Genomic DNA, 114,137 nt, shown 5'->3' with positions numbered 1-114,137 from the left:
CCTGGTCTACCTCGGGGTGCGCATGCTGCTGGCTCGTCCGCAACCGGAACAGCTGCAGGACTCAGCGCCTGCCGGGCGGCTGTACATGGTGCGTCAAGGCCTGCTGGTGAATCTGCTCAATCCCAAGGCGATCGTGTTTTTCCTGGCGCTGACCCCGCAGTTCATCCGGCCCGATGCGCCCCAGCTGCCCCAGTACCTGGTGTTCATGGCCACCATTGTCCTGGTGGATGTGCTGGTGATGTTCCTGTTCTTCGCCGCCATGGCCCGCACCTTCCAACGATTTACGGCCACCGTGCGCGGCGCGCGAATCCAGAACATTGTCTTTGGCACGCTGTTCATCTTCGTTGCGGTGCTGCTGGTGCTGGCGCGCTAGTGAATTGTTGTCGATTCGTTGCGCGCGCATCGGGGCGTCACCCTCGAATGTGTTGGCCAATTCACCCTAGACTTGTCTCATGTTCCGGATAATGACGGTGTGCACGGGCAACATCTGCCGCTCGCCCATGGCCGAATTCATGCTCAAGAACGCCCTGGAGGACGCGGGGATCGGCGACGTCGAGGTGTTCTCCCGCGCCGTGACCGACGGGGAGATCGGCAACCCCATTGACCAGCGCGCCGAAGCGACGCTGCGTTCCCACGGCCTGAGCGGTGAGGGACATGTGGCCAGCCAGCTCACGGCCGAGGAACTGGGGTCGGTGGACCTGATCCTGGCGCTGGACACCGACCATTTTGAGGCGCTGGTCCCGGATTTGTCGAACATCTCCCAGGAACGGCGTCCGCAGCTGCGGATGCTGCGTTCCTTTGACCCGCAATCCGCCGCACAGCCCCACGACGCGCAGGGCATCTATGACCCCTGGTACGGGGACGCCGCGGACTTTCGTGAAACCTGGAAGATGATTGCCGCCAGCCTGCCGGCGCTGGTTGACTACGTTCGGAGCAACACCGCCTCCCGTGGAAACCGTTAAACCACTGATTATCGCCCTGGACGGGCGCTCCGGGGCGGGCAAGAGCTCACTGGCTGCGGCCCTGGCCGCGGCCTGGGGACCCGAACGGGTTTCCATCCTGCACCTGGAGGACCTGTACTACGGCTGGGATTCGCTGCAGGAAACCTGCACGCACTATGCCGTCCTGCTGCGCCGGATCCGCGCGGGCCAGCCGGTGAGCTGGCCGCGCTGGGACTGGCAGGCCAACGCCCCGGCGGCCGAAGACATCCACTTCACCCCCAGCGAGATTGTGCTCGTCGAAGGGGTGGGGGCCCTGTGCGCCGAAGCGGTACCGGAGATTGACCTGGGCATCTGGCTGCAGGCCGGGGCCACGGTACGCCGGGAACGCGCGCTGCGCCGCGACGGGGAGGTCTTCGCCCGGCACTGGGCGCGGTGGGCCGATCAGGAGCAGGAGTACCTCAGCGCCGCAGACCCGGCAGCCACTGCCAACGTGCACCTGCGCTCCGATGCCCCCGACGAGGATGCTGCCCTGCACCAGCTGCGCCGGCTGGCGCGGTTCCTACCCGCCCGGGTACGGGTCAAGCTGCCCGCCACCTGGCTGCGGGCCGCGGTGCGCCATGAGCGTGAGCTGCCGGTGCCCCGGGATGTGGCCGCCGTCTTTGAGTCGCTGGCCGAGCGCTGCCGGCAGGCGGCACTGCTGGAATCCACCAGCCACCGGCTACAGGACCCGTTGGGCCGCAACCGCTATACGGTGCTGGCCCTGGCCCAGGAACCGGAGGCAGCGCTGCTTTCGGCCACCGTGCAGGGCACCGAGCTGCGTTCGGGCAACGCGATGCTCCGGCTGGGCCCCGAGTTCTTTGCCGCCCTGGGCGGGATCTGGCCCTCGGAGACCGGGCCGGGGGCGGAGCCTGCCCCCGCGGCAGAGCCGCCGGCCCCGGACCCGCAATGGGTGGGCTACCTGGGCTATGAGCTCAAGCGCGAAGTGGGTGCGGCGGATGTGGCGGCCCGGCTGCCCGATGGTTCGCTGCGCCCGGACGCGCAGTTCTTTGAACCGGACACCGTGCTGATTGTTGATCACCTGCGCGCCCGGCTGACCGTGCGCGCCCCAGGCCACCTGCTGGAGCCGACCCTGGCCCGTCTGCAGCGGCTGCAGCTCAAGGTGCGGGAACCCGGGCCGCTGCCGGTGCCGGTGTTCAGCTGCCGCGACACCCCCGAGCAGTACCGGGACAAGGTGCGCCGGGCGCAGCACGAAATCTGGCAGGGCAACAGCTATGAGGTGTGCCTGACCACCGAACTGCACACCACCGTGGAGCATTTCTCCGCCTTCGAGGCGTATAGCCGGTTGCGTGAATCCTCCCCGGCCCCGTTTGCGCACTACCTGCGCCTGGGCTCCCTGGAGGTGGCCAGCATCTCCCCGGAACGCTTCGTGAGCATCTCGGGCACCGGCAAGCTGCGCGCCGAACCGATCAAGGGCACCCGTCCGCGCGGTCAGGATCCCTCCAGCGATGCGGCGCTGCGTGAGGATTTGGCCTCCCATCCCAAGGACCGGGCCGAGAACATCATGATCGTGGACCTGCTGCGCAACGACCTGTCCCACCATGCGGTGCCCGGCACGCTGTCGGTCACCCGCTTGTGCGCCATCGAAAGCTACGCCACAGTGCACCAGATGGTCTCCACCATCGACGCGCAGCTGCGAGAACCGGCGCTGGCCGCCGCGGCGCTGCGCGAGGCCTTCCCGCCCGGGTCCATGACCGGGGCACCAAAACTGTCGACCATGCACATCCTGGACCGGCTGGAGGAAAACCGGGCGCGGGGACTGTACTCCGGGGCGGTGGGCTACCTGGGCGCAGATGGCGGCGCCGACCTGGCGGTGGTGATCCGCACCCTGGTCTGCGACCGGCTTGGGGACGGGTCCTGGCAGCTGAGTCTGGGGTTGGGCGGGGCGATTACCGCGGACTCGGATCCGCAGGAGGAATGGGATGAGGTGCGCACCAAATCGGTGGGCGTGCTCAGCGCCCTGGGGGCGCGCTTCCCCTACTAGGGCGGTGCCGCTCCTACTGCAGGGTGGCGGTCAGCCGGGCGGCGTTGTCCACCCAGCGCTGCAGCCGCGGACGCTTCTCCCACTCCTCCAGGGTCAGTTCCTTGGAGATGCTGCGGTAGTGGGCCTGCACCTGGTTGACCTGGTCCACCGTCTGCGCGCCGAGCAGCATGACCGAGATCTCCATGTTCAGGCTGAAGGAGCGCATGTCCATATTCGAGGATCCCACGACCGCGACCTCGTCATCGACGGTGAAGCACTTGGCGTGCAGCACCATCGGGGCCGGGTACAGGTAGATGCGCACCCCGGCCTCCAGCAGCACCTGGTAATAGGACTGCTGGGCGTGGTGCACCAGGAACTGGTCCCCGGACTCGCATACGAACAAATCCACCTCAATGCCGCGCTGCGCCGCGGTGGTGATGGCGTAGAGCATTGAATCATCGGGCACAAAATAGGGGCTGGTGATCTTCAGGCGTTCGGAGGCCGAATAGATCAGCGTGTTGAACAGGCGCAGGTTGTTCTCATCCTCATACCCCGGCCCGCTGGGCACCACCTGTCCCACGGTCTCCCCCGGCACATCGCTGGCCGGCAACGGGTAGCGGGCGTCGGTCAGGTCCTGCAGCACGTCATCGGTGTCGGCCTCCTGCCACCAGTCGGTGGCGAAGACCACGTCCAGGGAACGCACCAGCGGGCCGCGCACCTGGATCATCAGCTCCACCCATTCGCGCCCCACCTTGTGCGAGCTGAGCCGCTTGTAGCCCGGCTCGATCAGGTTTTGGCTGCCGGTGAAGGCCACTTCCCCGTCCACCACCAGGATCTTGCGGTGATTGCGCAGATCCGGGCGGCGCCAGCGGCGCCGGAACGGGGCCACCGGCAGCATCCGCTTCCATTCGATGCCCGAATCCTTCAGCCGCCGCTTCAGCTGCCCGTACCCGGCCACCCGGGCGGTGCCCAGGTGGTCAAACAGCAGGCGCACCACCACCCCGCGCTTGACCGCGGCCTCCAGGGAATCCAGGACCGGGCCGACGAAGTCCGGGTCATCGCCCATGATGTAGAACTGGATGTGCACGAATGTCGTGGCCTTGTCGATCTCCTGGCGCATCGCCTCCAGCGAGGCACGGTAATCGGAGATCACCTCCACCTCGTTCCCGCCCTCCAGCGGCAGCGCCCCCAGGGTGCGGTTGAGCACCGCGGCGGACTCAATCCATTCCTCATCACTGTGGAATTCGACCGGCGAATCCATGTGCGAGGTGGCTTGCAGAATTGCCTCATTGGCGCGGCGCTGCTTCTCCAGGCGCCGGCGGGAGAGGCGCGGGTTGGCAAAGAGCAGGTAGAGGATCAGCCCCACGACCGGGATGAAGAAGATCGCCAGCAGCCAGGCCATGGCGGTGGTGGGCCGGCGGTTGCCCGGAACCACTCCGATCATCACGATACGCACCACGATGTCGAAGGTCACCGCCAGCGCCCAGACCGTCGGGCCCAGTTCCCGCAGGAAGTTCTCACCTAGCATCATGCGGCCAACTCCTGCCCTCGTGCTTTCCACCGGGGCGTCTTTCCCGCGGTCATCGTGCGTTTTACCTATCGCTAGACTACCCAATTCCCCGGTTCAAGGCGGTGTCGGTTGCGGCGAGTTATCCGAAGCACCGGCGGGATTCGATAATCTAGTACCTATGAGTTCATTGGTTTTCCTCGATCCGTCCTATCCGGCCGGTCGACTGGCGGACATTTACGCGCCGCAACTGCCCGTGACCGCCCAGGGTGTTTCCCGTGGTGACGGTATCTTCGAATCGATGCTCTACAAGCACCAGAGCGTGCGCAAGATCGACGCGCACCTGGCCCGCCTGCAGTCCTCGGCCCAGCTGTGCGACCTGGAGATCCCCGACGAGATCCAGTGGCGTGCGGCCATTGATACCGCCATCGCGGACTTTGATGCCACCGGCGGGGCCGATGAGGCCGTGGTGAAGCTGGTGGCCGCCCGCGGGGACGCGGACAGCGACCCGGCCCTGTGCTGGGTGACCGTCACCCCGGCCCCGACGCTGGGCCAGGCCCAGCGGGATTCGGGTGTGGACGTGCTGCTGCTGGATCGCGGCTATGATTCGAAAATCGCCGAACGCGCGCCCTGGCTGCTGATGGGAGCCAAGACGCTGTCCTACGCGGTGAACATGGCGGCCCTGCGCTATGCGCGGGCCCACGGTGCCCATGATGTCATCTTCACCTCCTCCGACGGTGCGGTGCTGGAGGGCCCGACCTCCACCGTGCTGATGGCCCAGCGAGATGGGCAGACCAAGCGCCTGCTCACCCCGCTGCTGGAAACCGGGATCCTGCCGGGCACCACCCAGGCGGCGATCTTCGCTGCCGCCGCGGAGGCCGGCTGGGAGTTGGGGTATGGTCCGCTGCGTCCCGAGGACCTCTACCAGGCCGACGTACTGTGGCTGGTTTCCTCGGTGCGCCTGCTCACCCCGGTGAATTCGCTGGACGCCAAGCCGCTGCGCTTCGACGCCGAACTGCACGCGGAGCTGAGCGAACTGGCCGATCACCTGGCCTAACCGAGCACGCAAAAACGGGGGGAGCAGTCCATGGACTGCTCCCCCCGTTCTTGGTGCGCTATCCCCAGACCAGGCTCCAGGTCCCGGCCAGCACGGCAGCGGCCACCGCCAGCGCCCCCACCGCGAGCCCGGCACCGATCACCAGCACGTCACGCCCCCCGAAGTCCGGGGTGCGCAGCCAGCTGCGCCGCCCGGCGCCGAAGCCCTTGGCTTCCATGGTGATGGCCAGTCGCCCGGCCCGTCGGATCGCCTGCACCAGCAGGGCCAGCACCTGCCCCAGGTTCGCGCGCAGGCGCTGGGCCGGGGACCCGAAGTTCCCCACCCCGCGCGCCCGGCGGGCCAGGGTCAAGGTGGTGAACTCCTCCACCAGCAGGCCCAGCAGCCGCATTCCGGCCAGCGCCCCGAGCACGAAGCGGTGCGGCACGCGCAGCTGCTGGGACAGGGCCGAGCCCAGGTCGGAGGGGTTGGTGGTGCTCAGCAGCAGCACCATCGGCACGGCCATCGCCATGGCGCGCATGCCGGTGGCGATGCCGCCGGCCAGGGAGCCCTCGGTGATGGTGAAGACCCCCAGGTCCAGCAGCAGCGCCCCGGAGTCCTCCCCGACCAGGCTGATCCCCCAGGCGGCGGTCAGCCCGGCCAGCAGCAGCGGCCAGGCGCGCAGCAGGAAACGTGGGATGCTCAGCCGCGCCAGCGGCAGCATCAGCAGGGTCGCGGTGATCACCACCAGGCCCGAGACCCAGTCAATGGTGGCCACCAGCGGGATGGTGGTGGCCACGATCGCCGCCAGCTTCGCCAGCGGGTTGCGCCGGGCCAGCCAGCTGTCGCCCACCGCGGATCCCAGCAGCGGGTCCGGTCCGGAGGCCTCGGCCCGCGGGGCGGGGGCCTGCAGCTCAAGTTCCCGGGCGCCCAACGCCCGGGCGAAGTGCCCGTCATGGGTCACCGCGATCACGGCGGTGCCCTGCTCGATCACCTCGATGAGCAGCTCGGCCACCTCCCGCCAGGTGTTCGCGTCCTGCCCGAAGGTCGGCTCATCCAGGATCAGCACGTCCGGGCTGGCGGCCAACACCGTGGCCACCGAGAGCCGGCGCTTCTCCCCGCCCGAGAGCGTGTACGGGTTCGCCTCGGCCAGGTGGTCCAACCGCAGCCGGGTCAGCAGCGCGGCGGTGCGTTCGGCGATCTGCTGTTCATCAAGCCCGGTGCCGTCCTGCCCATCCCGTTCCCCCTTCGCCCGGCGCGGCCCGTAGGCCAGCTCGTCGGCAACGCTCTGGGTGACAAACTGGTGTTCGGGTTCCTGGAAGACCGTGCCGATGCGGGCCACCAGCTGCCCGGCCCGCCAGAGGAACGGCTTGTCCCCCGCCTCACCGGCCAACAGTTCAGTGGCGTGCAGCCAGCCGCTGGCCGGCTCCAGCAGCCCGCCCAGGGTCAGCGCCAGGGTCGACTTGCCCACCCCGTTCGCGCCGCGGATCACCAGTGCGCCGCCGGCGGGCAGTTCCAGGTCCACCGCCGCGGTCAACGGGGCCTTCTTTGAACGCCTGGCCTGCAGCTCGCTGGCCCGCAGCAGTTCACTGCCCGGGCTGGTGCGTGGGGTACGGGTGTGCGGGACGTAGCCGGGCACCCAGATCCCGGCCTCGGCCAGCTCCCGGCGCAGCGGCTGGTCGCTCAGCAGCGCCTGCGGGGCCACGTCATGACTGATCCCGCCGCCGGGCTCCAGCACCAGCACCCGGTCCACGTGTTCCACCCAGGTCTCCACCCGGTGCTCGACCACGATCAGGGTCGCTGCCGTGCGCTCGGCGGCGTTGAGCACCGCGTCGCGTACCCCCAACGCGCCCTCCGGGTCAATGTTGGCGGTGGGTTCATCCAGCAGCATCAGCCCCGGGCGCATGGCCAGGATCCCGGCCAGGGCCAGGCGCTGCTTCTGTCCCCCGGACAGCTGCTGGGTGGGATGTTCCGGCGCCAGCTGGCCCAACCCGACCGCCTCCAGTGCCAGGGGAATGCGCCGGGAAATCTCCTGCGGGTCCACCCCGAGGTTTTCCGCCCCGAAGGCCACGTCGTCTTCCACCCGGGCCTGCACGATCTGGGTTTCCGGGTCCTGCTGCATCAGGCCCACACCCTGGCGCGGCCCGAACGCGTCCTGCTCCCCCACCAGCAGCTGCCCGGTACACCCGGCCAGCTCGGAAACGTCCAGGACCCCGGCCATGGCGTGCAGCAGCGTGGATTTGCCCGCGCCGCTGGGTCCCAGCAGCAGCACCCGCTGCCCGGCCGGAACCTCCAAATCCAGGGCGTGCAGGGCCGGTTGCTGCCGGTCGGCGTGCTTCCAGCCGAACCCGCGCGCGCTCACGGACAGGGCACCGGATTCCAGCTGGGGCAGCGCGGCGTGGTTCGTGATGCCGGCGGTCATTGCTTCGCCCGCCCAAAGACCGGTTCACGGTTCGCCCTGCGGCTGGGCAGCGCGGAAAGCGCCCCGGTGGCCGCCAGCGCGCGGGTGGCGAAGTAGGACAGGATGCCGGCAATCACCAAGCCGGAGAGGCTCATCGCCGCCACGTGGAAAAGCTTCATGCCCGCGGTGTATTCCGCATAGTAGGCCATCAGGTAGGCCTCGCTTAGCGCACCGAACAGTCCGGCGCCCAGCCCCGCCAGCATCGCCACCCCAAGGCTCCACACCCGGTAGCGGAAGAGCGCGAACACCACCTCGGCGCCCAGCCCCTGGACAATGCCGGAAACCAGCACGGTGATGCCCCACTGCGAGCCCAGCAGCGCGGAGATCACCGCGGCCAGCAGTTCACAGTACAGGGCGGCGCCGGGCTTGCGGATGATCAGGGCCCCGAGCACTGCCGGGAAGAGCCACATCCCGGCCACGAAGGCGCTAGCCGGCGGGAAGGCCACAAAGGCCAGGGAAATGAAGCCGTAACCGGCGTTCCAGCCCCAGAACACCACGCCCGAAGCCACGGCGATCACCGAGGCGACGACGATGTCGGCGACCTTCCACGAGCTGCTGGCCCGCAACGGTGTTGTTGTCACTTGGATATCCTCCTGAATCAGGAGGGGAGCATGTATGCGAACCGGGGCGCGTCCCCGGGGGCATACCTGAGATTCTCGACTTCCTTCGCCGGTACTAGCCGGGGCAGGTTCGAGGGTCTGCGATCTATCGCACTCTCAGCGTCTTTTACCCTTACGCCTGCCGTGACGCGCCTGGCGGCACGGCAGCGGGCTGGTATGACGCTCCCCTGTCGGTTTATGTCTGCGTTGCCACCATACCCCAGGATGCCGGTCGGGCAGAACCCGCACCGGCGACCGGTTTGAGGCGGACGTCATATTGCTCTTGCTCCGGCCGCCAGGCGCCGCCTAGCGGGAGCGGGTGAGCACCGGTTCCCGGTGGGCCCGGCGGCTGGGCAGGGAGGCCAAGGCACCGGTGTTGGCCAGCATGCGGGTGAGGAAGAACGAGCAGATCCCGGCGATCAGCAACCCGGAGACGCTCATCGCCGCCACATGGAACAGCTTCATCCCGGCGGTATAGTGCACGAAGTGGGCGGTGATGTAGGCACCGTTGAGGGCGCTGAGGAAGCCGGAGCAGAAACCGGCCAGCATGGCGGCGGACAGGTTCCACACCCGGTAGCGCAAGAGCGCGAACACCAGCTCGGCGCCCAGCCCCTGCAGCAGCCCGGAGACCAGCACCGTCAGTCCCCAGTGGGTGCCCAGCAGGGCCTCGATGATGGCGGCCAGCAGTTCGCAGTACAGTGCCGCACCGGGCTTGCGAATGATCAGCGCCCCGAGGACCGCGGGGAACAGCCACATGCCCGAGAGCAGCGCGCTGGCCGGCGGGAACGCGGCGAAGGCCAGCGTCACGAAACCATAACTGGCGCTCCACGCCCAGAACACCACGCCCGAGGCCACGGCGATGACCGAGGCGATCACGATGTCCGCGACCTTCCATGAGGTGCCGCCGGTTCGCTTGGTTGTTGCCATTTTCTTCCATCCTCCTGGTTCAGGAGGGGAGCACATGCGGATGCGCAGGGAGCTGTCCCTGCCGCACATCTGAGATTCTCGACTTCCTTCGCCGGTACTAGCCGGAGCAGGTTCGAGGGTCTGCGATCTATCGCACTCTCAGCGTCTTCCACCGGTCCCGGCCACCGGCGTTTGCTGCGCGGTGAGCCTCGGGGACGGTATGACGCTCCCCTGTCGTTTCTTGTCAGCAGATTGCCGCGGCGATCCGTGGATCACCCGATGCCATGTCTGCGATGCCACCATAGCTCAGGATATGCTTTCGATAGAAAGAGAAGTCCCCATGCGAACAGGAGCGCGAAGAATGAAACCAATGATGAAGCTGCTCGCCACCGGCATTTCCCTGGGAGCCGGGTTTGTCGGCAGCAAGCTGGTGGACCGCCTGTGGAAGGGATTCACCGGCAATGACGCCCCGCGCCACGGCCAGGAAGCCGAAGCCGAAGCCTCGATGCGCCAGGCCCTGGCGTTCGCCGTCTTCTCCTCCGTGGTGGCCGCGATCATCCAGGTCCTCACCGACCGCGGCACCCGCAAGGCGTTGGCCAAGCTGAACAAGTAGTTCCCCGGCGATTGCGCCGTGGACAGGCAGGGCCTCGGAGCACCGTGATGCGGTGCTCCGGGGCCCTTGTTCGTGGTGCCGGCAGTGGCGCTAGTCCTTGTTCTGGCGGCTGGCGTTCTCCACCACGGTGCGCAATTCGTCGCTGTACAGCGTTTCGCGCTTCACGTGCTTGGTGCGGTACCCAGAACGGCCAATCATGTGCGCGGAGACCGGTGCGGTCAGCAGCTGCACGCCCCAGGCCAGGGCGAGCACCGGCACCACCTGCCAGGAGCGCAGGTGGATGGCCAACCCGATGAACAGCAGCAGGAAGCCAAGCACCTGCGGCTTGGTGGCCGCATGCATCCGGGTGAGCAGGTCGGGGAAGGTCAACAGGCCTATGCCGGCGATCAATGACATCAGCGAGCCGACGATCATGCAGCCGGCGGCCACAATTTCCAGGAACTGATCCATCACGCATTCCTCTGGTCGGAAACGAACCGGGAGACGGTGACCGAGCTGATGAAGCCGATGGCGCAGGCGATCACCACGAACAGGATGTGGTTGGTGTGCCGGTTCAGGTACATTTCCAGGCACAGGGCGGCGGAGATGATCAGCAGCATCACATCCAGGGCCAGCACCCGGTCCAGGATGGAGGGTCCGCGGGCGACCCGGATCAGGCAGGCCACCGCACCCACCGAGAGCAGCACTCCGCTGATTCCCACGATGATGTAGCTCAACGCTTTGCCTCCTTGGCCTTCTGGCGGGCGCGCTGGGCGATGTCCTTGCGCACCTGCTTGACGTACTCGTACTCGTCGTGGCTGCCGATGGCCATGATCACCCGCCGTTCGATTTCATGGATCTTCGCCCGGGAGCGGGCGACCTTGATGGCGTTGGAGGCGTTGAGGTAATGCAGGTACAGGGTGGAGCTGCGCCGGTCCACCTCCACCACGAACGATCCGGGGATCAGGGTCAGCACGTGCCCGACCGTGGTGACGATCAGGTCCGAGTCGGTGTGCAGGCGCACCGCGATGATGGAGCTGCGGGTCTTCTGGCGCCGGAAAAGCGCCAGGTAGGAAACCTCCAGGCTGGCCGCCACCACCTGCATGATGAACCAGCCCAGCAGCAGGAAGCAGTACCACGGGTTGATGCGCCCCGACAGACGCACCGGGGGCAGCGGGAACAGGGCGACCAGCAGCAGGGACAGCAGCGCCCCCACGATTAGGGTTCCGGGGGTGAAGTCCTGCCACAGCGCGCCCCAGACCAGGGTCATGAACAGCAGCAGCGGCCACTCCTGGCGCAGTGTGGCGCGGTTGCGCTGGCCCGAGGCCTCATCCAGCGCGTCGGCGATGCGCTGGTCGCGTGGCTCGTCAATACGTTTTGGCATGTGTCCTTCCCCTTTAGCCTGGCGGCAGAACCGCGGTGATGTAGGGGGCCCGGCTCAGCAGCTCGGCGGCCACCCGCTGACAGAAGGCAAAGAGCGGTCCGGCGAACACGGTCAACGCCACCCCGGCGGCGACCAGGGCCCCGGTGGAGTAGCGCATCCCCCAGGGCAGGAACTTCGCCTCCATCTGCCGGGCGAGCCTGGCCCCCAGGATCGGCCCCTGATTGCCCGAGGACTGGATCAGTTCGGTCATCTCCTTGGACTGGTCCACCAGGGACGCCTGCGGGTCCTCCGCCTCGGCCGCCCGGCGCCAGAAGGCGCGGGCCCAGACGCGGATGATGGCCAGCAGGGTCAGCAGGCTGGTCAGCAGCCCGGCGGCGATCACCGCCCAGTTCAGTGCCCCGCCCTGTTCGGTCGCGGCGTGCAGCAGGCCGAACTTGCCCAGGAACCCTGAGAATGGCGGGATGCCGCCCAGGTTGATGGCCGGGATGAAGAACAGCACCGCCAATGCCGGGGAAAGGCGGGCCAGGGATCCCAGTTCGGTGATGTTCGCGGTGCCGGCTCGCCGTTCAATCAGCCCGGCGACCATGAACAGGGAGGTCTGCACGATGATGTGGTGGCCCACGTAGTAGATCGTGGCGGCAATCGCGGTTTCGGTGCCGACCGCGATCCCGAAGATCAGGTAGCCGATGTGGCTGGTCAGCGTGAAGGAGAGCATGCGCTTGAAGTCCGACTGGGCCAGCGCACCGAAGATGCCGATCACCATGGTCAGCGCCGAGACCACCAGCAGCACCGAGTTCACTTCCCCGCCCGGGAACAGCAGCGTCTCGGTGCGCACGATCGCGTACACGCCCACCTTGGTCAAGAGTCCGGCGAACACGGCGGTCACCGGGGCCGGGGCGGTCGGGTAGGAGTCCGGCAGCCACAGCGAGAGCGGGAACACGGCGGCCTTGATGCCAAAGGCGATCAGCAGGAAGCTGTGCAGGATCAGCTTTGTCCCCGAATCCAGGTCGGCCAGCTTCAGCGCCAGATCCCCCATGTTCACCGTGCCGGTAGCCGCATAGATCAACGCGATCGCGGTCAGGAACAGCACCGAGGAGACCACGGAGACCACCACATAGGTGATGCCCGAGCGGATCCGTTCGGCGGTGCCGCCCAGGGTGAGCAGCACATAGCTGGCGGTGAGGAAGATTTCGAAGCCCACGTAGAGGTTGAACAAGTCCGCGGCCATGAACGCGTTGGACACCCCGGCCAGCAGGATCAGGTAGGCAGGGTGGAAAATCGAGACCGGACCGTGCTCATCCCCGTCGGCCATCCCCTGACTGGTGGCGAACAGCAGCACCGCCAGGGACACCACGGTGGAGACCAGCAGCATGAACGCGCTGAATCCGTCCACCACCAGGGCTATGCCGGTGGGGGTGTCCCACCCGGCGATGGTGATCGCGTAGGTCTGCCCGTTCCAGGTGGCCGCCAGCATCCCGACCTCCAGCAGCAGCGTGGTGCACAACACCCCGATGGTGATGATCCGCTGCCAGCGCACCTTGCGCCGGGCCAGGAAGGTCGCGCCGGCGCCGAGGATCGGCAGGATGACCGCCAGCGGGGCCAGGGACATGAGCTGCTGCATCTATTCCTCCCCCTCGCGGATCGGTCGGCCTTCCTCATCGACGAATTCGGTGGTGTCTTCCTCCACGGGAGCGTCCTCTTCTTCGTCGTAGGCACTGGCCTGGGAGACGCGGATATCTTCTTCATCGTCCCGCACGGTATCGGCGTTGGTCAGCGACCAGGACCGGTAGATCAACGCGAGCAGGAACGCGGTCACCGCGAAGGTGATGACAATGGCGGTCAGGATCAGCGCCTGCGGCAGCGGATCCGAGTACTCATCGGCCGGCAGGTCGGGCTGGAACAGCGGGGCCTTGCCCATCCTCCCGCCGGCGGTGAGGATCAGCAGGTTCACCGCGTTGCCCAGCACTACGATGCCCAGCAGCACCCGGGTCAGGGTGCGTTCCAGCACCAGGTAGTAGCCCACCGCCAACAGCACGCCCGTGATGACCAGGAAGGTGATGTTCACACTCACCGGCCCACCCCCGTCTGGTAGCTGGCCACCACATCATGGCGGGCCACCGGGGAGCGGCCCTCGGAGAGCTGGTCGATTTCGCTGCCCAGGGATCGCAGCACGTCCTGCACCAGGCCGAGCACCACCAGATACACTCCAATGTCGAAGAAGGTTGAGGTCACGAACTTGTGTTCGCCAAATAGCGGAAGGCTGAACTGCCAGACGTAGGTGCTGAACACCGGGTCCCCCGCCAGCAGCGGAATGATGCCGGAGCAGGCCGCCACGGCCAGCCCGCCACCGATGAGGATGTTCGGGGAGACGCGCATCGATTCGGCCAGCTCCACCCGCCCGCCGGCCAGGTAGCGGATGGTCAGCGCCAGCCCGGCCAGCAGCCCGCCGGCGAAACCGCCGCCGGGGTTGTTGTGCCCGGTGATCAAGGTGAACACGCTCAACAGCAGGATCGAATGGAAGATCAGGCGGGTGACCACTTCAAAGACGATGGAGCGGCGTTCGGCGACCAGCGTGTGCCCGGCGATCAGCCAGTCCTCATTGTCCGAGGTGGCGAACTTGCGGGCCAGATCCAGGCGGGCCTGGCCGAATTCGCCGGTGGACATGGCCTCCGAACCGTGGTCGATGGAACCGCTTTCCACCTCGCGGGCACGCAGCCGGCGACGGGAGGGCACCGCCACGAAAATCAGTGAGGCCACCCCGGTGGCCGCGGCGGCCAGCACGGTGATTTCCCCGAAGGTATCCCACACGCGCAGGTCCACCAGGGTCACGTTGACAATGTTTGAGCCGTAGCCCTCGTGGTAGGCCAGGTCCGGGAAGGCCAGCGAGATCGGCGCCTCCTGGCGCGCTGCCATCATTCCGATGGCAACATATACGGTCATCAGCGCCAGGGCGGTGGCCAGGACGGCCCGTCCCAGCTTGATCCGGGAGATGCCCACCCACAGCCGCTTGGGCAGGGCGCGCAGGGCCAGCACGAACGCGACCAGCACAATGGTCTCCACCAGCAGCTGGGTCAGCGCCAGGTCCGGTGCGCCCTGCAGCGCGAAGATGGCGACCATGCCAAAACCGGTCACCGAGACCATCAGCACCGCCATGAAACGCTTCGAGGCGCGGATCGCCGCGATCGCCCCGACGATCATGATGGCGCCGATGACGATCTGGGCGGGATGGTCGGCAATCACCCACTGATCGGGCCAGGGGGTGGGCACGGTCAGGGCGATGCTCAGCGGAACCACCATCGCCACGGCCAGGATCACGCCCAGGTAGAAGGAGAGCGAACCACGCTGGGTCCGCCCGGTCACCCAGATCGCCAATTCGTCGGTCAGGTTCACGATGCCGCGGTAGGCTTCCTCCGCGGCCGGCAGCCGGCGGTGCAGGCGGGCCGAATAATCCGCCCGCGCCCGTCCCACGAACAGCAGCACACCGCCGAGCACGGCCAGGACGCTGAGACCCAGGGCCGGGGTGAAGCCGGCCCACAGGGCCAGGTGCACCTCGATCGGCTGCGGGTAGAGCCCGGCGGCGTGCTTCACCAGCGGCTCCACCAGGCCGGGCAGCACGCCCAGCACCACGGTTCCGGCGGTTAGCACCAGCAGCGGGGCCAGGAAGATCAGCGAGGGGCGCTTGCAGGCGGTGGGCTGCATGCCGCGCTTGCGTCCGAAGGCGCCAAGCACGAAGCGCAGCGAGTAGGCCACGGTCAGGCCCGTGCCGAGCACAATGCCGGCCACCGGGAGCCAGGCCAGCGGCCCGCCCTGGTGCAGCAGCGCGTCGAACACCGATTCCTTGGCCACGAACCCGTACAACGGCGGGATTCCGGCCATGGACGCGGCGGCCAGGGTGGCCACGGTGGCCAGCACCGGCATGCTGCGTCCCAGCCCGGAAAGCTTGCGGATGTCACGGGTTCCGGTGTTGTGGTCCACGATGCCCACGGCCAGGAACAAGGTGGCCTTGAACAGCCCGTGCGCCAGGGTCAGGGCCAGGGCGGCAAAGGCGGCATCGGCGTTGCCCAGCCCGAAGATGGAAATGATGAACCCCAGCTGGGAGACGGTGCCGAAGGCCAGGATCAGTTTCAAGTCGTATTGCTTCAGCGCCCGGTAGCCGCCGATGATCATGGTCAGGATGCCGATGCCCACGGCCAGCGGCCCCCAGAACATCGTCTCGGAAAAGCCCGGGGCCAGGCGGGCCACCAGGTAGACACCGGCCTTGACCATGGCCGCAGCGTGCAGGTAGGCGGAGACCGGGGTGGGGGCGGCCATCGCGCCGGGCAGCCAGAAGTGGAAGGGCACCAGCGCCGACTTGGACAGCGCGCCAAGCAGCACCAGGGCGACGGCCACGTCAATGTGTCCGCCCATGGCGCTCAGCTGCGGGGCCGCCGCCACAATGTCTGAAAGCCGGTAGCTGCCGGTGGAGGTCCCCAGGATCAGCAGACCGCCGAGCATGGCCAGCCCGCCGAAGGTGGTCACGATCAGGGCGTTCATGGCCGAGCGGCGTGCGGTGATCAGCGCCTGGCTGAAGCCGATCAGCAGGTAGGAAAGCACCGAGGTGATTTCCCAGAAGATGAACATGATGATCACGTCATCGGCGGTGACCAGCCCGGTCATAGCCCCGGCGAAGGCGACCAGCTTGGCCGCGAATGGGCCCACGCCCATGTCGTCGTTCTTGAAGTAGCGGGCACAGTAGACCAGCACCAGGGCGCCGACCCCGAGGATCAGCAGCAACAGCACCGCGGCCAGCGTGTCCAGGCGGAAGTCCAGGTTTACCAGGAACCCGGGGATCCAGGGGATCTGGATTGACGGCGGGGCGTTCGGCAGCCCGTTGGCCAAACTGGGATCGGAGGCCAGCACCTGCGGGAATCGGGTGAGCAGCCAGATGAATCCCATTGCGGGAACTACGGCGACAATATAGAACCCATTGCGTCGGAAAATCCGAAAAATCAAAGGGCAGAGCGCAGCAGTTGCGAAAAGCGCAATGAGAATAATTAACACACGTCTCCTCTGTCGACTTGTATGGGGCAGAGTCCGACGATTTACACGGCCGGTCTGTTCATTTTATCAGTGCATAGGCGCTTTCTACCGTCCGGTAGATCACCTTGCTCGCTCCTGACCACAGAAAATTCGGGAGTGAACGCTTGGACCCAGATTTGCCCCGTTGCCTCGAATTCATGTTCTGATCACCATTAACCGGATACGATGCGAGCATGGAAAGCAACGTGGCGCGGGATCTTGCGCGACCAAAAAACTCGTGGCTTAATACTGCGACTCTGGCCTGGGCCAGCTGGGACTGGGGCCAGGCCGCCATCAACGCCGTGATGACCACCTTTGTCTTCACCGTCTACCTCACCAGTGAGCTGTTCGGATCCACCGATCACGCCTCGGTGGTGCTGGGCCAGGCGCTGACCGTGGCCGGGGTGGCCATCGTCCTGCTGGTGCCGGTAACCGGGATGCGTTCGGACGCGGCCGGGCGGCGCAAGTTGTGGCTGACGGTGAACTCGCTAGTCGTGGTGGCGCTGACCGCCGCCTGCGTGTTTGTTGCCCCGGACCCGAAGTACCTGTGGTTGGGAGCCTCGCTGATCGCCGCGGCCTCGGTGTTCTCCGAGTTCGCCTCGGTGAACTACAACGCGGTGCTCACCCAGATCTCCACCCCGGCCACGATCGGCAAGGTCTCCGGTTTCGGCTGGGGCATGGGCTATGTGGGCGGGATCCTGGCCTTGGCCCTGGTCCTGTTCGGCTTCGTGGACCCGTTGTTCGAATGGCCCGGTGCGAACACCGAGGATTCGTGGAACCTGCGCTGGGTGGCGATCTTCAGTGCCCTGTGGTTCCTGGTCTTCGCGCTGCCGGTCTTCTTCCGCATTCCCGAGTCCCCCGCCAGCCAGTCCGCGCGCATCCCCCTGGCCAGCTCCTACAAGGTGCTCTTCGGGCGGATCGCCCAGCTGTGGCGGGAGGACCGCAACGCCGTCTTCTTCCTGGGCTCCTCGGCGATCTTCCGTGACGGGCTGGCCGCCATCTTCACCTTTGGCGGGGTGATTGCCGCCGGGACCTTCGGGTTCGCCCTGAACGAGGTGATCATCTTCGCGATTGCCGGGAACGTGGTGGCGGCCCTCGGTGCGCTGGCCGGCGGATGGCTGGATGACGTGATTGGACCCAAACGGGTCATCCTGGGTTCGCTGGTCGGACTGCTGGTGGCCGGGCTGGGCGTGTTCTTCTCCCCCGAGGCCAGCGGCTTCTGGTTGTTCGGGCTGCTGTTGTGCCTGTTTGTTGGTCCCGCGCAGTCCGCGTCCCGCTCGCTGCTGGCGCGCATGGCCCCGGCGGGCCGCGAGGGGGAAATGTTCGGGCTCTACGCCACCACCGGTCGGGTGGTCAGTTTCCTGGCCCCGGCCCTGTTCACCACCTCGATCGCGCTGGCCACTCCCCTGGTGGAGCCCGGGGCGGCGCAGCGCTACGGGATCTTGGGCATCCTGCTGGTGCTGCTGATCGGGTTGCTGTTGCTGCTGCCGATCAAGACCCCGCGCACCCGATTGGAAGACTAGCCCGCCTCCGGGCGCACGGGCCCGGCGCGGGCAGAATTAGTTTTCCAGGAGGCTGCGGTGGAAATTCAGGTGGCTGCGTGAGGCCGTTGGCCCGCGCTGCCCCTGATAGCGGTTGCCGTAGGGGCCAGAACCGTAGGGGTGTTCGGCCGGCGAGGTGAGCTGGAAGAAGCACAGCTGGCCAATCTTCGACCCGGGCCACAGCTTGATCGGCAGGGTGGCCATATTGGACAGTTCCAGGGTGACGTGGCCGGAGAAGCCGGGATCGATGAACCCGGCAGTGGAGTGGGTGAGCAGCCCCAGGCGGCCCAGTGAACTCTTGCCCTCCAGGCGGGCGGCGATGCCGTTGCCCAGGGTGACCTTCTCGTAGGTCGCGCCCAACACAAATTCTCCCGGGTGCAGCACGAACGGCTCATCCGGGTCGACTTCCACCAGCCGGGTCAGTTCCGGCTGGTCGGTGGCCGGGTCGATGTGGGCGTACTTGTGGTTGTCGAACAACCGGAAGAAGCGGTCCAGCCGCACGTCCACCGAGGCCGGTTGCACCATTTCCTCGGAGTACGGTTCCAGGGCGATCTGCCCGCTGTCTATTGACCGACGAATGTCACCATCTGAATACAACACGCCTATAAATTTATCCTGCTGGCGCCCCCGACGGTAACCCGCGGCCGAATGTGGCGCAAATGGGGCGATTGAATCGGCGCAATCCCACATGGCTGCGGGCCACCTTCAGGCACTATCCTTGAAGTGTTGTCGTGCCAAAACCCAAAGGATGGTGTCTTACCAACAATGCGCTCCGTTACCCGGGCAGCCAGTGCCGCGCTGGTCTCACTGCTGTTGGCGGCAGGCGGCCTTTCCGCCGCGAACGCCGCCCCCGCCGATGAGGTGCCCGAGGTCAGTGCCGAGGAGCTGTCCGACAGCAGCAGCCTTTTGGCCTTGATCAACCCCAGCATCAAGCTGCCCGAGGAGGACTACCACCCCAAGGGGCTGCGCAACGTCGCCGGTTCCGGTGATCAGTTGCGCGATGAGGCGGCCGACGCGGTGGAGGATCTGGTGGCCGATGCCCGCAAGGCCGGGCACCCGCTGAAGGTCATCAGCGCATTCCGTTCCTATGAACGCCAGCAGGTGCTGTTCAACCAGTACCAGGCGAAGTTCGGCACCGAGTATGCCGAACGGATTTCGGCCCGCGCGGGAACCAGCGAACACCAGCTGGGTCTGGCCGCCGATGTTGGCTACAGCGGCAGCAAATGCGAACTGCACGCCTGCTTTGGCCAAACTCCGGCCGGCAAATGGATTGCCGAGCACGCCGTGGACTACGGGCTGATTGTCCGATACCCGGAAGGCCAGGAGAAAACCACCGGCTACCGTTACGAGCCGTGGCACCTGCGCTACATCGGCACCGAGCATGCCCAGGCAATGAAGAAGCTGGACATGGACACGTTCGAAGAGTACTTCCAGCTGCTGGTGGAGAACACCGAGCAGGGCGACCAGGCCGCACAGGAGTCGGCCCCATCCTCCCCCGCCCCGAGCGACAAGGAAGATGATGCGGCATCGCAAGAGGCCAGTGACCCGAGCGCCACGCCGACCTCCCTGCGGGAGCCCGAGGACCTGATGGTGCTGCGATTCCTGCCGCCCTTCAGGGATTGGGCGTTCGGGCTGGGCCAGTAAGAACACGAACTGGTGGGTTGCGTTCCTGATCCTGTGTCCGGACGTACCTCCACCTCACATAACAAGGCTTTTATTTCATTTTACGCTTCGAAGATGGATTACCGCGCATGTCCAATGCAATGATTCAAAGTAACGAGTCTTTAGTCGTAAACTTCTTTTGTGAAAAGAAATTCAACACTCGCATCACTTTGCATCGCTCTCCTAACCGTCTCAGGTTGCGCTTCTTCGTCTGAGTCTTCCACACCTTCCGAAACCCCTGTCGATTCTGAGCTCAACAAGTCTTCTGAGGAATCACGCGCCACCCCAACACCCTCCCCTTCCCCTTCCCCTTCAAAAAATATCAGGGGAAATCTCGAGAAAGACCTCGGTGAAACCGCTGGATTCCTAAGTTATAGCGGCGATACAACTGCTGTTTTTCAGGTCAAGGACTTCGTACGCAACGTCAAATGCACCGAACCGTACTCAGAGAAACCCGAGAACGGCGAACTGGTCGCTTTGAAGATTTCGGCCAAGACCGAACCCTCGTTGGCTGAGGACATAAATGGTTCAATAACTTTTGACCCCATTATGTGGAAATACATCGATAGCGACGGAAAAACTTTCAACGGTGATCTTGGCACAATCAGTACCTACAGTTGCTGGGCAGAGAAGAAAATAATCTCCAGTCAGATCGGCCCAGGCGAAAAGGTTGAAGGATGGGTGCTGCTCGACGTTCCTGCTTCAGACGGTCTCCTCGTTTACACGCTCGACACCGTCTCAGGCTGGGAGTATGACCTGAGTAAATTCCCGGACAAGGCAAAATAGCGAAATCGGCTTTCAGGGATCGGGCGTTCGGGCTGGGCCAGTAGCTCCTGCCGGCCCTCCCCCAGAACTGCACGAAGGCCGCCCCACTGGGGCGGCCTTCGTTGTTGGTGCCGGTAGGCGGTCCGACGTCGGTTAGTTCGCGCGCACCGGGATGCCGGTGAAGGTCGGCTTGGAGGTGGCTTCGAAGAAGTCGTTGCCCTTGTCATCCACGACGATGAATGCTGGGAAGTCCTCCACCTCGATCTTCCACACTGCCTCCATGCCCAGCTCCTCGTATTCCAGGACCTCGACGTTCTTGATGCAGTCCTGGGCCAGGCGGGCAGCCGGACCTCCGATGGAACCCAGGTAGAAGCCGCCGTGGCTGTTGCACGCGTCGGTGACCTGCTTGGAGCGGTTGCCCTTGGCCAGCATCACCTTCGAGCCGCCGGCCGCCTGGAACTGCTCCACATAGGAGTCCATGCGCCCTGCGGTGGTCGGTCCGAAGGACCCGGACGCCATGCCGTCCGGGGTCTTGGCCGGGCCGGCGTAGTAGACCGGGTGGTCCTTAAGGTACTGCGGCATCTGCTCGCCGGCGTCCAGCCGTTCCTTGATCTTGGCGTGGGCGATATCGCGGGCCACGACCAGCGGACCGGTCAGCGAGAGCCGGGTCTTGACCGGGAACTTGCTCAGCCCGGCCAGGATCTCATCCATCGGCTTGTTCAGGTCGACCTTCACCACGGAGCTGCCGCCGGTGCCGGTCACCCCGTCGGTGGCCTCCCCGTGTTCGGCCACGGCCGGGTGGGACTCGTCGGGCATGAAGCGGGCCGGGTCGGTTTCCAGCTGTTCAACGAAGACGCCTTCTTCGGTGATCTTCGCCAGCATCTGCCGGTCGGCGGAGCAGGAGACCGCGATGGCCACCGGCATCGAGGCGCCGTGGCGCGGCAGGCGCACCACGCGCACGTCATGGCAGAAGTACTTGCCGCCGAACTGCGCGCCGATGCCGAAGTTGCGGGTCAGCTCCAGGACCTTGTCCTCCAGGTCGGTGTCGCGGAATCCACGCCCGGTCATGGCGCCCTCGGTGGGCAGCGTGTCCAGGTACTTCGCCGAACCGTACTTCGCGGTCTTCAAGGCCATCTCGGCGCTGGTGCCGCCGATGACGATGGACAGGTGGTAGGGCGGGCAGGCGGCGGTGCCCAGGGAGCGCAGCTTCTCATCGAGGAAGCGCAGCATCGAGTTCTCGTTCAGGATCGCCTTGGTCTCCTGGTAGAGGAAGGACTTGTTGGCGCTGCCGCCGCCCTTGGCCATGAACAGGAACTTGTATTCGGTATCCGCCCCGGGCTTCGTGTTGGCGTACAGGTCGATCTGCGCCGGCAGGTTGTTGCCGGTCTGCTTTTCTTCCCAGGTGGTCAACGGAGCCAGCTGCGAGTAGCGCAGGTTCAGCTTGGTGTAGGCGTTGTAGATGCCGCGTGAAAGCGAAATTTCGTCCTGCTCCTCGGAGAGCACCCGCTGTCCGCGCTTGCCCATCACAATCGCGGTGCCGGTGTCCTGGCACATCGGCAGGATGCCGCCGGCGGCGATGTTCGCGTTCTTCAGCAGGTCCAGGGCCACGAACTTGTCGTTCGGGCTGGCTTCCTCATCGTCGAGGATGTTGCGCAGCTGCTGCAGGTGGGCCGGACGCAGATAGTGGGAGATGTCGCGCAGGGCGGTTTCGGCCAGCAACTCCAGGGCCTGCGGGGAAACCTGCAGGAACTTCTTGCCATCTGGACCGGTGGCGACATTGACACCGTCCGAGGAAATCTTGCGGTAGGGGGTGTTGTCCTCGCCGATGGGCAGAAGATCTTCATAACGGAATTCAGGCATGCTCAGTCCTTGCATCTTTTGTGGGTTGCTCGAGAGCCATTTTAGGCTCTCGGCCGCAAAATGCGGATTTGGTGTTTGCGCGGGTGAGCCAAGGGCGACATGCTTGAGGGCATGAGCAACGAAAACCCAGAGGCAACCTCCCAGTCCGGGCAGCCTGAACAGCTGCCGGACATGATCATCGAAACCCCGATGGACCAGGAGCGGGCCCGGCCCAAAACCCACTTCGAGAACATGATCGCTGCGGGCCTGAACAAGCCCGAGCTCTCCGGCTCAGTGGTGGGCGCCTTCATGGCCGCCGAGGTGTATTTCCTTTCCCGCGAGGAAGTCACCGGCGAAAACCCCAACGCGCAGCCCATGTTGCTGACCAATCCCGCCGGGGCGCCGATGGTCGCGGTGTTCAGTTCACTGGAGCGCATCCCGGGCACCTACATTGACCAGGCACCCTACGGTGTGAAGGTGCAGGGGGCCACCATTGTGCGCGCCCTGGAGGGCACCGGGATTGTCATCAATCCCGGTGACGATCTCAGTTTTGAGATTCCGGCCGAGGGTGTGGCGGTGTTGCGTCAGGAACTGGGCAAGGGCCGAGGCAGCCACTAGCCGTCGGCGCGCCGCCGGCACCTGCGTGGGGATGTAATCATGGTCACACCCCGGACAAGCGGTTGGCCGCGGATTTCCGCGGTTCGAGCGCCGCACCTGTGGCCGTTGGCGCATGCCACAGGTCATCTTGACGTCATTGGCTTGAAAACCAGGGCGCTGATTGCGCTATGCTGGGATACGCCCGGGCCGCCAATAGGCCGCTCGGAGCTTTGCGGGCGTAGCTCAATGGTAGAGCGCTAGCTTCCCAAGCTCGATACGCGGGTTCGATTCCCGTCGCCCGCTCGCAAGACCAAACGCCGGGACCCAGCAGGGTCCCGGCGTTTGGCGTCTGGGCACCCACCAGGGCGCCGGCCCGCTGGCGCGGGATCGACTCCCAGCCGCCGTCCCAGCCGGTGCGGGTTAAGTCCCAAAATGTGTGTATGGAGTCGTTGTCATGTTTGCGTCATCGGCGTCCGCCCCATCCTTTTTGGATGCCGTTACCGTCTTCGTAGCTGAAGTGCCGGCCGTATAGTTCGGGGCCCGGGTCTTCTTCGGTTACGGGTCGTGGGGCTGGTTTGGCCGACCAATGCTTGGGGGTCACGAAGCTCCATGGATCCACCGGGTTCTGCGTCCGCTGGTACAGGTGCCAGCTCACCAAGGACATGGCATGTTTGGCTTTCAGGCCGCGGTGGGCCCGCAGGTGGTCTTTGATGCCAGCGTTGATGCCTCCTTCTAAGGGGCTGGTGGTCCGAGGAAGCGTCTCATCTTCTGCGGCCATTTCTAACCATGTGAACAGTTGCTTATTCTTCAGCAACCCGTGAATGAGGCGATCAGCTCGACGTAGGCGCAGATGCGTGTACCACCAGACCTGGTTGGGCTTGACGTGCAAGGGCCTGTTGCCGGCGTGGTCCTTGGCGTAGGTGCGGGCTTTGAGGGTGGTTTCGTGCATGACCCGCCAGGCCATGAATTGTTCTTCCCACTTGTTGGCCAGTTGAAGTGTGGTGATGTCTTTCAGCGCCTTGATCAGTGAAAGGAGTTGCTGACCTGGGATGGTGCGGGGGTTGCGGGTCAGGTGTTTGTGGATGGTTTGTCGGATATGGAAGTAGCAGCGTTGGATGCGGGTTTCGGGCCATAGCGCTTTGATGACAGATTCCAGGGCGCCGTGCCCGTCAATGATCACTAGGTCCGGGGCTGGCAGACGTTGCAGCAGCAGGGTCCAGGAAGCGACTTTTTCGCGGTCGCAGTATTGCCAGCCGATGATGTGTTGGCCGTTGTAGGCGGTAAGGGCGCAGAAGCCGTTGAAGTAGGTGCCGTCGAGCATGAGGTACCGGTATTGTTCCCCAGTCGGGATCAAGGTCGGGTGAACTTTCCAGCACCAGTAGGTGTTGCGGTAGAACGTGGAACGGGCAATGCCGGTGTCGGACACGGAGAGCTTACCGGTGGCCCATTGGTGGAAGGCCCTGAATTGGGCTTTGGCGGTGGTGTCTGGACGGGCCAAGGTACTTGACGCGCCGCAGATCTTACACCGCCAGCGTGTGCGCCCGGAGCTGGTTTTCCCGTTCTTGACGAGCTTATTTTTGCATACACCACAGGTAGGTCGGTTTCCAACTTTTGCCACGGTACATGCTTTCAAAGCATGTGATTGAGGTGTTGCCCCTAGTGGTTAGATGGTTTTGAGGGTTTCTGTACACACATTTTGGGACTTAACCCGCCGGTGCCCCACCCGAGCAGCACAATGATCCAGGAGGCCGTCATGACCGGAGTGCTGTCCGGCTTCTCCACCATCTGGGTGGTCATCCTGGTCGGCTACGCGGTCGGGCGCACCGGGGTGCTGGGCGACCAAGGCCGGTGGGTGCTGAACCGGTTGACCTTCTTCGTGGCCAGCCCCGCCCTGCTGTTTCTGGCCATCGCCGATTCCGAACCGACCCAGGTGCTCGGACCGCTGCTGTGGATCGCCACCATTTCGGCGTTCCTCACCGCCGGGATCTATCACCTGGCCACCTTCAAGTGGCTGCAGCGCCCGCCCGCCGAACGCATCGTCGCCGCCATGAGCGCCTCCACCGTGAACTCAGCGAACCTGGGCCTGCCGATCGCCCTGTACGTGCTGGGCGACATGGCCCATGCCGCCCCGGTGATCCTCTTCCAGCTGGCGTTGTACCAGCCGGTGAACCTGGCCATGCTGGATGCAACCACCATCAAGCACCGCACCACCTTCTGGGCGTTGGCCTCGGCCACCGCGAAGAACCCCATGATCATCGGCTCCCTGGCGGGCCTGGTGGTCGCACTGACCGGCGTGCAGCTGCCCGAACTGGTGTTGGCGCCCATTGAACTGATTTCCGGGGCCTCGATCCCGGCGATGCTGCTGGCCTTCGGGATCTCGCTGGTCGGTTCCAAGCCCCTGGACCCAGGCACCGGGCGACGGGCGGACGTGCTGATTGGTTCGCTGGCCAAACTGGTCATCCATCCGCTGATCGCCTGGCTGCTGGCGGCCTTCGTGTTCCGCCTGCCCACGGAAATGATCGTGGCGGCGGTCATCATGGCCGGGCTGCCCACCGCGCAGAACATCTTCGTCACCGCCTCGCGCTATGAACAGGGCGTGGTGATCGCCAAGGACACCGTGCTGATCACCACCATCTGCGCCATCCCGATCATGATGCTGCTGGCGCTGCTGCTGGGCGTGTAGCCCCTGCCTGATCAGGGCGGCCATCTCACGCTGCGCCCGCCCTATGCCGCCGGTCGGCCCTGCGCGGTGTGGGCTGTGTCAAGAGTGTGAATTTTTGTGACACCCCCTCCCCGGAAACTCCCCGCCGGACGGCGGGGCAGGGAATACTCGGATACGACCGGGACGTTGTGACGTTCAGGCCATCACCCGCCGCAACCAAACCGAGGGGTTCTCATGAAACGGATTTTCACCGCACTGTCCACCGCAACCGTTCTCGCCTTGTCGCTCAGCGCCTGCGGCTCCTCGAACGATTCGGGCGGCGCTGAGGCCAGCGGCTCCACCTACCAGCAGGTGCAGGAATCCGGGACCCTGACCGTGGGCACCGAAGGCACCTACCGCCCCTTCTCCTACCATGAGGGCAACGAGCTGACCGGCTACGACGTCGAGGTGATCGAGGCCGTCGGCGAGAAGCTGGGGGTCGAGGTCGAATTCGAGGAAACCCAGTGGGATGGCATCTTCGCGGGCCTGGATGCAAAGCGCTTTGACGTCATCGCCAATCAGGTGAGCGTGAACGAGCAGCGCGAAGAGAAGTACCTGCTGTCCACCCCCTACACCGTCTCCAACGGGGTCATCGTGACCAAGTCGGACAACACCGAGATCACCTCCTTCGAATCCCTCAAGGGCAAGAGCACCGCCCAGTCACTGACCAGCAACTGGTATGAGACCGCCAAGGACGCCGGCGCGAACGTGCAGGCCGTGGAGGGCTGGGCGCAGGCCGTCACCCTGCTGAAGCAGGGCCGGGTGGACGCCACGATCAATGACAAGCTCACCTACCTGGATTCGCAGAAGAACCAGCCGGATGACGCGATCAAGATCGCGGCTGAATCCGATGACAAGTCCGAGGTTGCCGTGGCGATGCGCAAGGACGACACCGAGCTGCATGAGGCGATCAACAAGGCGCTCGATGAGCTGCGCCAGGACGGAACCCTGGCTGAACTGTCCGACAAGTACTTCGGCAGCGACGTCACCAAGTAGCCTTTTGCCGTGTGCGGGCCCGGCCCACACACGGCCCGTGCACTGAACGAATGGCGAGGCATCCCCCACCGTGGGGTTCGGCCTATGCGTACACTTGCCCCAAGGAGATTTCCTCGGGGCAAGTTGGCTTAAACCGCAAGGAGAAAGAGGACCGATGGACCAGACATGGCAACTGGTTTTGGATTCACTGTGGCCCCTGGCCAAGGGGGCACTGACCGGAACCATTCCCCTGTCGCTGTCCAGCTTCGCACTGGGACTGATTCTGGCGCTGGTGATCGCGTTGATGCGCATCAGCGCGAACCGCTTCGTCTCTGCGATTGCCCGGATCTACATATCGGTGATTCGCGGCACCCCGCTGCTGGTGCAGCTGTTCGTGATCTTCTTCGGCATGCCCTCGGTAGGAATCACCATTGATCCGTGGCCCAGCGCGATCATCGCGTTCACGCTGAACGTGGCCGGCTATGCCGCGGAGATCATCCGCGCCGCGATCCTCTCGGTCCCCTCCGGGCAGTGGGAAGCCGGCTACACGATCGGCATGTCCCGCACCCGCACCCTTTACCGGCTGATCCTGCCCCAGGCGACCCGGGTGGCGGTCCCGCCGCTGTCCAACACCTTCATCTCCCTGGTCAAGGACTCCTCGCTGGCCTCGCTGATCCTGGTCACCGAAATGTTCCGCCGGGCCCAGGAAATCGCCGCGAGCAGCCTGGAATTCATGACCCTGTACCTGACCGCGGCCGCCCTGTACTGGGTGATCTGCCTGGTTCTCTCCACCCTGCAAACCCGCCTGGAAGGAAGGCTTGAAAAATATGTTGCCTAACACCGCAGCCCCGCTGCTCACGGTTACCGGGCTGCACAAGGCCTTCGGCGACAACCAGGTGCTGCGCGGCATCGACTTCACGGTGCACGAGGGTGAAGTGCTGGCACTGATTGGCCCATCGGGCTCCGGAAAGACCACGGCGCTGCGCTGCCTGAACGGGCTGGAGGCCGCCGATTCGGGGACCGTCGCCTTCGCGGGCGGCCCTCAGGTCACCTTTACCCCGCAGCTGCGCAAGAAGCAGGCCTCGGTGCTGCGGGACCGTTCGGCGATGGTGTTCCAGGGCCACCACCTCTTCCCGCACCTGACGGTGCTGCAGAATGTCACCGTGGGGCCGCTGGAGGTGCAGCGCCGACCCAAGGCCGAGGTGCTGGAGCAGGCCAACGCGCTGCTGCAGCGGGTGGGGCTGGCCGCCAAGGCCAGCGCCTATCCCTCATCGCTTTCCGGCGGCCAGCAGCAGCGGGTGGGAATTGTGCGCGCCTTGATGCTGCAGCCGGACCTGCTGCTCTTCGATGAGCCGACCAGCGCCCTGGATCCTGAACTGGTCGGGGACGTGCTCACGGTCATCAAGGAGCTGGCTGCGGAGGGCTGGTCCATGGTACTGGTCACCCATGAGCTCGCCTTCGCCCGGGACGTGGCCGACACGGTGGTGTTCATGGACGAGGGGCACGTCATCGAACGCGGCCCCGCCGCGCAGGTGCTGCGTGAGCCGTCCCAGGAACGCACCAAGGCGTTCGTGCACCGGCTGCTGAACCCCTTCTAAGCGCCGGTGCGCGAACCGGAACACCTGGCGGCGACAGGTGCTGGCGGTACCCTGGAGGGCAACGCCGTACGGCGCGGTAATTTAAGAACTCACCAGCGCAGCCGATACCCTTATGGGGAGATGAACGCACCTAATCCTGTGACCCGAGTCGCTCTGCGCTGGGCCCTCGTAGTACTTGCCCTTGTGCTCCTGTTCGCCGCGGCGATCATAGTTTGCAACCGAACGATCTGTTCCCCGGCAGCACAGGTCAAGCACCTGCATCAGCTGTTGGAGGAAGGCAAGGGCGCCGAGGCGCTGGGTCTGCTGGGGGCCAAGGTGCCCCAGGGGGACGCGGTGGCCCTGGATGGCGAGGTGCTTTCCCGCACCCAGTCCGGCATCACCGAATTCGAGGCGGATACGGCCCAGCAGGATCAGGATGTGCCCGGCAGGGTGACGGTCACCGCCCACTACAAGGCCCACGGGGTGCCCAGCGAATCGACCTATGCGCTGCACCATGACGGGAAGTCCTGGATGTTCTTCGACACCTGGAAGTTCGAGGAAGTCACCCTGCCCACCGTGCAGATCAAGGCGAACACCGTCAACGAGATCGAGGTCAACGACCAGAAGATCCCGCTGCAAAAGGGCCGCACCGAGCTTCCGGTGTTCTTCCCCGCCGTGCTGGACGCCGGGTTTGAAACCAAGAACTTCAAGGCCGACACCCGCGGCAAGCTGATCACCTCCCCGGTCCAGAAACCGGTGGAGATCGCCCTGCGCACCGAGCCGACCAGCCATTTCACCCAGAACATCAGCAAGCAGCTGAAGAAGTACCTGGATGGGTGCGCCACCCAGAAGGTGCTGATGCCCACGAACTGCCCGTTCGCGTATCACACGACCGCGCGGGTGGATGCCAAGACCATCAAATGGCAGATCACCGACTACCCCAAGCCGAAGGTGTCCTACTATGACGGGGCCTGGGTGCTGGGACCGCTGACGGTGAAGGCCGAGCTGCAGCTGACCGAACAGGATCTGCGCACCGGTGAACTAAAGCCGAAGGTGGTCAAGGACGCGTTCGGGTTCAACGCGAACCTGGACACCAGCACCACCGAGGTCAATGTGCGCCCCGTGGCCGCCGTGGAACAGCCGGCCCACTAGCCGGTCGCAGCCGGGGCGCCGACTCTAGCCCTCGCCCTCACGTCCCGTGGGTTCTTCCTGGTGGCGCAGCCGCAGCAGCTGCACCTGCCGGCGCAGCGGGATCGCATCGGCACGGAACTTCTGCCACAGGATCAGGGCAATGATCCCGGAGACCAGGGAGGCGCCCGCGCCCAGCCCGACCGCCATGCGCGGCCCGAACAGGGTGGCCAGCCAACCGACCAACGGCGCCCCAATCGGGGTGCCGCCCTGGACCACCATCAGGTACAGCGCCAGCACCCGGGCCCGGTATTGTCCCGGAACCGAGGTCTGCACCATGGTGTTGCAGCTGTTCAGGAACGTGAGTGCAAACAAGCCGATGGGGACCAGGGAGAGCGCAAAGAGCGTGTAGGTCGGCATCAGGGCGGACAACAGCGCGCTGGCCCCGAAGAACGTGGCGCCCAGAATGATGTAGCGCCACCGCGGCCGGGAGCGCCGGGCCGCCAGCAGGGCTCCGGCGAAGGTGCCCACGGCCATAATGGTTCCCAGCATGCCGTACTCCCCCGCCCCGACCCCGAACACCTGGGCCGCCATCATGGCGTTGGTCAGTTGGAAGTTCAGCCCAAAGGTGCCCACCACGAACGCCAACCCAAAGATCAGCAGCAGGTCACGGCGTCCACGCACATAGGCGAACCCCTCCTTCACCTGGCCCTTGGCCCGCGCCACCCGCTTCGCCGCGTGGATTTGGCTGCGGTCCAGGTTCGTCAGCGAGAACAGCACCGCAATGAATGAGAACCCGTTGATCAAGAACGCCGGGCCGGTGCCGAACGCGGCGATTACCAGGCCGGCCACGCCGGGGCCGGCCAGCCGGGCCAGGTTGAAGTTCGCACTGTTCAGCGCCACCGCGTTGGTCAGGTGGGTACCTGGCACGATCTCCGAGACGAACGCCTGGCGGGCCGGGGCGTCAAATGCGGAGCCGACGCCCAGCGCGGTCGCCAGCACGTACACGTGCCACAGCTGGGCCACATCGAGCAGCACCAGGGTGCCGAGCACCAGGGCGCACAATCCCATGAAGCTTTGGGTGCACAGCAGCACCTTGCGTTTTTCGTAGCGGTCGGCGATCAGTCCGGCATAGGGGGCCAGCAGCAGCACCGGCAGGAACTGCAGGCCGGTGACGATGCCGGTGGCCGTGCCGTCGTTGTTCGTCAGCTCGGTGAGCACCAGCCAGTCCTGCGCGACCCGCTGCATCCACGTGCCAATGTTCGATACCAGCGCGCCGATCACCCACAGCCGGTAGTTGCGGATCGACAGTGCCCGGAACATCTTCGTAGCCACGTGTTCTGATAGCCGGCCCAGTCGGGTGCCGGCGTTCCTCCTCACCCTTTGTAGTCTAGCCACGTTGCCGGGACCCGAAACGGTGCGGTCATGAAACTTTCACCCCGCCTGCTTCCCGCTGCGCCTGGGCTTCACACCCCGGGGGCTTCAGTGCCTAGAATTAACCCAGGCACACACCGGAAGGAACATGGCAATGGCCAGCGCAGAAGAAACCCTGGAACTCAGCGGCACCACGCGCCTGATTGGCGAGCGGCTGATCCTTGAATTTGATGCCGACTCCAGCGGGCTGCTGCCCAGCCGCGGCCAGGTTGCCGTGCGCCTGCAGTCCGCGGACAGCACCCCCACGGTGGTGTTGGAACCCGATGGCCGGCGCGGGCACTGGCTGGCGCTGGACCAGGACGCCACCGCGGCATTGGCCAGCGGCCCGGGCGAGCAGCTGACGCTGCGGGCCACCCTGGCCGAGCAGTGGCCCGAGACCCGCGTGCCGCAGGACCTGGCCGAGGCGCTGGAGGAGGCCCAGGATCTGGAGGGGACCTGGGAGAGCCTGACCCCGATGGCCCGCTGGGAATGGGTGCGCTGGGTGGGGGCCACCAAGAACCCGTCAACCCGCCAGCGCCGCGTGGAAGTGAGCATCTCCAAGCTGCGGGACGGCAAGCGCCGCCCCTGCTGCTTCGACCTGTCCTCCTGCACCGACCCGGAGGTCGCCAAGAGCGGCAAGCTCATCGAGGCGTAGTCGGCCACCGAACCACAACAGCGGGCCGCCCACCGGATCCTCTCCGGCGGGCGGCCCGCTGCCTTGCTCTTCGTACGGCCCTTCCCGTACGCGGGTTAGTTCACCCCGCGCAGGTCCAGCTCCAGCTGCTGGTCCCCTTCGGCATCCAGCAGCACCGGGATGCCCCAATCCTGCTGGTACAGGTGGCAGGCGGCGTGGTCCGGAATTTCTCCACCCGGCTCCCCGTCACAGGCGGCGGCGCGGGCGGTGATGTGCAGGACCCCCTCGGGCACGTCCGGGTTCAGGCTCAAGGTGCGTTCCAGGCCCACCGAGGTGCCGGCCCCCTCCAACAGCAGCTCCTCCGGGCTGGCGGAGATCTTCAGCTGGGTCGGGTCCCCCCACCGGTCATCGAGCTTCTGCCCGCTCGGGGCGGCGAAGCGCACGGTGATCCGGTGCTGCCCGGAACGCACCTTGGTACGCGGACGCTGGGTCTGGCTGGCGCCCTTGTCCACTGACAGGGCCTCTGCCGGGACCGGGATGCGCACCAGCTGGTGAGCGTTGGTTTCCACGATCAGCAGCACCGGGTCCCCGTCCACCGAGTCATCCAGCAGCACGTCCGCCGGTTCCTTCAGACCCTTGGCCAGGGTGGAGACGGTTTGGTTCACCGGATCGTAGCGGCGCACCGCCCCGTTGTAGGAGTCGGCCACCGCCACCGAACCATCGGGCAGGTTCGCCACGCCCAGCGGGTGCTGCAGGCGGGCCTGTTCGGCCGGCCCGTCACGGAACCCGAAGTCGAACAGGCCGGTGCCGATGGCGGTGGAAACCTGAAGGGCCTGGCCACGCTCATCGGTGGTGACGCTGCGCAGCGCACTGGTTTCGGAGTCCGCCACCCACACGGTGCCCTGCGCGTCGATGCTCAGCCCGGAGGACTGGGCGAACCAGGACTCATGGGCCGCACCGTCGGCCAGCCCCTCCAGGCCGGTGCCGGCAAAGACGCTGACCGCGCTGGTGCGCGGGTCGAAGGAGAAGATCTGGTGGGTGCCGGCCATCGCCACGATTACCTTGCCCGCCGGGTGGTAGACCACGTCCCAGGGCGAGGAGAGGGAAATGTTCAATGCATCGGTGCCCAGTTCGGTGGGCTGTTCGGTGTTCCGGGCCGTTTCGGCATCCAGCAGGCGCTGCACGCCGTTGCCGGCCAGGGTGCCGACCTTCCCGGTGCCCAGGTTGACCGAGCGCAGCCGGTGGTTCACGGTGTCCGCCACGACCACGTCGTAGCCGACCTCCTCGGCCAGTTCGGCCGGCAGCAGGCTCAACCCCTGCAGTTCGTTGAACTGGGCGCTGTCCGCGTCCCCGTCCGCGTAGCCGCGCACCCCGGAGCCGATGGTGCGCACCACGCTGGACAGGTCCGGCCCCAGCTCCACCAGGCGGTGGTGGCCGGAGTCGCCGACCAGGAAGTTCCCGTTGGGCAGCGGCATGACCTTGCCCGGGAAGCGCAGGTCCCCCTCGCGGGCCGGCGGGGCCACGTACGGCCCATCCCCACGGTGCAAGGTGCCCTTCGCCTCGTGCTCGGCAACCAGTTCGGCGACCAGGGAGCGCAGCCCGGCCGCGTGCCCCTCCCCGGAGAGGTGGGCGACGATGTAGCCCTCGGGATCCAGCACCACCAGGGTGGGCCAGGCGCGGGCCGCGTAGGCCTGCCAGGTCTGCAGTTCGGGGTCATCGAGCACCGGGTGCTCAATCTCGTAGCGTTCCACGGCGGCGGCCAGCGCGTCCGGGTCCGCCTCGTGTTCAAACTTTGGCGAATGCACGCCCACGGTCACCAGCACGTCCCGGTACTCTTCCTCCAGCGGGCGCAGCTCGTCGAGCACGTGCAGGCAGTTGATGCAGCAGAAGGTCCAGAAATCAAGCAGGACAATCTTGCCGCGCAGGGCCTCCAGGTCCAGCTGCCGCCCGCCGGTGTTCAACCAGTTGCGGCCCACCAGTTCGGAGCCGCGGACCTTGTATGCGGTGCGGACGGAAGAAGTATCAGGGCTCATGCCAAGGGCTCCTTAGGTTGGGGACAGCGGTGGCCGATGGCCGACCGGGATACGTCCATGGTAGTCGTGGCCCGCCCCGGCGGCGGTGCGCATGACGCTGTGCGAAGCCGGGGCCGGGCCGGCGGTGTTACAGCTGGCCCAGCACGCTGTCCATGATCTGCTTGGCGACCTGGCCGAACTGTTCATCGGCCAGCGATTGGCCGGAGATGAAGGAGACCATGGCCACGTACTGGCCCTTGGTCTGCACAAGCACCAGGGTGTCCTGGGCGGTGTCCGCGTTGCCGCGCCGGGTGTAGGCCAGCTGGGACTCCACCTCGCCGACCTGCGGGTTGCTGAACTTCAGCGTCTCGGTGTACTCGCTGCGGTTCAGCTTCACGCTGGAGCAGTCGGTGCGCATGGTCAGCACGGTCTTGAAGTGCTCCTCCACCGGGGCCCGGTCCGCGACCTTGGCCACCTCCACCGAGCCGGCGATGTTCCCGGCCTGGTTGGTGAAGTCGGTGCGCGCCACCTCGGTGCCCAGCTGCGCCGGGGACCAGTTCAGCGCCTCCAGCGGCTGCTCGCACTGGGAGGGCAGCACCACCACATCCTTCAGGGTGTCGGTGGGCGGGGTGGCCAGTTCCTTCAGCTGCTCCTGACCGATCCGCTGGGACTGGTCAAAACCCAGTTGGGCGGCGAAGACGGCACCGACCTGGGTGGCCAGCTCCACGGTGGAGGCCTGCCCGGTTTGCTCGCTGCTGCCCGGTTCGGGGCTGGGCAGCGGCTTGCCGCTGGGCTTCGGGTTGGCGGTGGCGGAGACATGGATGTCATCCTGCGGCATCTGCTCGGCCTGTGGTTCTGCCGAGCAGCCCGCCAGCAGCAGCCCGGCCACCAGCAGTCCAGCGCCGGCCCTGAATCGTTTAGCTGCCACGGTGCTCCCTGTGCTCAACTTGCTGCTCCATTTTCCTGTCCATCTGCTTCAGCCGGGCGAACATTTCGTTGTAGGCGGCCAGGTCCGCGTCCCCGTCACGGTCCGCCTGGCGGTCCACGCGCTTCTTCTCCCGGTCATCGCTGCGCGCCCAGGTGATCATCACGGCGATGGCGATCACCAAGGTCGGCACCTCGCCGATCGCCCACATCGCCCCGGCACCGACCACCTGGTCCTCCAGGGCGCTGCCGCCCCAGGTGCGGCCCATGTTGCCGAACCAGTCGGCGGCCAGCAGCGTGTCGGTGCTCATCAGCGCCACGGCGAAGAACGCGTGGAAGGCCACGGTGGCCAGCAGCAGCAGCAGGCGGAACGGGTAGTTGAAGCGGAACGGGATCGGGTCGGCCTCAATGTGGCTGAGCACGAACAGGTAGCCGGTGAGCAGGAAGTGCACGTTCATCAGCTCATGCCCGGCGTGGTAGCGCATGGCCGGTTCCAGGATCGGGGTGAAGTAGAAGATCACGATGGACCCGGCGAAGTTCACGGCGGCGAAGATCGGGTGGGTGATGACCTTCGAATACGGTGAATGCACCAGCCACAGGATCCATTCGCGGGCCCCGCGGGTCCCGTCGGTGCGGGTGGGCAGCACCTTCAGCGCCAGGGTGACCGGGGCGCCGAGCACCAGGAAGATCGGCACGATCATGGTCAATGACATGTGATCGACCATGTGCACCGAGAACTGGATTTTGCCGTACACGGTCAGGGCGCCGCTGGTGACATAGAACAGGGCCACCAGGCCCACAATCCAGCTGATCAGGCGCAGCACGCTCGGCTTGTCTCCGCGCCGGCGCAGGGTGATGAACGCCCACAGGTAGAACACCAGCAGGAACACGCACACCGCCACCCACAGCCAGTCCGGGCGCCACACCGTGAACCAGCTGGAGGTCTGCAGCGGTTCGGGCAGTTCATAGCCGGTCAGCAGCCGGGCCGGGGTAGGCTCGGCCGGCGGGTCATCCGGGGTGGGCGGCGCGGTGCGGGAGAGCACGGTGGCCACCGACATGGTGGTGCCCATCAGCGCCACCTCCACGGCGATTACCCGCCAGGCCGCGGCCACGGCACTGACCTTCCCGGCCAGCAGCCGGGGAATGATCCAGTTGCGGTGCGCCAGTCCCAGCGCCCCCAGGATGAGTGTCAGCACGATCTTGGTGATCACCAGGGTGCCGTAGGGGCTCAGCCACTGGTCCCAGTCGGTGATGCGGATCAGGGCGGAGACCAGCCCGGAACCGGCCATCAGCACGATTGCACCGGCGGCCAGGGTCGAGTAGCGGCGCAGCACCACGCCCAGCAGCAGCGGCCGGTCCTGGTAGCGTCCCGGGGCCGGGCCGGTCAGGGTGGGGGTCAGCAGCCCAAGCACCACCAGCCCGCCGAACCACAGCACCACGGCCAGCAGGTGCAGTCCGATGCCGTTGACCGCGGCGTAGTGGTCATCCCCGCCGGCGGCGTGGCCGATGAAGGCCAGCGGCACGATGCCCAGCAGCGAGAACCCGGCCACCAGTCCCACCCCCACCTGGGAACGCACGGCCAGGGCCAGGGAGGTGACGATCGCGGAGATCACGATCATCCACGCCCAGGCCCGCCCGGTGGCGATCTGCAGGATGTAGTCCAGGATCGCGGCGGTGTAGTTCGGTTCAAAGTTGATCGGCACCCCGGCCAGGTCCCAGAAGGTCAGGATCAGCACGCTGCCGGCGGCCAGCGTCCACACCACCCCGGCCCCTGCGGCCAGGTTCATGGCGCGGGTGAAGGAGGGGTGCTCCGTGCCGGCGTCGGTCACCGGGTTCTCCGCGGTGGGTCGGCGCGACTTGGTGCTGCGCGGGATGATGCAGGAGGCGAAGATCAGTGCGGCGATGGCCACGGACATCGCGGTGTGGTGGATGATCCGGCTGATCGGCAGCGCCCAGCGCACGAACCCGCCCGGATCAGCCAGCAGCCGGGGGGCGGTGATGCCGCCGACCAGCACGGCCAGCAGGAAAGCCACCACCATGCCCAGCACACCGGGGATGATGAAACGGGTCAGTTTCGGGACAGGCATGCCCAGCTCAGCCTGCCGGGGTTCGCGTGATTGTGTCGCCATAGCCTCTCCATCATCTCATTGCGCGCCAACCGCCGTTAAGCTTCCGGCGGCTGGTTGGCGCATCTCACATGTGCGCTTCCGAAGGGGCCGGGCCCCACGCCCGGGCCCCTTCGGACGGCGCTAGTGCCCTGCGGCCTGGAACAGCTGCTGGCCCAGGTACATGCCCTGGCTGATGCCCGGCAGCACCCCGTACACGGCCGAGCCGATGGGGGTGGTCCATTCGTTCAGGGCGTCCAGTTCGGCCAGCCGGGTTTGGACCGGGATGAAGCTGCGGGCCACATCCACCTGGTAGCTGGCGAACAGCAGGCCGGCACTCCCGCCCTCCTGGTAGCTGTAGCCGCGGCGCCACAGCACCTCATCCCCGCTGGCGGGCATCGCCCGGGCCACATGGGCGTGCCCGGCGATCGCCGGCAGCCCCAGTTCGGTGACCGCCTGCAGGTCCACCGGGTCCTGCGGGTGCTGCCCGGACAGCGGGGCGCCGTCGCTCTGCCGGCGCCCGAGCGCGAAGTCCCGGGCGGGGCGGTCCACCTCATCCCAGGTGTCCAGATCCATCTGGATCCGGCGCAGCACCAGGGTGGTGGCATCCGGGAACCAGGCGTCGGACGGCTCATGGCCGAACACCGCCAGCCGGCGGGTGTCATCCTTCGGGTTCGCGATCCCGTCCACCTGCCCAAACAGGTTGCGGAACGGTGAACCGGCCGGTTGGGAGCTGGCGGCATGGGTGAACCCGTGCTGCTCGTATTTCACCCGGGTGATCGAGCGCAGGTTCTTGCGCACCGAACGCACCGCGTGCGCCAGCACCGTGGGGTCCTCCGCGCACAGCTGGATCACCAGGTCCGACTGGCCGTACTCTTCACGCAGCCGGTCGATCTTGAACTTGGGCAGCGGTCCCAGGCTGGCGGGGGCCAGGTCGGGGCCGATCAGCCCGATCGCGGCACGGCTCAGGCCCACGGTCAGGCTCAGGTTCGCCGGCAGCTGCGCCATCTCCGGTTCAGTGTCGGCCAGCACCCCCTGGCCGGCCATGAGCCGAACCGCGTCATCGGTGATCATCCGCAGAATCGAGCGCAGCCGTTCGCGCTTCGCGGCGGGCTCCAACCCCTCCAGCACCATGTCGATGCCCAGGAACACGGCGTGGGCCTGCGGATTTTCCAGGATCCCGGGCTGGTGGCGCCCGTATGGGGAAAGGTATCCGGCCAGTGCCGGTTCGGGCGCCGCCGGGCTGGCGGCGGCCTGCTCGGCGGTGAGCTGGCCAACCCCGAACCCACTGACCAGCCCGCCCAGCGCCGCCACGGCGGAGCCGGTCAGCAAGGTGCGCCGCGAAGGTTCAGCACGGCGGGTCGATGCCGGAACCCCGCTCATTTAGTGCCCTCCCCCGTGCTCCTCGTGGGTGCCCTCGGTGTCCTGGGAGTGCTGCGAGTGGTAGCTTTCGTTCGCGCCGTCGTAGTTGCGGATGGGGAACTGCACGTCCTTGCTGGAGCCGTCGGCGAATTCCAGGCGCAGGGTGGCCACCTCGGCGGGCACCAACGGCTGCTTCAGGTCCATGAACATGATGTGGTTGCCGCCCGGGGCCAGTTCCACGCTCTGTCCGGCAGGAATCTGCAGCGCCCCCTCGATCTGCTGCATGACGGCATCGGTGCCCTGGCCGGCCATTTCATGGATCTGCAGGGTGTTGCCGTGTTCCTGGTCCACCACTGCCTCCAGCTCCACCGGCTGGTCGGAGTCGTTGCGCAGGGTGCCGAACGCGGCGCTCATTCCCTTTTCGGCGGCCTTCGCCCACGGGTCGGTGACGGTCACTGCGTCGGCCTGCCGGCTGGCGTGCTGTTCGTTGTGGCTGTTCTGGGCCGTTGGCTCCTGTGCGGTGCCGTCGGCTGGGGCGCAGCCGGTGAGCAGCAGGGCCGCCCCCAGGCCGAGGGCGGCAAGGGACTTGGTCGAGATCTTCTTTGACATCATGATTTGTTCGCTTTCTTGCCCGCCGCGCGTGCTCACCAGGGGTGCGCAGGGTAGGGCTGGGCGCGCCTCGCAGGTGGACCGGGAGGGCGCGCCGGATGGGCGCGCCACCCCGGAGAAATGCGTTGGGGTGCGCGGCAGCGGCGCGCGGCAACTGCTGGGCTGCGGCGGCGTGGCGGTAGGTTCGGGAGGTGGCGCGATTCCGCGCCGGAAATTTGGTGGAGGGGCTACTTCATGTTGTTGCGGCGGGCGAAGTTCACCAGCACCGCCACGGCGACACCGAAAATCGCTACGCCGACGATGATCCACACGATCGGGCTGATACCGGCGGCGGCCTCCTGCGGCGCGGTGGCCGGTTCCTCCGGTGACTGGGTGGCCGCATCCTGGACGCCGGCTTCGTCGCTGGCCTCGGTGCTCGGGGCCGCGGCGGTTTCGGTCGCGTTGCTGCCGGTCGCCTGGCCTTCGAGGGTGAAGCCCACGGTTCCGTCGATGGGGTGACCGTCGGAGGAAACCACGCGGTAGGTCACGGTGTATTCACCGTTGGGCAGCGGGTGGTTCGGGGTGGCGATGACATCCCGGCCCTTGACCTGCAATTCGTTGTCGAACTTTTGGCCCTCGGCGTTCGAGATGACCACCACGGTCATGTCTGCGCCCTCCACGTGCTGCAGTTCGCCGGAGAAGTTCAGCTTGATCTGCTCTGGCGACTCACTGATCGTCGATTCGTTCTTCGGGGTGGAGCCGGTCAGCTGATCGTGGGCGTTGGCCGCGGTGCCGGCGGTGAAGATCGCCAGCACGGCGATCAGCAGGGCCGCGAAGAGGCGTGCGGCGTAGGTCGTCTGGCGGGAGATGGCCAGGGTCTTCATGGGTTTTCCTTCCATCCCTGTCCGCAGGTGTTCCCCTGGGACAAGGCAGGTATTGAGTTCGGGGTTCAGGCGAAGGTCAATACGGCGGAAGGCGGTCCGCGCAGCAGCGGCAGCCGGTGGTCGTGCCGGCCGGAGAGCACCGGCACTTCACGAGTGTTCGTGGTGACGCGGGGCCAGGGGGCCGGGGCGGTGCGCAACAGCAGCAGCAGTCGGCGCACGAAGGAAAGGCTCAATATCTCCAGCACGGCCCGGGCCAGTCGTTCGCCCTGGCGCAGGGTGAAGATGGTCAGCACGGCGGCGCCCATGTGGGCGGCGAGCATGTCCAGCGACTCGGTCTGGACGGCTTGCGGGTTCACGCCCAGCGACATGACGTGGTTGGCGTGCACGCCGGTGCCGGTGGCGGCAACCAGGCTGGAGCCGTGGTGCGTCATGACCGACAGTGCCAGGTGGTAGAGTCCCTGGCTTCCGAAGACGAGCAGGCTCAAACTCAACAGGCTGTTCTTGCGCCCTAGCATCGCCATGGCCACCACCGCGGAGACGCAGGTGATCAGGACCATGACCACCAGGGATGCGACGGTGGGGACGGCGTGGGCGTGGGCGGCAAACGCCATCCAGGTGCACACAGCGGCAGCAAGCCATCCGCGCATGACGCGTGGTGCTGCTGTGCTCATGACTGTGCTACCCCTACCGGTTCGAGCTGGACGTGCCCATTGTGGGTAATTCTACGTTAGGTAGAAGCAGGGATCGAATCGGCCCCTGCACCATGCAGCAGAGGCCGGAATCCATGATGGATTCCGGCCTCTGGCAACAGTTCGCCCGGGTGAGCCCGGACACCGTTGAAAGTCTGAAAGAAGACTACTTCTTGGCTACGGCGGCCTTCAGCTTCGAACCAGCGGTCAGCTTCACCGAGTGGCCGGCCGGGATCTGGATGGCTTCGCCGGTCTGCGGGTTGCGGCCGGTGCGGGCGGCGCGGTCGGTGCGCTCAACGGCCAGCCAGCCCGGGATCGATACCTTCTCGCCCTTGGAGATCTGCTCGACGAAGACGTCGAACACGGCATCCAGCACACCGTTGACGGCAACCTGGGAGTTATCGGTCTTTGCTGCAACAGCAGCAACAAGTTCGCTACGGTTCATAGCCAATGTATGGTCCTCCTGGACTAGTCTTCCTTGGCCCAACGAGCCTTGGACGCCACGCGGTCGCGCGGTCTTCTAGAAACAGAACCTATCAAATGATTATGGGCGAAACGCCCGAAATCACCGGAAATCTGCGGATTTTTTTGGAGATTGGCCGAATTTCACGCTCGGCTTGACTAGTTCGCCACATTTTGAGGTGCGCCGATCCGGCGCTGAGTGAAGACTGTGCCATCTGCTGCTAGAGGCCGAAGGGGTCGCTCCCATCATTGGCTCGCCGATAAAGCTCCCACACCGGATCCAGGAGTTTCTTGCTGCGGGTCAACCGGGACGGTTTGACCATGCGCACCCGCCCCTTGGAGAGCAGTGCCGGGCCAAAATACACCCCGCGTTCGGTGGCGGCGATCCCCGGGTTCAGGGCTGCCTCGATGATCGGCACCGTCCCCTGGTGCTTGCCCTGGGCAAAGCCCGATTGCAGCTGATCGCGCCAGCGCCGGGCCAGGGTCGGTTCGTTGATCCCCGGCACCGCGATGCTCAGACCGGATATGGAGTACCCCGGGTGCACGGCCAACGACCGGGCCGGCCAGGACAGTTGCTTCAGGCGGTGATCCAGGGCCATGGTGAAGCACTGCAGGGCCGCCTTGGACTGGGTATAGGCGCGGTAGGCGCTGTACCCGTGGTGCAGTTCCAGGTTCTGCGGGTCGGCCGGCAACATCCGGGTGGACATGGACCCCAGGCCAATCAGTCGCAGCTGCCGCTGGCGGAACTGCTCAGCCAGGGAGCCGATGAGCCGGGCATGGCCCAGGAAGTTGGTGGCCAGGGTCAGTTCGTGCCCGTCGACGCCCACCTGGCGTTGCCGTGGGGTGTGGATCAGGCCGGCGTTGGCGACGATGATGTCAAGTTCCACCGAGGCCAGGTCGCGGCCAAGCCGGTCAACGGAGGCGTAGCTGCTGGTGTCCAGTTCATGCTGCCGTATCCGGCTGCCCGGGACGAGCTGTTCAATCAGCTGCCGGGCCAAGCGACTGCGCTGCATCGAGCGGCTGGCGATGATGACCTGTGCCCCACTGGCGGCCAGACCCAGTGCGGTGAAGAAGCCAAGCCCGGCGTTGCCGCCGGTTACCAGGGCAGTCTTGCCCTGCCCCCAGCCGTTCCAGCGTTCCCGGTTGGCATGGACGGTATCCGCTGGTTCCCCGTGCCCCAGCAGGCCTACCGCTCCGTGTCGATACTTTCTGGTCATGGCTTTCAGGCTACTACGGGCCATGGCACGACACTGGGAGGCGGACGGCGACTATTGCCGCAGCGACCGGCACGGTGACACGATGGATTCATGAGCAACGAGTCCAAACGCCCCGGCGAAGACGCGTCGCTAAATGCCGCCCGCTATCAGATGCAGCGCTCCAGCGAGGAGGCGTTGCCCGAGGACGAATATGCCCGGCGGGCAGGACGCAGCGACCCGCAGGCCAAGCCCCGCACTCCCCTGCAGTATCACGCCGAGGATGAGGCGTGGCAGGTGGCCAATTCGGCGATCGAGGAAGCCATGTCTCGCGGGGAATTCGACAACCTGGCGCTGGCAGGTCAAAGGATTGACCATGTCACCGGCGACAGCGACCCGGACTGGTGGCTCAAGGGCCTGATGAAGCGCGAACAGATCAGCGGACTGGGTCCTCCGGCCCTGACGTTGCGGGTTGAGGATCAGCACCTGGAGCAGGTACTGGACCAGCTGCCCGGCGAGGCCGGAGTGCGGGAGCATCTGAAGGATTTCAACCGCCGCGTTATTGAGGCCCGCCGTCAGCTGCAGGGTGGTCCGCCGGTGATTACGGAGTTGCGCGACGTGGAGGAAGAAGTGGCCCGGTGGCGGGATCGACGTGCCGCCCGCAAGCCACAGCAGCCCTCGAACGAGCCCGCGGCCCGCCGGCGCTGGTGGCAGCGGCGCACCGACCAGCCACGACCGTGATGATCCAGTCCGGCCGTTAACGGCAGCATGCCGCCGCGCCAGTCGGCGCAGCGGCATGCTGCTGGGGACGAATCCCTAAACTTTGGTGCTTACCAGGAGGACTTGGTAATGCCCGGCAGCTCACCGCGGTGAGCCATGTCGCGGAAGCGAACACGGGAGATACCAAACTTCTGGAAGGTACCGCGCGGGCGACCGTCGATGGAGTCGCGGTTGCGCACGCGCACCGGCGAAGCGTCACGAGGAAGCTTCTGCAGGCCCACGCGGGCTGCTTCGCGAGCCTCGTCGGAAGCGTTCGGGTCCACAAGGGTCTTCTTCAGTTCGAGACGCTTTTCGGCGTAACGCTCGACGATGACCTTGCGCTGTTCGTTCTTGGCGATCTTTGACTTCTTGGCCATGTCTTAGCGCTCCTCTCGGAATTCAACGTGCTTACGGACAACCGGGTCGTACTTCTTCAGAACCATGCGGTCCGGGTTGTTACGACGGTTCTTGCGAGTCACGTAAGTGAATCCGGTACCGGCGGTCGACTTCAGCTTGATGATCGGACGTACGTCCTTATCCTTCTTTGCCATGTTTAGAGCTTCACACCCTTCGCAAGCAGTTCGGAAACAACGGCGTCGATACCGCGCACGTCGATCAGCTTCATACCGCGAACGGAAACGTTCAGGGTCACCTTACGACGCAGGGAAGGAACCCAGTAGGTCTTCTTCTGGACGTTCGGGTCGAAACGACGCTTGGTGCGACGATGCGAGTGGGAGATGCTGTGTCCGAAGTTCGGAACTGCACCGGTCACCTGGCATACAGCTGCCATGATCACTCCTCAGTTAGTAGTAGTAAAATTTGACGGTACTCGCGCGTGACAAGGGCCAACGAGCCCATACCACTCAGGCGTTATGAGTCCCGCCAACCAGTGAAACACCGTTAATACTGCACACTATGAAGGTAACCAGGCTGGGTGAGAACCAACCGAAGCGCCTTGAAGCATGTAAGACGGTGAACTTCGTGACCGGTAGAGCATTTTCCCCGTACTCAGGTGGTCGCGATATTCGGTATTACGGGCTACGCACGCCCACCATGCCACCGCAATGGCGGCACAACGAAGCGCGCGATTAACGCCATATTAGGATAGCCAATAAATCGGCGGCAATCCAAATCGGCTCAGGAGGGCTCCAGGATCCAGTGTTCGGGGTCCAGGCGCTGCACAATTTTTCGCGCAATCCGCCTCAGATCCTTAACGTCCTTGTCATCGAGGGATTCGAAAACCAGTTGGCGTACCGTGGCCACATGATGCGGGGCCATCTGCACCAACATGTCCCATCCCTTGGTGGTCAATGAGGCGATCTTCACACGCGCGTCCCCCTTGGACTGCAGGCGCACCACCCAGCCGCGGGCCTCAAGCTTCTTCACCACGTGGGACAGCCGGGAGAGCGAGGCGCTGCTGCGCGAGGCCAGCTCGGTCATGGTCAGGTTGCGTTCCGGGGCCTCGGAGAGCATCGCGAGCATGTGGTAGTCGAACAGGGTGATGCCCTGCAGGTTCTGCAGCTCGGTATCCAGTGCTCCGGGCAGCAGGGTGATCACGCTGTTCAGGGCCAGCCAGGCCTCGCGTTGTTCCTCGCTGAGCCAGACTTGCTGATCTTCCATCGTGCCCCGTACCCCGTTCACTGTCGTTCCACCGCCTGGGTTGCGCCCCGGGAACCAAGTGTAGGCCACCGTGGCTGGCGCTCCCCGCCCGGCAGCCGCCACCGGCCGCAGCGCAGCACGGGTGCTGTCCTGCGGCCGGTGGCCTCACTTGGCGGGTTATTGCGCTTTTTCCAGGGCGCGGCGTTTGCGGTAGCTGAGCACCTGCCCGATGACCACGACCAGCAAGGCCAGGATGAACATGGCCGAGCCGATGACATTGGCCTGGGCCGGGATGCCGCGCGTGGCGGCCACGTAGATGAACTTCGGGAAGGTCTCATAGTTGCCCGAGTTGAAGTTCGTGATGATGAAGTCATCAAAGCTCATCGCGAAGCTCAGCAGGGCGGCGGCGATGATGCCGGGCAGCAGCAGCGGGAAGGTGACCTTCCAGAATGTGGTGCGCGGGTTGGCGTACAGGTCCGCTGCGGCCTCCTCCAGTGTGGGATCCAGGGCCGAGACCCGGGCCCGCACCGTGACAATCACAAAGGCCATGCAGAACACCACGTGGGAAATCACGATCGTGGTGAATCCCAGTTCCCATCCCAGGTTCAGGAACTGCGCCAGCAGCGCCGCACCGAGCACCACTTCCGGCGTGGCCAGGGGAAGGATGATCAGCAGGTCACTGACGTTGCGGAACCTGAACTTGTAGCGCACCAGCCCCAGGGCGACGCAGGTTCCCAGCGCGGTGGCAATCACGGTGGCGACCACCCCGATCTGCAGCGAATTGCCCAGTGCCTGGCATACGGCCGGGGCGCCGCATGGGTTCAGCCAGTTCCCCCAGGTGAAGCCGCGCCACTCCAGGTTGGTGCGGCCGGCGTCATTGAAGGAGTAGATAAATATGTACGCGATCGGCACCAGCAGGTAGATAAAGGCCAGCCCGCCGATGGCCGGGATGATCCAACGTCCAATCTTGTGTCGCATCATGTGCTCCTACATCAATTCCTTGGTGCCAAAACGTCGGATATAGATAATGACCAGGATCAGGATGGAGAGCATCAGCACGAAGCTGAGTGCCGCCGCCCCCGGATAGTCAATGACCCGGAAGAACCGGGAGTCGATGACCTGGCCGATCATCGTGGTGTTGCGGTTGTTGCCCAGCAGTGCGGCGTTGATGTAGTCGCCGGCCGCCGGGATGAACGTCAGCAGGGTTCCGGCGAACACCCCGGGCGCCGACAACGGCAGGGTGACCTTGCGGAAGGTGGTCGCCGGGCTGGCGTACAGGTCCCCGGAGGCCTCCAGCAGCCGGGTGTCCAGGCGGTCCAGGTTGGCATAGATCGGCAGCACCATGAACGGCAGGAAGTTGTAGGTCAGCCCCGCCACGACGGCGAAGGGTGTCGCGGTCAGGTGCCCGTCGGGCGGCAGCAGCGCCAGCGCCTTCAGGCTCTGGGCGACGAATCCCTCATCGGCCAGGATCTGTTTCCAGGCCTGGGTGCGCAGGATGAAGCTGGAGAAGAAGGGGGCGATCAGCAGCACCAGCAGGATGCCCTTGAGCAGCCCGTGGTTGCGCAGGCGCACCGCCACCAGGTACGCCATCGGGTAGCCGATCAGCAGTGCCAGCACCGTGGCGATCAGTGCGAACCAGAAGGAGCGCAGCAGCTCGGGCCAGTACGCCGACAGCACCGTGGCGTAGTTGCTGATCTGGAAGGAGGGGACGAATTCCCCGATTTCCGCGCCCGGTGGGCGGGTGTACAGCGACATGGACAGCAGCACCAGCACCGGCAGCGCGAAGAACAGCAGCAGCCCGATGATGCCGGGCAGCACCAGGTACAGGCCGGTGCGCCCCTTCTTGCGTTCGGCCTTGATCTCCTCCTTGCTGCGCAGGTCCGCAATCTTTCCGCGCTTCGTCATCACCGGGGTGCTCATGACTCCTCCACCCCCGCCGCCGCGTTTTCGCTGCCCTCCAGTCCGAAGGTGTGCACCGGGTCCCAGGAGAGGTAGACGCGTTCACCCACGTCCCCGGGCTGCTGCCCGCGGTTCTGCGAGAAGGTGCCCAGCAGGCCGATCCCCTCGACCTGCACCAGGTACTCGGTGGTGGTGCCGGTGAACGAGGCGTCCTTGATGGTGCCGCTGAGCAGGTTCGCCCCCGGTTCCACCGCATCCGGGGTGGCGGCGATGTGCATTTTTTCCGGGCGCACCCCAACCATGATCTCTCCCTGGGCGGAGACGGCGCGTTCGGCCGGCAGCAGGACCTGGTTGCCTGCGACATCCACGCGCAGCATTCCAGCCTCGCCGCCGGTGACCTCGCCGCGCATCAGGTTGGACTTGCCCAGGAAGTTGGCCACGAAGGCGGTGCGCGGCAGGTCGTAGAGTTCGCGGGGCGGGCCCATCTGCTCGATACGTCCCTCGTTCATGACCGCGACCACGTCGGCCATGGTCATGGCCTCCTCCTGGTCGTGGGTCACGTGGATGAACGTGAGTCCCACCTCGGTTTGGATGTTCTTCAGCTCCAGCTGCATCTGGCGGCGCAGCTTCATGTCCAGGGCGCCGAGCGGCTCGTCGAGCAGCAGCACCTGGGGACGGTTGACCAGGGCACGGGCCAGGGCCACGCGCTGCTGCTGGCCGCCGGAGAGCTGGGCGGGTTTTCTGGCGGCCAGGTGCCCGAGCTCCACCAGCTCCAGGGCGGCTTTCGCCTTGGGCATCGCTTCGCGGTCCTTCTTGCGCTTGAGCCCGAACGCCACGTTTTCCAGCACGCTCATGTGCGGGAACAGGGCATAGGACTGGAACACCGTGTTCACCGGCCGCTGGTGGCTGGGCAGCTGGGTGACGTCCTGGCCGCCGATGGAGATGCTGCCCACGCTGGGAGCCTCCAGTCCGGCGATCATCCGCAGGGTGGTGGACTTGCCGCAGCCCGAGGGGCCGAGCAGGGCGAAGAAGGTGCCCGAGGGCACCGTCAGGTCCAGCTGGTCTACGGCAATGAATTCCGCGAAGCGCTTGGAGATGCTGCGCAGGTGCAGATCCGCGCCTTCGCTGGTGTTGGTGCGGGTCTTGGCCGATTCCCGGCTGCGAATTTGAGTGTTCATTTCGTCCTATACCCCAATGACTGCTTGGAATTGGTTCTGCAGTTCGGTTTCTTCCTCAACCGACAGTTCACGTTCGGTGGTGGCCTTGGCCAGGAACTCCTGATCCGGGAAGATCAGCGGGTCCTCGACCAGCTCCGGGTCGATCTTGGCCATTTCCTGCTGGGCGCCGACCACCGGACAGAGGTAGTTCACGTATGCGGCCACCTCCGCGGCGACGACCGGATCGTAGTAGAAGTCCATGAGCTTCTCGGCGTTGGCCTTATGCCGGGCACCGATGGGCACCATGAAGTTGTCGGACCAGATCAGCCCCCGCCGCTCGGGCATGATGAACTCCCACTGGTCCCCCTCCTCGAAGTTCAGCTGGGTGATGTCCCCGGAGTACACGATCCCGGCCAGGGCGTCCCCGGAGACGAAGTCCTGTTTGTACGAGTTGCCCTTGACCTGCCGGATCTGTCCGTTGGCGATGTTGCGTTCGAGCACTTCCAGGGCCGAGGAGTATTCGTCCTGCCCCCAGTTGCCGGCGATGTCCACGCCCTGGTCCAGCAGCAGCATGGGCATGGTGTCGCGCATTTCGTCCAGCACCGTCACCCGCCCCTTGAGCGCCGGATCCCACAAGTCCTCGACGTTGCGCAGCCCCTTGGGGAAGGCCTTCTTGTTCCAGGCCAGGCCCGTGTAGCCGGATTGCCAGGTCAGTGAGAATTTCCGGCCCGGATCAAAGCGCACGTCCTTCAAATCCGGCAGCAGGTTGGCCACGTTGGGGATGTTGGCGTGGTCCAGCGCCTGGGCGTAGCCCATGCGGATCAGCCGTTCGCTCATCCAGTCGGTGAGAGTGATCAGGTCCTGTCCGATATCCTGCCCGGCCGCCAGCTGTCCCTGGATTTTCCCGTAATACGAGTCATTGGAGTCGATGTCCTCGGAGTACTGCACATCGATCCCGGACTGCTTGATGAATTTCTCCAGTGTCGGGTACGTCTTGGACTGGTCGTCGTAGTCCAGATACAGCGTCCAGTTCGCCCATCCCAGCCGTTGCTCCGCGTCGGAGAGGTCGGCGGCGGCGGTGGGAGCGGTGGTGGTCTTGCCCGTTCCCCCGGTGCCGCAGGCCGCCAGCAGCCCGGCCAGGGCCAGGCCCGCCGTGCCGCCCAGCACCCCGCGCCGGGTCATCTGTGCTTCGGCAATCGCCCGGGAAAGCGCGCGCCGCTGCCCTGCCTGGTGTTGTGCACGAGACATTACGAATCTGCTCCCCTCGGCTTCTTAAGCCCCGATGGCACTTTGGAATTCGGAACTGAAGCTGGTTTCCTCCTCCGGCTCCAGGGACCGGAAGGCGAAGGCACGGTTGAGGTCTTCCTCAGTGGGGAAGATCAGCGGGTTGTCCACCAGTTCCGGGTCAATGGACTGCATGGCTTCGCGGGCCCCCACGACCGGGGAAATGAAGTTCACGTACGCCGCAACCTCGGCGGCCACCTGCGGCTCGTAGTAGAAGTTCATCAGCTTCTCGGCGTTGGCCTTGTGGGGTGCGGCAATGGGCACCATCATGTTGTCGCTCCACAGGGTGCCGCCGGCTTCGGGCAGCACGAACTCCCACTGGTCGTCGTTCTCGAAGTTCATCTGCACGATGTCCCCGGACCACACGATCCCGGCAATCGCGTCCCCGGAGATGAAGTCCTCCTTGTACGCGTTGCCCTTGACCTGGCGGATCTGGCCGTTGGAAATGTTCTGGCGCAGGGTATCCAGGGCGGTACCGAACTCCGATTCACCCCACTGCCCCGAGATGTCCACACCGTTGTCGAGCATCAGCAGTCCCATGGTGTCGCGCATTTCATCCAACACGGTGATCCGGCCCTTCAGCTCCGGCTGCCACAGGTCGGCAACGGTTTTCAGGCCCTTGGGGAAACGCTTCTTGTTCCAGGCGATGCCGGCGTAGCCGGACTGCCAGGTCAGTGAGTGCTTGCGTCCGGGGTCAAAGTCCACCTCCTGCAGGTTGGGCAGCAGGTTGGAGATGTTCGGGATGTTGCCGTGATCCAGTTCCTGGGTGTAGCCCTGGCGGATCAGCCGGGCACTCATCCAGTCGGTGAGGGTGAAGATGTCCTGGCCAATGTCCTGGCCCGCGGCCAGCTGGCCCTGCACCTTGCCGTAGTAGGTGTCGTTGCCATCGATGTCCTCGGAGTAGTTCACCTTGATGCCGGTGTCCTTGGTGAACTGCTGCAGGGTGGGATACTTCTTGGTCTTGTCGTCGTAGTCCAGGTACAGCGTCCAGTTGGCCCAGTTCACGACCTTTTCGGAGTCGGACAGATCGGTGACGTCTACCGGTGCCGCCGAGGTTCCCCCTCCGGTGCCGCTGGTGCCGCAGGCTGCCAGCAGACCGGTAAGTCCCAACGCGCCGGCGGCCCCCAGCACCGAACGGCGGGACATGGAGCGAGCGGCCAGGGCCTGGGCCAGCGCCCTGATCTGTGGATCTTCAGGCAGTCGTCTTTGCGAGTGAGACATGGGCTTCCCTTCATCAGCAAGGTCCACGGGGAACTGTGGCGTGCGCCACAGTCGTTGGTGCCGCTTATCCTTTCAGCATTTCCGGCGCGAAACAAGAGTCAAACGAAAGAATCCTTTACGCGCCCGAAAGGGTGCAACGAAATCATTTTCTCCATAGCCCTTCCGCAACTGATTTAGTCGCTGTATGGTCGGGATTACACCTCAGTGCCGCGGCCGGGTGGCAACGGCGCTTCCAGCAATGACCGGGGAGGTCGATATTTAATGACGGTGCCGCACAACGGAAGTACCCCCCACGCAATTGACGAAATCTCCAAGGAGATCATCGAGCAGCTGCAGGAGGACGGGCGTCGCTCCTATGCGGCTATCGGCAAGGCCGTGGGCCTGAGTGAAGCCGCTGTCCGGCAGCGGGTACAAAAACTGGTCGAAAGCCGCGTGATGCAGATCGTGGCGGTCACCGACCCGCTGGAACTGGGCTTCACCCGCCAGGCCATGATCGGCATCGTCGCCTCCCAAGACATCAACACCACAGCGGATCGCATCGCGGCCCTGCCCGAGGTCGACTACTGCGTGGTCACCGCCGGTCCATCGGACATCCTGGCGGAAGTCATCTGCGCCAACGACGAGGACCTGCTTCGCGTCGTCGCCAACATCAGGGGCATCGAAGGGGTCAAAAGCACCACCACCTTCATGTACCTCTCGCTAAAGAAACAGGAATACAACTGGGGAACGAGATGAGCACAACTCCACGCGGCACAGACCGCCAACAAGCCGCCCGCGACCATCTGTGGATGCACATGGCCCGCCATTCACACCTGGCCTCCGGGGGCACCGTCCCGGTCATTACCCGGGGCGAAGGCCACAACATCTACGACGATGCGGGCAAGGAATACTTTGACGGGCTCTCGGGCCTGTTCGTGGTCAACGCCGGACACGGCCGCACGGAACTGGCCGAGGTCATGGCCAAGCAGGCCGAAAAGCTGGCCTTCATGCCGCTGTGGTCCTACGCCCACGAACCGGCCATTGACCTGGCCGAGCGCCTGGCCGGCTACGCTCCGGGCGACCTGAACCGCGTTTTCTTCACCACCGGCGGCGGTGAGGCGGTCGAATCCGCGTTCAAGCTGGCCAAACAGCACTTCAAGATGAAGGGCAAGCCGGGCAAGACGAAGGTGATTTCCCGTGCCCTGGCCTACCACGGCACCCCGCAGGGGGCGCTGGCCATCACCTCGCTGCCGGACATGAAGACCCCGTTCGAGCCGCTGGTGCCCGGCACCTTCCGGGTACCGAACACGAACTTCTACCGGGCCTCGGAAATGTTTGCCGACAATGAAAAGGACTTCGGGTTGTGGGCCGCCGAACGGATCCGCGAGGCCATCGAGTTCGAAGGCCCGGATTCGGTTGCCGCCGTGTTCCTGGAGCCGGTGCAGAACTCCGGGGGCTGCTTCCCGCCTCCCCCGGGCTACTTCGAACGCGTGCGTGAAATCTGCGACGAGTACGACGTGCTGCTGGTCTCGGATGAAACCATCTGCGCCTTCGGCCGCATCGGCTCCATGTTCGCGTGCAACGATTTTGGCTACGTCCCGGACATCATCACCAGCGCCAAGGCGCTGACCAGCGGCTACGTCCCGCTGGGCGTCATGATCGCCTCGGATCGGTTGTTCGAGCCGTTCACCAAGGGTGACACCACCTTCTACCACGGCTACACCTTCGGCGGTCACCCGGTGGCGGCCGCGGTGGCGATGGCGAACCTGGACATCTTTGAACGCGAATCGCTGAACGAGAACGTGAAGAACAACGCGGAGAAGTTCAAGGAAACCCTCTCCAAGCTCACCGATCTGGACATCGTCGGCGACGTGCGCGGGGCCGGTTACTTCTACGGGATCGAGCTGGTCAAGGACAAGAGCACCAAGGAGACCTTCAACGATGAGGAATCCGAGCGGCTGCTGCGCCAGTACCTGACCCCGGCCCTGTGGGAGGCCGGCCTGTACTGCCGCGCCGATGACCGCGGCGACCCAGTGATCCAGCTGGCCCCGCCGATCACCATCGGCCAAAGCGAATTCGACTACATCGAATCCACGCTGCGTTCGGTCCTGGCCGAGGCCTCCAGCAAGATCTAGGGTCCTGGACCCCAACCCCGGCGGGCCGCTCCACTGCTGGAGCGGCCCGCCGGGCTGCATCCGGCCTTGGGTTGTTGGGTCCTGGGTCGGCGCCTACCCCTACCCCAGGGGCCGGTTCGGCGCTAGGCTTGGGGCACCTCATCGGTCTGGCAGTCTGCCGCCGGCAGATTGCGCGCTGGTACTAAGGATCTGCCATGAACCAACAAGCCGGATTGAACCACGTCGACGCGGCCCGCTCCCGGGAAGTCGCCGAAGCCTCCCGTGAACAGGACTGGCAGCGGCCCAGTTTCGCCAAGGGCCTGTACATGGGGGATGTCGATTTCTCCCTCATCGACCCGTTCCCGCAAGCCGACCCGGACGCCGCCGCACGCGGCGCCCACTTCCTCTCCCGGCTCGATGCCCTGGTGCAGAACATCGATGCGGCCCGCATCGAGGCCGAGGCCCGCATCCCGGATGAAACCATCGCCGAGCTGCGCGGCATCGGAGCGTTCGGGATGAAGATCCCCACCGAATACGGCGGACTGGGCATGAGCCTGCTGGACTACGGCCGGGCGCTGATGCGCATCGGCTCGGTCTCCCCCGCTATCGGGGCGCTGCTCTCGGCCCACCAGTCCATCGGGGTGCCCGAACCGGTCAAGAGCTTTGGCACCGAGCAGCAGAAGCGCACCTACCTGCCGCGTTGCGCCGCCGGGGCGATCAGCGCCTTTCTGCTGACCGAGAATGACGTCGGCTCCGACCCGGCCCGCCTGGGCACCAAGGCCCGGCTCAGCGAGGACGGGGAGCACTACATCCTGGACGGCGCGAAGCTGTGGACCACCAACGGGGTGGTGGCCGAGCTGCTGGTGGTCATGGCCGCCGTCGCCCCGCATGAGGCCACCGGCTCCCAGCCGGCTGGCCGCGGCGGGATCACCGCGTTCGTGGTGGAGGCGGACAGCGCCGGAATCACCGTGGAGAACCGCAACGCCTTCATGGGCCTACGCGGAATTGAGAACGGGGTCACCCGATTCCACGGGGTCAAGGTGCCGGTGGCCAACCGGTTGGGCAAGGAGGGCAGCGGGCTGAAGATCGCGTTGAGCACGCTGAACACCGGCCGGCTTTCCATTCCGGCCATGTGCGCCGGGGCCGGAAAGTGGGCAACCAAGATTGCCCGGGAGTGGTCCGCGGCACGCGTGCAGTGGGGCCACCCGATCGGCCGGCACCAGGCGGTGGCCTCCAAGCTGTCCTACATCGCCGCCAGCACCTACGCCCTGGAATCGGTCTTTGAACTTTCCGCCTCACTGGCCGATGCCGGGATGAAGGACGTGCGCATCGAGGCGGCACTGGCCAAGCTCTACAGTTCGGAGGTTTCCTGCAAGATTGCCGACGAGCTGCTGCAGATCCGCGGCGGACGCGGTTACGAGACGGCCGCATCCCTGGCCGAGCGCGGCGAGCGCGCGGTGCCGGTGGAACAGCTGGTGCGGGACCTGCGAATCAACCGGATCTTCGAGGGCTCCACCGAAATCATGCACCTGCTCATTGCCCGTGAGGCGGTGGACGCGCACCTGCAGGCCGCCGGGGACCTGGCCCGGTCGGATTCGAGCATGGAGCAGAAGGCGAAGGCCGCGCTGGGGGCCTCGGGGTTCTACGCCAAATGGCTGCCCCAGCTGGCGCTGGGCTCCGGGAACCTGCCCACCGCCTATACGGGACACGGTCCGCTGGCCCGGCACCTGCGCTATGTGGAACGCGCCTCGCGGCGCATTGCCCGCCAAACGTTTGCGGGCATGGCCCGCTGGCAGGCGGCCATGGAACGCCAGCAGAACTTCCTGGGGCACATCGTGGACATTGGCGCCGAACTGTTCGCCATGGCGGCGGTAATCTCCAAGACCCACGCCCTGCAGGAGGCCCAGGACGGCCGGCACGATGCGGCGCTGGCCCTGGCGGAGGCATTCTGCGAGCAGGCGACGCTGCGCTGCGAGGAGCATTTCGAGCGCCTGTGGCAGAACACGACGCAAACCGATGACAAGCTGGCCCAGCGGCTGCTGGACGGTGACTTCAGCTGGCTGGAGGAGGGCGTGCATGACGTCTCCGCAGGCACCGGGCCATGGATCGCGGACTGGTCCCAGCAGCAGCGGCCCGATGCCCGACGGCTCTACGGGCCCGGTGCGGGCCAGGCGGAACCCACCGCCGACGCCAACGGCTAGGACCAGGCGGCGCCGGGAGCTAGCCGTGCAGCCGGTACCACATCAGTGCCACCTGCAGGCTGGCCCGGGATTCGGCGCTTTCCAGCGATAGCCCCAGCTTGTCCTCCAGCTTGGCCAGCCGGGCGTAGAGGGTGGGGCGTGAGAGGTACCCGGCCTTGGCCAGCGCGGACTTGTTCCCGCCGTGGCGCAGGTAGAGCTCGAGCAGTTCCAGCCCCTCCGCGTCCAGGGGCTGCAGCACCCCGGAAAGCTCGGTGTGGGCGAAGCTGCGCATCCTGGCGTCCTGGCCCATGGCCGCCAGCACCCCGCGCAGGCGCAGGTCCGCGAACCGGTAGTAGGGCTGGGCGCGGGTGGGCAGGTTCGGCACGATCTCGGCCACCTGCGCGGCATCCTCCAGGTTCTTGGCGCACTGGGAAATCCCGGTCGCCTCGGCCCCCACGCCCACCGCCACCGTCAGGCTCAGGCTTTCGCCCAGCTCCCGGGAGAAACGCTGCAAGGTTCCCTCGACCAGTTCCCGGGCCGCCACCGGCAGCACCGCCCCGAGCACCCCGGAACGCAGGGAGCCGGCCAGCACGCCCAGGCGCATGGTCTCGGCCACCTGGTCCATGACCTCCAGCACCTCGCGTTCGCGCAGCTGCATGCTCGTGGGGCTCTGCCCGGCCGGCAGCATCAGCCCGACGGCGACCGGCACGTAGTGCGCGGCCGCGTCCAACCCCAGCGCCTCGGCGCGCACCTGCACCTCCCCGGCGGAGAGCGAATGGTGCTGCAGCAGTTCGTGCAGCAGTGAGGTGCGCGCCTGGTAGAGCAGTTCGCGCTGGTCGCGCCCGGAGAGCCGGGCAATGGTCAGCGTCTGCCCGGCGCGTTCGAGCACCAGGGCGGCATTGGCTTCATCCTCCAGCCGGGCCGGCACCACCAGCCGGCCCCAACGGCTCTTGACCGCTCCGACCGGGGTCTGCAGCCAGTCCTCGGCCCCGTGGCTGCGCCCGGTGGATTCGGCGTAGGCCACGAACCGCGAGCGGCTGATCCAGTGCTCCAGCACCGAGGCGGCCCCCTGCCCTGCCCCGGCGTGCGCGAGCACCCGGTGGCGGACGTCTTCGAGCACCACCGGGGCCTGCAGCAGTTCGGCGGTGCGCTCCACGATCATGTGTTCATCGGCTTCGCTCAGCGAGAGCTCGGTGAAGATCTCATGCACGTGCCGGGAGAACTCGACCACGCGCAACTGCTCGGCCACCAGCAGCTTGTGGATCACCTCGGTGATCTGCACGAACCGCACCCGCCGGCGCAGCCAGATCACCGGCAGCCGGTGTCCGGCCGTGGCCTGTTCAAACAACCCCCGGCACGCCTCCGGCTCGGCCGAGTAGTACTCGATCAGCACCCCGGCCGCCCCGGCCCGCTGCAGCTCGTCGAGGAATTCACGCAGCCGCCGTGGGCTGGGTTCCACGTTGCGCAGCGTGCTGAGCACCAGTTCCCCGCCTTCGAGCAGTCCGGCGTTGTCCGGGGATTCGGTGACGTGCACCCAGCGCACCGGGCGGTGCAGATCCTGGTTGCTCCCGTAGACCACCGGCTCCGCCGCGCGCACCACCTCCAGGTCCAGTACCTGCGCCATTGTCAGTTCACCCACGGCCAGCCTTTACAGTTCGATAACTCCTACAGGTAAATCATGACACGTTGTCTGTGTGGTTCGTCATATTTTTAGCCCATGATGTTTTCAAGAGCACCCGAACGTCCCGGAAAGGACCACCTCGATGACCACGACCATGACCGAAACCCTGCAGCACTGGGTCAACAACGCCGCCTTCTCCGGTGAGGGCCAGAGCCGCACCGGCAAGGTCTACAACCCGGCCACCGGCGAGGTCGCCCGCGAGGTCGCCCTGGCCTCGAAGGCCACCACCGAGGCCGCCATCGCCGCCGCGGCAACCGCCTTCCCGAAGTGGCGCGACACCTCCCTGGCCCGGCGCACCGCCATCATGTTCCGCTTCCGCGAGCTGCTGGCCGAGCGCAAGGGCGAACTGGCCGCCATCATCACCGCCGAGCACGGCAAGGTGCTGGATGACGCGCTGGGCGAAGTGGCCCGCGGCATGGAGGTGGTCGAGCTGGCCTGCAACGCCCCCTACCTGCTCAAGGGCGAATACTCGGAAAACGCCTCCACCGGGGTGGACGTGCAGTCGCTGCGCCAGCCCGTGGGCGTCTCGGCGATCATCTCCCCGTTCAACTTCCCGGCCATGGTGCCGCTGTGGTTCTTCCCGGTGGCCATCGCCGCCGGCAACGCCGTGGTCCTCAAGCCCTCCGAGAAGGACCCGACCGCGGCGAACTGGCTGGCCGAGCTGTTCGCCGAGGCCGGGCTGCCCGAAGGCGTGCTGAACGTGGTGCACGGGGACAAGGAGGCGGTGGACACCCTGCTCACCGACGAGCGCATCGCCTCGGTCTCCTTCGTTGGCTCCACCCCGATCGCCCAGTACGTCTACTCGACCGGCACCGCCCACGGCAAGCGGGTCCAGGCCTTCGGCGGGGCGAAGAACCACATGCTGGTGCTGCCCGACGCCGACCTGGACCTGGCGGCCGACATGGCCGTGAACGCCGGCTATGGTGCCGCCGGCGAGCGCTGCATGGCCATCTCCGTGGTCGTGGCCCTGGAGCCGATCGCCGATGAGCTGGTGGCCAAGATCGCCGAACGCTCCAAGAAGCTGCGCGTGGGTGACGGCACCCGCGGCTGCGACATGGGCCCGCTGATCACCGGGGAACACCGCGACAAGGTCGCCGGGTACATCGATGCCGGCGTGGCCGCCGGGGCCGAACTGGTCCTGGACGGGCGAGAGGGTTCCACCGACGCGGACGGTGAGGGCTTCTTCCTGCACCCGACCCTGTTCGACAAGGTCGGCACCGACATGTCCATCTACACCGATGAGATCTTCGGCCCGGTGCTCTCGGTGGTGCGCGTGGAAAGCTTCAACGACGGCATCGAGCTGATCAACGCCTCGAAGTACGGCAACGGCACCGCGATCTTCACCAACGACGGCGGCGCGGCCCGCCGCTTTGAAAACCAGATCCAGGTGGGCATGGTCGGGGTCAACGTCCCGATCCCGGTGCCGGTGGGCTACCACTCCTTCGGCGGCTGGAAGGCCTCCCTGTTTGGTGACCAGCACGCCTACGGTCCGGAGGGCTTCAAGTTCTTCACCCGCAACAAGGTCGTGACCAAGCGCTGGCTGGATCCCAGCCACGGCGGCATCAACCTCGGCTTCCCGCAGAACGACTAGCGCCGCGCCCCGGCGCACGTCACCCAACGCGTTTCGTTGAGTAAAGGATAGAACTCATGACCGAACAACTGACCAGCGATCTCTCCGCCGAGCAGATCGCCGCGGGCCGGCGCGCCTACGAGCTGGACAAGGCGCACGTCTTCCACTCCTGGCAGGCCCAGGGCCCGTTCAGCCCGATGACGATCCTGAAGACCGAGGGCTCCCACGTCTGGGACGGCGAGGGGCGCAAGCTCATCGACATCTCCAGCCAGCTGGTGAACACCAACATCGGCCATCAGCACCCCAAGGTCATCGCCGCCATCCAGGAGCAGGCCGCCAAGATCGCCACGATCGCCCCGCAGCACGTCAGCGACGTGCGCTCCGAGGCGGCCCGGCTGATCGCCGAACGCACCCCCGGGGATCTGAACAAGATCTTCTTCACCAATGGCGGGGCGGACGCGGTGGAGCACGCGGTGCGCATGGCGCGGCTGCACACCGGGCGGAACAAGGTGCTTTCGGCCTACCGCTCCTACCACGGCGGCACCCACATGGCGGTGAACATCACCGGGGACCCGCGGCGCTTCGCCTCGGACAAGGCCACCGACGGGGTGGTGCACTTCTTCCCGGCCTACCCGTACCGTTCCTACTTCAACTCCACCACCGAGGCGGAGGAAACCGAGCGGGCGCTGAAGCACCTGGAGGACACGATCATCCTGGAGGGCCCGGGCACCATTGCCGCGCTGATCCTGGAAACGATCCCCGGCACCGCGGGCATCTACCTGCCGCCGCCCGGCTACCTGCAGGGGGTGCGCGAACTGACCCGCAAATACGGGATCGTGTACATCGCCGACGAGGTCATGGCCGGCTTCGGGCGCTCGGGTGAATGGTTCGCGGTGGACCACTGGGACGTCACCCCGGATCTGCTCACCTTCGCCAAGGGCGTGAACTCCGGCTACGTGCCGCTGGGCGGGGTGGCGATCAGCGAACCGATCTTCGAGACCTTCCGCGAGCAGGTCTACCCCGGCGGGCTGACCTACTCGGGGCACCCGCTGGCCTGCGCCGCGGCGGTGGCGACGATCAACGCCATGGAGGACGAGGGCATGATCGCCAACGCCAAGCGGTTGGGCGATGAGATCATCGGGCCGCGGCTGCGCCAGTTCGCCACCGAGCACCCGGCGGTGGGCGAGGTGCGCGGCACGGGGGTGTTCTGGGCGATCGAACTGGTCAAGAACCGGGCCACCCGAGAACCGCTGGCCCCCTACGGGGGCAGTTCGCCGCAGATGAACGAGGTGGTCACCGCGGCGAAGTCCGCCGGCCTGCTGCCCATGGCCAACTTCAACCGGCTGCACGTCGTCCCGGCGATGAACATCCCCGACGAGGTGCTCATCGAGGCACTGGACCGGCTGGAACAGGCCCTCATCGTAGCCGACCGCTTCGTCGAGGAATAGGCGCAAAATCCGGCACGGCCCGGAAGAACACCGCGGTCCGGGTCCCTGGCACAGGCCGGGGACCCGGACCGCGGTGCTGTTCCCGGCGTGGAGGCAACCCTTGACAGGGTGATCCGCTGCACTAGATTTGGATCATGGATGCACGGACATACGCTGAGGTGGACTACCTCACCCCGATGATGCATCTGGGGATCGCGGGCATCCTGGTGGTCTTTGGCATTCCGCTGCTGCTGCACGGGCTGTTCCGACGACGCCGGTTCAGCCGGTTGCGCGACGGGGAACAGACGTGGAAGGCCCGCTCCTCCATCCGCGTCCAGCTGCTCACCGGCGGTGTGGCGCTGCTGATCGCGGCCGTCTTTGGCGCCCTGTCGTGGAACGGCTACGAGCGCTCAACACGCCACCTTGAGGCGAACATCGTCCAGCGCTACCACCCCAGCAGCTTCGAACTGGGCTACTGGAACGGCTCCTGGGCCACCATCGACATCACCTTGCCCGACGGCACCCGCTTCCCGGACAGCATCGTGATGCTGCGCGCCGGCAGCGAACCATTCATTGAGGACATCTGGTACCACCACAACCCCAAGCCCTGAGCCTGGCCCCACCCGGTTTCGGCCCCGCCGCATCGCACGTTAACGGCCACCGGCGCCGGACACGGTTTCCCGTGACCGGCGCCGGTGGGTGCAGCCTGGCGCTAGCTCTTGATGATCTGCGGCTGGGCCAGGGACTTCAGCCCGTCCAGGCCGAACTCCAGCCCGTAGCCGGACTGCTTGGCCCCGCCGAACGGCACCCGCGGGTCAATGGTGCCGTGCGAGTTGATCCACACGGTGCCGGCCTGCAGCTGGGCGGCGACCTCCTGGGCCTTGGCCTTGTCGGCGGACCAGACCGAGGCGCCCAGGCCCACCTCCAGCGAGTTCGCCAGCTCGATCGCCTCCTGCACGTCCTTGACCTTCACGATCGGCAGGGCCGGGCCGAACTGCTCCTCGGTGACCAGGCGGTTCTGCGGGTCGATGTCCGCCACCAGGGTGGTGGGGTAGAAGTAGCCGGCCGCCTGCCCATCCGGGTTGGCGCCCAGCAGCACCCGCGCCCCGGAGTCCACCGCGTCCTGCACCAGGTCCGCGACGATGTCGTACTGGGCCTTGTTCTGCAGCGGGCCGAGCACGTTCTGCTCCTCCAGGCCCACCCCCATCGGCATCTTGCCGGCGACCTCAACCAGCGCGTCGCACACCTGATCGTAGATCGCCTCGGGCACGTAGAGGCGCTTCAGGGCCGCGCAGGTCTGCCCGGTGTTGATGAAGGCTCCCCAGAACAGGTCCTCGGCCACCGCTGCCGGGTCCACGTCCGGCAGCACCACGCCGGCGTCGTTGCCGCCCAGTTCCAGGGTCAGGCGCTTGACCGTGTCCGCGGAGGAGCGGATGATCGCCTTGCCGGTGCGGGTGGAGCCGGTGAACATGATCTTGGCGATCTGCGGATGGCTGGAGAGCTTCTCCCCCACCTCACGCCCGCCGGGCACCACGTGCAGCACGCCCTGGGGCAGCACCTGGTTGATCACGTGCACCAGGGCCACCACCGACAGCGGGGTGTACTCGCTGGGCTTCATCACCACGGTGTTGCCCATGCGCAGGCTCGGGGCCAGCTGCCAGATTGAAATCATCATCGGCCAGTTCCACGGGCCGATCGCGCCCACCACGCCCAGCGCCCGGTAGTGCTTGACCGCCAGGGTCTGCCCGTCATCGACCACGACCTCCGGCTCCACCTCATAGGCGGTGGCGGCGCGCAGCCAGCCCACCGCCCCGCCGACCTCGAAGCGGGCGTTCGGCCCGTTCAGCGGCTTGCCCTGCTCCCGGGAGAGCAGTTCGGCCAGCGCCTCGGCGTTGGCCTCGATGGCGTCGGCGGCCGCGTTCAGCAGGCGCTTGCGCTCCTCATGGCCCAGGGCGTCCCAGCCGGGCTGGGCGGCCCGGGCGGACTCGACGGCGGCGTCCAGGTCCGTGGCCGTGCCTTCGGCCACGCGGCCCACCAGGTCCCCGGTGGCCGGGTCGTGGACCTCGGTGCCCCCGGAGGCCGGCTGGATCGCGGCCAGCAGCTGCTCGGCGTTCGCGTACTGTACTTCGGTGTTGGCGGTAGTCATTGCTAACTCCTTCGACTCGGTCTGTTGCGGGCCCTGGATCGGGTGATCCCGCAGGTGGGTCTTGGTTCAATCATGCCAGCGGCGCACCGGGAGGACAGGCACCCGGTGCAGGCGGTGCCGGCGGTAGGACGTGGTGGCGGCCGTCCGGGGCCTAGCCGCGGTGGGCCGGCACCTCGTCGCGGGCCGGGTCGTGCTGGTCCTGCCGGGAACGGCGGGCGATGACGGCGATCAGGAAGCCGAGCACCCCGGGCAGCAGCACCACGGCCTGCAGCACGTACTGCAGCGGCCCGGCCTCCTCCATCCCGATCAGCACATCGAAGTTCACCACGATCTGGGTGAACACATAGCTCAAGGCGATCCCCGCGGCGATCGGGGCGATCACCCTGGTCAGCAGCGAGGCCTCAATGCGCCGCCGGGCGAAGTACCCGACCACCGCGAAGGAGGTCAGCGCCATCAGCAGCACCAGCCCGTAGGCCCCGGAATTGGTCATCCAGGTGAACATGGTCAGCACGATGAACATCGGATCCTTGCCGGTGGAGATCACGGCGAACACCGCGATCACCAGCAGCGCCAGCACCGACTGGGTCAGCGAGCCGGCCAGCGGGGCCTGGGTGCGGGCCGAGGTGCGGGCCAGGACCCGGGGCAGCGCGCCGCCGCGGCCCATCGCGTAGAAGTACCGGGCCACCACGTTGTGGAAGGCCAGCAGCGCGGCGAACAGGCTGGTGATGAACAGCAGGTTGGCCAGGTCGATGAACCAGCCCGGCGCGTGGCTGGCCAGGAACACGAAGATCAGATCCGGGCCGTGCTCCTGGGAGGCGCCCACCACCTGGTCCGGCCCCAGGGCCACCAGCACCGCCCAGGAGGACAGGGCGTAGAAGCAGGCGATGATGCTCACCGCGATGATGGTGGCCAGCTGCGCGGTGCGCTTGGGGTCCTTGACCTCCTGGTTGTAGATCGTGCCGGACTCAAAGCCCATGAACGCGGCAATCGAGAACGCGAGCACCGCGCCGATGCCGGGCATGAACAGGTCCCCGGTGGCAAAACCGGTGCTGCTGACCCCCTGCGGGGACTGGGCCACGGCCACCACGTCGAAGATGATCACCACCAGGAACTCCAGGCCCACCACGATGCCCAGCACCTTGGCGGAGAAGTCCACCCGGTTCACCCCCAGCACTGCCACCAGCGCCCAGGCGACCAGGGCGCACACCCACCACGGGATCGCGGTGCCCAGCACCGCGTTGACGAAGGAGGCCGCGGCGAAGCCGAACAGCCCGTAGATGCCGATCTGCATCAGGTTGTAGCTGACCACCGCCACCATCGCGGCACCCACCCCGGCTGGCTTGCCCAGCCCCTGGGCGATGTAGGCGTAGAAGGCGCCGGCGTTGCTCACATGCCGGCTCATGGCGGTGTAGCCGATGGCGAACACCAGCAGGATCGCCCCGAGCACGACGAAGGACAGGGGCACCCCCAGCAGCCCGGTGACGGCGAAGTTGGTGCTCACCCCGCCGGCGACCACCGTCAGCGGCGCGCTGGCCGCGATGATCATGACAACGAGGGCCGGCACGGTCAAGGTGCGCTGTTCGATACCCATTGCTTTTCCCCATTCCAAACGATGACCATCCCAGCATCTGTGAGGGGCGCCGCAGGTGTCTTGGCATTGCGCGCACACCACTTGGCATCGGGTGCAGACCTGGCCTGTGGGCGGTGAAAATCCGGGAGCGGCGCGGCGGGCCCTAGCCGGCGAGCTGCTGCCGGTAGCGGCTGGGACTCACCCCGTGGTGGGCGGCAAAGGCCCGGGCGAAGCCGGCCGCATCGGGCAGGCCCACCCGCGCGCCGATCGCCTGGATCGGCACCTGGGCCAGCATTGGGTCCGCCAGCAGTTCGGCGGCCAGTTCCATGCGCTGGTGGCGGATCAGGGCGCCGACCGGCCGGGGCTCGGCGGCGAACAGGGCGTGCAGGCTGCGCACCGAAAGGTAGTGCGCGGCGGCGATGCTGCCCGGACACAGCGCCGGATCGGCCAGCCGGGTTCGGATGTACTCCTGGATTCGCTGGCGTTGGCGCTGCTTGTCCCCGGCTGGGCTGGCCGGGGTCAGCACCCCGCCCAGCGCCGTGGCCAGCAGGTCCGAGGCGTTGCGCGCCAGCGGCGCGCCGCCGTGTTCATCCCACTGGTCCAGGTGCTCGCCCAGGTGGTGCAGCAGCGGGGTGACGGTGCCGGCCAGCGGATGGCGTCCGTCCAGCTTCACGGCGGTGATCTGGTGGACCTGCTCCTGGGGCAGGCGGAACTGCTCGTGCGGGATCATGACCACCATGGTGGTCGCCTCGCGTTCGAAGGCCAGCGAATAGGGCCGCTGGGTGTCGTAGATGGCCAGTTCCCCGGGGGCCAGCAGCACCTGGCGTCCGTCCTGGACCAGCAGCCCATGCCCGGTCAGCTGCAGTGAAACCTTGAAGTATTTCCCGTCCCCGGCCGCCGCCAGCGGTTCGGTGCGCTGCACGGCGTGGGGCTTGGCGCTGATGCGCATCATCCCGATCCCGCCGAGCATGTTCGTGGCCAGGCTGGCGCGGAACCGGCCGGAGGACACCGCTTCGCTGCGCAGCGGAACGAAGGACTGGGAGACCAGGTCCGACCAGGCGGTGTGCGAATCCACGTGCTGAAACTGGTACATCCCTCTCCTCCCGGCGCGGGCACCGCCCCTGTAGTGCGCGTCACGTTGAATGTACGGCAGATTTTCGTCGCTGTCACCTGCCGCCGCTGCGCCCCGGGGGCTAATGCAGGGATTCGAGCAGGTAGTCCAGCTGCGCCAGCAGCTGCTGGCGCGAGTTGCCCGCATGGTCCAGCACGGCGGTGATCTGCGCCCCGAGCAGGAAGGTCATCAGCGCATTGCGCGCCACCTCCACGCGCTGCGGGTCCAGGCCCGGCACCTGATGCAGCCAGCCATCGAGCTGTCGGCGCCAGTCATCCATGGAGTTTGCGTTCAGCTGCGCCATCTTCTCATCCTGCAGGGCCACGTGCCAGAAGTGGATGACCACCCGGGACTCGTCGCGGCGCTCCTCATCCAACGGCAGCACCTCGGCGGCGAAGGCGCGGATGGCAGCCATTCCCGCCAGGCCCCGGGTGGTGCGGGCGATGCGCCGCCCGGTGGAGTTGAACACGAAGTTGAACGTGGCCGAGAGCAGCGAGTTGCGGGTGGGGAAGTACGGTTTGAGCCCCCCGTTGGCGTAACCGGCCGCGGCGGCCAAATCACGCAGGTTCAGCTTGTCGAAGCCCTGCTGGGCAATGAAGCGCCAGGTGACTTCGATGATTTCGCGGCGGCGCTGCTCATGGTCAACGATCTTGGGCATGTCACCAGTCTAGGGCCGGGGCAGAAATATCCCGCGCCCCCTTGTGAAGCACTCCACAAATCCGTATTCTCTACACGTAGAGAATTAAAAGTGTTTCGCTTCACACCCCCTGGAAGGTTGCATCACATGAAGACCCGCACCGTCGACTACACCCTGCTGGGCGCCGAGGAAATCGCCGCCGCCCGCCGGCTGCTGCAGGAGAACAACCTGTTCACCGGCTCCACCCGCATCGCCTACCTGGGGCTGGAGGACCCGAACCTGCAGGCCCCGGCCCGCCGGGTGCGGGTCATGCTCATGGATTCGGCGCTGAATGAGCCCAAGGACGTGGTGCTGGACCTGACCCGCAACGAGATCGAGCAGGTCACCGAGGTCGACGCGGCGGCCGTGGGGCAGCTGCCGGTGCTGGAGGAGGAGTTCGAAAAGGTCGAGGCCATCGTGGCCGCGGACGAAGGCTGGATCCAGGCGCTGGCCAAGCGCGATCTCACCGTCGAGCAGGTGCGCGTCGCGCCGCTGTCCGCCGGCGTCTTTGAGTACCCGCAGGAGTCCGGGCGGCGCATCCTGCGCGGGCTGGCCTTCCGCCAGGACTTCGCCGAGGACTCGGCCTGGGCCCACCCGGTGGACGGGCTGGTCGTCTACATCGACACCGTCGCCGGCAAGGTGGACCAGATCCTGGACTTTGGACCGGTGGACATCCCGGCCGACCACGGCAACTACACCGACCCCGAGCTCACCGGCCCGATCCGCGACACCCAGAAGCCGCTGCTGATCACCCAGCCGGAGGGCCCCAGCTTCACCGTCACCGACGGCAACCACGTCGAGTGGGAGAAGTGGAGCCTGGACGTGGGCTTCGACATGCGCGAGGGCCTGGTGCTGTACAACATCGCCTTCGACGACAAGGGCCAGCGCCGACGCATCCTGGACCGCGCCTCGATCGCCGAGATGGTCGTGCCCTATGGCGACCCCTCCCCGGTGCGCAGCTGGCAGAACTACTTCGACACCGGCGAGTACCTGATCGGACGCATGGCCAACTCCCTGGAACTGGGCTGCGACTGCCTGGGCGAAATCCACTACATCTCCCCGGTGGTGGCCACCGCCGACGGCGAGGCCCGCACCATCCACAACGGCATCTGCATGCACGAGGAGGACTCCTCGATCCTCTCCAAGCACTCCGATGACTGGTCGGGGGTGAAGTACACCCGACGCAACCGCCGCCTGGTGATCAGCTTCTTCACCACCGTGGGCAACTACGACTACGGCTTCTACTGGTACCTGTACCTGGATGGCACCATCGAATTCGAGGCCAAGGCCACCGGCATCGTGTTCACCTCCGCGATGCGCGACGAGCGCTTTGCCTCGGAGATGGCCCCGGGCCTGGGGGCCCCGTTCCACCAGCACATCTTCGGCGCCCGGCTGGACTTCGCACTGGATGGCGGGCCGAGCCAGGTCATCGAGGAGGAGGCGGTGCGCCTGCCGATCAGCCAGGAGAACCCGCGCGGCAACGCGTTCAGCCGCAGCCACACGGTGCTGTCCACCGCCAAGCAGGCGGTGCGCGATGCGAACATGCCCTCCGGGCGCTCCTGGGTGGTCACCAACCCGGAATCGAAGAACTACCTGGGCAAGCCGGTGGGCTTCAAGCTGCACCCGCAGGGCCTGCCCACCCTGCTGGCCGCCGAGGGCTCCTCGATCCACAAGCGCGCCACCTTTGCCTCCAAGGCGCTGTGGGTCACCAAGCGCGAGGCCGGGCACCGCTACCCGACCGGCGACTTCGTGAACCAGAACCCGGGCGTGGAGGGGATCAAGGACTGGATCGCCGATGACCACAGCGTGGACACCCAGGACATCAGCCTGTGGCACACCTTTGCGCTGACCCACTTCCCGCGCACCGAGGACTGGCCAATCATGCCGGTGGACTCGGTCGGGTTCAAGATCCGCCCCGAGGGCTTCTTTGACCGCTCCCCGGTGCTGGATGTGCCCGAGCCGGTCAAGCACGGCTGCTGCTCCAGTGGTGAGGCCGAGTGCTGTGGCGGCGGAAACTAGGCGCACCGCGGGCACCTGGGTGCTGGCCGGCGGCGCCGCAGCGCTGGCGGCCGCCCACGTGCTGATGCTGCTGGCCCTGCCCCACTCGCCGGGCTGGGTCATCGCCCTGGGCGTGATGACCCTCTGGTGCCTGAAGTGTTCGGTGGACGCCCTGCGCACCGGGCAGCTGCTGGGGCTGCTGCTGATGAGCGCGGCCATGGGCATCGCGCACGTCGTGATGGTGCTGGGCCTGCCGCTGGGGCACGCCGGTCACGGGGCGCATGCCGCGGCTTCCGGCGGCCATGCGGACGGGCACCTGTGGATGCTGGTGATCGCGCTGGCCGAATTCACCCTGATGTTCGGCTGCGCCCTGGGGATCAGCGCCGGGCGCCGGGTCCGCGGTTCCACCGCGGCCCGCAACGCCGCCGGGTGCTCCGTGGCGCACCGCAGCACCCAGAGCGCGGGCGCCGTCCCGGCGGCCGCGCCCCTGGTGCCCTCCGGGTCTTGACAGTCCGCCGGCCACCGCGGTTGAATGTGTAATGAATCACATTCATTACACATTCAACCGTGATCCTTGTGGGGAAGAGGGATAAGCGTGGCCAGCCTCCGGCTCCCACTGAGCACCCCTCCCCCGCTGCGACCACACTGGTCATCCCACCACTTCCAACGCTGGCGATGAACGGGCCCGCCTTCGCCCACCCGTTCACCGACCTCGACAAGGGATAACCTGCCCGTGACCGCCACCCCATCCACCCCCGCCACCGGCCCGCTGAGCTTTGATCGGCACGAGGCCGAAATCGACCCCGAACGCATCCGCCAGTCACTGGCCGGGGCCCGGCACACGTCCTACTGGCTCGACACCCCGCTGCGCCCGGACCCGCACCCGGCCCTGGAAGGTCCCGCCTCCTGCGACCTGCTGGTCATCGGCGGAGGCTACACCGGGTTGTGGACCGCCCTGCAGGCCAAGGAGCGCGACCCGCAGCGCAGCGTCATCCTGCTGGAGGCCGAACGCATCGGCTGGGCCGCGTCGGGACGCAACGGCGGGTTCTGCGAGGCCTCCCTGGTGCACGGCGAATCCAACGGCGAACAGCACCTGCCCCGGGAGAACGCCCGGCTCACCGAGCTCGGTGAGGAAAACCTGCTGGAGCTGCTGGAGACCATCTCCCGCTACAACATGGACGTGGAGCTGATCAAGGACGGCATCCTCACCGTGGCCACCGAGGACCATCAGGTCCCATGGCTGCGCGAGGAGCACGCGGCACACCCCGACACGCTCTACCTGGGCCCCGATCAGGTGCGCGGCTGGATCAACTCCCCGGACTTCAAGGCCGGACTGTACAGCGAAACCGACGGGGTGCTCGTGCACCCCGCCAAGCTGGCCTGGGAGCTGGCCCGGGTGTGCGACGAGATTGGGGTGCAGATCCACGAGCACACCCGCGCCGAAGCGCTGGCGCCGGTGGAGGGCGGCCTGCGCGTGCTGACCCCCAGCGGACAGGTGCAGGCCGAACGTGTCGCCCTGGCCACCAACGCCTTCCCCTCGCTGCTGGCCCGGCACCGGCTGCACACCATCCCGGTCTACGACTACGCGCTGATGACCGAACCGCTCAGCCCCGGGCAGCGGGCGGCGCTGGGCTGGGAGAAGCTGGTGGGCCTGTCCGACATGAACAACCGCTTCCACTACGTGCGCCCCACCATTGACGCCGAGGGCGGTTTCCGGCTGCTCTACGGCGGCTACGACGCGCTCTACCACTTCGGCGGGCGGATCCGCTCCAGCTACGACCGCTCCGAGGCGACCTTCGAAAAGCTGGCCGCCCACTTCCTGGGCAGCTTCCCGCAGCTGGGCCAGGTGCGCTTCTCCCACGCCTGGGGCGGGGCGATCGACACCTGTTCACGCTTCTTCGCATTCTTCGACAGCTCCTACGGCGGGAAGGTGGCCTACTCGGCCGGCTACACCGGCCTGGGGGTGGGGGCCACGCGCTTCGGGGCGAAGGTGATGCTGGACCTGCTTTCGGGGAAGCCGACCGAGCTGACCGGACTTGAGATGGTGCGCCGCAAGCCGATCCCATTCCCGCCCGAACCGGCCGCCTGGCTCGGGGTGAAGCTGATGACCGGGCACCTGGCCCGCGCCGACCGCAACCAGGGCCAACGCTCCCTGTTCCTGAAGGCCATGGACAAGCTCGGCATGGGTTTCGACTCCTAGAACTTCGCGCCGGCACCGGCCCGCGGCCGGACCCATTAACGACCACCCCCAGGAAAGGGACCCCAGATGCACAGCTACGACTTCCCCCACGGCCACCAGTTCATCAACGGCGCCTGGCGCCGCGGCGGCGGCCAACGGGTGGAGCGGATCAATCCCGCCACCGGCACCGTCCTGGAAACCATCGACTACGCCAGCGCCGAGGACGTGGAGGATGCGGTGCGCGCGGCCCACACCGCCTTCAGGTCCTGGTCGCGGCTGACCCCCGCCGAACGCTCCGGGCACCTGCTGGCGCTGGCGCGCGAACTGGAATCCCGGGCCGAACTGCTGGCCGCGGTGGAAACCGCGCAGACCGGCAAGAGCATCCGCATGTCCACCGAGTTCGACGTGCCCGGCTCCATCGACAACGTGAACTTCTTCGCCGGGGCGGCGCGCCACCTGCAGGGCCTGGCGGCCGGGGACTACGCCGGGAACTCCACCTCAATGGTGCGCCGCGAGCCGGTCGGGGTCATCGGTTCGATCTGCCCCTGGAACTACCCGCTGCAGATGGCCGCGTGGAAGATCCTGCCGGCGATCGCCGCCGGGAACACCATCGTGCTCAAGCCCAGTGAGCTCACCCCCGGCACCACGCTGCTCTTCGCCGAGGCCGCCCACGCCGCCGGGCTGCCGGCCGGGGTGATCAACGTGGTGGTCGGTCCGGGGCCGAGCGTGGGTGAACAGCTCGTGGGCCACCGGCTGGTGCGGATGAGCTCCTTCACCGGTTCCACCGCGGTGGGCCGGCGCATCATGGCCCTGGCCGCGGAAACCGGCAAGCGGGTGCACCTGGAACTGGGCGGCAAGGCCCCGTTCGTGGTGTTCGACGACGCGGACCTGGAGGCCGCGGCACACGGCGCGGTGGCCGCCTGCACCATCAACGCCGGGCAGGACTGCACGGCCGCCACCCGCGCCTACGTGCACAGCTCGGTCTTCGAGGCGTTCACCGCCCGGGTCACCGAGCTGATGGAAACCATGGTGGTGGGAGATCCCACGGACCCGGACACGGACATGGGGTCCCTGATCAGCGACACCCACCTGCGCCGGGTCGCCGCCATGGTGGACCAGGCGCTCGCACAGGGCGCCACGGTGCGCACCGGCGGAACCCGGCTGCCGCGCCCCGGCTCATTCTTCCGTCCCACGCTGATCACCGGGGCCCGGCAGGATTCGGCGATCGTGCAGCAGGAGGTGTTCGGCCCGGTGCTGGTCGCCCTGCCCTTTGACACGGACAATGAGGCGATCACCCTGGCGAACGACACCCCCTATGGCCTGGCGGCCAGCGCCTGGACGCGGGATGTGAACCGGGCCCTGCGCGCCGCGGCGGAGATCGAGGCAGGCTGTGTGTGGATCAACGAGCACATCCCGATCATCTCCGAGATGCCGCACGGCGGCTACAAGGCCTCGGGGCAGGGCAAGGACATGAGCCAGTACTCCTTCGACGAGTACACGAACATCAAGCACGTGCTGCTCTCCCACGAAGAGGCCGCGCACCGCCCGTGGCAGGACACGGTGTTCCGCCAGCGCTAGGAGCCGCAGACCAGCCGGCCCAGCAGCTCGGTGGCCTGCCCCGGGGTGGTGGTGGCGAAGAAGTAGCTGGCCAGCTCCTGCTGCCCGGCACTGCCGGCCCGGCCCAGTTCCAGGACCCGCTCGGCCAGGTCCTGGCCCGCCGCCGCGGAGCCCAGCAGCTGGCCGGCCGGCAGCCGGCGGGTCAGTTCGCAGTCCTGGCTGCCAACCGCCAGCAGCGGCACATTCAGCGCGATCGCGTCATAGGCCATCGCCGAGATGTCGCAGATCGCCACGTCGCTTTCGGCCAGGGACTGGCCGGGGTCGGCGACCGGGTCCAGGTGCGCGGCGTACTCCCGGCGCAGCCCGGCCAGCAGCTTGCCCACCGGCGCCGAGGTGTCCCCGGTCTTCGGGTGCGGCCTGAAGCGCAGCTCAATGCGCTCGTCCCCGGCCAACGCCTCCAGCAGCTGGGCGCCATGGGTTTCCAGCGAGGAATAGCCCATCGCCTTCGAATCGCCCTCCCAGGTGGGGGCGTAGAGCACCCGCAGCCGGCGCAGCCCGGTAGTGCGGGTAATCCCATCCAGCTGTGGGCGCCCGATCGGCACCAGCGCGGCCGGGTCAAAGCGCGGGATGTGCGCGGTGATGCGCTCGATGGCCGCCGGCCCGGCCACCGCCACCCGGTCGTAGGCCTTGAGCTGGTTGGAGACCATGGAGATCTTCTCGCTCTCCCCATGGTTCAGGTGCACGTGCAGCGGGCCGTTCATCCGCAGCATCGTGAAGTTGCCCTGCGCGTTGTTCACGTAGCAGATGGTCCTGGTCCCGGCCTTGGCCAGGCGCTGCTCGACCTGTTCCATGGAGCGGGAGAAGAACACCGGCAGCCCGGTCATCTGAAGCAGCTGGCGGGCGGTGAGCGCGTTCATCACCACGATTCCGATCCGCGCCCCGGATTCGGCCAGGGCCTCGAAGGGACGCAGCCACACCTGCAGCTGGTAGATCTGGCTGGGCGGTTCGGAGAAGAACAGGACCGTGTGCGCCTGGCGCAGTTCCCGGTGCTGGGCGTTGATGCTGCGGCGCACCGCCGGTTCGGCGGCCAGGGCTCGGGCCCGGCCCACGGCCAGGCGCAGTTGTCGGGTGATCAGGGACATGGCTTAAGTCTACGGAACCACCGCGCCCGCCCTGCCCGGCGCGCCACGGGCCGGTGCTCCACAGGCCGGTCCGGCCGCCGGCTCGACCGCCGGTTCGGCGGGCTCCTGCGCTATTTGCCTGCTGCGGCGGCCAGGTCATCGACCTGGGCGCCCATCCAACCGACGTAGTCCTCATCCGGGCCCATGGTCTCGGCGAAGTCGACCACCGGCACCGAATGGGCCTCGGCGGTGGAGCGGATCGCGACGCTGTCGTGCCCCTCGGTCTGGATATTGTAGGCCAACAGGTCAATCTGTCCGTCGGCGAGCGCATCGTTCATCTTCTTCAGGGTCTGCGGCGGGATGTCGCCGCCGGCCTCGACCGCTTCGCTCAGCCCCTGCGGGGTGGCGTCGTGCATCCCGGCGTCCTTCAGCAGGTAGAAGGGCACCGGCTCGGTCATCGCGAAGCTCTTGCCGTCCAGCCCGGCCGCCGCCGCCCGGTCCTTCAGCTCCTGCAGCTCGGTGCTGAACTGCTCGGCGTTGGCCTGGAACTGCTCGGCGTGCTGCGGGTCGAGTTTGCCGAACTCGCTGGCCAACCGCTCCCCCAGGGCCTGCATCGAGTCCAGGTCAAACCAGACGTGCTCGTTGTACCCGGCATGCTGGTGACCCTCATGCCCGCCATGCTCGTGCTCGTGCTCTCCCTGTTCATCGTGCCCGGCCTCGGCGCTCTCTTCGACGGCCTCGGGCGAGGTGTCCACGGCGTGGATCTGCTGGGCCACCTGTTCGGAGGGCATCGAGGAGATCAACTGGTCCATGAAGGCGTCGTAGCCGCCGCCGTTGGCCAGCACCACCTCGGCCTTGGAAATGGTCAGCTTGTCCCGTGCGGTGGGCTCATAGGAATGCGGGTCCTGGGCCGGGGAGGAGATGATCTCGGTGGCCTGCACGCGGTCGGCGCCGATGCGCTGGGCAATGTCACGGTAAACGTTGGTGGTGGCGACCACCTCAATGGCATCGGGGTTCTGCTGCTCCTGCGGGGACTGGGCGCTGCCCTGGGCGCACCCGGCCAGGATCAGTGCGCCCACTGGCAGCAGCAGAAGCGTCGGGGTCAGGTGGCGTGCGGTCACGGGCGGCTCCATTCCAAAGAATCACTAATGAGAACTATTCTACATTAATGTGAGAATGGTTCGCACCAGCGGTTTCGGTGCCGGCTCGCCGGTCCCGCGGCAGGGTCCCATGGGCTCCCCCGGTTCCGGTGGCCTTGACCACCAGCACCGCGATCAGCGTGGTCACCGGGATCGCCAGCACCAGCCCGATCGAGCCAATCAGGATGCGGATGACCTCCTCGGCCATCGACCCGGTGCTTAGCGTGCTGCCCACCCCCTGGTTGCTCAGCGCCGCGATCGCCAGGATCGGCAGCGCCGCCCCGGCGTAGGCGAAGGCGATCGTGTACACGGTGGAGGCGATGTGGTCCCGCCCGATGCGCATACCCTTGGCGAACAGTTCGCGGGCCGTGGCCCGCGGCGCGGCCTCGGCCAGCTCCCAGACGGTGGCGGACTGGGTGATGGTCACGTCGTTGAGCACCCCCAGCCCGCCGATCAGCAGCCCGCAAATCAGCAGCCCCGTTAACGACACCTGCGGCGCCACCGTGGACAGGGTCATCGCGTGCTCATCGGTGGCCCCGGTCAACGCCGCCGCATCGGTCAGCCACACGGCAAGCCAGGCGGTGACGCCCAGCCCGAAGAGGGTGCCCAGCAGCGCCGTGGAGGTCTTCGCGTTCAGGCCGTGGGCAAAATACAGCGCACCGAACATGATCACCGTGGAACCCACCAGCGCAACCAGCACCGGGTTCTGCCCCTCCAGCAGGGCCGGGACCATGAACATCATCATGAACGCCACCCCGCCCAGCAGCCCGATCAGTGCCCGCCCGCCACGCCACCCGGCGACCAGCACCACCACCAGCGCGTAGGCCAGGGCCAGCAGCACCATCGGCGTAGTGCGCACGAAATCGACGAAGACATAGGGCACCGCCTCGGTGCTGGCCCCCGCCAAATCCAGGTAGCGCACCCGATCCCCGGAACCCACATCCCGGGAGCTGAGCGTTTCGGGCGGCACCTCCAGCTGGATCTCCGCCCCGCCGCCGTCGGGCATCACGTAGGTGACCGGGCACTGCAGCTCCTTGCCGCCCACCTCGTCCAGCCCCTGGCTGGAGGGGCAGATCTGCGACTCGGTGCGAGTGACCGTGCCGGTGGACATCTGCACCGACCCGCTGGTGTCCATCGGGCCGCTGAGCGCGAAGCGATCGTAGTTTCCCTGGGGCCACAGCACGATCACCATCACCAGCGCAATGGCTCCCACCGGCGCCAGCAGCGCCCAGAGGATGATCGAGGCGCGCTTGTGGCGCCGGGGATCCAAGAGGATCTGCGAATGTTCGTGATGGTGATGGCCCACGTGCCTGCCTTTGTCGTCCTGCCCGAGATGGGCCGCTGCGTGCCCGGATGTCGTGGCACCACATCGAAGACGATGCGCAATGGTGCCCGCACCAGTGTAGCCAGCGCGCCGGGGCCAGGGCAGCGGCGAATCGCGCACCGCCCGTGCGGCACCGTCCGCGGGGATGAGCAAACAAATCCACCCAAAGGTTCATGGGTTTACCCCACCGCACCAGCGAGAATTGCCTTATGACCAGCCAGCCAGAACGCCTTGAGCCTTCGCCTTCCACCGCGGGCGCCGATCCGCACACCGAACCCCGCTACGCCTTCCACCGCCTGATGCGCCGCGACCGGCAGTACCGGTGGTGGCAGCCGCTGGCGGTGGGCGGCACCACCCTGGGCTTCTATCTGGCGCTCACGGTCCTGATCGTCATCGCCATGATCGCGATGATGCTGGCCTCCCCCACCGCGTGGATGGACACCGGCACCGGCGACCCGTTGGCGGCCAGCGAGGAACTGGCACTGGACATGAGCAATCCCTCGGATTTCATCCTGACCATGCTCTCGCTCATCCTGCTGATCCCGGCCTGCTTCTTCGCCTACCTGCTGCTGGGCCCCAAGCCGGTGGGCCTGCTGTGGTCGGTGACCGGCAGGTTGCGGTTCCGCTGGCTGGCGGTGTGCCTGGGTGCGGCGCTGGGGGTGTACCTGCTCTACTTTGGCGGCGGGCTGCTGCTGGAAAAGACCGGGGTGCTGCCCTCCGCGCCGGTGCCCGCCCAGAGCGTGCCCGATTCCCCGCTGCTGATGGTGATCCTGGTGCTGCTGCTGGTGCCGTTCCAGGCACTGGCCGAGGAGTACCTGTTCCGCGGGATGCTGATGCAGATCATCGGCGGCTGGCTGAAACATCCGCTGTTCGCGATCCTGCTGCCCCTGCCGTTGTTCGTCTTCGGGCACATCTACGACGTCTACGGCCTGCTGGATGTGGCGGCCTTCGCGCTGGCCGCCGGCTATCTCACCTGGCGCACGGGTGGGCTGGAGGCGGCCATCGGAATGCACGTGGTGAACAACGTGCTCCTGTTCCTGATGGGCGCGGCCGGGCTGATGGACATGAACGCCACCGAGGGATCCCTCGCGGCCCTGCTGCCCTCACTGGTGCTGACCGCAGTCCTGACCTTCCTGCTGGTGCGCCTGGCCGATCGTTTCGGCGTGCAGCGCACCGCCGGGCCGGCTCCGCTGCCGCCGCAGCCGGAATACCTGGTGCCGTGGTCAACCGGCGGTCACCCGCATTTCCCGCAGTACCACCAGCAGCAGTACCCGGGGCAGCAGTACCCGGTGCCGGGGCACCCGGCCCAGGGGAACTACCCGCCGGGCCAGGCCCCGCACCCCGGGCACCCCACGGGCGCCTATTGGGCGCCGCCGGCCGAACAGCTTCCGCCGTACCCGAACCCACCGCAGCAGGGACCGGGCACTGCGGGGCAGGGAACCGATAACCCGCCGGAGCAACAGCCCGGCAGCTAAGCGCCGCCCCTGGCGCCCTGGTCGGCGGCGGGCAGGGAAAAGGCGTGAGCATTGGGTAATGCTCACGCCTTGGGACTAGTGGGATCAGTGGTTGTTGCGCGGCCAGCGCAGCAGGGCAGCGATGCCCACCCCGTTGGGCAGCAGCCCGTCGGGGACGTAGCGGATGGTCGCATCGGTCAGCGCGGTGGCCCGCAGCAGCACCTCAGGCGCCGGCCATTGGCCGATGACCAGTTCGGCGTGGTTCGGATCATCCTCCACCGCCACCCAGGGTTCGGCGCTCAGGGCCCGCAGCGTGTGCTCATCCTGGTACTGGCTGACCAGGATCGTGTCGGCCTGCGCCTGCTGCAGGGCCTCCACCACCTCGTTGATGCCCAGGGCCAGGTTCGCCCGCGAGTTGCCCGAGTTGTCCGCCACCCGCTGGGAGAGGGTCTCCAGCTCGGTCGCGGTCACGGTATCCACCAGCTTGCGGATTTCCGCGTCCACGGCGTTGCGGTCGGCCCCGCCGGTGCGGGTATTGGCCTCCAGCATGGCCACCAGGGGCTGCAGCGAGGAGTGCACATAGTCGCGCACCATCTCCCGGGATTTCACATCCCCGGAGATCACGATGAGCCGCACGTAGTTATCGTGCGCCATCTCCCGGATCAGGTCGGCGACCTCCTCGGCGTTGCGCCGGGCCATTTCTTCGGCCGCGGCCTGGTTCTTGGGCTGGTCGTATTCCCCGGGCACCTTGCGGGCCACGTGGGTTTCCTCCGGCACGCCCACGATGCCCCGGCTGGCGACCCGTTCCGGGGAGGTGGTGTTGTACAGGTGCACTTCACCGCCGGCCCGCCCGGCCTCGGCCACCAGATAGGAGAAGGCCCCGCCGCGGGCGCGGGCCAGGGCCACAAAGTTCGGGAACGGTCCGGTGTCCACGGTGGTGTTTTCCACCTTCAGGCCCGGGATGATTTCATTGAGCACCACCTGTCCGTCGTGGACGGCAACCATGCGGGCCACCGGGGCGCGCAGCCCCTCGACCGGCTGCAGGGCTTCGGTCATTGCTGAGATGTCGCGAGGATCCGCTTGCTGACTTTTGAGGGTCTTGGCAACTTCATCAGGTAGCCGGTCAGCGGCCTCCTGCGCCGCCGTGGTTCCCAGCGAAGCATCTGCCAAAACAGTGCTCCAAGAGCCGGTCTTTCGATAGAGCGAAGCGTCGATTCCATTAGAATCCGCGCGCAGTGCCATGCTGACTCCCTTCCGCACGCGACCGTTGCAGTCGCGCAGCGACTAGATCCGTGTGACTAACCTAACACCCCAAGTGGTTCCCCGGAAGAGGTGCGGCTCATCAGCTGGTGTCTTGCCAGTCTGCCCCATCGCAACGGATCATGGCACCGCAGAAGACCGGTTCTGCGGTGCCTTTGAGGGAACTACCAGCGCCCGCGCCAGTAATGCGGTGGGATGGCAGGTTCGGCCTGTAGGGTGTGCGCGGCGCGGTTGGCCCACTGCGGGTCGCCCAGCGCGGCCCGTCCGATGCTCACCCCGTCCGCAGCGCCGGTGACCAGGACCTGTTCGGCCTGCACCGGGTCGGTAATCGCCCCGACGGCGGTGACGAACGCGTCCTGCGGCAGCCCCTGGCGCACGGCGGCGGCCAGCGGCACCTGGTAGCCCGGGCCGCTGGGGCCGTGGAAGGCGCCGATCCCGGCACTGGAGACGTCAAAGGCCCGCACCCCCATCTGGTACAGCTCCCCGGCCAGGCGCACCGTGTCCGCAATCCCCCAGCCCTGCGGCACCCAGTCCTCCCCGGAGAAGCGGATGCCCAGCACCTTCTCCTGCGGCCAGACCTCGGCCACCGCCTGCACCACCTGCTTCAGGTAGCGCACCCGGTTCTCGTAGCTGCCGCCGTACTCGTCGGTGCGCGTATTGGACAGCGGGGAGAGGAACTGGTGGATCAGGTAGCCGTGGGCGGCGTGGATCTGGATCGCGTCGAACCCGGCAACGTCGGCCCGCTGCGCGGCCGCCGCCCAGTCGCGCACCGAACGCTGGATCTGCTCGATGCTCATTGCGGTGGACGGGGCCAGCCCGTAGAGGTCAGAGGGGCTGGAGGTATAGGTCTGCCAGCCGCCGTCCTGCTCGCCGATGCTGCCGGTCTTGCCGTCCTTCGCCGGGCCGGGCAGCCAGGCGTAGGTGGAGGCCTTCGCCCCGGCGTGGGCCAGCTGCACGCTGATCTTCGCGCCGTGGGAGTGGACGTAGTCCACGATCGGCGCCCAGGCCCGCTCCTGTTCGTTGTTCCACAGCCCGGAATCCCGATCCGAGATCCGCCCCTCGGCGGCGACCGCGGTGGCCTCGGTGTGGATCAGGGAGAACCCGCCGTGGGCCATCGAGCCCAGGTGCACCAGCTGCCAGCTGGTGGGCACCCCGTCGCGGGCGTCGACCGCGTACTGGCACATCGGGGCCAGCACCACGCGGTTGCGCAGCTCAAGGCCCTGCCCGTCGCGGGTGGGAATGGTGATGGGGGTAAAGAGTTAGCTTTGCGCCATGCTAGGTGTGACACCGCGGCCGGCGGCATTATTCCGTCCCGCACACGCTTGGCGTCCAAATGTTGGCGGTGTCACACCCCAGCGCCGCTACATCCCGCCGAAGTTTTGCACCACGCTCATGGCGACGCTGAAGTACACGACCAGCCCGGCCGCATCGACGAACGTGGAGATGAACGGGTTGGAGAACACCGCCGGATCCACCCGCAGCAGCTTGCCGATGATCGGCATGATCCCACCCACCGCCGCGGCGATCGTGCACAACGCCACCAGGGTGACGCCGATGATCAGCGCCACCTGCAGGTCAAAGACCAGGCTGGCGATCAGCAGCGCCAGCGAGCCCAGGCACAGCCCCAGGATCCCGCCCACGCGCACCTCGCGCAGCAGCACCCGGCCCAGGTCCGCCACCCGGATGTCCCCGACCGCCAGGGCGCGGGTCACGGTGGTGGCCGCCTGGTTGCCGGTGTTCCCGCCGATGCCCACCACCAGCGGGATGAACAGGCTGAGCACCACCATGGACTCCAGGGTCTCCTCGAAGCTGGAGAGCACCTGCACGGTCAGGGTCGCGCCGATGCCCAGCACCAGCAGCCACACCAGCCGGGACTTGACCAGTGAGCGGATCGGGGTGGTCAGGTAGGGGCGGCGCAGCGGCTCGGTGCCGGCTCCGCGCGCCGAGCGCTCCTCTTCCTCCAGGTCGATCAGCCGGATGGCATCGTCGATGGTCAGCACCCCCACGACCCGTTCCTCCAGATCCAGCACGGGCATGACCATCACCCGGGTGTCGATGGTGCGCCGCGCAGCGACCGCCACCGGTTCGTTGGCGGTGGCGGTGTAGGGCTCGCTGGCCAGTTCGCCGACCAGCTGCTCATCATCGGCCCCCATCAGTTCACGCAGGCTGACCACCCCGACCAGGCGCCGCGCGCCGTCGGTGATCAGCACGGTGTAGATGCTTTCCACATCGTCCATGACCCGGTGGATGCGCCGCATCGTCTGGGCGACGCTGAGACCGGGGTGGGTGGTGACGAAGTTCGGGCTCATCACGTGGCCCACCACCCCGGAGGAGTAGCCCAGCAGCACATTGGTTTCACGCCGTTCACGCTCCCCCAGGCCCTGCAGCAGTTTCGCGGCGACCTGGGCGGGAAGCTCATCCAGCAGCGCCACCCGGTCATCGGGGTCCATCGCGGCAAAGACCTCGGTGACCGGGTGGCCCTGCATGGCCTCGAGCAGTTCGGCCTGCACGGGGGCGTCGAGCATCTCGAAGACGTCCATGGCCCGGTCCTTGTGCAGCATCCGGTAGGCGATCGCCGAGTCCTTCAGCGGCAGGCTTTCCAGGTGCTCAAGCACCTCGGGGACCTCCAGGGTGTCCAGCACCCGGGACAGTTCGGCCATGTCGCGCTCGTCAATGGCGCGACGGATCATACGGGAAGTAGTTGAGAAATCTACCTTGTCGGTGGTGTTCACTGGCATCAGTCCAAACACGGTTCAGGGGCGCGCCGAGACCCGCCCTTCCGCAGATTTCCGCGGGCTTTTGCAGGAAGCCCGGGACGAAGCCCGCTTCTTGGATGCGGGGATAAATCTACTGGTCAGGCAGCTGGCGCGCTGGCGAATGGGGTCATGGTCGCGAGACCCCCGTGCATGGCTGAGTACTTCCGGGCTAGTGGGCCAGGAACAAAGTGGGAACGGAGGTTCGCGTGGTGGTAGATCGACTTGGTCCGTCTTCCATGCGGTTCACCTCCTGGATTGGTCGGGGATCGGCACCCCGGAACGTATCCTTACCTTTTAGTTCTATCACCGAACGGTTGCTTTCCCGAATCGGTGCCGCGAATCTCACAGCCCGTGACGCCCCGGCAGGGCCGCATTCGGTGGAACGCTGCCAGGCATCGGACGATGCCGGGTGAGCGCTTTACAGGTGGGCCCCATTAATGACGGCGCGGTCAAGGGGTGTTTCTCCCGTCCCGGGGCTCACCGCGTTAAAGGACAACGGGTGGCGGAGCATTCCGCCACCCGTTGGGTGTCCGCGGCCGCCGGCGGTGGTGCCCGCCGCGGCTCAGGCGTCGGCGATCAGCATTCGACGACGTTGACGGCCAGGCCGCCCATCGCGGTTTCCTTGTACTTGTCGCTCATGTCCTTGCCGGTTTCGCGCATCGTGATGATCACTTCGTCCAGCGTCACGTGATGCTGCCCGTCGCCCATCAGGGCCATCTTCGCGGCGTTCACCGCCTTGGAGGCGGCGATCGCGTTGCGTTCGATGCACGGTATCTGCACCAGTCCCCCGATCGGGTCGCAGGTCAGACCAAGGTTGTGTTCCATGGCGATCTCCGCGGCGTTCTCCACCTGGGCGGGGGTGCCGCCCAGCACCTCCGCCAGGCCGCCGGCGGCCATGGAGGAAGCCGAACCGACCTCACCCTGGCAGCCGACCTCTGCCCCGGAGATGGAGGCCTGCTCCTTGTAGAGCACGCCGATGGCCCCGGCGGTGAGCAGGAACTTGACCACGGCCTCGTGCTTTTCCTCCTCGTTCCAGAACTTGGCGCCCGGAGCGTAATGGGTGGCGTAGAACAGGACGGCTGGGATGATGCCGGCGGCCCCGTTGGTCGGGGCGGTGACCACCCGGCCACCGGAGGCGTTTTCCTCGTTGACGGCCAGCGCCACGAGGTTGATCCATTCCTGCCAGTAGACCGGGTCGCGGTCCTTGTCTTCCTTGCGCAGCCGGGCATGCCATTCCGGCGCGCGGCGGCGGACGTTCAGCCCACCGGGCAGCACCCCGGTGCGTTCCAGCGCCGAGTCCTTGCACTGTTCCATGACGTTGTAGATGTGCACCAGCCCGGAGTAGATTTCCTCCCGGGTGCGCCAGGTTTCCTCGTTGGCGAGCATGATCTGGGCGATCGACTTGCCGGTCTCGGCGCAGTAGTCCAGCAGCTGCGCGGCGGTGGTGAACGGGTAGGGCTGGGCCTTGACCTTTTCCTCGAGGTTTTTCTCGATCCGTTCCTCGGCGCCGTCCTTGACGATGAACCCGCCGCCCACCGAGTAGAAGGTCTCCTCCAGCAGCGTTTCACCGCTGGCGTCCAGCGCCGCGAATTTCACGCCGTTGGTGTGCCGGGGCAGGATGGTCAGCGGGTGTTGGATCATGTCGGGCACCGAGTAGGCGATGTCCTTGCGGGAGCCGAGCTGCTCGGCCAGGCGCAGCGGTGCGCCGGATTCGATGTCGGCCAGGCGCTCATCGACCTGTGCGGGCAGAATGCTTTCCGGCTCGTAGCCCTCCAGCCCCAGCAGGATGGCGGTGAAGGTGCCGTGTCCCCGCCCGGTGGCAGCCAGCGAACCGTAGACATCAACCCGCACGGTTTCCAGCTGCTCCAGGTATCCCTTGTTCACGACATGGGAGATGAAGGCATGGGCCGCGCGCATCGGGCCCACGGTGTGGCTGGATGAGGGGCCGATACCCACAGAAAACAAATCAAAGACGCTGATTGCCATCGCAGATCACTTCCTTAGGTATAACGAGACCGGCCGGGCCGGCCCTAAATAGGTGCGGGTTCCAGGACTCGGCCTGGAAGACCCGCGGTGTGGGAACGCGAAGTTCCCGTGATGACGAAGGGTCCGGAAAGTGCGTCCAGCGCACTTCCCGGACCCCTCATCGGGTGTTACCGGGTGTTACTTGGACACCTTCGGCAGCTCCGGGTAGAGCGGGTGGGCCGCAGCCAAATCCAGCACCCGCTGCTTCAACTCCCCAAGCTTGCCCGTACTACCCTCCACACCAGCAATCAACGTCTGCGCAATAACCTCAGCCACCTCAGCAAACGCCTCCTCCGAGAAACCACGCGTCGCCAACGCCGGGGTACCGATCCGCAACCCCGAAGTCACCATCGGCGGACGCGGGTCGAACGGCACCGCATTACGGTTCACCGTGATCTCCACCTGCGCCAACAAATCCTCGGCCTGCTGGCCATCGAGCTCGCTGTTGCGCAGATCAACCAACACCAGATGCACATCAGTGCCGCCGGTCAGCACGCTGATACCCTTGGCCTCGACATCGGCCTGGGTCAAACGCTCCGCCAGAATCCGCGCCCCAGCCAAGGTCCGCTCCTGGCGTTCCTTGAACTCTTCCGACGCGGCGATCTTGAACGCCACCGCCTTGCCCGCGATCACATGCTCCAACGGCCCACCCTGCTGACCCGGGAACACCGCCGAGTTCAGCTTCTTGGCAATCTCCGCGTCATTCGACAGGATGATGCCGCCACGCGGACCAGCAAGGGTCTTGTGCGTGGTCGAGGTGACCACATGCGCATGCGGCACCGGCGACGGATGCAACCCCGCAGCCACCAAACCAGCAAAGTGCGCCATGTCCACGAACAGGTACGCACCCACCTTGTCCGCGATCTCACGGAAGCGGGCGAAGTCCAACTGGCGCGGGTACGCCGACCAGCCGGCCACGATCATCTTCGGGGAATGCTCAACCGCCAGACGCTCGACCTCGTCCATGTCCACCAGGTTCGTCGCCTCATCCACCCCATAGGGCACGATGTTGAACAGGCGCCCGGAGAAGTTCAGCTTCATCCCGTGGGTCAAATGCCCACCATGAGCCAAATTCAACCCCAGCACGGTATCCCCCGGACGCACCAGCGCGTGATACACCGACGCGTTGGCCTGCGCCCCCGAATGCGGCTGGACGTTGGCGAACTTCGCCCCGAACAGGTCCTTCACGCGCTCGATGGCCAGAGTCTCGATCACGTCGACCTCTTCACAGCCGCCGTAATAGCGGCGGCCCGGGTAGCCCTCGGCATACTTGTTCGTCAACACCGAACCCTGCGCCTGCATCACCGCCTGCGCCGTGTGGTTCTCCGAGGCAATCATCTCCAGGCCACGCTGCTGACGCGCCAACTCAGCATCAATCCGCGCCGCCACCTCAGGATCAAGCTCACCCAACGACTGGGTCAGCGAGGCGGGGGCCATCGACTGGAAAGTGGTGTTGCCCATTTACTCGACGCTCCCGCCGTTGGCGCTGGCGTAGTCGGCGGCCGAGAGCAGCGGGCCTTCCTCGCTGACCTCGACGGTGAACAGCCAGCCGTTGCCGTACGGGTCCTCGTTCAGGATGGCCGGGTTGTCCACGGCCTCCGAGTTGACCTCGACGATGGTGCCGGTGACCGGGGAGTACAGGTCGGAAACCGACTTGGTCGACTCGACCTCGCCGCAGGTCTCACCGGCGGTGACGGAGTCGCCGACCTCCGGCAGGTCCACGTACACCACGTCGCCCAGGGCATCGGCTGCGACCTGGGTGATGCCGACCTTGGCCGGGCTGGAGTCGTCAATCCACTCGTGCTCGGCCGAGTAGCGCAGGCTTGAAAGAACTTTACTCATGATGGTTCCTCTCCGAAGGGAATCAATGGGCGCTGTGCGACGCCCGTCGGTATCAACGTTACTTGGCGCGGGTGTAGAACGGCAGTTCGACAACTTCAAATGGCAAAGTCTTACCGCGCAGCTCCACTTCGAGCTGCGTGCCGACTTCACTGTGCGCAACATCCACGTAACCCAGCGCCACCGGGTAGCCCAGGGTTGGCGAGGGCAGGCCGGAAGTGATCTCGCCGATGACCTGCCCGTCCTTCAGGATCGGGTAGCCGGCTCGCCCGGCCCGCTTGCCCAGGCCCTTCAGGCCCACCAGCTTGCGGGCGGTGCCGTTGGCGCGCACCTCTTCCAGGGCCTGGCGGCCGATGAAGTTCTCCTCCTTCTTGAAGGAGACCACCGGGCCCAGGTTCGCCTCGAACGGGTTGCGTTCGGTGGACAGCTCGTTGCCGTACAGCGGCATGCCGGCCTCCAGGCGCAGCGAGTCGCGGGCGGCCAGCCCGCAGGGCACCAGCTCGTGGTCCTTGCCGATCTGCACGATCTGCTCCCACAGGCCTTCGGCGTCCTCGTTCGCGATGATCAGCTCGAAGCCGTCCTCACCGGTGTACCCGGTACGGGCCAGGATGGTGTCCACCCCACCCAGAGCCAGGCGGGCGGCGGAATAGTACTTCATCTCCTCCACGACGCTTGCGCCGGCCTCGTCGGCGGCCAGCGCCTTGACGATGGCCTGCGCGTTCGGGCCCTGCACGGCGATCAACGAGGTTTCGGCGGTGACGTCCTGGACGGTGGCGTCAAAGCCCTTGGCGCGTTCGGCCAGTTCGCGGGCGACCAGTGCGGCGTTGCCGGCGTTCGGCACGACCAGGAACTTCTCCTCCTCCAGGCGGTAGACGATCAGGTCATCGAGGATTCCGCCGGCCTCGTTGAGGATCAGCGAGTACTTCGCCTTGCCCAGCTTCACCACCCCGAGGTTCCCTGCCAGGGCGGTGTTCAGCGCGGTGGCGGCCTGCGGGCCGCTGACCCACACCTCGCCCATGTGGGAGAGGTCGAACAGGCCGGCGGTGGAGCGCACCGCCTTGTGCTCGGCCAGTTCCGAACCGTAGCGCAGCGGCATGTCCCAGCCGCCGAAGTCGGTGAAGTTCGCGCCGAGCTGCTCGTGCTTGGCGTGCAGCACGGTGTGCTTGATGTCAGTCACGGTAGTCATGTCCTAGTCTTCGAAGGCTTCAGGGGCGGGGCAGGAGCAGATCAGGTTGCGGTCGCCGGCGGCGCCGTCGATGCGGCCCACCGGCGGGAAGTACTTGTCCTGCTTCAGGCTCGGCACCGGGAACACGGCCTGCTCGACCGAGTACTTGCGGTCCCACTTGCTGGTGATCACCGCGGCGGCCGCGTGCGGGGCACGGCGCAGCGGCGACTCGGCGACCTCGTACACCCCGGCCAGCACCTCCTCCATTTCCTGGCGGATGGTGATCATCGCCTCGATGAAGCGCTCGATCTCGGCCAGGTCCTCGGACTCGGTGGGCTCCACCATCAGGGTGCCGGCCACCGGGAAGGCCAGGGTCGGGGCGTGGAAGCCGAAGTCGATCAGCCGCTTGGCCACGTCCTCGGCGGTGACCCCGGTCTTGGCGGTCACTTCGCGCAGGTCCAGGATGCACTCGTGGGCGACCAGGTTGCCGTTGCCGGTGAACAGGATCGGGAAGTGCTCGTTCAGCCGGGTGGCGATGTAGTTCGCGGAGAGGATCGCGGTCTTGGTGGCCTGGGTCAGGCCCTCGGCGCCCATCATGGCGATGTACGCCCAGGAGATCGGCAACACGCCGGCCGAACCGAAGGCGGTGGCCACCACCGGCACGCCGTCACGCTCGGTGTAGGCGCCGTTGGCGTCCCCGGGCAGGAACGGCACCAGGTGCTCGGCCACGGCCACCGGGCCCACGCCCGGCCCGCCGCCGCCGTGCGGGATGCAGAAGGTCTTGTGCAGGTTCAGGTGCGAGACGTCGCCCCCGAACTGGCCCGGCTGGGCCAGGCCCACCAGGGCGTTCATGTTCGCCCCGTCGATGTACACCTGACCGCCGGCGGCGTGAATCTTGTCGCACACCTCGCGCACGTCGGTGTCGTACACCCCGTGGGTGGAGGGGTAGGTGATCATGATCGCGGCCAGCACGTCCTTGTTGGCCTCGATCTTCGCGTCCAGGTCGTTCGCGTCGATGGTGCCGTCGGCGGCGGTCTTGACCACCACCACCTTCATGCCGGCCAGCACCGCGGAGGCGGCGTTGGTGCCGTGCGCGGAGGCCGGGATCAGGCAGACGTTGCGCTGCGCCTCGCCACGGGAGGCGTGGTAGCCGCTGATGGCCAGCAGCCCGGCGTACTCGCCCTGCGATCCGGCGTTGGGCTGGATCGAAACCCCGGCGTACCCGGTGATCGCGGTCAGCCGGCCCTCTAGGTCGGCGATCAGCTCACGCCAGCCAATGGACTGCTCGGCCGGGACGAACGGGTGGATGCCGGCGAATTCGGGCCAGGTGATGGATTCCATCTCGGCGGCCGAGTTCAGCTTCATGGTGCACGAGCCCAGCGGGATCATGGTGCGGTCCAGCGCCAGGTCGCGGTCCGACAGGCGACGCAGGTAGCGCATCATCTGGGTTTCGGAGGTGATGGTGTTGAAGATCGGGTGGGTCAGGTAGTCGCTGGTGCGCACCATCGCCTCGGGGATCTCAAAGCCCTCGGGGGCGCTGAGCTGCACGCCGAACACCTCGGCCAGGGCGGCGATGTGCGCGCTGGTGGTGGTTTCGTCGGTGGAGACGCCCACCTGGGTGTCGCTGACCTTGCGTAGGTTGATCCCGGCCAGGGAGGCCTGGGCCAGCACGGCGGAGGCGTCCTGCACGTTGACCACCACGGTGTCGAAGAACGATTCGGCGGCCAGGGTGTAGCCCCCGGCGATCAGCGAGCTGGCCAGCACCCGGGCGTGGTTGTGGGTGCGGCTGGCGATCTGCTTCAGCCCGGCCGGGCCGTGGTAGACCGCGTACATGGAGGCGCAGATGGCCAGCAGCGCCTGGGCGGTGCAGATGTTGGAGGTCGCCTTCTCGCGGCGGATGTGCTGTTCGCGGGTCTGCAGCGCCAGGCGGTAGGCCGGCAGCCCGGCGTCATCGGTGGACACCCCGACCAGGCGTCCGGGCATGGAACGCTCCATGCCCTTGCCCACGGCCATGTAGGCGGCGTGCGGGCCGCCGAAGAACAGCGGCACCCCGAAGCGCTGGGTGTTGCCCACCGCGATGTCAGCGCCCTGCTCCCCCGGAGGGGTGATCATGGTCAGCGCCAGCAGGTCGGCCACGACGGTGACCATCGCCCCGGCGTCCTTGGCGGCGGCGATGATCTGCTGGTGGTCCACGATCGCGCCGTCGTTGCCCGGCTGCTGCAGCACGATCCCGGAAATCTCGCCCTCGGGCAGCCCGGCGCCCAGATCGGCGATCTCGATCTCGAAGCCCAGCGCCTCGGCGCGGCCCTGCACGACCTTGATGGTCTGCGGGAAGAGGTTCGAATCCAGCACGGTCTTGCCGTTGGCCTTCTTCTTGTTGGCCCGGCGCATCATCAGCACCGCCTCGGCGGCGGCGGAGGACTCATCGAGCAGCGAGGCGTTGGCGATCGGCAGGCCGGTGAGGTCCATGACCATGGTCTGGAAGTTCAGCAGCGCCTCAAGGCGGCCCTGGGAGATTTCCGGCTGGTACGGGGTGTAGGCGGTGTACCAGGCCGGGTTTTCCACGATGTTGCGGCGGATCACCGGCGGGGTGATGGTGTCGTAGAAGCCCTGGCCGATCATCTGGGTCTTGAGCACGTTCTTCGACGCGATGCCGCGCAGGGTGGCGAGCACCTCGGTCTCGCTCAGTGCGGCCGGCAGGTGCAGCGGCTCGCCCTGGCGGATGTCCGCGGGCACCGCGGTGTCGACCAGCTCATCCAGGCTGGAGTACCCCAGGGTCTCGAGCATGGTCTGGATGTCGGATTGACGTGGGCCGATGTGGCGCGAGACGAATTCGCTGCTCGTCGATGGCGAGGTCTGCGTGATGGTCATGGTGCAGGAAACTCCGTGGGATCTGTCAAGGCGCATGCCAATGGAAGGTCGTTTCCCTCCCCATCCCTGTTGTCATACCTGAGAGTTTTACGTAGCCGGCAAACGGATGCGACTACTTGCACCTTCGGTGAACCGGTCAAACCGGCTGCTTTCCAGAGTTGCCTCTTGATGGCGGTACGGTGGCCTGAGAGTTTCCCGGGGAGGAATTGCTCCTTCGGCGCCCTTCCGTGGCGTGGGAGGGTCTCTCCCGCCATCCGTCAGCGGCGTGGATCCCGGGGCCAGCCCCGGAACTCCTCGTTAAGGATAGCCGGTGCGTGGCGGAACCCACAACACCGGCTGTCAGCCGCGCGCCCGGCACAGATGCGCCCGGCGCGCGCAATGCCGCGGGCTACTGCCCGGTGCCCAGCGTGATGTAGTGCGGGTACTTGGCCTGCAGGGTGTCGCCCGAGGAAGTGCCGGTCAGCCGGCGTTTGATCCACGGGGCGAGGTGTTCGCGCGCCCAGCCCAGGTCCTGGCGGATCTTTTCCCCGCGCGAGTTCTCCGGCACCGGGGCCAGCACCGGGGCCGGGATCTGCTCCTGCCAGGCTTCGGGCACCACGCCGTGGGCGCCAAGCACCCCCAGCACGCGCCGGGCCATCATCGTGTGCCCCAGCTCGTTCATGTGCAGCCGGTCCACCGCCCACAGGCGCGGGTCGCTGAATTCGCGCCAGCGCCAGTAGTCGGCGATCATCGCCCCGTGGCGTTCGGCGATGGTGCGCACCAGCTCGTTGTACAGCGCGGTGCGCGGGCGGGTGCGGGAAAACAGGGGCGAGTCGGCCGTGTCGAACCCGGTGAACAGCACCACCTTCGCCCCGGAGTCGGTGAAGCGCTGCACCATGCCCTCATACCCGCGCATCAGCGAGTTGATGTCGACCTTCGGACGCAGGATGTCGTTGCCGCCGGCGTAGATGGTCACCAGGTCCGGCTCCAGGGCCAGGCCCGCCTCCAGCTGCTGGTTGATGACCTGGCGGATCTTCTTGCCGCGGATGGCCAGGTTCGCGTACTGCCAGTCCCCCTGGGCGCATAGCACCTCGGCGACCCGGTCCGCCCACCCGCGCACCTGGTTTGGGCGCAGCTGGTCCACGTCGCCCACCCCTTCGGTGAACGAGTCACCCAGTGCCACGAACTTCATTACTTCTCCTTCGCTTGCAGAATCTGGCGGATCGTTCGGCTGAGCTGGATCCCGGTCGGGTTCTGCGTCTCGCCTTCCGGCCCGGCCGGCAGGTAGGCGACCGCGAGCTTGTGCGCCGGGTCGGCGAACGCGATCGACGAATTCGCCCCGTTGTGCCCGTAGGCGAAGATCGAGCCGTACTCCTGGCCGGGGGTGCCCTTGGTGAACCCCAGCCCGAAGGACTGCGGCTGCCCGCTGATCCGGTCCGGGCCGAAGATCCGTTCGCGGGAGACCTGCGCCCAGGTGTCCGGATCCAGCAGCCCGCGCTCGATACCCAGCTCCGGCACCGGCCCAAAGGAGGCGGCGTAGATCGCCGCCAGGGCCTGGGCGTTGGCCACCCCGCCCAGGCTGGTGGGCCCGGCGGCGCGCACGTTGGGCTTGTTCGCCCACGCCAGCAGCCCGGCCTGGCCGTGGCGCACGCCGTCCACGGCGAACCCCGCCCGCGAGTTCAGCGACATCCCGGACAGTGACAACGGGTCCACGAACGTCTCGGGCGTATTGGTGATCAGGGTGGGGCGGAAGCGCGGCTCCAGCTCGGCGGGTTGGCCGATGTAGGCGTCCACGCCCAGCGGCCGGCGGATGCGCTGTTCAAAGATCTGCTGCAGCTCCTGTCCGCTGACCCGGCGCACCAGTTCCTCCATCAAGGTGCCCATGCTCAGCGAGTGGTAGCCCACGATGTGCTGGCTCAGCGGCCAGTAGCTGGGGATCTGGGCCAGCATCCCGGCCAGCCGGCGCGAGTCCAGCAGGACCTCCTCCGGAACCCCGCCGGGCACCCCCAGCACCCCGGCCTGATGGCTGAGCAGCTGCCCGACGGTAACCTGCTCCTTGCCGGCGACCGCGAATTCGGGCCAGTAGCGCCCCACCGGGGCCTCGGGGTCCAATTTGCCCTCCTGCACCAGCAACGCGATGACCAGCGACCCCAGCCCCTTGGTCACCGAGTAGATGCAGGTCAGCGCGTCCCCGGCCAGGTAATCTCCGGCGGTGTGGCTGAGCACCAGTTCCCCGCGGTGGTAGACGGCCAACTGGGCGCAGAATTCGGTACCCTGCCCGGCCCGCTCATCGAGCTGCGCGGCCAGCTCGGCGAACTGCTCGGTGATCACTTGTTTCATGGTTTCCGATCCTATCGCGGCTGTTCGGCGGTTTCCTGCCGGAAGCGCAGCTTCCAACCCTGCTCGGTCTGCTGCCACCAGGAGGAGCACACCAGCGTCGCCGACCCGTCGGCCGGCTTCATCCGGTAGGCGAGCAGCACCAGGTCATCGGCCAGCGCGTGGGCGGTGAGCAGCTGGGTGGGACCGGTGGCCGGCAGCCGCTGCCCGGAGTCGAGCACCTGCTGCACGGTGGCCACGTCCAGCAGCCCGCCGTGGCGGCTGACCTCCTGGTATCCGGGGTGCAGGAAGTCGACGAACTCCTCAAAGGAGGTGCGCACCTTCCCATCGAGCATCCCCCGCTCCAGGCCGAACACCATGGCGGTGGTTTCCGCTCCGGCCGGCTCCGCCTGGCCCGATGCGGCCAGCTCCCCGGGCGCCGCGGCATGCGACCCGGTGTGCACCGGCGCGGCCTGGCCCGCGCCGGTCTCAGCCTCGGTCTTCGCTGTGGTCCTCGGCCCCGCCGCGGACACCGTCGTGGCCGCCGTCGTGGCCGCAGCCGCCGACCCGGGGGCGGCGTCGCGGGTGAAGCCCGGCCCGTGCGGGACCGGGGCGGAGCGCTGGTGGGCGGTGGCCGCGGCCCGCGCCCGCTCATCGGCCGCCTCGTTCAGCTCATGTCCGGCGTGGCCGCGCACCCATTCGAAGGTGTAGGAACGGTTCTGGATCGCCGCATCCAGCTCCTTGAGGATTTCCTGGTTCATGACCGGCTTGCCGTCGGCCTTCTTCCAGCCGCGCTTCTTCCATCCGGGCATCCACTTGCTGATGCAGTTGATGGCGTACTGCGAATCGCACAGGATCCGCAGCTCCTCGCCCGCCAGGTGCTCGGTGGCCCGAAACAGTTCCAGCACCGCCTGCAGCTCGCCCATGTTGTTGGTTCCGTGGTCCCACCCGCCGGCCGCCCAGTTCTGTTCGTCGATGTACCAGGCCCATCCCGCCGGCCCGGGATTGCCCAGTGCCGATCCGTCCGCTGCAGCAATGATCGTCATGGGTTTAATCCTGCCACGCGGCGCCCACGGTTTCCGATTTGCGCCCCAGCGCGGCACGGGTGCGGCCACGGGTGCGGCGCTGGCACGGCACCGGCAGGACGGCGGCCCGAAAATTGTTATCCACAGATTTGCTTCATCGGCTCCGGCCGCCGGTTTTTGCGGGCATCATCGGGTCATGGCACCAACACTTCCCGGTTCACTCATGGACCGGCTCACCCAGCTGGTCACCGGCGGCGAGGCCGACTCGCCCTCGGGCCGCAGCCTGCGTGTGCTCGCGCTGCTGGATGCCGCCGCCCGCCAGGTGCTTGACGGGCTGGATGATGAGCAACTCACCGCCGCCGAGGCGCTGAGCATGCTGCGGGTGACCGAGTCGCTGCAGCGCAGCGCCACCTATGCCCGGGTGCGGGCGGCCGGTGCGGTGGCGGGCACCGCCGCGCACCGGCTGCAGGCCGACTCGCTCTCCCATGCGCTGGATACCTCCACCATCGAGTTGGCCACCGGGGCGCCGCTGCCGGTCAACGCCAAGATCCCCGCCGCGGCCAAGTCCCGGTTCCGCTCGGAAATTGACCTGGTGGCCCGGGTCATCGACGCGAACTTCTTTGCCGCCAAGGCGCTGGTGCGCACCCACCGCCAGCTGGTGGGCAGCGGCAGCCGTCCGGCCCAGTTCACGCAGCTGTCCAGCCGTTTTGCCGACGCCTCCCAGAACCCGGCCACCGTGGGCGCGGCCGCCGCGAAGCTCGGTTCGCTGCAGCTGTCCGGCGCAAGGCTGCGCGATGCCGAACGCCGGGTGGACGGGGCCGCCGCGCAGGGGCATTCGGCCGTGAAGTCGGAGCTGAAGTCGATCAGCGAGGAGCTCAGCGCCCCGGATCTTGCCGAACGCGAAGCGGTGCATGAACGCTGCGCGGGCCTGCGCTACCGCGGGCTGGGCCCCTACGGCCATGTGTGGGAACTGACCTGCACGACCACGGATCACGAACTGCTGCTGATGACCGCCGACCGCTTGTCCAACCCGAACCTGGCGGCCAACCGGCAAGCCCGGGCTGCGGCCGGCGCCGCCCCCGAAAGCCCGAGCGGAGAGACCAGCGACCCGAGCGCCGTGCGCGCCCGCAAGCTGCTGCGCACGGTCCTGGACATCGTGCGCCAGTCCCTGTTCAGCCCCCGTCCGGCCACCGCCACGCCGCGTGGTCCCGGGGAGCCGACCTCCATCGCGGTACCCAACGGCTCCGGTCTGGTGCTGCCCTCGATGGTCGACCTGCTGGTCACCATCGAATACGACGCACTGCGCGGAATGACGGACGCGGCGGGGCTAACCAGTCACGGCCAGCGGATCAGCGCCAACGAACTGCGTTGCAGCGCCTCCATCGGCGGAATCATCCCGGGAATCCTGGGCGGGGCCGGCGAAGTGCTGGACCTGGGACGACGACGAAGACTCTTCACCATCGGGCAGACCCGCTCGGTGGTGGCCCGAGACCGCGGATGCATCAATCCCGGTTGCACGATGCCGGCTCACCGGTGCGAGGTGAACCACTGCCAGCCCTGGGTGCTGGGTGGGAAAACCAGCGTGGACAATGGATGCCTGCTGTGCAAGTCCTGCCACCTGGCCTTCCACGCCGGATTCCTGAAAATCCGCATGGTCAACGGGGTTCCCTATGTGCTGCAAAGTCCGCAGCAGGATCCGGAGCAAAGATACCGACGCAACTGGGTCTGGCACCCCAACCAGCCGGCATTGGCCGCGTAGGGCCACTACCGGCTGGGGCGTCGGACTAGGCCGGGTAGAGCGGGTTGTGCCCGGCCGGAACCCGCTCCTCCTCCCGCACCGGATCCGGTGCGGTGCCGTCCAGGAACTGGGGACCGTTGGCCAGCGACTCGCGCCCGTGGGGTTCAAGCCACACGGACAGGTCCGGGCCCTTGGGCACGATCTGGGTCGGGTTCACGTCCTCGTGCACGATGTAGTAGTGCTGCTTGATCTGCACGAAGTCGATGGTGTCTCCGAACCCCGGGGTCTGGAACAGGTCCCGCGCGTAGCCCCACAGATTGGGCATCTCGGTGAGCTTGTTGCGGTTGGACTTGAAGTGTCCGTGGTAGACGGCGTCGAAGCGCACCAGGGTCACGAACAGGCGCACATCCGCCTCGGTAATGTGGTCCCCCATCAGATAGCGGCGGGTTTCCAGGCGCTCCTCGAGCTGGTCCAGGGCCGCGAACAGGCGGTCGTAGGCATCCTCATAGGCCTGCTGGTTCCCGGCAAACCCGGCACGATAGACCCCGTTGTTCACCTCGGTGAAGATCAGCTTGATCAGCGGCAGCATTTCCTCCAGCTGCTCACGCGGGAACAGGTTCGGGGCCCCTTCGCGGTGGAACTGCTTCCACTGGGTGGAGAAGTCCCAGGTGATCTGGGGGTAGTCGTTGGTGACCACGCCGCCGGTGGGGATGTCCACAAGCGCCGGCACGGTGATGCCCCGCGGGTAGTCGGCGAAGCGCTTGAGGTAGTTTTCCTGCAGCCGCTCGGTGCCCAGCACCGGGTCGCGGCCATCGGGATCCAGGTCGAAGGACCAGCTGCGGGCGTCGTGGGTGGGCCCGGGCATGCCGACCGAGATCGCGTCTTCCAGGCCCATCAGCCGGCGCACGATCAGGGTGCGGTTCGCCCAGGGGCAGGCGCGTGCCGCGATGAGCCGGTACCGCCCGGCCTCCACGGGCCAGGTTTCGGCGCCCTCGCCCAGCGCGGCGTCCGGGTGGCCGATCTTGCTGTCCGACGGGCCGGTGGCCTGCTCCAGGTCGGTGTCCGCGGCCACGATCCGGTCCTGGATGTAGTTGGTGTCCCGCTTGAACTCGTCGCCGGTCACATAGGTGCCCTTGGTGGAATGTTCCTCGCTCATGATGCCCTCCTGCAATCATTGGTCACGGATGCAGCTCATTGATCACACCCTAACGCGTTGGCATGGCAGCGCAATGAGCGGGGTCGGTGAAAAATGTTAATGCTCGGTGGAAAACGTTAAAGCACTGGCGCGGGGGCGGGGAGGCGCTGCTCCGCGCACTCCCGCGCCGTGCGATGGGTTGTCGGTGTGCCCGCCTTCGCGGCTCGCGGTCGGTGACCGGCTCGCGCGAGGCGGCGTGCCGGCTGCTAGGCGTCGGCCAGGGCCGGCTTGCGCACCGAGTTCATGGCGGTGGTCCAGGCGGCGAGCTGGTCAAACATCGGTTCCACCGAGGTGGCCGAGATCTCGGTCGGGGCGAAGCTGGTGAAGTTCTCAAAGTCGGTGAACAGGGAGAACAGCCCGGTCTTCTGCACGTGGGCGACCTGCAGTTCGGAGAGCATCCCGCGCAGGTGCTCGATCGCGCGGGCGCCCATGGCCGAGCCGTAGCCCACGATGCCGGCGGCCTTGTTGTTCAGCTCCAGGTTCACGTAGCTCAGTGCGTTGGCCAGGGCCGGCTGCACGGAGTGGTTGTACTCGCCGGTGATGAAGATGTAACCGTCGAATTCCTCCAGCTTGGCGGCCCAGGCCTTGGTGTGCTCCTGCTGGTAGTTCTGGTAGGCGGCCGGGAACGGCTCGTCGAGCACCGGCAGGTTGAAGTCCTGGATGTCGACGATTTCATATTCGGCGTCCCCGCGCTGCTGGGCACGCTCCAGCACCCACTGGGCAACGGAGAGGTTCAGGCGTCCGGGGCGGGTGGAGCCGGTAACGATGGCGATCTTGTTCATGTGCTGCTTTCCTCACTGGGTCGAACTGCGCCATCAAATTGACGCGTCATCTATGTTTGCCAAAAACAGAATGCCACGGAATAATTGACGTGTCAACAACATCTAGCATTCCGGGGTTCCGACGAGGAGATGACGGCACATGGCCGAGGAAACGCGCTGGCTCGATGACCAGGAGCAGCGCCTGTGGCGCATCATCCGCGAGTTCCTGTGGCACTTTCCCAGTGCCATGGACCGCCAGCTGATGCGGGATTCAAAGATGCAGTCCGGAGAGTACTCCGTACTGGCCACCCTATCGGAATCCAACTCCAAGCAGCTGCGCCCGGCCGATGTGGCGCGTGAACTGGATTGGGACCGCTCCCGCCTGTCCCACCTGCTGCGCCGAATGGAGAACAAGGGGCTGATCGAACGCTGCACGGACGCCCGCGACGGGCGCGGCAACCTGATCAGCCTGACCGAGCAGGGCTGGCACACCATCCGCACCGCCGCCCCCAGCCACGTGAACTTCATCCGCGAAGCCATCTTCGATCAGCTGGAGGCCGACGAGCGCGAGGTCATCGGCCGCGCCCTGACCCGGATCCTTTCCAACCTCGACGGCCAGCAGCCCGGCGGGCAGCCGGAGGCTAACTGCTGAGCTGGCGCGAGTAGTCGCTGCTGCCCAGCAGCCGGGCAAAGGCCCCGCCGGCGGCAGCCAGCCCATCGAACGAGCCTTCTTCCACCACGCGCCCGGCATCAAGCACCACGATCTTTTCCGCCCGGGCAATGGTGCTCAGCCGGTGGGCGATCAGCAGCGTCGTGCGCCCCTGGGCCAGGCGGTCCAGGGCCCGCTGCACCTGCGCCTCGGTCACGGTATCCAGCGCACTGGTGGCCTCATCGAGCACCAGCACCTTCGGATTGCGCAGCATCGTGCGGGCGATCGCCAGGCGCTGCTGCTCCCCGCCGGAGAAGCGGTGCCCGCGCTGGCCGACCATGGTCTCCAGCCCCTCGGGCAGCGAGGAGATCAGCTCGGCGATCTGTGCATCCTCAAGCACCTGCCACATCTGCTCCTCGGTGGCCTGCGGTGCCGCCCAGGACAGATTCTCGCGGATCGTGCCGTGCAGCAGGTAGCTCTCCTGGGAGACCACCCCCACCACCGCGGCCACATCCTGCGGGTCCAGGGTGCGAAGATCCTGCCCGTCCAGCAGCACCCGGCCGCTGGTGGGATCGGCCAGGCGCGGGATCAGCGAGCCCAGGGTGGACTTGCCCGAGCCGGTGGCCCCGACCACCGCGGTCGTCTGCCCGGCGACCAGTTCCAGGTTGATCCCGCGCAGCGTGTCCTGGTGCCCCTGCGGGTAGCGGAATCCAACGTTCTCCAGACGCACCTGTCCGCGCACCCGCGTCGGCTCCAGGCGCACGGGCCGCTCGGGCAACGGCAGCGCCTGGTCGGTATCCAGGTACTCAAAGACCCGGCTGAACAACGCCAAGGCGGAAACCCACTGCACCGAGACGCTCATCAGCCCCATGACCGGGCGGAAGATCCCGGCCTGCAGCCCGGTGAAGGCCACCAGCGTGCCGATGGTCATCCCGCCGGAGGTGGCCGGCAGCCCGGCGGCCAGGTAGAGCAGCGCCGGCACCACCGCGAAGATCACCGACATGGTGGCCATGCGCCAGCGTCCGGCCAACTGGCTGCGCATTTCCAGGTCGATCAGCCGGGCGCTGGATTCGGAGAAGCGGGCGCTGTCCGCGGCGGTGGTTCCCATCAGCTTGGCCAGGCGCACCCCGGAGATGCTCAGCCGCTCCTCGATCAATGAGGTGAGCGTGGACATTTCGGCCTGCCGCCGGGAGGTGATCCGGCGGCGCAGCTGCGCGACCTGGCGGGCGAGGATGATGGCCAGGGGCAGCACCACCAGGGAGATCAGGCTCAACCGCCAGGAGATGGCGACCATCGCCGCCGCGGTGGCGACCACCGTGGTCAGGTTGGAGGCGATGGTGGTCGCCGAGTTGGTGACCACGGACTGCATCTGGCCCACGTCGTTAATGAGCCGGGACTGCACCTCCCCGGAGCGCGACCGGGTGAAGAACGCCAGCGACTGGCGCTGCAGGTGGCTGAACAGTGAGGTGCGCAGCCCGTGCATGACCTTTTGCCCCATCAGCGTGGCCCGCCAGGTCTGGATCACCCCGAACAGCGCGGTAATCACCGCAACCCCCACCAGCCCGGCGGCACCCAGCACCAGCGCGCGCACGTCCTGCTGCGGAATGGCGTGGTCGATCAGCTCGCGCACGATGAACGGCTGGGCCAGCCCGATCAGCGAGGAGGCTACGATCAGCAGCACCACCACGATCAGCGTGGCGCGGTGCGGGGCGAACAGGGCCCCGATGCGGCGCAGCGAGACCGGGTGCTGCTCAAGCTGGGCGCGGTCCTGGCGCAGCTTGCGTTCGCGGTTGGATCCGCCGGCGCGCTCGGTTCGGGGCGCTGCCCGATGGGTTTGGTTCATGTCCGCCTCCTGGGTGCGGGAAAACTTACCACCCAATAATAACAGAGGTAACCTCACTATGTGGCTGCATCTTGAATTTCTTGGCAGCACTGCCATATTCTGAATCCATGCCCGATGCGAAAACACAGCCCGACTTGGCCTCCCTCTTCCACCGTGCGGCCCGGTCTGTGAGGCGGCAGACACGCCTGGCCCTGGACCCGCACGGCATCACCCCGCACCAGTCCCGGGCGATGATGCTGCTCGCCCGCGCCAGCCAGGGTGGGGATAGCCCCGGCGGGCTGCGCAATTCCCAACTGGCCGAACAGCTGCGCATCGCCCCGCGCTCGGCCACCGAGGTGGTCGACCAGCTGCAGGACAAGCAGCTGGTGCGCCGCACCCAGGACCCGGCCGACCGCCGCGCCTGGCTGATCAGCCTGACCCCGGCCGGCGCGGAACTGAGCGCCGTGCTGCGCGAGGACCGCCGCGTGCAGATGAACGACTTCTTCGCCCGGCTGGACCCGGCGGACCAGGCCCAGCTGGCCCGGATCCTCACCGCGCTGATCGACGACGACTGCTAGGCACGCCCCTTGGCGCAGCGCACCGCACCGCACCGCACCGCATCCGCGCCGGGTTCGGGTTAACGACCGCGGGGCAGGAGCGCGGAACATCCGCACTCCTGCCCCGGCAGCAACTCCGTCTGGCGTCGAAAATGGGAGGGTGGCAGCCTAGTTTTCGGTCTTCCCCTCGCGCCAGTAGCCCATGAAGGCCACCTGCTTGCGGTCGATGCCCACGTCCTTGACCAGGTAGCGGCGCAGCGTCTTGACCGCGGAGGCCTCCCCGGCGATCCACGCGTAGAACGGCCCGGCCGAGCCGCCGCCGGTTTCCCACAGGATCGTCGAATCGATGTCCACGTCCTCCGGGTCGGCGTTGGTGTGCACCACCCCCGCCGCGGGGATCGCCACCGCCTCCCGCACGGCGGACTCCAACAGCTTGCCGTGCGGCTGGGTGCCGCGGGTCAGCCACTGCACCGACACCCCGGAGGCGGTGGTGGTGCCCAGGATGTCCCCGGCCTCCGGGACCTCGATGAACGCATCGCCGGTCACCGTGGAGGGCAGCGCCTCCAGGATCGAGCAGATCGCCGGCGCGGCGGTCTCATCGCCCACCAGCAGCACGCGGGTGGCGTTGCCGGGCCGGAATTCGATGCCGCCGTAGCTGGCGTCGTTCAGCGCCTTGTTCGGCCCCAGCAGGAGCATCCGGTCCCCGAGCTTCGCCCCGGCGCCCCATTCGGTGGCCGGCCCGCCCTGCAGGTGCCCGTCCACGTAGCGTCCGTGCAGCACGAAGTCGATGTCCAGTTCCGGCCAGTCCCCGCTTTGGTTGTCGCGGTGCCCGGCGTCGCGGAAGGCGCGCACCGTGTAGGTGCGCATCACCCCGCGCTCCTGCGGGTCGGTCGCCAGCCAGCGCTGGTACCAGCCGGCCTGCTCGGCGGGGCTGGTCAGCCCGGCCGGGCGCATCGCGGCCAGCTCCTGGGGCAGCATGCCGGCCTTGTTGGTGGCCAGCAGCAGCTTGATGCGCATGTCCAGCGGGTGGCTGTTGGTGCCAAAGTGCTCCAGGTCCGGACCGGCCAGGGTGATGCGCCGGAAGGAGTGGGAGATGTTCTCGGCGCGTACCACCTCGGTCTCAAACGCCAGGGTCGGGCAGTGCTCGGCACTGGGCCGCAGCTCGGCGGAGAGCTCCTGCCGCCCCTCCGGGGTCCGCGGCTGCTTCGCCGGCTGCTCGGTGACCTCCGGGGTGGAGATGTCCCGGCGCACGATCCCGTTCGCGGCCAGCAGGCTTTCGGCGCGCAGCACCCGGTGCTTGCCGATGGGCAGCACCAGCGGGGTGCCGGCCACCGGGTCGGGGATGACCCGCGAGGGCATCCCGAACACCTCCTTGACGGTTTTCTCGGTGACCACCACGCTGGGGTGCCCGGAGGCGAAGACCTTCCCGTCCTTCAGCGCCACCAGGTGGTCGGCGTAGCGGGCGGCCAGATTCAGATCGTGCAGCACGATCACCACGGTGATCCCGCGGGTGCGGTTCAGCTCGGCGATCACGTCCAGCACCTCGAGCTGGTGGGCGATGTCCAGGTAGGTGGTCGGCTCATCCAGCAGCAGCAGCCCGGTTTCCTGGGCCAGCGCCATCGCGATCCACACGCGCTGGCGCTGCCCGCCGGAGAGCTCATCGACCGGGCGTTCGGACAGCTCCGAGGTGCGGGTCAGCTCCATGGCCCGGGTCACGGCGGCCTCGTCCTCCGCGGAGAAGCGCTTGAACCAGCCCTGGTGCGGGTAGCGGCCGCGGCTGATCAGCTCGCGCACGGTGATCCCGTCCGGGGCGTTGGGGGTCTGCGGCAGCAGCCCCAGCTTCTTGGCCACCTCCCGCGCCGGGCGGGTGTGGATGTCCGAGCCGTCCAGCAGCACCTGGCCCTGGGCGGGCTTGAGCAGCCGGGCCAGCGCGCGCAGCAGCGTGGACTTTCCGCAGCCGTTGGCGCCGACCACCATGGTCACTTCCCCGGCGGGGATTTGCAGTGAGAGTTCATCGACGATGGTGACCTTGTCGTAGGCCAGCGTCAGGCCTGTGGCCCGCAGATCGGCCATGGGTTATCCCCCGTTTCCAGTTGAGTTGGCACGCACCAGGACCCATAGCAGGAACGGTGCGCCGAATGCTCCGGTGATCACGCCCACCGGCAGGGACACTTGCGCAAAGAGGTTCGCGGCCGCGAAGTTCGCCACCACGACGATCACCGCGCCGGTCAGGGCTGATAATCCAATGTTAATGGCCGATCGGGTCAGCGCGGCACTGATCGGCCCGGCCAGGAAGGCGACGAAGGCCAGCGGGCCGGTGACAGCCACCGGGATCGCGCCCATCGCCACCGCGGTGAACACCAGCAGCGCGCGGGCCGCCGGAACGTTCAGCCCCAGTGCCGCGGCGGTGTCCTCCCCCAGCTCCAGCAGCTTCAGCTGGCGCACCACCACCGGCACCAGCACCAGGCCCACCACCCCCAGCCCGAGGCCCAGCACCGCCGCCGCATCCCAGGTGGCGGCGGACAGCGAGCCGGTCAGCCAGCGGATCGCGTCCCCGGCGGTGTTCAGCTGGGCCTGGGTGAGCAGGTACTGGATCACCGCCTGCAGCATCGCCCCGATCGCCAGCCCGGCCAGGATCAGCCGCGGGCCGGTGCGGGTGCCGGAGGCCGAGAGCCAGTAGATCACCGCCGCCACCCCCAGCCCGCCGGCCAGGGCGGCGGCGTTCATCGCCCAGCCGTTGACCCCGAAGTACACCATCGCCACGATCGCCGCGGCCGCCGCACCGTATCCGACGCCGATCACGTCGGGGCTGGCCAGCGGGTTGCCCAGCCAGCGCTGGAACAGGGCGCCGCTGACCCCGAAACCGGCCCCGGCCAGCGCCCCGACCACCAGGCGGGGCAGGCGGTCCTCCATCACGATGAACGAGGTGCCCGGCACGCTCTGCCCGCCCAGCACGGCCAGCACCTCGCCGGGGTCCAGGGCCTCGCGCCCCCAGAACAGGTAGGCGGCGGCGCCGCCCAGCAGCGCCAGCACCAGCCACAGGGCGCTGACCGCTGCCCGGGTGCGCCGCGGGGCGCGTTCGGCCAGGGCGGCGGTGACCCGGGATTTTGAGGTTGGCAGGTTCACAGGCTCACCGCCTTCATGCCGCGGCGCATCAGCGCGATGAACAGCGGCGCGCCAACCAGCGCGCACATCACCCCGGCCTGCACTTCCCCCGGCGGGGCGATCAGCCGTCCAAGCACGTCGGCGGCGAGCATCAGCACCGGCCCGGCCAGCAGGCACCCCGGCATCAGCCAGCGGTAGTCCGAACCGATCAGCAGGCGCACCGCATGCGGGATGATCAGCCCGACGAACGCGATCGGCCCGGCCACCGCGGTGGCGGTCCCGGCCAGCAGCACGATCCCGATCGACCCCAGCAGCCGCATCCGGCCCAGGTTGAAGCCCAGCGCGGTCGCGGTCTGCTCGCCCATCGCCACCGCATTGGAGACCCGGGCGGTGCCCAGCACGATGAGGCAGCCCAGCAGCACCACCGGCAGGGCGGTGAGGTAGGTGTCCACCCCGCGCGCGGCCAGGGTGCCGATCTGCCAGAACCGGAATTCGTCCAGCGCGGCCCGGGAAATCATCAGCAGCGCGTTGGTAACCGCGGTCAGCCCCACCGCCAGGGCGGCGCCGGCCAACGCCAGCTTGATCGGGGTGGCGCCCTCCCGACCGATGGAGGCGACCAGGTAGACCAGGGTCATCACCGCCGCGGCCCCGGCAAACGCGGCCAGCATCATCCCGCCCAGGCCCAGCGAGCCGAACAGCGCGATCGAGGCGACCACCGCCAGCGCGGCGCCGGCGTTCAGCCCCAGGATCCCGGGGTCGGCCAGCGGGTTGCGGGTCAGCCCCTGCATCCCGGCCCCGGCCAGCCCCAGCGCCGCGCCGGTGACCAGGGCCCCGACGGTGCGCGCAATGCGCGAATGCACCACCGCATGTTCCGGGTTGGCCGCGTCATAATCGGCCAGGGTGCCCAGCACCGAGGCCAACGGCACCGGCCGGGCCCCCAACGCCAGGGAGGCGCCCACGCCCAGGATGAGCAGCAGCAGCAGGCCCAGGCACACCCCGAGCTTGCGCCCGGGGCGGATCGCGGTGCTGCGCGTTGTACTTTCGGTCGCGCTCATTGCTTCCTACACTCGTTGCTATGAAAGATCTTGCCAGTCCCACCGTTCTGGGCCCCGGGCTCGCCGTGCTGCGGGCCGCGAACCCCTCGCAGATGACCCTGGAGGGCACCAACAGCTACCTGCTCTTCGACGTCCACGCCACGCTGGGCTCCGGCAGCCCCGTGGTGCTCATCGATCCGGGCCCGGACCTGGAGGAGCACCTGGCCGCGTTGGCCGCCCACCGGGTGGTGCTGGTGCTGATCACCCACCGGCATGCCGATCACACCGGCGGGATCGACCGGCTGCACCGGCTGACCAACGCCCCGGTGCGCGCGCTGCTGCCCGAGCACTGCCGCGACGCCGCGCCGCTGTCGGACCGGGAGGTCATCGACGCGGCCGGGGTGCGGCTGCAGGTGCTCACCACGCCGGGGCACACCTCCGATTCGGTGTGCTTCCTCCGCCAGGACGCGCCGGGGCTGTTCACCGGGGACACGATCCTGGGCCGGGGCACCACCATCCTGGAGCACCCGGACGGCACACTGGTGGACTACCTGGATTCGCTGCAGCGCCTGGCCGGGTTGCCGGACCTGCCGCTGCATCCAGCCCACGGGCCGCAGCATGCCGGGTCGCACGCGCTGATCGCCGCCTACCGGCAGCACCGCGAACAGCGCCTGGAGCAGGTGCGTGCCGGGTTGCGCGCATTGGGCAAGGCCGGGGCCCACGCCACGCCCGCTGAACTGCTGGACCTGGTGTACCCCGACCTTGATCCGCGCCTTGTCGGCGCGGCAACCCATTCGCTTGAGGCGCAACTGCACTACCTGGCGATCAACTCCTAGCCGCAAACGCGGCGCTACTTGGCCTCGGCGGCCTTCTGGGCGGCGTCGGCCAGCTTCGGCACGACGTTGTCGATGGCCCAGGACAGGGACAGCGGGGAGGCCGCGGAGACCGAAAGCACCTGCTGGTCGTTCTCCATGGCCACCAGCCCGCCGGTCTTGGAGGCCGGGATCTGGGCGAAGAGCTCGTTGCTCTTCAGCGCGTCCTGCACAGTGGTGCCCGAGGCGACCGAGGCGAAGAAGATGTCGGACTTCAGCTCATTGGCCTTCTCCGGGGACCATTCGAAGTAGAAGGAGCCTTCCGGGGTGTTCTGGGTGACCACTTCGGCCTGCTTCATGCCCAGCGAGGTCAGGAAGCGCGGGCGGTTGTCCTCCCCGGCGTACAGGCTGATGGTCTTGGGCTGGGACAAATCCCCGGCGATGAAGCTGGTGTCCTTGAAGACCGGGTACTTCTCGGCCTGCCCGGCCAACTCACCTTCCAGGTCCTCGATCAGCTGCTGCGCCTGCTCGTCCTTGCCCAGCAGCTCGCCGGCCGCTTCGGTGGTCTGCTGCCAGCTGGTCAGGTAGTTGGCCTCGATCGGCCCCACGGTCGGAGCGATCTTGGACAGCTTGTCGTACTCCTCCTTGGTCAACCCGGAGTACGCAGCGAAGATGGCCTGCGGCTTGGCCTGGGCGATCGCCTCGAAGTCGATCCCGTCGGCGACGGAGAACTGCGTCGGCGCGTTCTCGGAGCCGATCTGCGCGCCCAGCTCCTTGAGCTTGGCGTCCTTCCAGTCGGTCGAGTTATTGGCGTTCTGCCCCCAGATGTCGCTGTCCATGCCGACCGGAACGGTGTCCAGGGCCAGCAGGGCGTCGGCATTGACCCAGGAGATCGTGGCGATGTCCTCGGGCACCTGGTCGAAGGTGGTTTCCCCATAGATGTGCTCGATGGTGATCGGGCCGGAGGCGGCAGCGCTGCTCTGCTGCGCCTCCTTCGCGGTGTCCGCGGCGCAGCCGGTCAGGGCCAGCGCGGTGGCGGCCGCCGCGGCGACCAGGGTATGACGACGAGTTAGTTTCATCTTGTTTCCATCTGCAGTAGCAAGGGACCAAAAACCGGCCAAGGTTGGTTAGGCAAACCATACCTGGACCGGATGCAACATTACGCGGTGCCGCATTCATTAGGCAACACGCGTCAACTGTAATTCAGGCCACAGCTTCGAGTGGGTTTCCGCCATCCCCGGTTTTCCGGTGCGGTGCGGCCACCGGCGCGGATGAACAAATATTGCGCCCCAACCCGGAACCGCCCCTCCAGACGTTAAGGGAACGGGTCGGCGGCAGCCCGATGCCCGCCGCCGACCCGTTCCGGGCCTGCCCGGTGCCCGCCCTATTCGGCGAGCGCGTGGATCCCCCCGCGCTCCCCGGCCGAAAGCAGGCGTTGCGGGGCGGCAACGGAAATCGCCAGGCGGACCAGCAGCAGCCCGGCGCCGGTCGCCCCGACGCAGACGGTCAGCACGGTCAGCGGCTGCATGATCAGGGCCATTCCGGCCAGCGGGAACACCAGGACCAGGGAGGCCAGCCCAAACCCGATGGCCGCGGTGAGGGTGGGGATCATGACCGACTTCACCCGGGCCCGGTTCATCAGCTCGTAGGGCATGCCCAGCCGGTTCAGCCCGTGGTACAGGTCCGCCCGGTCCAGGGTGGCGGCGGCCTGGGTGATCGTGCTGGAGGCGGCCACGCAGATGAAGCTCACCGCCAGGGTCAGCAGCACCCCGCTCAGCACGTCCTTGCCCAGGTGCTGCTCCCATCCGGCGCTGCCGGTGTCCCCGGTCAGCTGCATCATCGCCGCGCCGGTGCCGCCGACCACGGCGATGAAGGCGGCCATCGCCACCCCAGAGACCTGGCGCCAGGCCTGCTGCGGGGATTCCAGGATCATCCGGGCCGCCAGCAGTTGCGCCCCGTCCTGGGCCTTACGCAGCTTGGCACGGCCCACCATGGCCACCAGCCACGGGCCGACCAGGTTCATCACGCCCAGCCCCATTCCCATGCCCAGCACCAGGATCACCAGCATCGTGGCCAGATCCCGGGCGATGACATCCAGGTAGGTGAACACGTTGTACAGCACCACCAGCACGCCCAGGGCGATCAGGGCGCGCACCCAGCGGGGCTTGGGGGTCAGTGCGCGGCGACGCACGGCCAGCGGGGTGATCACCAGTTTGCGCAGCCCGATCAGTGAGCTGATCACCGAAAGCACCGCCACCGCCAGCAGCACCCCGACCACCACCAGCGCGGAGGCGTAGACCGCGTTGCCCAGCGCCCGGCCCTGGAAGTGGATCAGCCCCACCAGCGGGGCCAGCAGGTAATACAGCCCCACGCCCAGCACCGCGCCGGCCATCGCCGCGGCCACCGCCTGCAGCACGCTGATCCATCGCACCTGCCCACCGGTGGCGCCCATCAGGCGCAGCGAGGACAGGGCCCGGTCGTGGCTGCGCGCCGAGAGCTGGGCCGCGGCCCGTCCGAGCACCAGCAACGGGATGATCAGCAGCATGACCGCCAGTGCGGCCAGGGACAGGTAGGTGCCCTGGGCCTCGGCCGGCAGCTGGCGGAATGCCAGCGCTCCACCGACCACGGTGAGCACCAGGGCGGTGACCACCGCGTAGCTGGTGATCGTCAGCAGCAGGGGCCCGCGCCGCCCGCTGGTGCGCCGCCCCAGCAGCCAGGCCAGATACAGTGAGTTCATCAGCGCAACACCCCGTCGGCCTGGCCGGAGAGCGAATCGCTGGCGATCCGCCCGTCGAGCAGGCGCACCACGCGGTCGCAGCGGGAGGCGACCTGTTCGTCGTGGGTGACCATCACCAGGGTCTTGCCTTCGGCGACGGTGCCGGCAAAGAGCGCGTCCAGCACCTCGGCCCCGGTGGCCGAATCCAGCGCACCGGTGGGCTCATCGGCGAAGATCAGCTGGGCGCCGGTGATCTGGGCGCGGGCGATCGCCACGCGCTGCGCCTGCCCGCCGGACAGTTCACCGATCCGCCGCTGCTCCATGCCGGCCAGCCCCATCCGGATCAGCGCCTGGCGGCCCAGTTCGATGGCCCGCTGGCGCGGGGTGGAGTTGATCAGCAGGGCCATCGCCACGTTCTCCTCCGCGGTCAGTTCCGGGATCAGCAGCCCGGACTGGAAGACGAAGCCGAACGCCTCACGGCGCAGCTTCGAGCGCTGCCCCTCCCCCAGGCCGGTGATTTCCACCGGGGCCCGGCCGGGCAGGGCCAGGGTGACGGAACCGGAGTTCGGGGTCTCGATCCCGGCCAGGGTGTGCAGCAGGGTGGACTTCCCGGATCCGGAGGGCCCCATGATGGCCAGGGAGCCTCCGCGCGCCACGTCCAGGTCCACCCCGTCCAGGGCGGTGGTCGAACCGTAGCGGCGGGTCAGGGCCCGGGCACTGAGAACAGCAGTATTTTCAAGCATGATCCCAGCTTTCCAGCCGCGCACCCACCGCGTCCTCGGCCGAGCGGGCGAAAAACGCCGCCCGTTTTCTCCTACCGTGGTAGCACTCACGGCGGGCCGGGCCAACGCCCGGGTATGCTGGGCGCACCATGGTTTTGGAACTCTACACCCAGCCGTTTTGTGCCCCCTGCGTCCGTGCCCGCCAGGTGGTGCGCCGGGTGGCGGAGCTGGTCCCGGCGCTGGAGGTGCGCGAGGTCGACGTGGTGGCCGAATGGCAGCTGGGCCGGGAACTGGGGATCAGTTCCACCCCGGTGATCCGGCTGCTGGATGAGGACCGCCAGCTGCTGCGCGCCGAATCGGTGCCCACCGTGAACCAGCTGCTGGCAGCGGTCGCCGAGCACCTCTAGGTCCGGCGCTGGCCCGCCGGTGTGACGCATCCCGGATCCCGGGTGGTGCGACTCGCACCCCGCCGAAGCCGGGTTTCGACCCCCGGATGGGGAACAATGGGACGGGTGAGTGTTGCTTCTTCCCTTGGTTCGCCGGTCGGGTCCCCTGCGGGGCATGAGTGCTTCCAGCGGGTGCTGGCCGATTCGTCGAACCGCATTGAATGGCTGCGGGCCCGCTCACAGGGCATTACCGCCACCGACGTCGCCAAGCTGTCCACCGAACGCTCCATCAAGTCCGCGGCCTGGGACAAGCTGTACGGTTCCGGTTTTTCCGGCAACCCCTACACCGAGCACGGCCGGCGCCGCGAGCCGGTGATCGCCAACTGGGTGCTGGAGAACTTCAACATCTTCCCCTCCAGCCAGCTGTTCCATTCCCGGGAGAACCGCCTGCACCTGGCCACCCCGGACGGGCTGGGCTTCGATGCCCAGGGCACCCCGGTGCTGGCTGAAATCAAGACCACGAACAAGCCCTTCAACCGGGTTCCGCGCCACTACCTGCGCCAGATCCTGTGGCAGCAGTACGTGATCGGCGCCGAACGCACCCTGTTCGTGTGGGAACAGCACGAGAACTTCGTCCCGCTGAACGCGGTGCCCGAATTCCGTTGGGTTGAGCGCGATGACACCATGATCGCGGACCTGATCGCCAAGGCGGGGTCGCTGATCGACGAGCTGCGCCGCCGCACCCTGCGCCAGCAGCAGCTCGACGACTACGGTCCGGCCGCCCTGCGCCTCTAGGCGTCCTGCTTCCGCCGCTACCCCCTGCGCCGGACCCTGCCCTTAACGAACAGCGGCGCACCCACGCTCTGCCGCCCAGGGCTGCACGGGCGTTAAAGAGCGACGGCGCCGGCAGCACAGGCTGCGGGCGCCGTCCTCAGCTGCGGCCGGCCGGATGCGGCTAGGAGCCGATCTCGGGCTGGATCCGCGGGTCGGGCAGGCTTTCGGGGTAGTCGGCCACCAGCTCCGCGAGCAGCTTTTCGCGCACCATGTTGCGCAGGTCCCACAGGTCGCCGGCGTTGCGGGCCGATAAATAGATGGTCACGGTCTGCAGCCCGCCGACCGCGTCGGTCACGACCAGGGAGTTGCTGCGCCCGTCCCACAGATCCGAGGACTCCAGCAGTTCGGTGGTGCGCTTGCGCAGGTAGTCCACCGGGGCGTTCCACTTCAGCTCCAGCACCACATTGCCGCTGATCTCGGTGGAGCGCCGCGACCAGTTCTCAAACGGCGTGGTGGTGAAGTAGGTGGAGGGCAGGATCATGCGCCGCCCATCCAGCAGCAGGACCACCACGTAGCTCAGGGTGATCTCCTCCACCGAGCCGCGTTCGCCTTCCACCACGATGGTGTCGCCCACGCGGATCGAGTCGGTGAAGGCCACCTGCATGCCGGCAAAAACATTGGACAGCGGGGTCTGCACCGCCAGACCGACGACCACCGACATCAGGCCGGCGGAGGCCAGAATACCGGCGCCCAGCGCCCTGACCTGTTCGATTGTCAGCAGGATCGCGGCGACCGCCAGCACCACCAGGATCGCGGCCAGCACCCGGCGCAGCAGCCCGATCTGGGTTTCCACCTTCGCCAGCTTGCGTCCGGTGCCGATCTTCTTCTGCAACCGCTCCAGCATGAAGTTCTCGATCCCCTTGGACAGGCGGATCAGGAACCAGGTGACGCAGGTGACCAGCACGACCAGCCAGGCGAACTGCCAGAACTGGTATCCGGTCTGGTCCCGGCGCAGTGCCAGCAGTGCGCTCTTGACCACAATTGCGGCCAGGGCGCCGAAGAACGGCAGCCGGGTGGCGGCAATGTCGCTGGACATGGTCTGGCTGCGGTGGAAAATCCGGGTGAACGCGAAGCTGAGCACGAAGGTCAGGACCGCCGCCAGCAGTAACCCGACCGCGATCACCGCCCAGAATCGCAACGATTCGGGTAGGAACCCGGAGGCTTCGACAACGTCGGTGACTTTGCTTTCGAGGTCTTCAATCGGTGCAGTAGGACTGGGAAGCATGTTCACAGCATGTCACAGTCGGCTTTAACGTTGCTGGGCGACATCCGAATGTACGCACAGCGTGGAACCGCGCAAAGTTCCTAGGTATCGAACCGATACCGTTTGGGCGCCGAATCCAACAGTCCCTTGTTTTCGTGGGGCACACCACCTGTACTGGTTTCATGGATCACTGTGCTGTGGTCCAGGCGCTCAAACAGAAGGGAAGCCGGTGAGGGCAATGCGCCGCAAGAAGCTCGGATTAGCCGCGGCAATAATAGCAACAGGACTCATGACAGTGGCACCATCGGCCACTGCAGTATCGGTGCCGGCAGCGTCGCCGGCCACCGCATGCGCCACCGTCTACTGGGGATCGCTGACCAAGACGGTGTCCACCCATGCACGATCCACCAGCGTTGACGATGTGCGTACCGGACGCCACGCCTGCTTCGACCGCCTGGTCATTGACCTGACGGGCAAGAAGACCGGGTACACCGTCAAGTACGTCAACGCGCTCTACGCCCCGGGCAGCGGCAAGAAGGTCACGCTGCGCGGCGGGGCCACGCTGTCCATCACGGTCAACGCCCCGGCCTACAACTCCAAGGGGCAGCCGACCTACAACCCGGGGGCGACGATCCGCTCCCTGGACTACACCACCTTCCGGCAGCTGGCCTACCTGGGCAGCTTCGAAGGCCAAACCGACTGGGGCCTGTCCACCCGGGCCCGGCTGCCGATGCGGGCCTTCACGCTGGATGGACCGGGCACCGGTTCACGGCTGGTGATCGATGTCGCCCACCATTGGTAGGCAGGCTGTAGCCCGTCACCCGGCGGCTGTCAGTTTGCCCCTCCGGCCCACGGGCCGGCAACGCTAAGGGTCAGCCGGTGTCATGCGCCCACTTCAGTGCGTAACACCGGCTGACCCGCGCGCACGGATGTGCCACCATGCAATATATGAACCCCGTCTTCGCCTATCAGCAGGTTGATGTGTTCGCGCCCACCGCCTTCAGCGGCAACGGGCTGGCCGTGGTCTTCGACGCCGATGAGCTGGACACCGAGGCGATGCAGAGCTTCGCACGGTGGATGAACCAGTCCGAAACCGTTTTCTTCTTTGCCCCCACCGAGCCGGGGGCCGACTACTCCATCCGGATCTTCACCCCCAGCACGGAGCTGCCCTTCGCCGGGCACCCCACCCTGGGTGCCGCCCAGGCCTGGCTGGAGGCCGGCGGGCAGCCGGCCCGCGACGAACACCTGATCCAGCAGTGCGCCGCAGGCCTGATCGAGGTGCGCGTCGAGCGGGAGGCCGGGGCGAAGCACCTGCGCCGCCTTTCCTTCCTGGCCCCGCCGCTGACGCGCAGCGGGCCGGTGGAGGACGATGTGCTGCAGTGGGCGATCAGCGGGCTGGGGATCAGCCCGAAGGACGTACTCGCCCACCAGTGGCTGGTCAACGGGCCGAACCATGTGGGGCTGCTGCTGCGCGATGCGGACGTGGTGCTGGGCATCGAACCGGACTACCCCGCCCTGGAGGGCCTGGAGCTGGGGGTGATCGGCCCCTACACCTCCTCCAGCGTCACCTTTGGGTCCTGGCAGCCGCGCGGCAGCGTGCTGCCGCGCGTGTCCGGCACCCGGGAGGAGCTGCGCCCGCTGGATGCCTCGGACCGCTACCGTTCCGAGGAGCGCTTCGGCTCGGTGGTGCTGCAGCCTCCGGCCGACTTCGAGGCCCGCTCCTTCGTGCCCAGCGAGGCGATCCAGGAGGACCCGGCCACCGGCTCGCTGAACGCCGGATTCGGGCAGTGGCTGACCGAGGCGGCCCTGGCCCCGCAGCGCTACACCGTCCGCCAGGGCACCCGGGTGGGGCGCTCGGCGATCCTGCACGTGGAAAACGACGGCACCGGCATCTGGGTGGGCGGGGATGTGGTCACCCGGATCTGCGGCAACGTGGAATTCCCCTCACCCTAGGCCCAGGGAACGGCATGCCGGGCCGCAGGGGTCTAAGCTTGGCAGGTGACTTCCCCCGAATTTGACTCCAAGGCCGCGTGGCGGGCGCTATGGGCGCTGGTCATCGGCTTCTTCATGATCCTGCTGGACACCACGATCGTGTCCATGGCGATGCCGGCCATCATGGGGGCGCTGCACGCGGATTTGACCGCGATCATCTGGGTGAACAGCGCCTACCTGCTCACCTTTGCGGTGCCGCTGCTGATTACCGGGCGCCTGGGCGACCGCTTCGGCCCGCGCAACATCTACCTGATTGGCCTGGTGCTGTTCACCGGCGCCTCGGCCTGGTGCGGGCTTTCCCCCAGCATCGGCTCGCTGATTGCCGCCCGCGCCGTGCAGGGCTTCGGCGCGGCGATGATGTCCCCGCAGTCGATGACGATGATCACCCGGCTCTTCCCCTACCGTCACCGTGGCGCGGCCATGGGCGTGTGGGGCGCGGTGGCCGGGGTGGCCTCGCTGGTGGGCCCGATCGCCGGCGGGCTGCTGGTGGACACCCTGGGCTGGGAGTGGATCTTCTTCATCAACCTGCCGGTGGGCGTGCTGACCTTCATCCTGGTGATGCGCTGGGTGCCCAAGCTCCAGCCGCACTCGCCGACCTTCGACACGCTGGGCGTGATCCTCTCCGCGGCGGCCATGTTCGCCCTGGTCTACGGCATCCAGGAGGGGGATTCCACCAACTGGGAACCGTTCATCGGGCCGATCGGCTCGGTGCACCTGATCGTTGCCGGGCTGGTGCTGTTCGCGGCGTTCATCTGGTGGCAGTCGCGCACCACCAAGGAACCGCTGGTGCCGCTGGGCCTCTTCCGCGACCGGAACTTCTCCCTGGCGAACCTGGGCATCAGCTTCATGGGCCTGGCCATCACCACGCTGAGCCTGCCGATGATCTTCTACCTGCAGTCGGTACGCGAACTGAGCCCCACCCAGGCGGCGCTGCTGATGTCACCGATGGCGATCGTCTCGGCCGTGTGCGCACCGTGGGTGGGCAAGCGCGTGACCGCCCACGACCCGCGCAAGTTCGCGATCCCGGGCTTCGCACTGTTCGGCGGGGGCATCGTCAGCTACGCGTTCCTGATGCACGCCGACACCCCACTGTGGGTGCTGCTGCTTCCACCGGTGCTGCAGGGGCTGGGTTCGGCCATGATCTGGCCGTCGCTGTCGCTGACCGCCACCCGCGACCTGGGCCCGGCCAACGCCGGGGCCGGTTCCGGGGTGTACAACACGACCCGGCAGATCGGTGCGGTGCTCGGCTCGGCGCTGATCGCGGTGATGATGCAGTCGCGCATCTCGGCGCAGGTGCAGTCCCAGGCCGGCCCGGACGCCCCGCTGCCCGATGTCTCCGGGGAGCTGACCCCGGGCGCGGTGCTGCCCGACTTCCTGCATGAGCCGATCTCGGTGGGCCTGGGGCAGGCAATGCTGCTGCCCGGGCTGGTGGCCCTGGCCGCCATCCTGGTGGTCGTCTTCTTCCGCGGCCGCCCGGCGGAGCAGCCGCAGCAGGCCAAGCAGCCGGTCCAGCAGGACTAGGCGCAGACGCAAAAACCGCGGTGTTGGCATGACCGAAACTGGTCCTGCCAACACCGCGGTTTTGCTTAAGCCACCCCGAACCAACCGCGCCCGCCCCGGCCGGGACGGACATCGCCGATGGCGGGGGCACCCGGTGGGTTCGGCCCCGAAAAGCCTACTTGTTGTTGTTCTTCTTCTTTTGCTGCCGGTAGGAGCGGCGCCCGAAGATCAGGGCGACGGCGATTCCGGCCAGCCACACGTCCTTGGCCAGGGTGCCGCCCTCGGCGGTGGGGCGGATGCCGTCCGATTCGGTCAGCCCCGGGGTGCGCAGGTACATGCTGAGCATGACTCCGGAGAAGCCGGCCAGCCCCAGTCCGGCCAGGCGGGAGGGAACCAGTGGCAGCAGCAGCGCAGAGCCCAGCGAGATCTCGGTGGCGGAGACCGCCTTGCCGAACGCTGCCGGTTCCATGTTGCCCAGCTGCGGCACGCCGTTGGAGGCCATCTGCTGCAGCCCGGCGGCGCTTTCCTCATCCAGGCGCAGCTTGTTGATGCCGCTGTTGAGGATGTACGCACCGCTGACCAGACGTAGTGCGGCATTTGCAATTGAGATACCCATCGATCCTCACTTCTTTCGTTTCAGGTCGTGCTTCGGGCCGATGACCACACCACGGTGCGGCGCATCATGTTGTTTAGCCTAATCACGGCGGCGGCCTATCACAATCTCAACGCGGCCCCACACTGGCAGATCCCAGCTTCGGCCCAGCGCCCCGTCCCACTGCGAAGCTGGGGCACCGCCGTCGTGGCCGGGGTGGTGCGCCCGGTTCGGACGGGGCGGGAAACCGCGGAAACATGCTAGATTCAACAAATCATGATCACTTCTTCCGCCGTGCCCGTTGCCGCCCTCGAACTGCTGATCGACCAGGGATTTGACGCCACCAGCGTCGATGAGCTGGCCAACGCCGCCGGCATGTCCCGTTCCACGTTTTTCCGCCGTTTCGGTTCCAAGGAGAATATGGTCTTCGCGGACCAGGAAATGATCATCACCCATCTGCAGACGGTGCTGGGCACCAGTTCGGCCCCGACCATGCAGGCGCTGACCGAGGCGGTGTCGGTCGTGTTTGACCAGTACACCGCCAATCCCCCGGCAGCGGAACTGCGCCACCAGCTGCTTCAGGAGGTGCCCGCGCTGCGTGACCGGGAGCTGGTTTCCACCCACCGCTTCGAACGGGCCTTTAACGACTATCTGCGCGCCAAGGGATTGTTTGCCGCACCCGGGGAGCGTTCCCTGCGCCTGGGGCTGAGCGCGGCCCTGGTCTCGATCCACAACGATCACCTGCGCACCTGGCTGCGCGACCACGCGGCGACCGGCCGTGATGAGCTGGCCGCGGACGTGCGCCGCTTCCTGAGCCGCTTTGCCGACCTCATTTCCCCGGAGCAGGCCGAGACGGCTCCCGGGCAGCGCACCACCGTGGTGGTTTCCGTGATCAACCCCGGCGGCGACCAGCAGGCCGTGCTGGATGAGGTGGCCCAGGCGCTGAAGCAGGCCGGCGGGATCTGAACCGCGCCGCCGAGGGCGGCAGAAGAAGATCTGACACAAAGTTTCTTGACATGAAACTGAGTTCCATTAGGCTGGTGGACGAGAGATTCACCTTCGCCGATGGAGCAACCTGCCATGACCCAAGAAACCACCTACGAATTCCCCACCGGTGTCACCGAGCCGGACTACGAGCTGTGGACCACCGACGTGGAGATCGATCCCACCGGCGTCTTCGAGGACCTTGAGCCCGAGGACCGGGCCTGGTGGGACAAGGCCCGCGCCTTCACCCTGGATGAGGTGCGCCCGGTCGCGCACGAATACTGGGAGACCGCCGACTACCCGCTGCACCTGGTCAAGAAGTTGGGCGACGCCGACCTGCTGCGCGACGGGCAGACCCCCAAGGGGTACGCCCCGATGAGCGCCATGGCCGCCGGGCTGGTGAACATGGAGCTGCACCGCGGCGACGGCTCGGTGGGCACCATTGTGGGCGTGCAGGCCGGGTTGGCACTGCGTTCCATCCTGCAGTGCGGCAGCCCCGAGCAGATCGAAAAGTTCGGCGTGCCGATGCTGCGCGGGGAACTGCCCGGCGCCTTCGCCCTGACCGAACCCACCCACGGTTCGGACTCGGTGTCCCTGGAAACCCGGGCCACCCGGGTGGAGGGCGGCTACGTGCTCAACGGCGAGAAGAAGTGGATCGGCAACGGCTCGGTCGGCGGGATCAGCGTGGTCTGGGCCCGCGATGACGAGGGCAAGGTGCGCGGGTTGCTGGTGGACCAGCAGTCCGCGGGCTACACCGCGACCACGATCAAGAACAAGCTGTCGCTGCGCGCCATCTGGCAGGCGCACATCCGCCTGGAGAACGTGTTTGTTCCCGATGAGATGGTCCTGCCCGGCGCGAACAGCTTCAAGGACACCGCCGCGGTGCTCTTCGCCACCCGCCTGGGCGTGGCCTGGGCGGCGGTTGGGCATGCGACCGCCTGCTATGAATCCGCGGTGGCCTACGCCAAGCAGCGCGTGCAGTTCGGCCGCCCGCTGGCCGCCTCCCAGGTGGTGCAGGAGCGACTGGCGCGCATGCAGTCCGAGCTGGCGACCATCCAGCTGCTGGCCGTGCAGTCCACCCGCCGCGAAATGGCGGGCAAGCTCACCGGCCCGGCCGCCTCGCTGGCCAAGTACACCGCCACCCGCACCGCCCGTTCGATCGCGGCGAACGCTCGGGACCTGTTGGGCGGCAACGGCATCCTGACCGACAACCGGGTGGCCCGCCACTTCGCGGACATGGAGGCGCTGCACACCTATGAGGGCACCGAAACGGTGCAGGCGCTGATCATGGGCCGGGAGATCACCGGCATCTCCGCCTTCGCCTAAGACCAGGCCTTCGGCGACCCCGTGGCACCAGTGATCCCCGCCAGCTGCACCCAACTGGCGGGGATCACCCGTTCCAGGCGGCCGCAAGCACTGCCCGCCGGCACCTGATATGTTGCTGACTTTGTCAAGATAGGCAGAACAAGGCGACCCCGCATCCGAATGGGCGCGTGGTCGCCTTGCCGTTCCCCGGGAGCCCCGACCTTCAGGCCGGTTCATGACTCGTGCTGTTATTCAGCGACGACGTGGTCGAATCTGATATCCGCGGGTTGGTTACG

At 67.1% G+C, this 114,137-nt stretch carries 100 protein-coding genes, 1 tRNA gene and 3 riboswitches (1 of these 104 running past the window's edge); of the genes, 39 read left to right on the top strand and 62 right to left on the bottom strand.

Features of this window, described 5'->3' with window-relative positions:
- From FDN03_RS10580 to FDN03_RS10570, 3 genes are all read left to right on the top strand, one after another.
- Positions 1–373, top strand: partial view of a LysE family transporter gene (locus FDN03_RS10580; protein ID WP_138176761.1) — the 3' portion only. The gene continues 245 nt to the left of window position 1, outside the view; only the last 373 of its 618 coding nucleotides appear in the window; the start codon falls outside the window, past its left edge; the stop codon is at positions 371–373.
- 79 nt (positions 374–452) lie between these two features.
- Positions 453–962: a low molecular weight protein-tyrosine-phosphatase gene (locus tag FDN03_RS10575; RefSeq protein ID WP_138176758.1), complete on the top strand. Its 510-nt coding sequence runs from the start codon at positions 453–455 to the stop codon at positions 960–962.
- Entirely contained in the window at positions 949–2,982 is a 2,034-nt protein-coding gene (locus FDN03_RS10570) for a chorismate-binding protein (RefSeq protein ID WP_138176755.1), read from the top strand. Before FDN03_RS10575 ends, FDN03_RS10570 begins: the two co-directional genes overlap by 14 nt.
- A gap of 13 nt (positions 2,983–2,995) precedes the next feature.
- Here FDN03_RS10570 and cls read toward each other — a convergent pair whose 3' ends face one another.
- Positions 2,996–4,492, bottom strand: a complete 1,497-nt coding sequence (cls, locus tag FDN03_RS10565) for a cardiolipin synthase (protein ID WP_249354505.1) — start codon at positions 4,490–4,492, stop codon at positions 2,996–2,998.
- 157 nt (positions 4,493–4,649) lie between these two features.
- Between cls and FDN03_RS10560 the strand changes: the two genes are divergently transcribed.
- Positions 4,650–5,525 carry an aminodeoxychorismate lyase gene (locus tag FDN03_RS10560; protein WP_138176752.1) on the top strand — a complete coding sequence of 292 codons (876 nt, stop codon included), beginning with the start codon at positions 4,650–4,652 and terminating at the stop codon, positions 5,523–5,525.
- A 58-nt stretch (positions 5,526–5,583) separates the two neighbouring features.
- Here FDN03_RS10560 and FDN03_RS17025 read toward each other — a convergent pair whose 3' ends face one another.
- The 3 genes from FDN03_RS17025 to FDN03_RS10545 all read right to left on the bottom strand — a co-directional run bounded on the left by FDN03_RS17025 (position 5,584) and on the right by FDN03_RS10545 (position 9,488).
- Entirely contained in the window at positions 5,584–7,923 is a 2,340-nt protein-coding gene (locus tag FDN03_RS17025; protein WP_138176749.1) for an ATP-binding cassette domain-containing protein, read from the bottom strand.
- Positions 7,920–8,543: an ECF transporter S component gene (locus tag FDN03_RS10550; protein WP_138176746.1), complete on the bottom strand. Its 624-nt coding sequence runs from the start codon at positions 8,541–8,543 to the stop codon at positions 7,920–7,922. Before FDN03_RS10550 ends, FDN03_RS17025 begins: the two co-directional genes overlap by 4 nt.
- Before the next feature lie 63 nt (positions 8,544–8,606).
- A riboswitch (TPP riboswitch) is annotated at positions 8,607–8,761 on the bottom strand.
- A gap of 106 nt (positions 8,762–8,867) precedes the next feature.
- A complete protein-coding gene (locus FDN03_RS10545) occupies positions 8,868–9,488 on the bottom strand; it encodes an ECF transporter S component (protein WP_138176743.1) in 621 nt (206 codons plus the stop codon).
- A gap of 66 nt (positions 9,489–9,554) precedes the next feature.
- Positions 9,555–9,710, bottom strand: a riboswitch (TPP riboswitch).
- Between the two features lie 127 nt (positions 9,711–9,837).
- Between FDN03_RS10545 and FDN03_RS10540 the strand changes: the two genes are divergently transcribed.
- Positions 9,838–10,080 (top strand): DUF4235 domain-containing protein, encoded by a 243-nt coding sequence (locus tag FDN03_RS10540; RefSeq protein ID WP_349291713.1) that lies wholly within the window; start codon positions 9,838–9,840, stop codon positions 10,078–10,080.
- Positions 10,081–10,170: 90 nt separating this feature from the next.
- Here the strand turns inward: FDN03_RS10540 and mnhG are convergent, their stop codons facing one another.
- From mnhG to FDN03_RS10510, 6 genes are read right to left on the bottom strand one after another with little or no spacing between them, the layout of a single operon-like run.
- Positions 10,171–10,530, bottom strand: coding sequence for a monovalent cation/H(+) antiporter subunit G (gene mnhG / locus FDN03_RS10535; RefSeq protein ID WP_054821139.1), 360 nt, complete (start codon positions 10,528–10,530; stop codon positions 10,171–10,173).
- On the bottom strand, positions 10,530–10,796 hold the full coding sequence (locus FDN03_RS10530) for a monovalent cation/H+ antiporter complex subunit F (RefSeq protein WP_138176739.1): 267 nt from the start codon (positions 10,794–10,796) through the stop codon (positions 10,530–10,532). Before FDN03_RS10530 ends, mnhG begins: the two co-directional genes overlap by 1 nt.
- Positions 10,793–11,443, bottom strand: a complete 651-nt coding sequence (locus FDN03_RS10525) for a Na+/H+ antiporter subunit E (protein WP_138176736.1) — start codon at positions 11,441–11,443, stop codon at positions 10,793–10,795. The genes FDN03_RS10530 and FDN03_RS10525 overlap by 4 nt, the downstream gene beginning before the upstream one ends.
- A gap of 13 nt (positions 11,444–11,456) precedes the next feature.
- On the bottom strand, positions 11,457–13,064 hold the full coding sequence (locus FDN03_RS10520) for a Na+/H+ antiporter subunit D (RefSeq protein WP_138176732.1): 1,608 nt from the start codon (positions 13,062–13,064) through the stop codon (positions 11,457–11,459).
- Complete coding sequence (locus FDN03_RS10515) at positions 13,065–13,514, bottom strand: Na(+)/H(+) antiporter subunit C (RefSeq protein ID WP_054821137.1); 450 nt, start codon at positions 13,512–13,514, stop codon at positions 13,065–13,067.
- Positions 13,511–16,483, bottom strand: a complete 2,973-nt coding sequence (locus FDN03_RS10510; RefSeq protein WP_138176729.1) for a Na+/H+ antiporter subunit A — start codon at positions 16,481–16,483, stop codon at positions 13,511–13,513. The genes FDN03_RS10515 and FDN03_RS10510 overlap by 4 nt, the downstream gene beginning before the upstream one ends.
- A 212-nt stretch (positions 16,484–16,695) precedes the next feature.
- Here FDN03_RS10510 and FDN03_RS10505 point away from each other — a divergent pair, with 212 nt between their 5' ends.
- Positions 16,696–18,024, top strand: a complete 1,329-nt coding sequence (locus FDN03_RS10505; protein ID WP_138176726.1) for an MFS transporter — start codon at positions 16,696–16,698, stop codon at positions 18,022–18,024.
- Positions 18,025–18,060: 36 nt separating this feature from the next.
- Here FDN03_RS10505 and dcd read toward each other — a convergent pair whose 3' ends face one another.
- Positions 18,061–18,642 (bottom strand): dCTP deaminase, encoded by a 582-nt coding sequence (dcd, locus tag FDN03_RS10500; RefSeq protein ID WP_138176723.1) that lies wholly within the window; start codon positions 18,640–18,642, stop codon positions 18,061–18,063.
- 165 nt (positions 18,643–18,807) lie between these two features.
- Between dcd and FDN03_RS10495 the strand changes: the two genes are divergently transcribed.
- Together FDN03_RS10495 and FDN03_RS10490 are read left to right on the top strand one after the other, a co-directional pair.
- Positions 18,808–19,686 (top strand): M15 family metallopeptidase, encoded by an 879-nt coding sequence (locus FDN03_RS10495; RefSeq protein ID WP_138176721.1) that lies wholly within the window; start codon positions 18,808–18,810, stop codon positions 19,684–19,686.
- 159 nt (positions 19,687–19,845) lie between these two features.
- On the top strand, positions 19,846–20,490 hold the full coding sequence (locus FDN03_RS10490) for a DUF4352 domain-containing protein (RefSeq protein ID WP_138176718.1): 645 nt from the start codon (positions 19,846–19,848) through the stop codon (positions 20,488–20,490).
- A gap of 132 nt (positions 20,491–20,622) precedes the next feature.
- Here FDN03_RS10490 and FDN03_RS10485 read toward each other — a convergent pair whose 3' ends face one another.
- Positions 20,623–22,329 carry a fumarate hydratase gene (locus tag FDN03_RS10485; RefSeq protein WP_138176715.1) on the bottom strand — a complete coding sequence of 569 codons (1,707 nt, stop codon included), beginning with the start codon at positions 22,327–22,329 and terminating at the stop codon, positions 20,623–20,625.
- A 111-nt stretch (positions 22,330–22,440) separates the two neighbouring features.
- On the opposite strand from FDN03_RS10485, the gene FDN03_RS10480 reads away from it, so the two are divergent.
- Together FDN03_RS10480 and FDN03_RS10475 are read left to right on the top strand one after the other, a co-directional pair.
- Entirely contained in the window at positions 22,441–22,926 is a 486-nt protein-coding gene (locus tag FDN03_RS10480; protein WP_171021217.1) for an SseB family protein, read from the top strand.
- 211 nt (positions 22,927–23,137) lie between these two features.
- A tRNA-Gly gene (locus FDN03_RS10475) sits at positions 23,138–23,208 on the top strand.
- Positions 23,209–23,368: 160 nt separating this feature from the next.
- Here the strand turns inward: FDN03_RS10475 and FDN03_RS10470 are convergent.
- Positions 23,369–24,523: an IS1249 family transposase gene (locus FDN03_RS10470; RefSeq protein ID WP_171021216.1), complete on the bottom strand. Its 1,155-nt coding sequence runs from the start codon at positions 24,521–24,523 to the stop codon at positions 23,369–23,371.
- 135 nt (positions 24,524–24,658) lie between these two features.
- Between FDN03_RS10470 and FDN03_RS10465 the strand changes: the two genes are divergently transcribed.
- The 5 genes from FDN03_RS10465 to FDN03_RS10445 all read left to right on the top strand — a co-directional run bounded on the left by FDN03_RS10465 (position 24,659) and on the right by FDN03_RS10445 (position 29,310).
- Positions 24,659–25,588 (top strand): AEC family transporter, encoded by a 930-nt coding sequence (locus FDN03_RS10465; RefSeq protein ID WP_138176710.1) that lies wholly within the window; start codon positions 24,659–24,661, stop codon positions 25,586–25,588.
- A 213-nt stretch (positions 25,589–25,801) separates the two neighbouring features.
- A complete protein-coding gene (locus FDN03_RS10460) occupies positions 25,802–26,602 on the top strand; it encodes an amino acid ABC transporter substrate-binding protein (RefSeq protein ID WP_138176707.1) in 801 nt (266 codons plus the stop codon).
- Between the two features lie 154 nt (positions 26,603–26,756).
- Entirely contained in the window at positions 26,757–27,419 is a 663-nt protein-coding gene (locus FDN03_RS10455) for an ABC transporter permease subunit (protein ID WP_138176704.1), read from the top strand.
- Positions 27,409–28,179 (top strand): amino acid ABC transporter ATP-binding protein, encoded by a 771-nt coding sequence (locus FDN03_RS10450; protein WP_138176701.1) that lies wholly within the window; start codon positions 27,409–27,411, stop codon positions 28,177–28,179. Before FDN03_RS10455 ends, FDN03_RS10450 begins: the two co-directional genes overlap by 11 nt.
- Before the next feature lie 138 nt (positions 28,180–28,317).
- Positions 28,318–29,310 (top strand): hypothetical protein, encoded by a 993-nt coding sequence (locus tag FDN03_RS10445; RefSeq protein WP_138176698.1) that lies wholly within the window; start codon positions 28,318–28,320, stop codon positions 29,308–29,310.
- A gap of 24 nt (positions 29,311–29,334) precedes the next feature.
- On the opposite strand, the gene FDN03_RS10440 is transcribed toward FDN03_RS10445, so the two are convergent.
- Positions 29,335–30,621, bottom strand: a complete 1,287-nt coding sequence (locus FDN03_RS10440) for an MFS transporter (protein WP_249354503.1) — start codon at positions 30,619–30,621, stop codon at positions 29,335–29,337.
- Between the two features lie 193 nt (positions 30,622–30,814).
- On the opposite strand from FDN03_RS10440, the gene FDN03_RS10435 reads away from it, so the two are divergent.
- A complete protein-coding gene (locus FDN03_RS10435; protein WP_138176695.1) occupies positions 30,815–31,354 on the top strand; it encodes a YdeI/OmpD-associated family protein in 540 nt (179 codons plus the stop codon).
- Between the two features lie 95 nt (positions 31,355–31,449).
- Here the strand turns inward: FDN03_RS10435 and FDN03_RS10430 are convergent, their stop codons facing one another.
- The 9 genes from FDN03_RS10430 to FDN03_RS10390 form a co-directional block, all read right to left on the bottom strand.
- On the bottom strand, positions 31,450–33,366 hold the full coding sequence (locus tag FDN03_RS10430; RefSeq protein ID WP_138176692.1) for an NHL domain-containing thioredoxin family protein: 1,917 nt from the start codon (positions 33,364–33,366) through the stop codon (positions 31,450–31,452).
- A 127-nt stretch (positions 33,367–33,493) separates the two neighbouring features.
- On the bottom strand, positions 33,494–34,273 hold the full coding sequence (locus FDN03_RS10425; protein ID WP_138176688.1) for a hypothetical protein: 780 nt from the start codon (positions 34,271–34,273) through the stop codon (positions 33,494–33,496).
- Positions 34,263–36,398, bottom strand: a complete 2,136-nt coding sequence (locus FDN03_RS10420) for a cytochrome c oxidase assembly protein (protein WP_138176685.1) — start codon at positions 36,396–36,398, stop codon at positions 34,263–34,265. The genes FDN03_RS10425 and FDN03_RS10420 overlap by 11 nt, the downstream gene beginning before the upstream one ends.
- 120 nt (positions 36,399–36,518) lie before the next feature.
- Positions 36,519–37,757, bottom strand: a complete 1,239-nt coding sequence (locus FDN03_RS10415; protein WP_138176681.1) for a Dyp-type peroxidase — start codon at positions 37,755–37,757, stop codon at positions 36,519–36,521.
- Positions 37,758–38,348 (bottom strand): copper chaperone PCu(A)C, encoded by a 591-nt coding sequence (locus FDN03_RS10410; RefSeq protein WP_138176678.1) that lies wholly within the window; start codon positions 38,346–38,348, stop codon positions 37,758–37,760.
- 224 nt (positions 38,349–38,572) lie between these two features.
- Entirely contained in the window at positions 38,573–39,208 is a 636-nt protein-coding gene (locus FDN03_RS10405) for a copper resistance CopC family protein (RefSeq protein ID WP_171021215.1), read from the bottom strand.
- Between the two features lie 65 nt (positions 39,209–39,273).
- The gene (locus FDN03_RS10400) at positions 39,274–39,879 is read right to left on the bottom strand and encodes a hypothetical protein (protein ID WP_138176672.1); all 606 of its coding nucleotides are present in this window, start codon (positions 39,877–39,879) and stop codon (positions 39,274–39,276) included.
- A 184-nt stretch (positions 39,880–40,063) separates the two neighbouring features.
- A complete protein-coding gene (locus tag FDN03_RS10395) occupies positions 40,064–40,348 on the bottom strand; it encodes an HU family DNA-binding protein (RefSeq protein ID WP_054821492.1) in 285 nt (94 codons plus the stop codon).
- Between the two features lie 232 nt (positions 40,349–40,580).
- Positions 40,581–41,576 (bottom strand): SDR family NAD(P)-dependent oxidoreductase, encoded by a 996-nt coding sequence (locus tag FDN03_RS10390; protein ID WP_171021213.1) that lies wholly within the window; start codon positions 41,574–41,576, stop codon positions 40,581–40,583.
- A 90-nt stretch (positions 41,577–41,666) separates the two neighbouring features.
- Here FDN03_RS10390 and FDN03_RS10385 point away from each other — a divergent pair, with 90 nt between their 5' ends.
- Positions 41,667–42,293 (top strand): DUF1992 domain-containing protein, encoded by a 627-nt coding sequence (locus FDN03_RS10385; protein WP_249354501.1) that lies wholly within the window; start codon positions 41,667–41,669, stop codon positions 42,291–42,293.
- An 89-nt stretch (positions 42,294–42,382) separates the two neighbouring features.
- Here FDN03_RS10385 and rpsN read toward each other — a convergent pair whose 3' ends face one another.
- From rpsN to FDN03_RS10340, 9 genes are all read right to left on the bottom strand, one after another.
- Positions 42,383–42,688, bottom strand: coding sequence for a 30S ribosomal protein S14 (gene rpsN, locus FDN03_RS10380; protein ID WP_054821833.1), 306 nt, complete (start codon positions 42,686–42,688; stop codon positions 42,383–42,385).
- Between the two features lie 3 nt (positions 42,689–42,691).
- Complete coding sequence (gene rpmG, locus FDN03_RS10375; protein WP_054821834.1) at positions 42,692–42,862, bottom strand: 50S ribosomal protein L33; 171 nt, start codon at positions 42,860–42,862, stop codon at positions 42,692–42,694.
- Between the two features lie 2 nt (positions 42,863–42,864).
- Positions 42,865–43,101: a 50S ribosomal protein L28 gene (rpmB, locus tag FDN03_RS10370; protein WP_138176666.1), complete on the bottom strand. Its 237-nt coding sequence runs from the start codon at positions 43,099–43,101 to the stop codon at positions 42,865–42,867.
- 347 nt (positions 43,102–43,448) lie between these two features.
- Entirely contained in the window at positions 43,449–43,931 is a 483-nt protein-coding gene (locus tag FDN03_RS10365; protein WP_138176663.1) for a MarR family winged helix-turn-helix transcriptional regulator, read from the bottom strand.
- Positions 43,932–44,087: 156 nt separating this feature from the next.
- A complete protein-coding gene (locus FDN03_RS10360; RefSeq protein WP_138177556.1) occupies positions 44,088–44,888 on the bottom strand; it encodes an ABC transporter permease in 801 nt (266 codons plus the stop codon).
- Positions 44,889–44,897: 9 nt separating this feature from the next.
- Positions 44,898–45,830 carry an ABC transporter permease gene (locus FDN03_RS10355; RefSeq protein WP_138176660.1) on the bottom strand — a complete coding sequence of 311 codons (933 nt, stop codon included), beginning with the start codon at positions 45,828–45,830 and terminating at the stop codon, positions 44,898–44,900.
- Positions 45,827–46,987, bottom strand: a complete 1,161-nt coding sequence (locus FDN03_RS10350) for an ABC transporter ATP-binding protein (protein ID WP_138176657.1) — start codon at positions 46,985–46,987, stop codon at positions 45,827–45,829. The genes FDN03_RS10355 and FDN03_RS10350 overlap by 4 nt, the downstream gene beginning before the upstream one ends.
- 6 nt (positions 46,988–46,993) lie before the next feature.
- On the bottom strand, positions 46,994–48,214 hold the full coding sequence (locus FDN03_RS10345; protein ID WP_138176653.1) for a spermidine/putrescine ABC transporter substrate-binding protein: 1,221 nt from the start codon (positions 48,212–48,214) through the stop codon (positions 46,994–46,996).
- 24 nt (positions 48,215–48,238) lie between these two features.
- Complete coding sequence (locus FDN03_RS10340; RefSeq protein WP_138176650.1) at positions 48,239–49,471, bottom strand: spermidine/putrescine ABC transporter substrate-binding protein; 1,233 nt, start codon at positions 49,469–49,471, stop codon at positions 48,239–48,241.
- A 261-nt stretch (positions 49,472–49,732) separates the two neighbouring features.
- On the opposite strand from FDN03_RS10340, the gene FDN03_RS10335 reads away from it, so the two are divergent.
- The 3 genes from FDN03_RS10335 to FDN03_RS10325 all read left to right on the top strand — a co-directional run bounded on the left by FDN03_RS10335 (position 49,733) and on the right by FDN03_RS10325 (position 53,765).
- Positions 49,733–50,206: an Lrp/AsnC family transcriptional regulator gene (locus FDN03_RS10335; RefSeq protein WP_138176647.1), complete on the top strand. Its 474-nt coding sequence runs from the start codon at positions 49,733–49,735 to the stop codon at positions 50,204–50,206.
- Positions 50,203–51,585, top strand: coding sequence for an aspartate aminotransferase family protein (locus FDN03_RS10330; protein WP_138176644.1), 1,383 nt, complete (start codon positions 50,203–50,205; stop codon positions 51,583–51,585). The genes FDN03_RS10335 and FDN03_RS10330 overlap by 4 nt, the downstream gene beginning before the upstream one ends.
- Positions 51,586–51,779: 194 nt before the next feature.
- Positions 51,780–53,765, top strand: a complete 1,986-nt coding sequence (locus FDN03_RS10325) for an acyl-CoA dehydrogenase family protein (protein WP_138176642.1) — start codon at positions 51,780–51,782, stop codon at positions 53,763–53,765.
- A 19-nt stretch (positions 53,766–53,784) separates the two neighbouring features.
- On the opposite strand, the gene FDN03_RS10320 is transcribed toward FDN03_RS10325, so the two are convergent.
- The gene (locus FDN03_RS10320) at positions 53,785–55,383 is read right to left on the bottom strand and encodes a PucR family transcriptional regulator ligand-binding domain-containing protein (protein ID WP_138176639.1); all 1,599 of its coding nucleotides are present in this window, start codon (positions 55,381–55,383) and stop codon (positions 53,785–53,787) included.
- Between the two features lie 136 nt (positions 55,384–55,519).
- Between FDN03_RS10320 and FDN03_RS10315 the strand changes: the two genes are divergently transcribed.
- The 3 genes from FDN03_RS10315 (at position 55,520) to FDN03_RS10305 (ending at position 59,033) form a co-directional block, all read left to right on the top strand.
- Positions 55,520–57,016, top strand: coding sequence for a CoA-acylating methylmalonate-semialdehyde dehydrogenase (locus FDN03_RS10315; RefSeq protein WP_212743907.1), 1,497 nt, complete (start codon positions 55,520–55,522; stop codon positions 57,014–57,016).
- 56 nt (positions 57,017–57,072) lie between these two features.
- The gene (locus tag FDN03_RS10310; protein ID WP_138176633.1) at positions 57,073–58,443 is read left to right on the top strand and encodes an aspartate aminotransferase family protein; all 1,371 of its coding nucleotides are present in this window, start codon (positions 57,073–57,075) and stop codon (positions 58,441–58,443) included.
- 134 nt (positions 58,444–58,577) lie between these two features.
- A complete protein-coding gene (locus FDN03_RS10305; RefSeq protein WP_138176630.1) occupies positions 58,578–59,033 on the top strand; it encodes a hypothetical protein in 456 nt (151 codons plus the stop codon).
- A 101-nt stretch (positions 59,034–59,134) separates the two neighbouring features.
- Here the strand turns inward: FDN03_RS10305 and FDN03_RS10300 are convergent, their stop codons facing one another.
- From FDN03_RS10300 to FDN03_RS10285, 4 genes are all read right to left on the bottom strand, one after another.
- The gene (locus FDN03_RS10300) at positions 59,135–60,568 is read right to left on the bottom strand and encodes an aldehyde dehydrogenase family protein (protein ID WP_138176627.1); all 1,434 of its coding nucleotides are present in this window, start codon (positions 60,566–60,568) and stop codon (positions 59,135–59,137) included.
- Between the two features lie 151 nt (positions 60,569–60,719).
- Positions 60,720–62,159: an APC family permease gene (locus FDN03_RS10295; RefSeq protein WP_138176624.1), complete on the bottom strand. Its 1,440-nt coding sequence runs from the start codon at positions 62,157–62,159 to the stop codon at positions 60,720–60,722.
- Between the two features lie 142 nt (positions 62,160–62,301).
- Positions 62,302–63,231 (bottom strand): helix-turn-helix domain-containing protein, encoded by a 930-nt coding sequence (locus FDN03_RS10290; protein WP_171021212.1) that lies wholly within the window; start codon positions 63,229–63,231, stop codon positions 62,302–62,304.
- Positions 63,232–63,331: 100 nt separating this feature from the next.
- Positions 63,332–63,907 carry a TetR family transcriptional regulator C-terminal domain-containing protein gene (locus tag FDN03_RS10285; protein ID WP_138176619.1) on the bottom strand — a complete coding sequence of 192 codons (576 nt, stop codon included), beginning with the start codon at positions 63,905–63,907 and terminating at the stop codon, positions 63,332–63,334.
- Positions 63,908–64,033: 126 nt separating this feature from the next.
- On the opposite strand from FDN03_RS10285, the gene FDN03_RS10280 reads away from it, so the two are divergent.
- From FDN03_RS10280 to FDN03_RS10265, 4 genes are all read left to right on the top strand, one after another.
- On the top strand, positions 64,034–65,944 hold the full coding sequence (locus FDN03_RS10280; protein ID WP_138176616.1) for a primary-amine oxidase: 1,911 nt from the start codon (positions 64,034–64,036) through the stop codon (positions 65,942–65,944).
- Positions 65,928–66,431 carry a hypothetical protein gene (locus FDN03_RS10275; protein WP_138176613.1) on the top strand — a complete coding sequence of 168 codons (504 nt, stop codon included), beginning with the start codon at positions 65,928–65,930 and terminating at the stop codon, positions 66,429–66,431. Before FDN03_RS10280 ends, FDN03_RS10275 begins: the two co-directional genes overlap by 17 nt.
- 225 nt (positions 66,432–66,656) lie before the next feature.
- Positions 66,657–68,123, top strand: a complete 1,467-nt coding sequence (locus tag FDN03_RS10270; protein ID WP_249354499.1) for an FAD-dependent oxidoreductase — start codon at positions 66,657–66,659, stop codon at positions 68,121–68,123.
- A gap of 66 nt (positions 68,124–68,189) precedes the next feature.
- The gene (locus FDN03_RS10265; protein WP_138176610.1) at positions 68,190–69,680 is read left to right on the top strand and encodes a gamma-aminobutyraldehyde dehydrogenase; all 1,491 of its coding nucleotides are present in this window, start codon (positions 68,190–68,192) and stop codon (positions 69,678–69,680) included.
- Here FDN03_RS10265 and FDN03_RS10260 read toward each other — a convergent pair.
- From FDN03_RS10260 to FDN03_RS10250, 3 genes are all read right to left on the bottom strand, one after another.
- Complete coding sequence (locus FDN03_RS10260; RefSeq protein WP_138176607.1) at positions 69,677–70,801, bottom strand: CDP-glycerol--glycerophosphate glycerophosphotransferase; 1,125 nt, start codon at positions 70,799–70,801, stop codon at positions 69,677–69,679. The genes FDN03_RS10265 and FDN03_RS10260 overlap by 4 nt on opposite strands.
- A gap of 110 nt (positions 70,802–70,911) precedes the next feature.
- Positions 70,912–71,901 carry a zinc ABC transporter substrate-binding protein gene (locus FDN03_RS10255; protein WP_171021211.1) on the bottom strand — a complete coding sequence of 330 codons (990 nt, stop codon included), beginning with the start codon at positions 71,899–71,901 and terminating at the stop codon, positions 70,912–70,914.
- Between the two features lie 34 nt (positions 71,902–71,935).
- Positions 71,936–73,225, bottom strand: coding sequence for a YibE/F family protein (locus tag FDN03_RS10250; protein ID WP_138176601.1), 1,290 nt, complete (start codon positions 73,223–73,225; stop codon positions 71,936–71,938).
- A gap of 227 nt (positions 73,226–73,452) precedes the next feature.
- Here FDN03_RS10250 and FDN03_RS10245 point away from each other — a divergent pair, with 227 nt between their 5' ends.
- Positions 73,453–74,718 (top strand): type II CAAX endopeptidase family protein, encoded by a 1,266-nt coding sequence (locus tag FDN03_RS10245; protein ID WP_171021210.1) that lies wholly within the window; start codon positions 73,453–73,455, stop codon positions 74,716–74,718.
- An 84-nt stretch (positions 74,719–74,802) separates the two neighbouring features.
- On the opposite strand, the gene FDN03_RS10240 is transcribed toward FDN03_RS10245, so the two are convergent.
- The 11 genes from FDN03_RS10240 to FDN03_RS10190 form a co-directional block, all read right to left on the bottom strand.
- Entirely contained in the window at positions 74,803–75,753 is a 951-nt protein-coding gene (locus tag FDN03_RS10240) for a hypothetical protein (RefSeq protein ID WP_249354497.1), read from the bottom strand.
- 368 nt (positions 75,754–76,121) lie between these two features.
- A complete protein-coding gene (locus tag FDN03_RS10235) occupies positions 76,122–77,204 on the bottom strand; it encodes a tRNA-dihydrouridine synthase (protein ID WP_283205489.1) in 1,083 nt (360 codons plus the stop codon).
- Between the two features lie 114 nt (positions 77,205–77,318).
- The gene (gene mgtE / locus FDN03_RS10230; RefSeq protein WP_249354493.1) at positions 77,319–78,647 is read right to left on the bottom strand and encodes a magnesium transporter; all 1,329 of its coding nucleotides are present in this window, start codon (positions 78,645–78,647) and stop codon (positions 77,319–77,321) included.
- A 642-nt stretch (positions 78,648–79,289) separates the two neighbouring features.
- Positions 79,290–80,699 (bottom strand): L-serine ammonia-lyase, encoded by a 1,410-nt coding sequence (locus tag FDN03_RS10225; protein WP_138176590.1) that lies wholly within the window; start codon positions 80,697–80,699, stop codon positions 79,290–79,292.
- A gap of 177 nt (positions 80,700–80,876) precedes the next feature.
- Complete coding sequence (gene glyA, locus FDN03_RS10220; RefSeq protein WP_283205481.1) at positions 80,877–82,199, bottom strand: serine hydroxymethyltransferase; 1,323 nt, start codon at positions 82,197–82,199, stop codon at positions 80,877–80,879.
- On the bottom strand, positions 82,200–82,580 hold the full coding sequence (gcvH, locus tag FDN03_RS10215; RefSeq protein ID WP_138176587.1) for a glycine cleavage system protein GcvH: 381 nt from the start codon (positions 82,578–82,580) through the stop codon (positions 82,200–82,202).
- A gap of 58 nt (positions 82,581–82,638) precedes the next feature.
- Entirely contained in the window at positions 82,639–83,763 is a 1,125-nt protein-coding gene (gcvT, locus tag FDN03_RS10210; protein ID WP_171021208.1) for a glycine cleavage system aminomethyltransferase GcvT, read from the bottom strand.
- A gap of 3 nt (positions 83,764–83,766) precedes the next feature.
- Positions 83,767–86,613, bottom strand: a complete 2,847-nt coding sequence (gcvP, locus tag FDN03_RS10205; protein WP_138176585.1) for an aminomethyl-transferring glycine dehydrogenase — start codon at positions 86,611–86,613, stop codon at positions 83,767–83,769.
- A 162-nt stretch (positions 86,614–86,775) separates the two neighbouring features.
- Positions 86,776–86,873: riboswitch (glycine riboswitch) on the bottom strand.
- A gap of 128 nt (positions 86,874–87,001) precedes the next feature.
- A complete protein-coding gene (locus FDN03_RS10200; RefSeq protein WP_171021207.1) occupies positions 87,002–87,784 on the bottom strand; it encodes an SGNH/GDSL hydrolase family protein in 783 nt (260 codons plus the stop codon).
- Positions 87,784–88,932, bottom strand: coding sequence for a serine hydrolase domain-containing protein (locus FDN03_RS10195; protein ID WP_138176582.1), 1,149 nt, complete (start codon positions 88,930–88,932; stop codon positions 87,784–87,786). Before FDN03_RS10195 ends, FDN03_RS10200 begins: the two co-directional genes overlap by 1 nt.
- Positions 88,933–88,943: 11 nt before the next feature.
- Entirely contained in the window at positions 88,944–89,954 is a 1,011-nt protein-coding gene (locus FDN03_RS10190; protein ID WP_138176579.1) for an RNase H family protein, read from the bottom strand.
- Positions 89,955–90,129: 175 nt separating this feature from the next.
- Here FDN03_RS10190 and FDN03_RS10185 point away from each other — a divergent pair, with 175 nt between their 5' ends.
- Positions 90,130–91,692 carry an HNH endonuclease signature motif containing protein gene (locus tag FDN03_RS10185; protein WP_171021206.1) on the top strand — a complete coding sequence of 521 codons (1,563 nt, stop codon included), beginning with the start codon at positions 90,130–90,132 and terminating at the stop codon, positions 91,690–91,692.
- Between the two features lie 25 nt (positions 91,693–91,717).
- Here the strand turns inward: FDN03_RS10185 and FDN03_RS10180 are convergent, their stop codons facing one another.
- Both FDN03_RS10180 and FDN03_RS10175 read right to left on the bottom strand, forming a co-directional pair.
- The gene (locus FDN03_RS10180; RefSeq protein WP_138176573.1) at positions 91,718–92,827 is read right to left on the bottom strand and encodes a glutathione S-transferase C-terminal domain-containing protein; all 1,110 of its coding nucleotides are present in this window, start codon (positions 92,825–92,827) and stop codon (positions 91,718–91,720) included.
- 245 nt (positions 92,828–93,072) lie between these two features.
- On the bottom strand, positions 93,073–93,648 hold the full coding sequence (locus FDN03_RS10175; protein WP_138176570.1) for an NAD(P)H-dependent oxidoreductase: 576 nt from the start codon (positions 93,646–93,648) through the stop codon (positions 93,073–93,075).
- 139 nt (positions 93,649–93,787) lie between these two features.
- Here FDN03_RS10175 and FDN03_RS10170 point away from each other — a divergent pair, with 139 nt between their 5' ends.
- Entirely contained in the window at positions 93,788–94,279 is a 492-nt protein-coding gene (locus FDN03_RS10170; RefSeq protein ID WP_138176567.1) for a MarR family winged helix-turn-helix transcriptional regulator, read from the top strand.
- Here FDN03_RS10170 and FDN03_RS10165 read toward each other — a convergent pair.
- Positions 94,269–96,119 (bottom strand): ABC transporter ATP-binding protein, encoded by a 1,851-nt coding sequence (locus FDN03_RS10165; RefSeq protein ID WP_138176564.1) that lies wholly within the window; start codon positions 96,117–96,119, stop codon positions 94,269–94,271. The two genes, FDN03_RS10170 and FDN03_RS10165, sit on opposite strands and share 11 nt — an antisense overlap.
- Positions 96,120–96,286: 167 nt before the next feature.
- Here FDN03_RS10165 and FDN03_RS10160 point away from each other — a divergent pair, with 167 nt between their 5' ends.
- Positions 96,287–96,676, top strand: coding sequence for a MarR family transcriptional regulator (locus FDN03_RS10160; RefSeq protein WP_249354491.1), 390 nt, complete (start codon positions 96,287–96,289; stop codon positions 96,674–96,676).
- 147 nt (positions 96,677–96,823) lie between these two features.
- Here the strand turns inward: FDN03_RS10160 and FDN03_RS10155 are convergent, their stop codons facing one another.
- The 3 genes from FDN03_RS10155 to FDN03_RS10145 are packed head-to-tail and all read right to left on the bottom strand — an operon-like array spanning position 96,824 to position 100,815.
- Complete coding sequence (locus tag FDN03_RS10155; protein ID WP_138176559.1) at positions 96,824–98,728, bottom strand: SIP domain-containing protein; 1,905 nt, start codon at positions 98,726–98,728, stop codon at positions 96,824–96,826.
- Between the two features lie 3 nt (positions 98,729–98,731).
- Positions 98,732–99,781 (bottom strand): iron chelate uptake ABC transporter family permease subunit, encoded by a 1,050-nt coding sequence (locus FDN03_RS10150; protein ID WP_138176557.1) that lies wholly within the window; start codon positions 99,779–99,781, stop codon positions 98,732–98,734.
- Positions 99,778–100,815 (bottom strand): iron chelate uptake ABC transporter family permease subunit, encoded by a 1,038-nt coding sequence (locus FDN03_RS10145; protein WP_138176555.1) that lies wholly within the window; start codon positions 100,813–100,815, stop codon positions 99,778–99,780. The genes FDN03_RS10150 and FDN03_RS10145 overlap by 4 nt, the downstream gene beginning before the upstream one ends.
- Before the next feature lie 20 nt (positions 100,816–100,835).
- Between FDN03_RS10145 and FDN03_RS10140 the strand changes: the two genes are divergently transcribed.
- Positions 100,836–101,630 carry an MBL fold metallo-hydrolase gene (locus FDN03_RS10140; protein WP_138176553.1) on the top strand — a complete coding sequence of 265 codons (795 nt, stop codon included), beginning with the start codon at positions 100,836–100,838 and terminating at the stop codon, positions 101,628–101,630.
- A 14-nt stretch (positions 101,631–101,644) separates the two neighbouring features.
- On the opposite strand, the gene FDN03_RS10135 is transcribed toward FDN03_RS10140, so the two are convergent.
- The 3 genes from FDN03_RS10135 to FDN03_RS10125 form a co-directional block, all read right to left on the bottom strand.
- Positions 101,645–102,685: an ABC transporter substrate-binding protein gene (locus FDN03_RS10135; protein WP_138176551.1), complete on the bottom strand. Its 1,041-nt coding sequence runs from the start codon at positions 102,683–102,685 to the stop codon at positions 101,645–101,647.
- A gap of 305 nt (positions 102,686–102,990) precedes the next feature.
- A complete protein-coding gene (locus tag FDN03_RS10130) occupies positions 102,991–104,343 on the bottom strand; it encodes an FtsX-like permease family protein (RefSeq protein WP_138176549.1) in 1,353 nt (450 codons plus the stop codon).
- On the bottom strand, positions 104,343–105,065 hold the full coding sequence (locus tag FDN03_RS10125) for an ABC transporter ATP-binding protein (protein ID WP_138176547.1): 723 nt from the start codon (positions 105,063–105,065) through the stop codon (positions 104,343–104,345). Before FDN03_RS10125 ends, FDN03_RS10130 begins: the two co-directional genes overlap by 1 nt.
- Before the next feature lie 128 nt (positions 105,066–105,193).
- On the opposite strand from FDN03_RS10125, the gene FDN03_RS10120 reads away from it, so the two are divergent.
- Positions 105,194–105,451 carry a thioredoxin gene (locus FDN03_RS10120; protein WP_138176545.1) on the top strand — a complete coding sequence of 86 codons (258 nt, stop codon included), beginning with the start codon at positions 105,194–105,196 and terminating at the stop codon, positions 105,449–105,451.
- Between the two features lie 96 nt (positions 105,452–105,547).
- On the top strand, positions 105,548–106,225 hold the full coding sequence (locus FDN03_RS10115; RefSeq protein ID WP_138176543.1) for a YqaJ viral recombinase family protein: 678 nt from the start codon (positions 105,548–105,550) through the stop codon (positions 106,223–106,225).
- 160 nt (positions 106,226–106,385) lie between these two features.
- Here the strand turns inward: FDN03_RS10115 and FDN03_RS10110 are convergent, their stop codons facing one another.
- Positions 106,386–107,489 carry a mechanosensitive ion channel domain-containing protein gene (locus FDN03_RS10110; RefSeq protein ID WP_054821715.1) on the bottom strand — a complete coding sequence of 368 codons (1,104 nt, stop codon included), beginning with the start codon at positions 107,487–107,489 and terminating at the stop codon, positions 106,386–106,388.
- 268 nt (positions 107,490–107,757) lie between these two features.
- Between FDN03_RS10110 and FDN03_RS10105 the strand changes: the two genes are divergently transcribed.
- From FDN03_RS10105 to FDN03_RS10095, 3 genes are all read left to right on the top strand, one after another.
- Positions 107,758–108,270: a hypothetical protein gene (locus FDN03_RS10105; RefSeq protein ID WP_246049568.1), complete on the top strand. Its 513-nt coding sequence runs from the start codon at positions 107,758–107,760 to the stop codon at positions 108,268–108,270.
- A gap of 146 nt (positions 108,271–108,416) precedes the next feature.
- A complete protein-coding gene (locus FDN03_RS10100; RefSeq protein ID WP_249354489.1) occupies positions 108,417–109,421 on the top strand; it encodes a PhzF family phenazine biosynthesis protein in 1,005 nt (334 codons plus the stop codon).
- Positions 109,422–109,466: 45 nt separating this feature from the next.
- Entirely contained in the window at positions 109,467–110,981 is a 1,515-nt protein-coding gene (locus FDN03_RS10095; RefSeq protein ID WP_283205480.1) for an MFS transporter, read from the top strand.
- Positions 110,982–111,135: 154 nt separating this feature from the next.
- Here FDN03_RS10095 and FDN03_RS10090 read toward each other — a convergent pair whose 3' ends face one another.
- The gene (locus FDN03_RS10090) at positions 111,136–111,576 is read right to left on the bottom strand and encodes a DoxX family membrane protein (protein WP_138176537.1); all 441 of its coding nucleotides are present in this window, start codon (positions 111,574–111,576) and stop codon (positions 111,136–111,138) included.
- A gap of 252 nt (positions 111,577–111,828) precedes the next feature.
- Here FDN03_RS10090 and FDN03_RS10085 point away from each other — a divergent pair, with 252 nt between their 5' ends.
- Together FDN03_RS10085 and FDN03_RS10080 are read left to right on the top strand one after the other, a co-directional pair.
- Positions 111,829–112,518 carry a TetR family transcriptional regulator gene (locus FDN03_RS10085; protein WP_138176535.1) on the top strand — a complete coding sequence of 230 codons (690 nt, stop codon included), beginning with the start codon at positions 111,829–111,831 and terminating at the stop codon, positions 112,516–112,518.
- A 114-nt stretch (positions 112,519–112,632) separates the two neighbouring features.
- Positions 112,633–113,862 carry an acyl-CoA dehydrogenase family protein gene (locus tag FDN03_RS10080; RefSeq protein ID WP_138176533.1) on the top strand — a complete coding sequence of 410 codons (1,230 nt, stop codon included), beginning with the start codon at positions 112,633–112,635 and terminating at the stop codon, positions 113,860–113,862.
- Positions 113,863–114,137 lie beyond the last annotated feature (275 nt).

The sequence above is a fragment of the Glutamicibacter sp. V16R2B1 genome (assembly GCF_005774635.1).
GTDB lineage: Bacteria > Actinomycetota > Actinomycetes > Actinomycetales > Micrococcaceae > Glutamicibacter > Glutamicibacter creatinolyticus.
The sequence above is the reverse complement of the archived record's forward strand: the minus strand, read 5'-3'. Positions and strand labels throughout refer to the sequence as shown.

What these genes read in the sequence shown, in the direction of transcription:
- gcvP (WP_138176585.1), bottom strand. Translation starts at nt 86,613, where the DNA reads ATGACCATCACGCAGACCTCGCCATCGACGAGCAGCGAATTCGTCTCG.
- FDN03_RS10300 (WP_138176627.1), bottom strand. Translation starts at nt 60,568, where the DNA reads ATGACTACCGCCAACACCGAAGTACAGTACGCGAACGCCGAGCAGCTG.
- FDN03_RS10110 (WP_054821715.1), bottom strand. Translation starts at nt 107,489, where the DNA reads ATGCTTCCCAGTCCTACTGCACCGATTGAAGACCTCGAAAGCAAAGTC.
- rpmB (WP_138176666.1), bottom strand. Translation starts at nt 43,101, where the DNA reads ATGGCAGCTGTATGCCAGGTGACCGGTGCAGTTCCGAACTTCGGACAC.
- FDN03_RS10545 (WP_138176743.1), bottom strand. Translation starts at nt 9,488, where the DNA reads ATGGCAACAACCAAGCGAACCGGCGGCACCTCATGGAAGGTCGCGGAC.
- FDN03_RS10305 (WP_138176630.1), top strand. Translation starts at nt 58,578, where the DNA reads ATGGATGCACGGACATACGCTGAGGTGGACTACCTCACCCCGATGATG.
- FDN03_RS10105 (WP_246049568.1), top strand. Translation starts at nt 107,758, where the DNA reads ATGACAGTGGCACCATCGGCCACTGCAGTATCGGTGCCGGCAGCGTCG.
- rpmG (WP_054821834.1), bottom strand. Translation starts at nt 42,862, where the DNA reads ATGGCAAAGAAGGATAAGGACGTACGTCCGATCATCAAGCTGAAGTCG.
- FDN03_RS10315 (WP_212743907.1), top strand. Translation starts at nt 55,520, where the DNA reads ATGACCGAAACCCTGCAGCACTGGGTCAACAACGCCGCCTTCTCCGGT.
- FDN03_RS10090 (WP_138176537.1), bottom strand. Translation starts at nt 111,576, where the DNA reads ATGGGTATCTCAATTGCAAATGCCGCACTACGTCTGGTCAGCGGTGCG.
- FDN03_RS10310 (WP_138176633.1), top strand. Translation starts at nt 57,073, where the DNA reads ATGACCGAACAACTGACCAGCGATCTCTCCGCCGAGCAGATCGCCGCG.
- FDN03_RS10290 (WP_171021212.1), bottom strand. Translation starts at nt 63,231, where the DNA reads ATGTACCAGTTTCAGCACGTGGATTCGCACACCGCCTGGTCGGACCTG.
- FDN03_RS10260 (WP_138176607.1), bottom strand. Translation starts at nt 70,801, where the DNA reads ATGTCCCTGATCACCCGACAACTGCGCCTGGCCGTGGGCCGGGCCCGA.
- FDN03_RS10390 (WP_171021213.1), bottom strand. Translation starts at nt 41,576, where the DNA reads ATGACCAGAAAGTATCGACACGGAGCGGTAGGCCTGCTGGGGCACGGG.
- FDN03_RS10400 (WP_138176672.1), bottom strand. Translation starts at nt 39,879, where the DNA reads ATGAGCACAGCAGCACCACGCGTCATGCGCGGATGGCTTGCTGCCGCT.
- FDN03_RS10295 (WP_138176624.1), bottom strand. Translation starts at nt 62,159, where the DNA reads ATGGGTATCGAACAGCGCACCTTGACCGTGCCGGCCCTCGTTGTCATG.
- mgtE (WP_249354493.1), bottom strand. Translation starts at nt 78,647, where the DNA reads ATGATCCGTCGCGCCATTGACGAGCGCGACATGGCCGAACTGTCCCGG.
- rpsN (WP_054821833.1), bottom strand. Translation starts at nt 42,688, where the DNA reads ATGGCCAAGAAGTCAAAGATCGCCAAGAACGAACAGCGCAAGGTCATC.
- FDN03_RS10125 (WP_138176547.1), bottom strand. Translation starts at nt 105,065, where the DNA reads ATGCTTGAAAATACTGCTGTTCTCAGTGCCCGGGCCCTGACCCGCCGC.
- FDN03_RS10180 (WP_138176573.1), bottom strand. Translation starts at nt 92,827, where the DNA reads ATGAGCGAGGAACATTCCACCAAGGGCACCTATGTGACCGGCGACGAG.
- FDN03_RS10145 (WP_138176555.1), bottom strand. Translation starts at nt 100,815, where the DNA reads ATGAGCGCGACCGAAAGTACAACGCGCAGCACCGCGATCCGCCCCGGG.
- FDN03_RS10325 (WP_138176642.1), top strand. Translation starts at nt 51,780, where the DNA reads ATGAACCAACAAGCCGGATTGAACCACGTCGACGCGGCCCGCTCCCGG.
- FDN03_RS10265 (WP_138176610.1), top strand. Translation starts at nt 68,190, where the DNA reads ATGCACAGCTACGACTTCCCCCACGGCCACCAGTTCATCAACGGCGCC.
- FDN03_RS10115 (WP_138176543.1), top strand. Translation starts at nt 105,548, where the DNA reads ATGGGACGGGTGAGTGTTGCTTCTTCCCTTGGTTCGCCGGTCGGGTCC.
- FDN03_RS10450 (WP_138176701.1), top strand. Translation starts at nt 27,409, where the DNA reads ATGTTGCCTAACACCGCAGCCCCGCTGCTCACGGTTACCGGGCTGCAC.
- FDN03_RS10385 (WP_249354501.1), top strand. Translation starts at nt 41,667, where the DNA reads ATGAGCAACGAGTCCAAACGCCCCGGCGAAGACGCGTCGCTAAATGCC.
- FDN03_RS10430 (WP_138176692.1), bottom strand. Translation starts at nt 33,366, where the DNA reads ATGAGCCCTGATACTTCTTCCGTCCGCACCGCATACAAGGTCCGCGGC.
- FDN03_RS10240 (WP_249354497.1), bottom strand. Translation starts at nt 75,753, where the DNA reads ATGACCGAAGCCCTGCAGCCGGTCGAGGGGCTGCGCGCCCCGGTGGCC.
- FDN03_RS10185 (WP_171021206.1), top strand. Translation starts at nt 90,130, where the DNA reads ATGGCACCAACACTTCCCGGTTCACTCATGGACCGGCTCACCCAGCTG.
- FDN03_RS10135 (WP_138176551.1), bottom strand. Translation starts at nt 102,685, where the DNA reads ATGAAACTAACTCGTCGTCATACCCTGGTCGCCGCGGCGGCCGCCACC.
- FDN03_RS10520 (WP_138176732.1), bottom strand. Translation starts at nt 13,064, where the DNA reads ATGCAGCAGCTCATGTCCCTGGCCCCGCTGGCGGTCATCCTGCCGATC.
- FDN03_RS10190 (WP_138176579.1), bottom strand. Translation starts at nt 89,954, where the DNA reads ATGACGATCATTGCTGCAGCGGACGGATCGGCACTGGGCAATCCCGGG.
- FDN03_RS10455 (WP_138176704.1), top strand. Translation starts at nt 26,757, where the DNA reads ATGGACCAGACATGGCAACTGGTTTTGGATTCACTGTGGCCCCTGGCC.
- FDN03_RS10505 (WP_138176726.1), top strand. Translation starts at nt 16,696, where the DNA reads ATGGAAAGCAACGTGGCGCGGGATCTTGCGCGACCAAAAAACTCGTGG.
- FDN03_RS10080 (WP_138176533.1), top strand. Translation starts at nt 112,633, where the DNA reads ATGACCCAAGAAACCACCTACGAATTCCCCACCGGTGTCACCGAGCCG.
- FDN03_RS10155 (WP_138176559.1), bottom strand. Translation starts at nt 98,728, where the DNA reads ATGGCCGATCTGCGGGCCACAGGCCTGACGCTGGCCTACGACAAGGTC.
- FDN03_RS10365 (WP_138176663.1), bottom strand. Translation starts at nt 43,931, where the DNA reads ATGGAAGATCAGCAAGTCTGGCTCAGCGAGGAACAACGCGAGGCCTGG.
- FDN03_RS10350 (WP_138176657.1), bottom strand. Translation starts at nt 46,987, where the DNA reads ATGAACACTCAAATTCGCAGCCGGGAATCGGCCAAGACCCGCACCAAC.
- FDN03_RS10225 (WP_138176590.1), bottom strand. Translation starts at nt 80,699, where the DNA reads ATGGCAATCAGCGTCTTTGATTTGTTTTCTGTGGGTATCGGCCCCTCA.
- FDN03_RS10130 (WP_138176549.1), bottom strand. Translation starts at nt 104,343, where the DNA reads ATGAACTCACTGTATCTGGCCTGGCTGCTGGGGCGGCGCACCAGCGGG.
- FDN03_RS10165 (WP_138176564.1), bottom strand. Translation starts at nt 96,119, where the DNA reads ATGAACCAAACCCATCGGGCAGCGCCCCGAACCGAGCGCGCCGGCGGA.
- FDN03_RS17025 (WP_138176749.1), bottom strand. Translation starts at nt 7,923, where the DNA reads ATGACCGCCGGCATCACGAACCACGCCGCGCTGCCCCAGCTGGAATCC.
- FDN03_RS10335 (WP_138176647.1), top strand. Translation starts at nt 49,733, where the DNA reads ATGACGGTGCCGCACAACGGAAGTACCCCCCACGCAATTGACGAAATC.
- gcvT (WP_171021208.1), bottom strand. Translation starts at nt 83,763, where the DNA reads ATGACTACCGTGACTGACATCAAGCACACCGTGCTGCACGCCAAGCAC.
- FDN03_RS10200 (WP_171021207.1), bottom strand. Translation starts at nt 87,784, where the DNA reads ATGAAGTTCGTGGCACTGGGTGACTCGTTCACCGAAGGGGTGGGCGAC.
- FDN03_RS10360 (WP_138177556.1), bottom strand. Translation starts at nt 44,888, where the DNA reads ATGCGACACAAGATTGGACGTTGGATCATCCCGGCCATCGGCGGGCTG.
- FDN03_RS10435 (WP_138176695.1), top strand. Translation starts at nt 30,815, where the DNA reads ATGGCCAGCGCAGAAGAAACCCTGGAACTCAGCGGCACCACGCGCCTG.
- FDN03_RS10575 (WP_138176758.1), top strand. Translation starts at nt 453, where the DNA reads ATGTTCCGGATAATGACGGTGTGCACGGGCAACATCTGCCGCTCGCCC.
- gcvH (WP_138176587.1), bottom strand. Translation starts at nt 82,580, where the DNA reads ATGAGTAAAGTTCTTTCAAGCCTGCGCTACTCGGCCGAGCACGAGTGG.
- FDN03_RS10085 (WP_138176535.1), top strand. Translation starts at nt 111,829, where the DNA reads ATGATCACTTCTTCCGCCGTGCCCGTTGCCGCCCTCGAACTGCTGATC.
- FDN03_RS10460 (WP_138176707.1), top strand. Translation starts at nt 25,802, where the DNA reads ATGAAACGGATTTTCACCGCACTGTCCACCGCAACCGTTCTCGCCTTG.
- FDN03_RS10140 (WP_138176553.1), top strand. Translation starts at nt 100,836, where the DNA reads ATGAAAGATCTTGCCAGTCCCACCGTTCTGGGCCCCGGGCTCGCCGTG.
- FDN03_RS10195 (WP_138176582.1), bottom strand. Translation starts at nt 88,932, where the DNA reads ATGAAACAAGTGATCACCGAGCAGTTCGCCGAGCTGGCCGCGCAGCTC.
- FDN03_RS10560 (WP_138176752.1), top strand. Translation starts at nt 4,650, where the DNA reads ATGAGTTCATTGGTTTTCCTCGATCCGTCCTATCCGGCCGGTCGACTG.
- FDN03_RS10100 (WP_249354489.1), top strand. Translation starts at nt 108,417, where the DNA reads ATGAACCCCGTCTTCGCCTATCAGCAGGTTGATGTGTTCGCGCCCACC.
- FDN03_RS10245 (WP_171021210.1), top strand. Translation starts at nt 73,453, where the DNA reads ATGACCAGCCAGCCAGAACGCCTTGAGCCTTCGCCTTCCACCGCGGGC.
- cls (WP_249354505.1), bottom strand. Translation starts at nt 4,492, where the DNA reads ATGATGCTAGGTGAGAACTTCCTGCGGGAACTGGGCCCGACGGTCTGG.
- mnhG (WP_054821139.1), bottom strand. Translation starts at nt 10,530, where the DNA reads ATGGATCAGTTCCTGGAAATTGTGGCCGCCGGCTGCATGATCGTCGGC.
- FDN03_RS10415 (WP_138176681.1), bottom strand. Translation starts at nt 37,757, where the DNA reads ATGAGCGGGGTTCCGGCATCGACCCGCCGTGCTGAACCTTCGCGGCGC.
- FDN03_RS10405 (WP_171021215.1), bottom strand. Translation starts at nt 39,208, where the DNA reads ATGAAGACCCTGGCCATCTCCCGCCAGACGACCTACGCCGCACGCCTC.
- FDN03_RS10120 (WP_138176545.1), top strand. Translation starts at nt 105,194, where the DNA reads ATGGTTTTGGAACTCTACACCCAGCCGTTTTGTGCCCCCTGCGTCCGT.
- FDN03_RS10345 (WP_138176653.1), bottom strand. Translation starts at nt 48,214, where the DNA reads ATGTCTCGTGCACAACACCAGGCAGGGCAGCGGCGCGCGCTTTCCCGG.
- glyA (WP_283205481.1), bottom strand. Translation starts at nt 82,199, where the DNA reads ATGGGCAACACCACTTTCCAGTCGATGGCCCCCGCCTCGCTGACCCAG.
- FDN03_RS10420 (WP_138176685.1), bottom strand. Translation starts at nt 36,398, where the DNA reads ATGGCGACACAATCACGCGAACCCCGGCAGGCTGAGCTGGGCATGCCT.
- FDN03_RS10495 (WP_138176721.1), top strand. Translation starts at nt 18,808, where the DNA reads ATGCGCTCCGTTACCCGGGCAGCCAGTGCCGCGCTGGTCTCACTGCTG.
- FDN03_RS10410 (WP_138176678.1), bottom strand. Translation starts at nt 38,348, where the DNA reads ATGATGTCAAAGAAGATCTCGACCAAGTCCCTTGCCGCCCTCGGCCTG.
- FDN03_RS10280 (WP_138176616.1), top strand. Translation starts at nt 64,034, where the DNA reads ATGAAGACCCGCACCGTCGACTACACCCTGCTGGGCGCCGAGGAAATC.
- FDN03_RS10465 (WP_138176710.1), top strand. Translation starts at nt 24,659, where the DNA reads ATGACCGGAGTGCTGTCCGGCTTCTCCACCATCTGGGTGGTCATCCTG.
- FDN03_RS10355 (WP_138176660.1), bottom strand. Translation starts at nt 45,830, where the DNA reads ATGAGCACCCCGGTGATGACGAAGCGCGGAAAGATTGCGGACCTGCGC.
- FDN03_RS10540 (WP_349291713.1), top strand. Translation starts at nt 9,838, where the DNA reads ATGATGAAGCTGCTCGCCACCGGCATTTCCCTGGGAGCCGGGTTTGTC.
- FDN03_RS10340 (WP_138176650.1), bottom strand. Translation starts at nt 49,471, where the DNA reads ATGTCTCACTCGCAAAGACGACTGCCTGAAGATCCACAGATCAGGGCG.
- FDN03_RS10170 (WP_138176567.1), top strand. Translation starts at nt 93,788, where the DNA reads ATGGCCGAGGAAACGCGCTGGCTCGATGACCAGGAGCAGCGCCTGTGG.
- FDN03_RS10285 (WP_138176619.1), bottom strand. Translation starts at nt 63,907, where the DNA reads ATGCCCAAGATCGTTGACCATGAGCAGCGCCGCCGCGAAATCATCGAA.
- FDN03_RS10525 (WP_138176736.1), bottom strand. Translation starts at nt 11,443, where the DNA reads ATGCCAAAACGTATTGACGAGCCACGCGACCAGCGCATCGCCGACGCG.
- FDN03_RS10480 (WP_171021217.1), top strand. Translation starts at nt 22,441, where the DNA reads ATGAGCAACGAAAACCCAGAGGCAACCTCCCAGTCCGGGCAGCCTGAA.
- FDN03_RS10485 (WP_138176715.1), bottom strand. Translation starts at nt 22,329, where the DNA reads ATGCCTGAATTCCGTTATGAAGATCTTCTGCCCATCGGCGAGGACAAC.
- FDN03_RS10330 (WP_138176644.1), top strand. Translation starts at nt 50,203, where the DNA reads ATGAGCACAACTCCACGCGGCACAGACCGCCAACAAGCCGCCCGCGAC.
- FDN03_RS10175 (WP_138176570.1), bottom strand. Translation starts at nt 93,648, where the DNA reads ATGAACAAGATCGCCATCGTTACCGGCTCCACCCGCCCCGGACGCCTG.